Annotated in this window: 72 protein-coding genes; 49 read left to right on the top strand and 23 right to left on the bottom strand. The window is 44.1% G+C overall.

The annotated features are described in order from the left end of the window. Positions 1-259 precede the first annotated feature (259 nt). From R8269_RS16190 to nspC, 3 genes are all read left to right on the top strand, one after another. Complete coding sequence (locus R8269_RS16190; protein WP_258476822.1) at positions 260-3,136, top strand: pyridoxal phosphate-dependent class III aminotransferase; 2,877 nt, start codon at positions 260-262, stop codon at positions 3,134-3,136. Positions 3,137-3,154: 18 nt separating this feature from the next. Then, on the top strand, positions 3,155-4,399 hold the full coding sequence (locus tag R8269_RS16185; RefSeq protein ID WP_012841628.1) for a carboxynorspermidine synthase: 1,245 nt from the start codon (positions 3,155-3,157) through the stop codon (positions 4,397-4,399). 103 nt (positions 4,400-4,502) lie between these two features. Continuing rightward, positions 4,503-5,636: a carboxynorspermidine decarboxylase gene (gene nspC, locus R8269_RS16180; protein ID WP_025767273.1), complete on the top strand. Its 1,134-nt coding sequence runs from the start codon at positions 4,503-4,505 to the stop codon at positions 5,634-5,636. A gap of 77 nt (positions 5,637-5,713) precedes the next feature. Here nspC and R8269_RS16175 read toward each other — a convergent pair whose 3' ends face one another. Together R8269_RS16175 and R8269_RS16170 are read right to left on the bottom strand one after the other, a co-directional pair. Beyond that, on the bottom strand, positions 5,714-6,226 hold the full coding sequence (locus R8269_RS16175) for a glycine cleavage system protein R (RefSeq protein ID WP_005376814.1): 513 nt from the start codon (positions 6,224-6,226) through the stop codon (positions 5,714-5,716). A gap of 222 nt (positions 6,227-6,448) precedes the next feature. Beyond that, positions 6,449-7,351, bottom strand: coding sequence for a DUF3943 domain-containing protein (locus tag R8269_RS16170; protein WP_005376815.1), 903 nt, complete (start codon positions 7,349-7,351; stop codon positions 6,449-6,451). Between the two features lie 191 nt (positions 7,352-7,542). Between R8269_RS16170 and R8269_RS16165 the strand changes: the two genes are divergently transcribed. Further along, positions 7,543-8,775: a CinA family nicotinamide mononucleotide deamidase-related protein gene (locus tag R8269_RS16165; RefSeq protein WP_005376816.1), complete on the top strand. Its 1,233-nt coding sequence runs from the start codon at positions 7,543-7,545 to the stop codon at positions 8,773-8,775. 96 nt (positions 8,776-8,871) lie between these two features. Here the strand turns inward: R8269_RS16165 and yfaE are convergent, their stop codons facing one another. The 4 genes from yfaE to ubiG form a co-directional block, all read right to left on the bottom strand. Next, a complete protein-coding gene (gene yfaE, locus R8269_RS16160; protein ID WP_005376817.1) occupies positions 8,872-9,153 on the bottom strand; it encodes a class I ribonucleotide reductase maintenance protein YfaE in 282 nt (93 codons plus the stop codon). After that, a complete protein-coding gene (gene nrdB / locus R8269_RS16155; RefSeq protein ID WP_005376818.1) occupies positions 9,153-10,286 on the bottom strand; it encodes a class Ia ribonucleoside-diphosphate reductase subunit beta in 1,134 nt (377 codons plus the stop codon). The genes yfaE and nrdB overlap by 1 nt, the downstream gene beginning before the upstream one ends. Positions 10,287-10,369: 83 nt before the next feature. Further along, complete coding sequence (nrdA, locus tag R8269_RS16150; RefSeq protein ID WP_005376819.1) at positions 10,370-12,652, bottom strand: class 1a ribonucleoside-diphosphate reductase subunit alpha; 2,283 nt, start codon at positions 12,650-12,652, stop codon at positions 10,370-10,372. Between the two features lie 501 nt (positions 12,653-13,153). Then, positions 13,154-13,861 carry a bifunctional 2-polyprenyl-6-hydroxyphenol methylase/3-demethylubiquinol 3-O-methyltransferase UbiG gene (gene ubiG, locus R8269_RS16145; protein WP_005376820.1) on the bottom strand — a complete coding sequence of 236 codons (708 nt, stop codon included), beginning with the start codon at positions 13,859-13,861 and terminating at the stop codon, positions 13,154-13,156. Between the two features lie 475 nt (positions 13,862-14,336). Here ubiG and gyrA point away from each other — a divergent pair, with 475 nt between their 5' ends. From gyrA to R8269_RS16130, 3 genes are all read left to right on the top strand, one after another. After that, positions 14,337-17,048: a DNA topoisomerase (ATP-hydrolyzing) subunit A gene (gyrA, locus tag R8269_RS16140; protein WP_318222592.1), complete on the top strand. Its 2,712-nt coding sequence runs from the start codon at positions 14,337-14,339 to the stop codon at positions 17,046-17,048. 123 nt (positions 17,049-17,171) lie between these two features. Next, positions 17,172-17,795 carry a tetratricopeptide repeat protein gene (locus tag R8269_RS16135; protein WP_017636127.1) on the top strand — a complete coding sequence of 208 codons (624 nt, stop codon included), beginning with the start codon at positions 17,172-17,174 and terminating at the stop codon, positions 17,793-17,795. Between the two features lie 42 nt (positions 17,796-17,837). Then, positions 17,838-18,392, top strand: coding sequence for a hypothetical protein (locus R8269_RS16130; RefSeq protein WP_017636126.1), 555 nt, complete (start codon positions 17,838-17,840; stop codon positions 18,390-18,392). A 118-nt stretch (positions 18,393-18,510) separates the two neighbouring features. Here R8269_RS16130 and nrfA read toward each other — a convergent pair whose 3' ends face one another. Further along, a complete protein-coding gene (gene nrfA, locus R8269_RS16125) occupies positions 18,511-19,938 on the bottom strand; it encodes an ammonia-forming nitrite reductase cytochrome c552 subunit (protein ID WP_025998734.1) in 1,428 nt (475 codons plus the stop codon). A gap of 450 nt (positions 19,939-20,388) precedes the next feature. On the opposite strand from nrfA, the gene nrfB reads away from it, so the two are divergent. From nrfB to R8269_RS16050, 15 genes are all read left to right on the top strand, one after another. Then, on the top strand, positions 20,389-20,991 hold the full coding sequence (nrfB, locus tag R8269_RS16120) for a cytochrome c nitrite reductase pentaheme subunit (protein WP_054866141.1): 603 nt from the start codon (positions 20,389-20,391) through the stop codon (positions 20,989-20,991). Between the two features lies 1 nt (position 20,992). Beyond that, positions 20,993-21,679: a cytochrome c nitrite reductase Fe-S protein gene (nrfC, locus tag R8269_RS16115; protein WP_171346208.1), complete on the top strand. Its 687-nt coding sequence runs from the start codon at positions 20,993-20,995 to the stop codon at positions 21,677-21,679. Next, complete coding sequence (gene nrfD, locus R8269_RS16110; protein WP_053304292.1) at positions 21,676-22,647, top strand: cytochrome c nitrite reductase subunit NrfD; 972 nt, start codon at positions 21,676-21,678, stop codon at positions 22,645-22,647. Before nrfC ends, nrfD begins: the two co-directional genes overlap by 4 nt. 9 nt (positions 22,648-22,656) lie before the next feature. Next, the gene (locus R8269_RS16105; RefSeq protein WP_053306574.1) at positions 22,657-24,564 is read left to right on the top strand and encodes a heme lyase CcmF/NrfE family subunit; all 1,908 of its coding nucleotides are present in this window, start codon (positions 22,657-22,659) and stop codon (positions 24,562-24,564) included. Then, complete coding sequence (locus R8269_RS16100) at positions 24,542-25,075, top strand: DsbE family thiol:disulfide interchange protein (RefSeq protein ID WP_005376839.1); 534 nt, start codon at positions 24,542-24,544, stop codon at positions 25,073-25,075. The genes R8269_RS16105 and R8269_RS16100 overlap by 23 nt, the downstream gene beginning before the upstream one ends. Further along, positions 25,062-25,472: a heme lyase NrfEFG subunit NrfF gene (nrfF, locus tag R8269_RS16095; protein ID WP_171346209.1), complete on the top strand. Its 411-nt coding sequence runs from the start codon at positions 25,062-25,064 to the stop codon at positions 25,470-25,472. Before R8269_RS16100 ends, nrfF begins: the two co-directional genes overlap by 14 nt. 146 nt (positions 25,473-25,618) lie before the next feature. Beyond that, the gene (locus R8269_RS16090) at positions 25,619-25,795 is read left to right on the top strand and encodes a hypothetical protein (protein WP_020480909.1); all 177 of its coding nucleotides are present in this window, start codon (positions 25,619-25,621) and stop codon (positions 25,793-25,795) included. Between the two features lie 271 nt (positions 25,796-26,066). Then, positions 26,067-26,663, top strand: a complete 597-nt coding sequence (locus R8269_RS16085; protein WP_025767283.1) for a GTP cyclohydrolase II — start codon at positions 26,067-26,069, stop codon at positions 26,661-26,663. A 174-nt stretch (positions 26,664-26,837) separates the two neighbouring features. Continuing rightward, complete coding sequence (locus R8269_RS16080) at positions 26,838-28,100, top strand: imelysin family protein (RefSeq protein WP_053304295.1); 1,263 nt, start codon at positions 26,838-26,840, stop codon at positions 28,098-28,100. 92 nt (positions 28,101-28,192) lie between these two features. Then, entirely contained in the window at positions 28,193-29,575 is a 1,383-nt protein-coding gene (locus R8269_RS16075) for a di-heme oxidoredictase family protein (RefSeq protein ID WP_171346210.1), read from the top strand. Positions 29,576-29,585: 10 nt separating this feature from the next. Beyond that, a complete protein-coding gene (locus tag R8269_RS16070) occupies positions 29,586-30,623 on the top strand; it encodes an imelysin family protein (RefSeq protein ID WP_171346211.1) in 1,038 nt (345 codons plus the stop codon). Further along, a complete protein-coding gene (locus R8269_RS16065) occupies positions 30,604-31,686 on the top strand; it encodes a DUF1513 domain-containing protein (protein WP_171346212.1) in 1,083 nt (360 codons plus the stop codon). The genes R8269_RS16070 and R8269_RS16065 overlap by 20 nt, the downstream gene beginning before the upstream one ends. A 153-nt stretch (positions 31,687-31,839) precedes the next feature. After that, complete coding sequence (locus R8269_RS16060; protein ID WP_171346213.1) at positions 31,840-33,381, top strand: L,D-transpeptidase family protein; 1,542 nt, start codon at positions 31,840-31,842, stop codon at positions 33,379-33,381. A 166-nt stretch (positions 33,382-33,547) separates the two neighbouring features. Further along, positions 33,548-34,096 (top strand): DUF882 domain-containing protein, encoded by a 549-nt coding sequence (locus tag R8269_RS16055; RefSeq protein WP_031778936.1) that lies wholly within the window; start codon positions 33,548-33,550, stop codon positions 34,094-34,096. Between the two features lie 129 nt (positions 34,097-34,225). Further along, positions 34,226-34,882 carry an MBL fold metallo-hydrolase gene (locus R8269_RS16050; RefSeq protein ID WP_005376855.1) on the top strand — a complete coding sequence of 219 codons (657 nt, stop codon included), beginning with the start codon at positions 34,226-34,228 and terminating at the stop codon, positions 34,880-34,882. Between the two features lie 18 nt (positions 34,883-34,900). Here the strand turns inward: R8269_RS16050 and R8269_RS16045 are convergent, their stop codons facing one another. Continuing rightward, a complete protein-coding gene (locus tag R8269_RS16045; RefSeq protein WP_005386825.1) occupies positions 34,901-35,566 on the bottom strand; it encodes a DUF2982 domain-containing protein in 666 nt (221 codons plus the stop codon). Positions 35,567-35,839: 273 nt separating this feature from the next. On the opposite strand from R8269_RS16045, the gene R8269_RS16040 reads away from it, so the two are divergent. The 6 genes from R8269_RS16040 (at position 35,840) to R8269_RS16015 (ending at position 41,842) form a co-directional block, all read left to right on the top strand. After that, on the top strand, positions 35,840-36,244 hold the full coding sequence (locus R8269_RS16040; protein ID WP_005376863.1) for a hypothetical protein: 405 nt from the start codon (positions 35,840-35,842) through the stop codon (positions 36,242-36,244). 414 nt (positions 36,245-36,658) lie between these two features. Beyond that, the gene (locus R8269_RS16035) at positions 36,659-37,750 is read left to right on the top strand and encodes a TRAP transporter substrate-binding protein (RefSeq protein WP_017636112.1); all 1,092 of its coding nucleotides are present in this window, start codon (positions 36,659-36,661) and stop codon (positions 37,748-37,750) included. A gap of 115 nt (positions 37,751-37,865) precedes the next feature. Then, the gene (locus R8269_RS16030) at positions 37,866-38,405 is read left to right on the top strand and encodes a TRAP transporter small permease subunit (RefSeq protein ID WP_053306570.1); all 540 of its coding nucleotides are present in this window, start codon (positions 37,866-37,868) and stop codon (positions 38,403-38,405) included. A gap of 12 nt (positions 38,406-38,417) precedes the next feature. Continuing rightward, positions 38,418-39,704: a TRAP transporter large permease gene (locus R8269_RS16025; RefSeq protein ID WP_005376871.1), complete on the top strand. Its 1,287-nt coding sequence runs from the start codon at positions 38,418-38,420 to the stop codon at positions 39,702-39,704. 151 nt (positions 39,705-39,855) lie between these two features. Next, positions 39,856-41,211: a cache domain-containing protein gene (locus R8269_RS16020; RefSeq protein WP_005386831.1), complete on the top strand. Its 1,356-nt coding sequence runs from the start codon at positions 39,856-39,858 to the stop codon at positions 41,209-41,211. Further along, the gene (locus tag R8269_RS16015) at positions 41,204-41,842 is read left to right on the top strand and encodes a response regulator (protein ID WP_005376875.1); all 639 of its coding nucleotides are present in this window, start codon (positions 41,204-41,206) and stop codon (positions 41,840-41,842) included. The genes R8269_RS16020 and R8269_RS16015 overlap by 8 nt, the downstream gene beginning before the upstream one ends. Positions 41,843-41,882: 40 nt before the next feature. Here R8269_RS16015 and R8269_RS16010 read toward each other — a convergent pair whose 3' ends face one another. After that, positions 41,883-42,359 (bottom strand): MarR family winged helix-turn-helix transcriptional regulator, encoded by a 477-nt coding sequence (locus tag R8269_RS16010; RefSeq protein ID WP_005376877.1) that lies wholly within the window; start codon positions 42,357-42,359, stop codon positions 41,883-41,885. A gap of 387 nt (positions 42,360-42,746) precedes the next feature. Here R8269_RS16010 and R8269_RS16005 point away from each other — a divergent pair, with 387 nt between their 5' ends. Continuing rightward, positions 42,747-44,318 (top strand): BCCT family transporter, encoded by a 1,572-nt coding sequence (locus R8269_RS16005; protein WP_005376879.1) that lies wholly within the window; start codon positions 42,747-42,749, stop codon positions 44,316-44,318. Positions 44,319-44,549: 231 nt separating this feature from the next. Further along, positions 44,550-46,433: a methyl-accepting chemotaxis protein gene (locus R8269_RS16000; protein WP_005376880.1), complete on the top strand. Its 1,884-nt coding sequence runs from the start codon at positions 44,550-44,552 to the stop codon at positions 46,431-46,433. 70 nt (positions 46,434-46,503) lie between these two features. On the opposite strand, the gene R8269_RS15995 is transcribed toward R8269_RS16000, so the two are convergent. Both R8269_RS15995 and R8269_RS15990 read right to left on the bottom strand, forming a co-directional pair. Next, the gene (locus R8269_RS15995; RefSeq protein ID WP_005376881.1) at positions 46,504-47,223 is read right to left on the bottom strand and encodes a 3'-5' exonuclease; all 720 of its coding nucleotides are present in this window, start codon (positions 47,221-47,223) and stop codon (positions 46,504-46,506) included. 8 nt (positions 47,224-47,231) lie between these two features. Next, the gene (locus tag R8269_RS15990; protein WP_017636107.1) at positions 47,232-49,121 is read right to left on the bottom strand and encodes a DUF294 nucleotidyltransferase-like domain-containing protein; all 1,890 of its coding nucleotides are present in this window, start codon (positions 49,119-49,121) and stop codon (positions 47,232-47,234) included. A 314-nt stretch (positions 49,122-49,435) separates the two neighbouring features. Between R8269_RS15990 and R8269_RS15985 the strand changes: the two genes are divergently transcribed. Then, positions 49,436-50,077, top strand: coding sequence for an outer membrane beta-barrel protein (locus R8269_RS15985; RefSeq protein WP_042522781.1), 642 nt, complete (start codon positions 49,436-49,438; stop codon positions 50,075-50,077). A gap of 89 nt (positions 50,078-50,166) precedes the next feature. Here the strand turns inward: R8269_RS15985 and R8269_RS15980 are convergent, their stop codons facing one another. The 3 genes from R8269_RS15980 to R8269_RS15970 all read right to left on the bottom strand — a co-directional run bounded on the left by R8269_RS15980 (position 50,167) and on the right by R8269_RS15970 (position 52,465). Next, on the bottom strand, positions 50,167-51,357 hold the full coding sequence (locus tag R8269_RS15980) for an amino acid aminotransferase (RefSeq protein WP_042522780.1): 1,191 nt from the start codon (positions 51,355-51,357) through the stop codon (positions 50,167-50,169). 332 nt (positions 51,358-51,689) lie between these two features. After that, complete coding sequence (locus R8269_RS15975) at positions 51,690-51,989, bottom strand: hypothetical protein (protein ID WP_005376885.1); 300 nt, start codon at positions 51,987-51,989, stop codon at positions 51,690-51,692. A 245-nt stretch (positions 51,990-52,234) separates the two neighbouring features. Further along, positions 52,235-52,465, bottom strand: a complete 231-nt coding sequence (locus R8269_RS15970; protein WP_033905637.1) for a hypothetical protein — start codon at positions 52,463-52,465, stop codon at positions 52,235-52,237. A gap of 258 nt (positions 52,466-52,723) precedes the next feature. Between R8269_RS15970 and R8269_RS15965 the strand changes: the two genes are divergently transcribed. Further along, positions 52,724-54,115 carry a PLP-dependent aminotransferase family protein gene (locus R8269_RS15965; protein WP_318222591.1) on the top strand — a complete coding sequence of 464 codons (1,392 nt, stop codon included), beginning with the start codon at positions 52,724-52,726 and terminating at the stop codon, positions 54,113-54,115. A 98-nt stretch (positions 54,116-54,213) separates the two neighbouring features. Next, positions 54,214-54,438: a hypothetical protein gene (locus R8269_RS15960; RefSeq protein WP_017636102.1), complete on the top strand. Its 225-nt coding sequence runs from the start codon at positions 54,214-54,216 to the stop codon at positions 54,436-54,438. Positions 54,439-54,529: 91 nt separating this feature from the next. Here R8269_RS15960 and asnS read toward each other — a convergent pair whose 3' ends face one another. Both asnS and R8269_RS15950 read right to left on the bottom strand, forming a co-directional pair. Then, entirely contained in the window at positions 54,530-55,930 is a 1,401-nt protein-coding gene (gene asnS / locus R8269_RS15955; protein ID WP_017636101.1) for an asparagine--tRNA ligase, read from the bottom strand. A gap of 189 nt (positions 55,931-56,119) precedes the next feature. Further along, on the bottom strand, positions 56,120-57,745 hold the full coding sequence (locus R8269_RS15950; protein ID WP_042522778.1) for a methyl-accepting chemotaxis protein: 1,626 nt from the start codon (positions 57,743-57,745) through the stop codon (positions 56,120-56,122). Between the two features lie 293 nt (positions 57,746-58,038). On the opposite strand from R8269_RS15950, the gene queD reads away from it, so the two are divergent. After that, positions 58,039-58,401: a 6-carboxytetrahydropterin synthase QueD gene (gene queD / locus R8269_RS15945; protein ID WP_005376896.1), complete on the top strand. Its 363-nt coding sequence runs from the start codon at positions 58,039-58,041 to the stop codon at positions 58,399-58,401. Positions 58,402-58,490: 89 nt separating this feature from the next. Here queD and R8269_RS15940 read toward each other — a convergent pair whose 3' ends face one another. From R8269_RS15940 to R8269_RS15920, 5 genes are all read right to left on the bottom strand, one after another. Then, a complete protein-coding gene (locus tag R8269_RS15940; RefSeq protein WP_025767296.1) occupies positions 58,491-58,958 on the bottom strand; it encodes a GNAT family N-acetyltransferase in 468 nt (155 codons plus the stop codon). A gap of 94 nt (positions 58,959-59,052) precedes the next feature. Continuing rightward, positions 59,053-60,768: an EAL domain-containing protein gene (locus R8269_RS15935; protein WP_031778938.1), complete on the bottom strand. Its 1,716-nt coding sequence runs from the start codon at positions 60,766-60,768 to the stop codon at positions 59,053-59,055. Positions 60,769-60,979: 211 nt separating this feature from the next. Further along, a complete protein-coding gene (locus R8269_RS15930) occupies positions 60,980-62,341 on the bottom strand; it encodes an L-serine ammonia-lyase (RefSeq protein WP_258476817.1) in 1,362 nt (453 codons plus the stop codon). A 97-nt stretch (positions 62,342-62,438) separates the two neighbouring features. After that, entirely contained in the window at positions 62,439-63,692 is a 1,254-nt protein-coding gene (locus R8269_RS15925) for an aromatic amino acid transport family protein (RefSeq protein WP_258476816.1), read from the bottom strand. A 345-nt stretch (positions 63,693-64,037) separates the two neighbouring features. Continuing rightward, positions 64,038-64,637: a CoA pyrophosphatase gene (locus tag R8269_RS15920; protein WP_005376901.1), complete on the bottom strand. Its 600-nt coding sequence runs from the start codon at positions 64,635-64,637 to the stop codon at positions 64,038-64,040. Positions 64,638-64,868: 231 nt separating this feature from the next. On the opposite strand from R8269_RS15920, the gene R8269_RS15915 reads away from it, so the two are divergent. Beyond that, on the top strand, positions 64,869-65,408 hold the full coding sequence (locus R8269_RS15915) for a heme NO-binding domain-containing protein (RefSeq protein ID WP_005388282.1): 540 nt from the start codon (positions 64,869-64,871) through the stop codon (positions 65,406-65,408). Positions 65,409-65,415: 7 nt separating this feature from the next. Continuing rightward, complete coding sequence (locus R8269_RS15910; protein ID WP_005376903.1) at positions 65,416-67,116, top strand: ATP-binding protein; 1,701 nt, start codon at positions 65,416-65,418, stop codon at positions 67,114-67,116. Between the two features lie 360 nt (positions 67,117-67,476). Here the strand turns inward: R8269_RS15910 and pabB are convergent, their stop codons facing one another. Next, positions 67,477-68,841, bottom strand: coding sequence for an aminodeoxychorismate synthase component I (pabB, locus tag R8269_RS15905; RefSeq protein WP_149191757.1), 1,365 nt, complete (start codon positions 68,839-68,841; stop codon positions 67,477-67,479). A gap of 270 nt (positions 68,842-69,111) precedes the next feature. Between pabB and R8269_RS15900 the strand changes: the two genes are divergently transcribed. From R8269_RS15900 to R8269_RS15865, 8 genes are all read left to right on the top strand, one after another. Then, entirely contained in the window at positions 69,112-70,629 is a 1,518-nt protein-coding gene (locus tag R8269_RS15900) for a fumarate hydratase (RefSeq protein WP_017636098.1), read from the top strand. Positions 70,630-70,803: 174 nt separating this feature from the next. Continuing rightward, positions 70,804-70,989, top strand: a complete 186-nt coding sequence (locus tag R8269_RS15895) for a hypothetical protein (protein ID WP_005376906.1) — start codon at positions 70,804-70,806, stop codon at positions 70,987-70,989. Positions 70,990-71,245: 256 nt separating this feature from the next. After that, positions 71,246-72,622, top strand: coding sequence for a YcjX family protein (locus R8269_RS15890; protein WP_064368575.1), 1,377 nt, complete (start codon positions 71,246-71,248; stop codon positions 72,620-72,622). After that, entirely contained in the window at positions 72,619-73,659 is a 1,041-nt protein-coding gene (locus tag R8269_RS15885; RefSeq protein WP_005388274.1) for a YcjF family protein, read from the top strand. Before R8269_RS15890 ends, R8269_RS15885 begins: the two co-directional genes overlap by 4 nt. Positions 73,660-73,759: 100 nt before the next feature. After that, positions 73,760-75,304 carry a transcriptional regulator TyrR gene (tyrR, locus tag R8269_RS15880; protein ID WP_017820442.1) on the top strand — a complete coding sequence of 515 codons (1,545 nt, stop codon included), beginning with the start codon at positions 73,760-73,762 and terminating at the stop codon, positions 75,302-75,304. Between the two features lie 36 nt (positions 75,305-75,340). Beyond that, positions 75,341-75,925: a ribosomal protein S5-alanine N-acetyltransferase gene (gene rimJ / locus R8269_RS15875; RefSeq protein WP_005376916.1), complete on the top strand. Its 585-nt coding sequence runs from the start codon at positions 75,341-75,343 to the stop codon at positions 75,923-75,925. Position 75,926: 1 nt separating this feature from the next. Next, entirely contained in the window at positions 75,927-76,514 is a 588-nt protein-coding gene (locus tag R8269_RS15870) for an HD domain-containing protein (RefSeq protein WP_005376917.1), read from the top strand. A gap of 13 nt (positions 76,515-76,527) precedes the next feature. Continuing rightward, a complete protein-coding gene (locus tag R8269_RS15865; protein ID WP_054574728.1) occupies positions 76,528-77,001 on the top strand; it encodes a DUF2947 domain-containing protein in 474 nt (157 codons plus the stop codon). Positions 77,002-77,044: 43 nt separating this feature from the next. On the opposite strand, the gene R8269_RS15860 is transcribed toward R8269_RS15865, so the two are convergent. Continuing rightward, positions 77,045-78,007, bottom strand: a complete 963-nt coding sequence (locus R8269_RS15860; RefSeq protein WP_017636093.1) for an integron integrase — start codon at positions 78,005-78,007, stop codon at positions 77,045-77,047. 245 nt (positions 78,008-78,252) lie between these two features. Here R8269_RS15860 and R8269_RS15855 point away from each other — a divergent pair, with 245 nt between their 5' ends. The 5 genes from R8269_RS15855 to R8269_RS15835 all read left to right on the top strand — a co-directional run bounded on the left by R8269_RS15855 (position 78,253) and on the right by R8269_RS15835 (position 82,443). Continuing rightward, positions 78,253-78,741: a DUF523 domain-containing protein gene (locus tag R8269_RS15855; protein WP_318222590.1), complete on the top strand. Its 489-nt coding sequence runs from the start codon at positions 78,253-78,255 to the stop codon at positions 78,739-78,741. A 135-nt stretch (positions 78,742-78,876) separates the two neighbouring features. Beyond that, a complete protein-coding gene (locus tag R8269_RS15850; protein ID WP_215810217.1) occupies positions 78,877-79,941 on the top strand; it encodes a hypothetical protein in 1,065 nt (354 codons plus the stop codon). A 113-nt stretch (positions 79,942-80,054) separates the two neighbouring features. Next, positions 80,055-80,612 carry a nucleotidyltransferase domain-containing protein gene (locus tag R8269_RS15845; RefSeq protein WP_017634132.1) on the top strand — a complete coding sequence of 186 codons (558 nt, stop codon included), beginning with the start codon at positions 80,055-80,057 and terminating at the stop codon, positions 80,610-80,612. A gap of 149 nt (positions 80,613-80,761) precedes the next feature. Continuing rightward, on the top strand, positions 80,762-81,529 hold the full coding sequence (locus R8269_RS15840) for an FRG domain-containing protein (protein ID WP_215810228.1): 768 nt from the start codon (positions 80,762-80,764) through the stop codon (positions 81,527-81,529). Between the two features lie 107 nt (positions 81,530-81,636). Further along, positions 81,637-82,443, top strand: a complete 807-nt coding sequence (locus R8269_RS15835) for a hypothetical protein (RefSeq protein WP_215810229.1) — start codon at positions 81,637-81,639, stop codon at positions 82,441-82,443. Positions 82,444-82,632 lie beyond the last annotated feature (189 nt).

Below are 82,632 nucleotides of genomic sequence, written 5' to 3'. Positions count from 1 at the left end.
AACCCAACATTGAAACCTTTGAATAAACACACACTAATCAGCTTCATACTGCCGAAATGTCCTGTTTTACAAAACGGGTGCATTACAGAACCTTGATTAATCCCTTTTACATATAAAGTCGCGAGTATCGTGGCGGATGATCTGTATTTGTCATTTATGCACTGACAAATGCGGAGGGGTATTCACACCTCCTGTAATTTCATTCTAATGATTATTAATACAGGATACAGAATTATTATAATTCAAGGGATTATGTAGTATGAGCACTGCCTTTGAAGTCGATAGCAATATCGCAAACATTTTTTCGTCTCAGGTTCCTATCGTTGAGGGAACGTATGACTTAACGCCAGATCAAGTATTGATTGATCAGGCTGAGCATGAATCTGAAGTACGTTCTTATCCACGTCGTTTGCCGATCGCAATTAAACAAGCCTTTGGGTGCTTGGTTGAAGATACGCGTGGACAGATCTTTCTAGACTGCCTTGCGGGGGCTGGCACTCTAGCTTTGGGGTATAACCATCCTGAAATAAACCAAGCGCTGAAAGAACAATTAGATTCAGGACTGCCATATCAGACGCTAGATATTGCAACATCAGCAAAAACGACGTTTATTCAATCCGTTAAGTCTTTTCTTCCTCAAGAGTTAAGCGAGAACAGCGTTATCCAATTTTGTGGCCCGTCTGGAGCTGATGCGGTTGAAGCTGCTATCAAGCTCGCGAAACAGACTACCGGTCGCAACACTATGTTTGCCTTCCGTGGCGCATACCATGGTATGACTAATGGTACGATGGGGATGATGGGTAACTTAGGCACGAAAGCTCGTCGAACTGGTTTGATGTCGGATGTGCACTTTATGCCTTTCCCATACAACCTGCGTTGTCCTTTTGGGCTTGGCGGTGATGAAGGTGCGAAAGCAAGTATTCGCTATATCGATCGTCTTTTAAACGATGATGAGTCAGGCATTATGAAGCCTGCCGCGATTATCGTGGAGCCAGTGCAAGGTGAGGGTGGTGTTGTTCCTGCGCCAGCATTCTGGCTACGAGAGTTACGTCGTATTTGTGATGAACACGGTATCTTACTGATCTTCGATGAGATCCAGTGTGGTGTTGGTAAAACTGGCTACAATTTCGCGTTCGAAGAGTCGGGCATTGTTCCAGATATTCTGTGTTTATCAAAAGCAATTGGTGGTGGCTTACCAATGTCGCTATTGGTTATCAACAAGCAACATGATACATGGAAGCCGGGCGAGCACACAGGTACATTTCGTGGTAACCAGCTAGCTATGGTCTCTGGTGCGAAAGCATTAGAAATTATCCAGCGTGATAATCTTGTTGAGCATGCCAATATTGCGGGTCAGTACTTGCGCTACGGCCTTGAAAGTATTCAAAAGCGTGTGAACTGTATCGCAGAGGTTCGTGGCAAAGGTTTGATGCTAGGCGTGGAGATTAAAAATCCAGACGGTGAGCTCAATAAATTTGGTGAACCTCAAGCGGATAGTGAACTCACACTTTCTATTCAACGCGCAGCACTCGAGCGTGGCTTGATCGTTGAGAAAGGTGGACGCGAAGGCGCAGTAATTCGTTTCCTTCCTCCTCTTATCATCTCGTTTGAGCAAATCGACTTTGCTTTACGTGTATTTGAAGACGCGATTTTAGCCGCTGGCGGTAGTCACATCGAAACTCAGCCACAAGATGAATGGAAGAAGCATTTCATCCACACTGGAGAGATGGGCAGCAATGAATTTGCTTCGGTGATGAATCACACGACTACGGCAATGAAGTCAGTGTTTGAACAAGTGACTGCACCGTATTCAGGTATGGATCCAAAAGCATTGGAAGCAGCGATTCACGACGTTGATCTTGATAATGGAAATGCGCCTCTTAAAACCGTTATCGACGATGCTGCTGAGCTGGTCGCGAAAAACGCAATTTTTACTCAACATCCAGATTGTATTGCTCACCTACATACTCCACCGTTGATGCCAGCGATTGCGGCAGAGGCAATGATTGCGGCTTTGAACCAGTCGATGGACTCATGGGATCAAGCTTCATCAGCGACTTATGTTGAACAGAAAGTTGTGAACTGGCTATGCGATAAATATGAGTTAGGTGAAAAAGCGGACGGTATCTTCACGAGCGGCGGCACGCAAAGTAACCAAATGGGTTTGATGCTTGCGCGAGATTGGATTGCTGACAAACTCAGTGCACACTCAATTCAAAAGCTTGGCCTTCCTGAATACGCAGACAAGCTACGTATTGTATGTTCGAAAAAATCCCACTTCACGGTTCAAAAATCAGCGTCTTGGATGGGGTTGGGTGAAAAAGCGGTCATGACTGTCGATGCTAATGCCGATGGAACGATGGATGTCACTAAATTAGACGAAGTTCTCAATCAGGCCAAAGCAGAAGGTTTGATCCCATTTGCCATTGTTGGTACAGCGGGTACAACGGACCACGGTGCTATTGATGACTTAGACTTTATCGCCGATATGGCAGCGAGACATGACATGTGGATGCACGTCGACGGTGCATACGGTGGAGCTCTGATTCTAAGTAGCCAAAAAGCGCGTCTGAAAGGTTGTGAGCGTGCACATTCCATCAGCGTAGACTTCCATAAGCTGTTTTACCAAACCATCAGTTGTGGTGCGCTATTGGTAAATGACAAGTCTAACTTTAAATTCCTGCTTCACCATGCAGACTATTTGAACCGCGAACACGACGAACTACCGAACTTGGTGGATAAGTCTATTGCGACAACTAAGCGCTTTGATGCGCTCAAAGTGTTTATGACGATGCAAAGCGTAGGGCCAAAAGCCCTAGGCGATATGTATGATCATTTGCTTGAACAGACGCTTGAAGTGGCGGACATGATTCGAGATAACAAACACTTTGAGTTGTTGGCTGAACCATCACTATCTTCGGTTCTGTTCCGCGCGACACATGAATCAGCGGATCTTGATGAACTGAACAAAACGTTGCGCTTAGAAGCGTTAACACGCGGTATCGCGGTATTGGGTGAAACCATTGTCGACGATAAAACTGCATTGAAATTTACGATTTTGAACCCGTGTCTGACGACGGCGGACTTTGAATCTTTGCTCTCAAAAATCAATACGCTAGCGGCAGAGCTAGTTTAACAAAGGTAACGGAAAACTATGGCAATTCTACAGATTGGTGCAGGCGGCGTTGGCTGGGTAGTTGCACATAAAGCAGCACAAAACAACGACGTTCTGGGTGATATCACAATCGCATCACGTACCGTAGGTAAGTGTGAGAAAATCATCGAATCGATTCAGAAGAAAAACAATCTGAAAGATTCAACTAAGAAATTAGAAGCGCGAGCGGTAAACGCGGACGACGTAGATTCTTTAGTTGCTTTAATTAAAGAAGTACAACCTGACTTAGTGATCAACGCAGGTCCTCCTTGGGTGAACATGTCTATTATGGAAGCATGTTACCAAGCTAAAGTGTCATACCTTGATACATCTGTTGCGGTTGATTTGTGCTCTGAAGGCCAACAAGTACCTCAAGCTTACGATTGGCAGTGGGGTTACCGTGAGAAGTTTGAAGAAGCCGGCATTACAGGTATTCTTGGTGCTGGTTTCGATCCGGGCGTAGTATCGGTGTTTGCCGCATACGCAGTGAAGCATCTGTTCGATGAAATCGATACTATCGACGTAATGGATGTAAACGCAGGCGACCACGGTAAGAAGTTCGCAACTAACTTTGATCCAGAAACGAACATGCTTGAGATTCAAGGCGATTCGTTCTACTGGGAAAACGGCGAGTGGAAACAAGTACCTTGTCACTCACGTATGCTTGAGTTTGAATTCCCGAATTGTGGTTCACACAAAGTGTACTCAATGGCGCACGACGAAGTTCGATCTATGCAAGAGTTCATCCCGGCGAAACGCATCGAATTCTGGATGGGCTTTGGTGACCGTTACCTAAACTACTTCAATGTGATGCGCGACATCGGTCTACTCAGCCCAGATCCACTAACGCTTCATGACGGTACGGTTGTTCAACCTTTGCACGTGCTAAAAGCACTACTACCAGATCCAACATCACTCGCGCCAGGCTACACTGGCCTAACGTGTATCGGTACTTGGGTTCAAGGTAAGAAAGATGGTAAAGAGCGCAGTGTATTTATTTACAACAACGCTGATCACGAAGTCGCATACGAAGATGTTGAACACCAAGCTATCTCATACACCACTGGCGTACCAGCGATCACTGCGGCTTTGCAGTTCTTCCGTGGCAAATGGGCAGACAAAGGCGTGTTCAACATGGAGCAGCTAGATCCAGACCCATTCCTAGAAACCATGCCATCTATTGGTCTAGATTGGCATGTTCAAGAACTGGAGCCAGGACAACCTGTTATCCATAAATTGAAGTAAGAATTTAGCGACTCTTATTTGTACGTTTAAGCCGATGCACTTGCGTCGGCTTTGTTCGATTTTATAGTGTCTTTGCTAAGGCGAAGGGACGTAAGGTATCAAAATGCAACAAAACGAACTAAAAACGCCATACTTCATGATCAATGAAGACAAGCTGATTGAGAACCTAGAGAAAGCAAAACAGCTAAAAGACATCTCTGGTGTGAAGCTTGTATTAGCACTGAAGTGCTTCTCAACATGGGGTGTATTCGACATCATCAAGCCTTACCTAGACGGAACAACAAGTTCTGGCCCGTTTGAAGTGAAGCTTGGCTACGAAACGTTCGGTGGTGAGACACACGCATACAGTGTGGGTTACAGCGAAGATGACGTTCGCGATGTGGCGGACATCTGTGACAAGATGATCTTTAACTCTCAGTCACAGCTAGCGGCTTATCGTCATATTGTCGAAGGCAAAGCATCGATTGGCTTGCGCCTAAACCCAGGTGTGAGCTATGCAGGGCAAGACTTAGCAAACCCAGCGCGTCAATTCTCTCGTCTTGGTGTTCAGGCTGATCACATCAAACCGGAAATTTTTGATGGTATTGATGGCGTAATGTTCCACATGAACTGTGAGAACAAAGACGTGGATGCGTTTATCGGCTTACTCGATGCTATTTCAGATCAGTTTGGCGAGTACCTAGATAAGCTGGACTGGGTAAGCATGGGCGGCGGCGTGTTCTTCACATGGCCGGGGTACGATATCGAGAAGTTGGGGTTAGCACTTAAAGCGTTCTCAGAGAAACACGGCGTACAAATGTATTTAGAGCCGGGTGAAGCGATAATTACTAAGACAACTGATCTCGTTGTAACAGTGGTTGATATTGTAGAGAACGTAAAGAAGACGGCGATTGTCGATTCAGCCACAGAAGCTCACCGCTTAGATACGTTGATCTACAATGAGCCAGCGTCAATTCTTGAAGCATCTGAAAATGGTGAACATGAGTATGTGATCGGCTCGTGCTCTTGTTTGGCTGGTGACCAGTTCTGCGTGGCGAACTTCGAACAGCCTCTAGAGATAGGACAGCGTCTGCATATTCTAGATAGTGCCGGTTACACCATGGTGAAACTGAACTGGTTTAACGGTCTACGTATGCCGTCGGTCTACTGTGAACGCTCGAATGGTGACATTCAAAAACTGAATGAATTTGACTACTCTGATTTCAAACGTTCACTGTCTCAGTGGTCAGTGAAATAAAACGTATTGAGTATTAGAACGACAAAGAGCAGCTGAATTGCTGCTCTTTTTATTGGGGAAGCGTTAAAGGTATGCAGTTAGCTTTCTACAATTACACGAGTGTCTTCACTCAGAGATTCTAACTCATTGGCTATGTCTTCAATTTCTAGCTCGCTAGGTAGTTTTATCGCCATTTTAGCGCTGAATAAGCTAGAGCTTACCCCTCCGCCTCCAGCAATGAATACACGCTGACAATCCATATCTAAAATTGAGATACCTTGATTATCGAGAACGTGAGTAATTTCATTCACAATACCCGCTCTATCGTTGGCATCTAAACGAAGTTGGAAGATAGTGTCTTCACGATATGAATGAGGTTCAGAGTCGACGAACCTAACAACAAGAGTCTGACAAGAAGAGAACGCCTGTTTAACGATGTCGGCATTTTCTCTTGGAAGCTCTACTTTGATGACACCTGCAACTTGGTCTTCGATAAAGTTTACTTTGCTGATCAGCCATTTCCCGCCGTTTTCGTGTGTGATTGCAGCGAGCTCTTTAATCGTGGCGGGTGACGCTTGTCCGACAAAATTAACAATAAATACGGTGTTCATAATGTCCCCTCCTGGAATCAAGGTTTGGACGCAGTACGAATAAACGTGCTACTTAAGTTATTGGAATAAATCCTTTTATTTAGTGTAGGTGCTAAGGGCGGGTAATGTTTGATGAAAGTCAATTTTTAACACTAATTCGTGATGCAAATAATTAAAACAATGTTCAGAGCACAAAAAAAGCAGCCATCGTAAGGCTGCTTTTTACCGAGTATCAACTTAGGATTAGAAGGTTACTTTTAACTCGACACCATAAAATTGACTGTCATAGTTTGCGCCTGCGTCCATGGCGAATTTTGCAACATCTTGGTTTCCAAACCAAGGTGATGAATTGAATTGTAGTTCTGCACTACCGCCCCATGCATCAGTTACCCAATAATGAATATGTCCAACAGGGTTTAAGAAGAAGAGCGAAACATCACCTGCGGTTTCAGAGCCCATAACTTCGCCGCCGTTTGCAATAATGTCTTGCTCAGCCGTTAACATCATTTCACCAACAACAGCACCAAAGAATGGTGTGATAAAAATATCCTGCCAAGATGGTACTTCTGCGAACGCCTCCACGCCATACTCCCAAAAGAACGTCGACATAGTTGCGGAGTACAAAAACGACTGAAATTCATTATAGCCAGCGTGACGTGCTGCCGTGTAGTAAACGCCGCCAAAATATGGGTGCATGATGTAGTTGAGGACATGTTCATCGCGATCCCAAACGGGGCCGTCAGAGACATTATCTTTCCACTTTTGCCCCAACTTACTCATGTCTCGGTCTTCTTCGTCCCATTTGGTGATACTTTCTGGAAGAAAAGTCATCATGCCTACGGTCGCGATACTGAGACCTAGAATGGTGTAGGTTTGACCCATCAGGTAATCCCAGTCTTTATCTTGAGGGATGATGAGATGTTTAGGCTGAAGCCCTGCGTCAAGGTTTAGCGAATCATCATTATTCTGTTCATACATAACACCGCGATTTTGAGCCTCGAAGGTGTACAGAGTCGTCGTTTCGCAGTAACCTGACAAGCAATCAGGTGTGTAAGAAAACTCTGTATGACGGCTTAGGTCATAGTGACTTGCGTGCGCAAGCGCTGACGAAGCCAAGCAAAGGCCTGTTAGAGTCGTCTTGAACATGGATGATTTTGACACAAAGGTCTCCGAGTTAATGGTGTATGTTCGGGCTCGTAATTATCCCTCAAAACATCAATCATTTAAACACTTGACCCTTATTTAGTCCCAACAAACCTCGGCGAGATTTGTCCAAATAAAAAGAAAAATAAGCGCTATAACGAAAATAGGATTGTGCTTACGTTCAGGAGTCAGTTGTGAAAATAGCAATGCTTAGTACTGGTGAGGAAGTCCTCCACGGTGATATTGTTGATACTAATGCGGCATGGTTGTCTAGCCTGTTTTATCAACATGGATTTGGCTTAACAAAGCGCTCAACGGTTGGTGATAGCCTATCGAGTTTGGTTGAAGAGTTTTTAATGCTCAGCTTTAACAACGATGTGGTTATTGTTAATGGTGGTTTAGGCCCTACAACGGATGACATGAGTGCTGCCGCCGCCGCGAGAGCCGCCGATTGTAAACTGGTGCTATTCAAAGAGTGGTTGCAGCATCTAGAAAGTTTGTATGCTCGACGTGGCATCCCTATGCCGGACAGTAATTTAAAGCAAGCAATGCTGCCAGAAACGGCAGAGATATTGGACAACCCGATAGGCACTGCTTGCGGTTTCAAAATGCTGATTAATGATGCCATTTTTTATTTCACACCGGGTGTACCAAGTGAATTTAAGCTCATGGCAGAGACGCAAATTCTTCCCGATCTGAGAAGAGTGTTTCCCGATGTTCAAGGTTCATGTTGTAGTCGAATCTACACGTTTGGTCTGTCTGAATCCGGTATTTCAGATAAGCTAGATCAGCTAAAACTTCCTCAAGGCTATGAGCTAGGGTATCGCTCTTACTTGCCTTTTATTGAAGTGAAACTTTTTGGTCCTTCAGATCAGCTTGAACAGCGTTTGAAACTCGTACAGATAATTAATAAACACCTTGAGAGTAATACCGTTAGTATTGATTTACCTATGGTTGAAAATGTCGGCCAGTTGTTGGTCGATAAAGGACTAACAGTGTCGACCTCCGAAAAAAGTAGCGGAGGATACTTAACGTACTGGCTAAACGGTGATGAAAACGCTGAAAAGCAACTAGGGCATGGTTGGATACTACCGAGCCTGACTCAAGCGATGGCCAACAGCGGAGATCCATTAGCGGAAACGTTTGCTCTGGCTGGTGCTACGCGAGAGAAGTGTGGGACGGATTTATCACTCGTTACTGGCCATATTGAAGAGGGTGTTTTTTCCGTCGCTTTATCGACACCGTCAGGCGAGTGGGGAGCGTTATATAAACTCTCGAAAAAGTATCAGCGCAGTGATCAAGTTAAAGTGATCAGCACGGCAGCACTAGACTTGTTGCGTCGCTACCTAGAACGTAAACCGATGTTTGCGCATTATGCATTTTTGGAGAAAGTTAAAGAGATGCACCTCCCGAGCAGTGCTTTATAACCAAAGCTCTCTACAGTAGTCTGAGAGACAAAACACAGAGACAAAAAAGCCAAGGTGATTGCCTTGGCTTTTGCATTTTATACCGTCGAGTCAACGTTATGCGCGCTGCTTTTCTTTCATCGCGTAGTTAACGCCGCTAAGTGACAAATCTGATTTTGCTTTACAGATACAAGGTAATATTTCATCACTTTGTGTGTAAGCCATGGCAAAACCAACATACTCCACTTCACCAGACTCCAATTTGCAGCGACAGGCGCCGCAGTGCCCATCACGGCAGTTGTATTCTGGTAATAGGCCAGCTTGCTCCATTGTTTCCAAAATCGTATTGGAAGGGTTGGATTCAATGCTGATCAGTTTGTTGATTTTGAGTGTTGCCATTACAGCTCGAATCCTTCGAAGTCATCTGCGCGAACTTCGTTGTCAATTTGACCCACAAGGTAAGAAGAGATTTCTGCTTCTTGAGGCGCAACTTGAACGTTATCTGAAGACAACCAAGCGTTAATCCATGGAATTGGGTTGGTTGTTGCTTCTGGATACGCTGCTGGTAGACCTACCGCTTGCATACGAATATTTGTGATGTATTCAACGTATTGGCTTAGGATGTCTTTGTTTAGACCGATCATAGAGCCATCTTTGAATAGATACTCTGCCCACTCTTTTTCTTGCTCAGCCGCTTCTTTGAATAGGTCAAAACAGTCCTGTTTTGCCTCTTCTGCGATTTGCATGAAAGTGAAGTCATCTTGACCGTTACGTAGCAGGTTGATCATGTGCTGCGTGCCGTTTAAGTGAAGTGCTTCGTCACGAGCGATCAGCTTGATGATTTTCGCGTTACCTTCCATTAGTTCGCGTTCTGCGAAAGCGAAAGAGCATGCGAAACTTACGTAAAAACGAATAGCTTCTAATGCGTTAACAGACATCAGACAGATGTACAGCTTCTTCTTAAGATCGTACAGACTAACCTTAACCGTTTCACCGTTAAGGACATGCTCACCTTCACCGTAGCGATGGTAATCATTCGTCGCTTGAATCAAATCGTCGTAGTAGTGCGCGATGTCTTTTGCACGCTTCAGAATGTGCTCGTTCTCAACGATATCATCAAACACCACCGCAGGGTCGTTCACGATGTTACGAATAATGTGTGTGTAAGAACGAGAGTGAATCGTTTCAGAGAAAGACCAAGTCTCAATCCAAGTCTCTAGTTCTGGCAGAGACACAAGCGGCAGCAGTGCCACGTTAGGGCTGCGGCCTTGGATAGAGTCAAGAAGCGTTTGGTACTTCAAGTTAGAGATGAAGATGTGCTTCTCGTGATCTGGCAGTTTGTTGTAATCGATACGGTCGCTAGATACGTCTACTTCTTCTGGACGCCAGAAGAAAGAAAGTTGTTTCTCGATAAGTTTTTCGAAAATCTCAAACTTTTGTTGGTCGTAACGTGCAACGTTTACTGATTGACCTAGGAACATTGGTTCCTTCAATTGGTCATTCTTTTTTTGGTTAAAAGTACTGTAAGCCATAATGCCTCAATTCCTTTTAAACCTCCCCGTAAGGGGGAGGTTATCGATAGTCTGTCTTTACGGGTTCGCTAGGTACGGGAAGATTAAATCTTACAACCGCCGCCAGCACAATCGTCATCTTGTGGTTGAACAGCGTCTTTCTGTTCATCTTTCGCACCATCACGAGTGTTGTGGTAGTAAAGCGTTTTCACACCAAACTTATACGCTGTTAGCAGGTCTTGAAGTAGTTTCTTCATTGGAACCTTGCCAGTCTCGTAACGTGACGGGTCGTAGTTAGTATTAGCAGAGATAGCTTGGTCAACAAACTTCTGCATAATACCCACAAGGTGTAGATAACCGTCGTTCGAACCGATATTCCAAAGCAGTTCATAGCTGTCTTTAAGTTCTGTGAACTCTGGTACAACTTGCTTCAGGATACCGTCTTTCGAAGCTTTTACTGAAACGTAACCACGTGGTGGCTCAATACCGTTAGTTGCGTTTGAAATCTGAGAAGAAGTCTCAGAAGGCATTAGCGCAGTCAGTGTTGAGTTACGTAGGCCGTGCTCCATAATTTCTTTACGTAGGCTGTCCCAGTCGTAGTGCAGCGCTTCGTCACAAATTAGGTCGATATCTTTCTTATACGTATCAATCGGCAGTAAGCCTTTCGCGTAGTTCGTCTCGTCGAATGAAGGACACTTACCTTGTTCTTTCGCCAGTGCTACAGATGCTTTCAATAGGTAGTACTGCATTGCTTCGAACGTACGGTGAGTTAGGCCGTTCGCGCTACCGTCAGAGTATTTCACGCCATTCTTCGCTAAGTAGTAAGCAAAGTTAATCACACCAACACCTAGCGTACGACGGTTCATAGTCGATTTGTATGCCGCTGGTAGAGGGTAATCTTGGTAATCAAGCAGTGCATCTAACGCACGAACAACAAGATCGGATAGCTCTTCGAAATCATCTAGAGACTTGATAGCACCTAAGTTGAATGCAGAAAGCGTACACAGTGCGATCTCGCCTGAGTCATCTTCAACGTTAGTTAATGGTTTCGTTGGCAGTGCGATTTCTAAACATAGGTTCGACTGACGAACTGGAGCGACTTCAGAATCAAATGGGCTGTGAGTATTACAGTGGTCCACGTTCTGGATGTAGATACGACCCGTTGATGCACGCTCTTGCATTAGCAGAGTGAACATTTCAATCGCTTTAACCGTTTCTTTCTTGATTGAAGGATCGTTCTCGTACTTCACGTATAGACGCTCAAACTCTTCTTGGTTTTCGAAGAATGCGTCGTACAGACCAGGTACATCAGATGGTGAGAATAGCGTAATATTGCCGCCTTCAACTAAACGTTGGTACATCAGTTTGTTTAACTGAACACCGTAGTCCATGTGACGAACACGGTTTTCTTCAACACCACGGTTGTTCTTAAGTACCATTAGTGAGCGTGCTTCACCGTGCCACATTGGGTAGAACACAGTAGCTGCGCCACCACGTACACCACCTTGTGAACAACATTTTACTGCTGTTTGGAAGTACTTGTAGAACGGAATACAACCAGTGTGGAATGCTTCACCACCGCGAATCTCTGAGCCTAATGCACGGATACGACCTGCGTTGATACCAATACCAGCGCGCTGAGATACATAACGAACAATTGAGCTTGCTGTTGCGTTAATAGAATCAAGACTGTCTCCACACTCGATCAGAACACATGAGCTGAACTGGCGAGTAGGGGTACGCACGCCAGACATAATTGGCGTAGGTAGAGAAATCTTAAACGTCGATGTCGCATCGTAGAAACGTTTGATGTAATCAAGACGTGTCGCTTTTGGATATTTCGCAAATAAGCACGCTGCTACAAGGATGTACAAGAACTGAGCACTTTCGTAAATTTGGCCCGTAACACGGTTCTGTACGAAGTACTTACCCTCTAGCTGCTTAACTGCCGCGTATGAGAAGTTTAGGTCGCGTTTATGGTCGAGGTACGCATCAAGTTCGTCGAGTTCTGCTTTTGTGTAGTCTTCTAGAATATGTTGATCGTACTTACCCATATCGACGAGGCGAGACACGTGATCATAAAGCGTTGGTGGCTCGTATTGGCCATACGCTTTTTTACGCAGATGGAATACCGCTAGGCGAGCAGCTAGGTATTGATAATCCGGAGTCTCTTCAGAGATCAGGTCTGCCGCAGACTTGATGATTGTCTCGTGAATATCTGTCGTTGTGATGCCGTCGTAAAACTGGATGTGAGCGCGAAGTTCTACTTGAGAAACCGAAACATTATCTAGACCTTCTGCAGCCCAAGTGATAACGCGGTGGATTTTATCCAGATCGATACTTTCTTTACGGCCATCACGCTTGGTGACGGTAAGTTGTTGGTTCATTCTGCTTTATTTCCCTAAGAAAACTGATAAAAGCCGTATTTTTGTTTGTTTATGTGCAATATGAGTAAAGCTTGCGGCGGCTTTGTGATCAAAGTCTATCTATATATTGTCGCTTAAACACAACATATAGGGGTTCATTTGTTTGCGGGTTACAAGATAGTGCTATTACACTGATTTATCAAGGTACAGATCGGGGATGACTTGTGGATAACTGACAAAATGAAAAAAATCAGTAAGTGAACACTAACCGATGAGAAAAGGGCAGACTTGAATGGTTAAAATTACGGTTTCGAGATCGGTTTAGAAATAACCGCATGCAAAAATATTTTCCTTGATCTTTGGCCGTTTTTATCTACGAAAAATAGCTTGGTCAAAATGGAATCTAGAGCACGAATTTTAGCCATAAAAAGACAAAAAAAGCGGCAACTATGTGCTACCGCTTCCGATTCATTTTCTTTAAAAAATGTCAATCACAAAACTCATTTTTTAACTTAATAGCGTTCAGTATTTTTTAGTATGAACGATGTAGTTTACATCTACATTACGACCGAGTTTGTAGCTGTCATTTAGAGGGTTGTAATGAAGCCCAGTAATGCCCATTTCCGTCAGGTCAGTTTGGTCTATCATCTTCATCATTTCGGCTGGCTTGATAAACTTATCGTGCTCATGAGTGCCTTCAGGAACAATCTTAAGAAGCTTCTCAGCACCGACAATAGCAAATAAGTACGACTTAATGTTTCGGTTCAAAGTTGAGAAAAACACGTGACCACCGGGTTTGACTAGTGCAGCACAAGAGCGGATAACGGAGAGAGGATCTGGAACGTGTTCAAGCATCTCCATACAAGTCACGACATCGTAAGTTCCTGCGTTTTCTATAGCGTGGTCTTCTATTGTGCTCTGAATGTAGGTCAGTTGAGTACCTGTTTCTAATGCATGTAGTCGCGCGACTTCTAATGGTTCTTTACCCATATCAAGCCCCGTCACAATAGCGCCTTCTTTTGCCATGCTTTCAGCAAGAATGCCACCACCACAGCCGACATCAAGTGCGCGCTTGCCAAACAAGCCATTTGCTTTTTCAAGTACATAGTTCAAACGAAGTGGGTTAATTTGATGAAGCGGCTTAAACTCGCCTTCTAAATCCCACCATCGAGAAGCCATGTCCTCGAATTTCTTAATTTCACTTGGGTCGACGTTTTGTGCTTTAGTCATAATTGGTTTTATTGCATTCAATCTGAGTCCTTTAGAGGGCGCCAGTATACTCCAACGTTTTACACCCAAACAACCTCGATGTGCTTAGTTAAGGGACAATGACAGAGTTCATTGGCGCGGCAATCGAGACAGGTGCCTGTAATTTGTAAAGCGCTAACTATTGTTTTTGGTTCATCCTTGAACTGGTGCCAGTGACAATAACTCTAAAACCTGCATTTTCGCGTTGTGTAGTTAAAGGAATTTACATCGCTTTTCCGCGTAAAGAGTCCGATTTTGCTCAATATTGACCGAAATATAACCACTAATCAGAAAGATATGGGATGAGTGTGCAAATTCTCGACATTTGATTCATAACCAAGCTCACAACCTGATAAAAGGAGAGGGAAAGTGATGCCGAAGTGATGAATTGTGTGTTATATTTTTGCACCTTACACGTATCGTAATTACGATCAGATAATAGAGGGATAATGGCTCTATGAGCGATTTAGCTAAAGAGATCACGCCCGTAAACATTGAAGATGAGCTTAGAGGTTCATATCTAGACTATGCGATGTCAGTCATCGTGGGTCGTGCTCTTCCAGATGTGCGTGATGGCCTAAAACCAGTACACCGCCGCGTTTTATTCGCGATGAACGTACTAGGCAACGATTGGAACAAACCATATAAAAAATCAGCCCGTGTTGTCGGCGACGTAATCGGTAAATACCACCCACATGGTGATAGTGCTGTGTACGACACAATCGTACGTATGGCTCAGCCGTTCTCGCTTCGTTACATGCTGGTCGATGGTCAAGGTAACTTTGGCTCGATCGATGGCGACTCTGCTGCGGCAATGCGTTACACCGAAGTTCGAATGGCAAAAATTGCCCATGAACTATTGGCTGACCTAGACAAAGAAACCGTAGACTACGTACCAAACTACGACGGTACTGAGCAGATCCCAGCGGTTCTTCCAACTAAAATTCCAAACCTATTGGTTAACGGTGCTTCTGGTATCGCAGTAGGTATGGCAACCAACATCCCGCCTCATAACCTTGGCGAAGTGATTGATGGCTGTCTTGCATACATCAATAATGAAGAAATCACTATTGATGAACTAATGGATTACATTCCTGGTCCTGATTTCCCAACGGCGGCGCTTATCAGCGGTCGTAAAGGCATTGTAGACGCGTACAAAACAGGTCGTGGCAAAATCTACATGCGTTCGAAAGCGGACATCGAAGTGGAGAAGAATGGTAAAGAGACCATTATCGTCACTGAAATTCCTTACCAGGTGAACAAAGCTCGCTTGATCGAAAAGATCGCTGAGCTAGTTAAAGATAAGAAAGTAGAAGGTATCAGTGCACTGCGCGACGAGTCAGATAAAGACGGTATGCGCATTGTTATTGAGTGTAAGCGCGATGCTGTGGGCGAAGTAGTTCTAAACAACCTTTACGCTCAGACTCAGCTGCAAACCACTTTCGGTATCAACATGGTGGCCCTAAACAATGGCCAGCCACAGCTATTCAACCTAAAAGATATGTTGAAGTGCTTTGTTGATCACCGTCGTGAAGTTGTGACACGTCGTACTATCTTCGAACTGCGTAAAGCGCGTGAACGTGCTCATATCCTTGAAGGTTTAGCTCTAGCGCTTGCTAACATTGATGAAATCATTGAGCTTATCCGTAAGGCACCTACACCGGCTGAAGCAAAAGCGGGTCTTATCGCTCGTGGTTGGGATTTAGGCAACGTTTCAGCAATGCTAGAGCGTGCTGGTACAGATGCTGCGCGCCCTGAATGGCTAGAGCCTGAATACGGTATTCGTGATGGTCAGTACTTCCTGACTGAGCAACAAGCACAAGCTATCCTAGATCTACGTTTACATAAACTAACAGGTCTAGAACACGAGAAGATTCTTGGCGAATACAAAACGCTTCTAGAAGAAATCGCTGACCTCATGCATATCCTTGCGAGCACTGAGCGTTTGATGGAAGTGATCCGTGAAGAACTTGAAGCGGTTCGTGACGGCTTTGGTGACGCTCGTCGTACAGAAATCACAGCTGCGAGCCATGATATTGACATGGAAGAGCTGATCGCACGTGAAGACGTTGTAGTTACTCTATCTCACGGTGGTTACGTTAAGTACCAAGTACTGAGCGACTACGAGTCACAGCGCCGTGGTGGTAAAGGTAAGAGTGCGACTAAGATGAAAGATGAAGACCATATCGAGCGTCTTCTAGTGGCGAATACCCACGATAACATCTTGTGTTTCTCTACTCGTGGTAAAACATACCGCCTGAAAGTTTACCAATTGCCTCTAGCGAGCCGTACTGCGCGTGGTAAGCCAATCGTAAACATCCTTCCACTCGAAGAAGGTGAGCGCATTACCGCGATTCTACGTGTTGATGAATTCTCTGAAGACAAATTCATCTTCATGGCAACAGGTGACGGTACGGTTAAGAAAACGCCGTTGAACCAGTTTGCAAACGTACGTTCAAACGGCCTAATCGCTGTGAACCTACGTGAAGACGATTCGTTAATCGGTGTGGATATCACTAACGGCGAAAATGAAATCATGCTGTTCTCTAAAGCGGGTAAAGTGGTTCGCTTTAAAGAAGCAGAAGAGATTCCAGTACTTGATGAAAATGGTAAACCAGTTCTTGATGAGAATGGTCAGCCAGAGATCAAGTTTAAAGGTGTTCGTCCTATGGGTCGTACCGCCTCTGGTGTTCGTGGTATGAAACTGGCTGAAAATGACCAAGTTGTATCACTTATTGTTCCTTCGCACGAAGGCGACATCCTAACGGTTACAGAAAACGGTTATGGTAAACGCACAGCACTTAGCGAGTACCCGACAAAAGGTCGTGGCACTCAAGGTGTAGTTTCTATCAAAGTTTCTGAGCGAAATGGCCCGGTAGTTGGTGCTATCCAGGTTGTTGAAGGTGATGAAATGATGATGATCACCGACGCTGGCACGTTAGTACGTACTCGTGTGGGTGAAGTTAGCCAAGTTGGTCGTAACACACAAGGTGTAACGCTTATCCGTACTGCGGAAGATGAATCAGTTGTTGGTTTGCAACGTATTGAAGAAGTTGATGATGAAGAGCTGCCTGCTGATGAAGATGCAGAAGCGTTAGAGTCAACAGACGAAAATACGCAGCAAGACGCTCCAGCTGCTGATGATGCAGAGGAAGGTAACGAAGAGTAATCTTACATCGTTATCCTGATATGAAAAGCCGAGCCTTAGTTGCTCGGCTTTTTTGTATCTGTATCAACGCATTTAAAGTAAGAAATGCGTACACTGACGTTATCTTTGTTTACAGGACGTGTTATGTCTGTTTGGTTTTTCGCTGCCATCACTCTGATGGGGCTGTTTATCGTACTCTTATCACTGAGTGCATCAAAAGTTAAACCTGCTCAATGGTTTGGCTTTTGCCTGTTAGTACTTGTCGTGACGAGTGCCAGTTTCTTATTGCTGCATCAAACTCCGCCTAAATCAATACAAGCGGAAATGTCACGAATGATGACTGCTCGTGACATCATGAAAGAGATTCAAGACCAGTTGCGTGAAGATCCGAACAACGCTGAATTGTGGTTCCAACTCGGGCAGGGCTACCTGCTAGAGGGGGAATTTGATGGCGCGCTGATTTGTTTTGATTACGCGATCCAACTGACTGAGCCAGTCAGTGCCACGCAACTTGCCGCAAAAGCGACGACCTTGTACTACATTCACCAGCAATCAATGACGCAAGAAGTTAGCTTGCTTTTGGAGCAAGCTTTGCAGATAGAACCGCACAATGAAGCCGCTTTGTCTTTGATCGCAAATGATCATTTTCTGTCATTCCGATTTCAGGAAGCGATTGATGCCTGGGTACTATTATTAGATTCTAATGATCCAAATTTAGATAGGGTGCAAATCATTAACTCTATTAACAAAGCAAAAGAGCTGTTGTAAGCGTACAATTTAACAAGCAATAGAGGGAAAGGTGGGCAACGAATGAAAAATAAAGCACTAAGCATATTGGTTTTGCTGTGCGGCTCTGTGCTGGCGGGTTGTAGCTCTTCCGATCATTCTGGCTCTTCCTCTACGGTTTATTATTCATCGGGTTACTACGACCCGTGGTGGTACGATCATGACGACTACTGGATTTATTACTATCCGGGCTGTTGCGATAACGACGATGAATACAAAGAGAAACTGGAAGAGTGGTGGAATGGTTTAGATGAAGACCAACAGCAATCCATCAAAGACAAAATCGAAGATTGGAAAGACGACGATATGTCCGCCAATATCGATAACATGAAACGCCAACTTGACGATCATTGGCAATCACTGCCTGACGAGCAAAAGCAAGAGATTCGAACCCAATGGGAGAATCGTCCGGAGCATATTGAACCAGCGACTTTACAAGGCAAGGCGGTGAAAGAAAAGGTTCAACAAAGAAAAGCATTACCGGAAACGAAGATCCAGCGTCCAGTTGCTCGTCCAAATGTGCAGATACCTAAAGCACGTCCAAATATTCAACCTAGACCTAGGCTTCCTCGTCGCTAGTACATTCGATTTTTGTCTCTCGATAGAATCAGGATGAAGAGATAAAGATAATAAAGAAAGAAAAGGGGCGTTCAGTACGCCCCTTGTTGTATCAATAAGTTAACCGTTGCCAGTTAGACTAATACGTGGCTTCGCGTTCAGCTGCTGCTTTATCCCACTCTGGCGCTACTGTTTCTAGGAAGTGTTTCTTGTCTGCGTTCATCTTATCCATATCCATGCCCAGTGCTTGTTGTGCTTTCGCTTTGGTCGAGATATCTGGAATTTGAACAGGGTCAGTAATGCCTTTGGTTGCCAGTAAACGAACCAATTTGGTACGGGCGTCAGCAGCGCGGTCAACTGCAGTACCTAGTACTTCAAGTGCTACCTCAGGAGCATGCATGTGAACACCGTGAGAAGCAATCGCGTAGTCCCAACGCCATTGTGCATGGCGAATATCTTGTAGGATAGGTTCCATCTCTGCTTCTGTTGCACCTGCTTTCCACGCCGCGCCTGCTTCAAAGTGTGCCGCTACGATTTGCTTCTCGGCGGTTAGCTTCATGTTCAGTACTTGCGCTTTGCGAGTCGAGACGATGCCTTGTAGCTGCTCTTTAGTTTGGGTATGGCATTGCGCACAGGTGTCTTCAAAACGATCAAATGGGTTACCCACTTTGTGGTCTGTGTACACCGTACCGTCTTCTTTGGTCACTTTAGGCATGTGGCAGTCCACACACACCACTTTGTTTTTACCATGAATACCCGCTCTCCAAGTTTCGAAACCTGGATGTTGCGCTTTTAGCATCGGCGCTTTAGATACGGCATGCGTCCAATCTTTGAAATTCAACGCGTCGTAGTATTTCTCCATGTCATTAACGGTGGTGCCCATATCCCATGGGAATTTAACCGCTTTAGTTGGGCCGGTGAAGTAGTATTCAACGTGACATTGAGCGCAGACCGATGCTTGCTTATCTAGGCGAGACTGTTCATCAAAGTTTTTACCAATAGTATCAAAAGCACGCTCGACGTATGGGCGAGTCAGTGCTAGCGCAGGTTCGCCTTTCTTGAAGGCTTCAGAGCCTGTGTTGTGGCAATCGGAACAACCGATAGGGTTGACGATTTCTGAGCCTAAGCGTGCCCATTTACCTTCGAAATAACCGTCTTCACCACGTTCATCAATCACGCGAGCAACGTCTGGGCTTTTACAGCTCCAGCACGCCATCGGCATAGGCCCGGACTTCTCGTCGGTTGGTGCGCCAGTACGTAAGGTTTGGCGAACATCATCAAGTGCGTAAAAGTGACCGCGCGCTTTGTTGTAGTCTTTCGCGAAGCCATAACCTGCCCACAGGATAACCATGTTTGGGTCTTCACTTAGAGCATCTTCAATGTGCTCACTTTCGGATGTTGCTTTCCAAGAATGGTATTGATCAGGGTGGTTCTGTTCAAAGACATCGTTACGAGGATCGATAAAATCCTTCTCTTCTGCCGCTAACGGAGCGTCAACCAAAAATAATTGGCTGGCGAATAAGGTCGCAACCGCAATAGGTGCGCTCATCCAGTGTTTTATGCTCACAGTGTTATCTCCATATTCGTTTTTATTAGCAGCGTTGTGAGGAGCTATTCCAAATAAGAACTGGAGATCTACGATTAATAATATTGCTTAATTGGATAGATGAAATAGTGAGTGAATCTTGTCTTGTTTTAGATCAATTTACACCAGTGATCTCAGTCATGTTTGAATTTATATACCTCTAAAGTGGTAGTTGTTAAGTCATTGTTCTGCAATGCTTTGGGTTTTTAACCTTTTTAAAAATAGGGTGATTTAGTTCGCTTTTTGAGCAGGCGTTTCTACCCCTTATGAATAATAGAGGTATTATAAATATAGGTTTAGCGTTGTGGCTTTCCGAAATAAGAATTGATGTCATTTGAAGATCTAAAAAATATCTTCAGAGGAAATTAATTGTCGCTCAAATAAATAATTGAGAATAGTTATCAATTATTATCGAGCTAAGGAAAGAACAATATGGGCAATATAAAATTGACCATAGAGACAATGCTGAAACTTCTCTTCGTCTTTGCCATCTATGGTTTCTCCATCGCCGCCCATGCGACTTCTTCAGAGCCAATTGATGGAGCTCAATCTGAGCGTCATCAAGTCGAGTTAATCCGTGACAGAGACTATAAATGTCTGCAATGTCACAAGGATGCCAAAGAGACTCTGAACCTTTCGCATGATCCTCAAGCGTTACTCAGTCAGGGTAAACAGCTTAATTGCACCAACTGCCATAGTAATATCGGTCCTGACCATCGAGAAGGCGCGCCTGATGTAATCAAGTTTTCAGCGGCTCAATCGAAAGCGGTGCACGACAAAGTGTTCTTAGACCCAAGCTTGATCCTCAAAGCGAACAGCCAATGTGTGGATTGCCACGCACCGACACAGCTGAGAGAAAGCCACTGGACGCACGATGTGCACGCCAAAAACCTCACTTGTTCAAATTGCCACGATGTACACGCAGCGAAAACCAAAGCGTTGTCGTACGACAGAAAACAACTGATCAAGCAGTGTGTGGATTGTCACTCTGAATTTGCCGTCGAACCTGAACTTGCCAAAGAAGAGGAGAGATAGCATGAAATGTTCGAGAAGAAACTTTTTAGCCGGCAGCGGCGCGTTGATTTTAACTACAGGCGTTGCAGGCACTTCCGTTGTTAGCTCCTCTCTCTATGCCAGCAACAGTGAACAAGCGAAACGCATGGGTATGGTTCATGATGAAAATGCCTGTATTGGCTGTACCGCTTGTACCGATGCTTGTCGCGAAGTAAATAAAGTCCCTGAAGGCGTAACGCGACTTAAAATTCATCGCAGTGAACCGATTGGCGAATTTCCAGATGTGGAATACCAGTTTACTCGCGAATCCTGTCAGCACTGTGATAACCCACCATGTGTGTACGTTTGTCCAACAGGCGCTGCATACAAAGATGAAGCGACCGGCATCGTGGATGTGCACAAAGAGAAATGTGTCGGATGTGGTTATTGCCTTGCTGCTTGCCCTTACCAAGTGCGCTTCTTTAATCCAGTCGATCACTCTGCGGATAAATGTAACTTCTGCCGTGATACCAACCTAGCGCAAGGTAAGCAGCCAGCTTGCGTGGAATCTTGCCCAACAAAAGCACTCATCTTTGGTGATTTGAATGACCCAACTAGCGAGGTGAGCAAAGCTATCGAAAGCCATATTGTCTATCGCGATAAATCGCATTTAGGTACGCAACCTAAACTGTACAAAATTCCGCATAGCAAAGGGGAGGTGTCATCATGAACGGCTTCGAAAGTGCATTCCACTTTGACTCGTTAGTCTGGGATTGGATCATCGCGATTTACTTATTCCTTGCTGGGATGTCAGCAGGTGCGGTGATGATTTCTATCTATTTAAAACGCAAAGTGATTGAAGGTGATCCCGCAAACAACGGCATCATGAAAGCTATGGCTTGGCTTGCGCCATTTGGCATCATTGCTGGGTTGGTAATTTTGATTTTCCATTTAACCAAGCCTTTAGAGTTTTGGAAGATCATGATCTACTACAACCCAACGTCTGTGATGTCGATGGGCGTGATCTTGTTCCAAGTGTACATGCTGGTGCTGTTTGTTTGGATTGGCGTTATCTTCCGCCATCAAATCATCAGCTTCTGTGAAGGGAAGTTACCAAGCAAACTGCTGGATTTTGCCGATGGCATTTTGATTAAGGCGGGGAAAGCCAACAACGCCATTGAATTGTTCTTGGGCTTCTTAGCCATCGTGCTTGCAGCGTACACTGGCTTTCTATTGTCTGCATTGAAGACTTACCCAATGCTAAACAATCCAGTACTGCCAATCTTGTTCCTGTTCTCTAGTTTGTCCTCGGGTGCAGCGGCATGCTTGATGTTCGGCATCTTGGTGTTTAAAGAGTCGACCAGCAGCCCAAGTGTGTCTTGGGTACACGGATTTGAACGCCCAGTAGTATTGTTTGAGCTGTTTGTCTTAGTGACTTTCTTTACTGGACTGATCTTCAGCGGTGGTCAGAACGAAGTCGCGGCTTGGAATGCTATTTCGAGTGGATTCTGGGCTCAATGGTTCTGGGGTGGGGTAGTGTTCATCGGCATGATAACGCCTTTGACTCTCAATTGGTTGGCGCCTTCTGAAGTGCGCCACAAAGGCAGTTACGTTTTTGTGGTCACGACGTTGAGCTTGGTTGGCGTACTTATGCTGCGTACTTTCATTCTCTATGCCGGTCAAATGACCTTAGTGTAAGGGGGATAAATGGAAGCTGAGCTAGGGTTCTTCTTACTGATATTGGTGGCTGTAACATCGACTTGTGCATCGTTGCTGCATTGGCTACGTCGTGCTATGAGTAAGAAGGCGACATTGCCGCATCAAGTCGCGATGTCCCACATCATTAGCTTAGCTTCCTTCATTTGTTTAGCACTTCTGATCGTCTGCTTCGTGCAAGACAACTTCGCGTTGGAATATGTTGTTACGCATTCCAACAGTCAACTCCCCGTAGCATTCAAGATTGCTGCCGCTTGGGGCGGGCACCAAGGCTCCATGTTGTTTTGGGTCGTCACCTTGAGTTTATGGGCGTCGTTTATTGCATTTAAGTCACCGCTCAACGCCCAATATACTTGTGACTGTTTAGGAATCATGAACGTTCTTATTGCGACATTTGCTTGGTTCACGTTAATGACCTCTAACCCGTTCGAGTATGCCCAAGTATTGGCGTCGGAAGGACGAGATCTAAACCCAATGTTGCAAGATGTTGGGCTTATCATTCATCCACCATTGCTTTATCTCGGTTATGTCGGTTACGCAGCAATATTAGCTTTTGCATTAGCAGCCCTATTGGGTAAACAACCGATGAGTGATTGGTATGTGGTTGCTCGAAGCGCAGCGTTTTTTGCATGGGGAACGCTCACGTTGGGTATCTTGGTGGGATCATGGTGGGCGTACAATGAGCTAGGGTGGGGCGGCTGGTGGTTTTGGGACCCTGTGGAGAACGCTTCTCTACTCCCTTGGCTTACTGGTACTGCTTTGTTGCACAGCGGTGTTGTCGCAACACGTAACAGAGGCGCAATTTGGAGCACCTATGCACTGGCGTTTGCTACGTTCAACCTAAGCATTTTAGGGACATTCGTGGTGCGCTCTGGCGTGCTGACTTCAGTGCACGCTTTTGCGGTGGACCCAACTAAAGGTTTAGTGCTGCTTGGTGTATTGAGCTTGCTTGTCATCATCACTTTTGGCGTATTGATTTTGCGAGGAGAACAACTCCCTCGTTTCAAACTTCAATCTCTAGCGAGCCAAGCTTACACTGCTTATATCGCCAAAGGGCTGCTGGTTATTGCGACTGCCATCGTTTTTCTTGGCACTTTTTATCCGATGGTTTATCAACTGCTCGGCTTAGGGAACATTTCGGTTGGCGCACCTTACTTTAATAGTCTGACCTTTCCATTAAGCATACTGGCTCTGATTGCCTTAGCATTCATGCCAGTGCTGAAATGGACAAAAGGCGCAGTTCCGAGTGGAAGCACTGATATCGCGATTAGTATTGCGTTATCTATAGTCTCTGGGATCGGGTTTATGTTCTCAGTGAACGTACTGCATTTCGAAGTATTGCTAACCATAATATTGGCTACTTGGGTGATTGTGGCGCATCTCGTTATGCTGTTTCGTTGTTCCAATAAGCGCAAACTCATGCCAATCGTGATGGCACATATCGGTTTTGCGCTGGCGGTGAGTGGAGCTGTATTCAACAGTCACTACTCATATGAACATAATTTACGTGTCGAACCCGGCAGTTCTCAACAAAGGGCGGGGATCACTATCGATTATCATGGTATCGAATGGCTGGTGGGGCCAAACTACACCGCGGAACAAGGACAGATCACCTTGCACTTGGAAGATGGCCGCATGCTCAATTTCAACCCGCAAAAGCGTCATTACCCTGTGCGAGTGATGAATATGACCGAGCCCGCGATTCGTTCACTATGGCATGGCGATTATTACGTGACATTGGGTGATAAAGTCGACACTCATGCTTATGCGATTAAAGTTCAGTACCGCGCAGGTATTTGGTGGATATGGTCTGGCGGGCTACTAGCTGTGTTTGGTGCGCTATTAACCGGCCTAAAGAAAAGGAGAGAGGCTATCAATGCGATCGAGAAATACGCTTAAACTCGCAGGTCTGTTTGTGGCTGTTGCCGTGTTTGCTGTAGTAACTGCGGTGGCTTTGTCTGAGCGACCACATGTTGAATTGTCCCCACAACGAAATTTAGATGCACCTAATTTTCGCTCTACTTCTCTGATCTCTGATGACATGGTTTCTGAGCAGTTGTTCAAAAGCGACGGATATAAATTATTGAATGTTTGGGCATCTTGGTGCGGAGTATGCAAACGAGAGCATGAAGAATTATTGCAGTTAGCAGAACTCGGTGTGCCTATTATTGGGCTGAATTATAGAGATCAAAAACAAGCCGCTCGTGAATATTTGAGCTCTAAACGAAATCCATATATTGAAGTAATTAGTGACCCTAATGGAAAGCTCGCTGTGGAGCTAGGTGTTATCGGAACGCCGGAAACTTACTTGATTGATCCAAATGGTCGTATATTGATCAAATATCGTGGAGAGCTAACGGCAGATAAATGGAACGATATATTTTCAGGATACTTGAATGTTTCGATTTAATAATCTTCTCCTCACTTTAATCCTATTTATACTATTTTCTCCTTTCACGAGAAGTGCGGATATAGAACAGAATGTTGATCTGTTTGAATTTCATTCCGTTGAAGTGCAACAGCGTGCAACCTCGTTAGCCAAGGCATTACGCTGCCCGCAGTGTCAAAACCAAAACCTTGTCGAGTCTAATGCACAAGCGGCTAAAGACCTGAGGTTGAAAGTGTATACGATGGCCAATGAAGGCAGCTCAGATCAAGAAATAAAGGACTATCTAGTTGCTCGTTATGGGAATATTGTTCTGTACCAACCACCATTAAATTATTCCACGGCGCTGTTGTGGATCTTTCCTGTGCTATTTTTGATCTTTTTTGTCTTATATTCGATCCGAATGGTGAATCGTAATTAATGTGACCGTTATTCCACTATTAAAAATAAATTGTGCACTTAACAAGCAGAATGTTATCATTTTTCCGAATTTATGAAGTTTCCAGTATAAAGAAAATAAAAATTTTGAGCTGGATAAGTAATAAAAGAACGAAATAGGTGCACGCAGTGGATTCAGTTATATTACAACTTAAAAAAGACTTCTATTCGCAGATTCGTGCATTGCAATCACCGAACCTGCCTCAAGTTACTTCAACGCTCGCCGTGTTGACCGACGAGGAAATCCAAGAACTCGAAGCAGTTTGGATTGAACTCGCCGTTTGGAAGCGCAGTCAGACCCATTAAAAGATAGACCAAACGACCTTCTTGAAACCCCAGACAAAATTTGTCTGGGGTTTTTTATTGTAGTTTTTTTAAATTGTTATAATATAACAATTGTTCAGTTGGAGAGTGTTTCTCTTTTGCTGTCTTGAGTGGATAACTGCCCTCAATTGTGATCTCTATATTGCAAAATGCGGTATCAGTCCCCATAGTTGAAGAGCAACGAGTAAATCCCATGAATGCAATAACGAAAACGCATCAAGCGCATCAAGCAATAAATCGAGTGAGTATAGATATGGCGGAAGTACGTGCCAGAGTAGATTTTAAAGTCGGGGCAAAAAGTAACATTGATGCCGAAATTCTGTCTTTCCATGGTCTGAAGACAGACAAAGAGCATGTTGCTATTATCTTTAAACAAGCGGACCAAACTCAGGACATGCCTTTAGTTCGTATGCACTCTGAGTGTTTGACAGGCGATGTGTTCCACTCTTCACGCTGTGACTGTGGTGAGCAACTAGAAGAGACGATCAATCGCATGGGCGAGTCCGGTGGTATCATCTTGTATCTCCGTCAGGAAGGTCGTGGTATTGGCTTGTACAATAAGATCGATGCATACCGCTTACAAAGCCAGGGCATGAACACGTACGAAGCTAACAACCATTTGGGCTTTGATGATGACCTGCGTGATTTCACAGAAGCAGCACAAATGCTAGAAGCTTTAGGCGTGAATAAGATCCGCCTCGTGACGAACAACCCTAAGAAAATCCGTGAGTTATCTGAGTACGGAATTGAAATTGGCGAGGTTGTCAATACCTCTGCACATATCAAAGATGGCAACGAAAATTATCTGAAGGCAAAAGTCTCTCACGGAAAACATGACCTAAAGGTTTAATCCTAAAGATAAAACTGACAATAAAGTCTGTGAAAAACCTCATTTTTATGAGGTTTTTTTGTATCTGGAGTTGCAAATAAATTGTAAATTTGTATTATCTCGAGACTAAGGTGCAAATAAGAATAATTAGCACTACCAATACGATAATTGAAAAGCTCAACAAGGATGCTTCAGATGAATGCAAAAAAAGTTTTAGTCCAATCTATTGCTGCATCACTCCTCATTGCCAGTGGTTCTACCGTTGCTGCCACAGTAACTAAACAACAAGTAGTCGAACATTACGCGGACGTTGCCCATGCTGTATTTGCTGATTCAGTAACAACAGCGAAAGCGCTTGATGTGAAAATCGACGAATTTCTACAATCACCATCAGCGAAAAAGCTTGAAGAAGTAAAACAAGCTTGGCTAGATTCTCGCGTGCCTTACCAACAGTCTGAAGTTTTCCGTTTTGGTAACGCGATTGTTGATGATTGGGAAGGTCAGCTGAACGCATGGCCACTTGATGAAGGTTTGATTGACTACGTAGCGGCTGATTACCAATACGAATTGGGTAACGAGGGCGCTGCTGCCAACATCATCGCGAACACAAGTCTGCAGATTGGTGCTTCTAAACTGGACGTTTCAAAAATCACTCCAGAATTGCTAGCGGATCTAAACGAAGTAGGCGGTTCTGAGGCAAACGTTGCATCAGGTTACCACGCGATTGAATTCTTGCTTTGGGGTCAAGACCTAAACGGCACTAACGCGGGTGCAGGTCAACGTGCTTACACTGATTTCGTCGTTGGCTCTGAGTGTACGAATGGTCATTGTGATCGTCGTGGTGAGTACCTAAAAGCGGCCGCTGATCTACTGGTTCAAGACCTAGAGTGGATGGAAAAGCAGTGGTCTGCAGAAGTGAAAGGCAACTACCGTGAAGAGCTATTGAACGAATCTGCTGACAATGGTCTTCGTAAGATGCTATTCGGCATGGGTTCTCTTTCTCTAGGTGAGCTAGCGGGTGAGCGCATGAAGGTGGCACTAGAGGCAAACTCGACTGAAGACGAACACGATTGTTTCTCAGACAACACGCACAACTCTCACTACTACAATGAGCAAGGCATCTACAACGTTTACACAGGTACATACAAAGGTGTAAACGGCAAAGAGCTATCTGGTCCAAGTATCGCTGACCTTGTTGCTCAAAAAGACAAGAAAGCCGCGACCGAAATTCAAAAGCAGTTTGATACAACACGTAGCCAAGTTGGTGAGCTAGTGACTTCTGCAGAGAAGAACAACCAGCACTTTGACCAACTTATTGCAGCGGGTAACGCACAAGGCAACGCGCTAGTAAACGACACCATCATGTCGTTGGTAGCACAAACCGGTGCGATTGAGCGTGCGGCAAGCATTGTCGGCATCGACAGCCTAAGCCCTGATACTGCTGACCACGAGTTTTAATAAGAAAACCATAATAAATAAGGGCTCTTTGTGAGCCCTTTTGACGTTTGAGCTCGTTGTTATCACCCTTGTTGTCTATGTAGAGCAATGATATGAAGCCATACCTAATTTCTGCGCTAGCCGCGATCCTTTCTTCTTCTGCCATGGCTTATGATGTTAAGTCTGGTGGCAAAACCAGTGTTAAAAAAGACGGCGCGAATGCCTATTCTCTTCCTGCTGCTAACTTGCCAATGAGCAAACGCCTCGACTTTAGCGTAGGTAACAGCTTTTTCCGTAACCCTTGGGTACAAGCGCCAGCGTCAACGGACGCTCGTGATGGCCTAGGCCCGCTTTTTAACACCAATGGTTGTCAGAATTGTCACATCAAAGACGGTCGTGGTCATCCGCCAGAGAAAGATGATTTACATGCCGTGTCTATGTTAGTGCGCTTAAGCATTCCTGCGATGACGCCAGAACAAAAGAAAGCTTACATCAAAGATGGCGGCATACCTGAGCCGACTTATGGTGGCCAGCTTCAAGATTTCGCTCTGCAAGATCAAACGCCAGAAGGCAAAATCGAAATCACTTACACCGATGTCCCAGTGAAATTTAAAGACGGTACGACGGTGACGCTAAGAAAACCTCATTTGAACATTACCGATCTGGGTTACGGCGATATGCACCCTGATACCGAGTTCTCAGCACGCGTGGCACCGCCAATGATCGGCCTTGGTTTGTTAGAGAGTATTCCCGACGAAACGCTACTTGCTTGGGCTGATGAACAAGATGCCGACAAAGACGGTATCTCAGGCAAAGTCAATAAGGTGTGGGATATTGAGAAGGACGACTTCTCGATTGGTCGTTTTGGCTGGAAAGCAGGACAACCGACGCTAATGCAGCAAAATGCAGCAGCATTTAATGGTGATGTGGGTCTTACGAGCCATTTATTCCCAAATGAAAACTGTACCTCGAAACAAAGCATTTGTGACGACATGCCAAATGGCGGCAAACCAGAAGTGAGTGAAAATATTCTCGATTTCGTAGAGTTTTACAGCCAGCACTTAGCTGTACCTATTCGCCGTAATGTCAATGACCCTAACGTGAAACTTGGTCAGCAAATCTTTGCTGCGTCTGGCTGTGAAAGCTGCCACAAGACCAGTGTTAAAACGGCGAAACGACCAGAGTTACCAGCGCTTTCTGAGCAGCTTATCCACCCATACACCGACATGCTTTTGCATGACATGGGTGAAGGCTTAGCCGATAACCGTCCGGAATATCAAGCAAACGGCCGCGAGTGGCGAACGGCACCGCTATGGGGCATTGGTTATACCGAAGAAGTAAACGGACACACTTACTTTCTACATGATGGCCGCGCTCGTAACCTGATGGAAGCGGTGTTGTGGCACGGCGGCGAAGCTGAAACGGCGAAACAAAACGTCCTAACACTGAACAAAAAAGAACGTGACGCATTGATTGCGTTTCTGAACTCTCTATAAGGACCTAACCATGAAAAAGACACTGTTAGTGAGTGCGATTGCCGCAACGTTAAGTTTGGTTGGTTGCCAATCGACCATCGGTTCGAGCTCTGCCAAGCCTGAGAGTACAAGTCATATTTCTCAAAGCGTGTACGAGGTGGAGTTTCAATCAGCTCAGACGTTTTTAGCGCAAACCACAGAACTTGAACAACGCTTCGCAGATTACTGCGCATCAGAGTCGAAAGATGATGCACAAGTAAAACAGCAATGGCATCAAACTATGCTTGCGTGGATGGCATTACAAGGTCAAGAACGTGGCCCTGCTACGGCGTTGGAGCAAAGCTGGAATGTTCAGTTTTGGCCAGATAAAAAGAACACCACTGGTCGTAAAATGTCTGTACTGACAAAATCTGATCAAGCTTGGAGTGCAGAAGATATTTCCACCCAAAGTGTCACCGTGCAAGGTTTAGGGGCTCTGGAATGGCTGCTTTACGATAAAGCGTCGACCTTATCTAGCAACAGCAATACCTGTGTGACAGGCGTTTCGATTGCTGAAAACCTTGATGACAAAGCGCAGATCATCGCGGATTCTTGGGCAGAAAACCCTTGGAAATCGTTAGAGATGACAGAATGGGAATCTGAGTACATTTCACTGCTATCGAATCAGCTTGAATACAGCATGAAGAAGTTGAGCCGACCGCTAGCGAAGATTGGTAAGCCTCGCCCGTATTTCTCAGAATCGTGGCGTTCCGAGACCTCGCTTTCAAACTTAAAAGCCAACCTTCAAGGGATGGAAGCGTTGTACTTTGCTAACGGAAATGGTCTAGATGCGCTACTTAGAGAGCAAGGCCATGCAGATCTCGCAGACCGTGTCGTTCATCAGTTCGAAATGGCGCTAGAAACTTGGCCTGAAGATAAGAGCTTGTTTGCTGCACTACAAACAAAAGAAGGCTATCGCATGGTGCTCGCTCAATACAACAAGCTAGAGCAATTGAAGTACCTGATTCACGAAGAAGTGGCGATCGAGCTTGGCGTAGTTATAGGATTTAATGCAACCGATGGTGACTGATCAAACCCGCCGAACTTTGCTGAAAGCCGCTCTATTCGGGGCGGCTATACCTATGATGCCATTTGGTTGTGCTTCAACAAGCTCACGTGAGCCTGCGTTGATCGGCTGCTCTATCATTGGCCGAGATAAATTCGCAGCGGTGGTGGCGGATGAGCATGGTATGCCGCTATCTTCATTGCCGATTCCTGAGCGTGGTCACGGTGTGGCAACAAACCAACAAGGCCACGCCGTAGTTTTTGGTCGTCGACCTGGTACTTTCTTCATGGTGTTTGATTATCGCTCAGAGCAGATGATCAAACTGCAACTAGCAACGCCAAATCGTCATTTTTATGGACATGGTGTTTACTCCCATGATGGCACGTTGCTATTTGCCACAGAAGGGGAGAGGGGGACAAGTCGTGGGATCATTGGTGTTTATGATGTGCAGAAGCAATATCAAAAAATCGATGAGTTAACGGGTTTTGGCCTTGGCCCTCATGAAGTGATCATGATGCCTGATGGCGCATTGGCGATTGGCGTCGGTGGCGTACACACTAACGGTCGTGAACCTCTCAATCTTGATAGCATGAGACCGAGCCTGAGTTACCTTTCACAGGAAGGTGAGTTACTGGATCAAGTGTCTTTACCGGATCATAAGTTGAGTATTCGCCACTTAGCCCATGACGGTGCGGAAACCGTGCTTTGTGGTCAGCAATATCGTGGTGAGCCGGACGAGTATCCAGCTTTAATCGCCATGCACACACGCGGTGGTGAAATGCAAGATCTTCAAGCCGAGCCTGAAGAGTGGGCGCGTTTCAATCACTACGTTGCGAGTATTGCAGCAACCGATGAATGGATCTTAGCCACTTCGCCTCCGGGCAGTTGTTATGGTATATGGTCTAAATCTACTGGCAAATTGGTAGAGCTAAGTGCGTTACCAGACGCCTCTGGTGTTGTGATCTACGGTGATGAATTCCGAGTCAGTTCTGGCGCGGGAAAAGTGGTAGAGCAAAGGCCTGAAGAGTCAAAAAATACCTTTGCAAGTGGTGTGCAATGGGATAACCATTGGTCGAGAATTATCTAGAAAGATCATCGAGTAAGCACTTATTGAGAATTTTGTTGTCGTTTTCGGCATCAGATTCTTAATTTTAAACCTGCAAGCTGTGAGATATTTGCCATACTTTTTATTATGGCAAGTAGCGCAAGGATCATTTCAGTGTTTGCTAGGGTTTTAATCATGACGGCACTTCTGGTGCCGTTTTGCAGCTTTTCCACCGTCGTTTCTCTCGAAGCTTCAGCGCAAGTCGAGCAAGAGGGAGCGGTACAAAAGCTGTCTGTAGAAAAAATGATCCATTATCCAGAGGTGATTGATCAACTGTATCAAAGCACCAATTACCGTTTGAACTGGGAAAATGAAAGTGATATTGAGCAGTTTCTTTTTCAAGTAAACCTGGTTGCACTTGCGGATGTCACCGATGAATTCGAAAATCAACTTCACCGGATAAACCAAGTAAGGTGGCAGGGAGATAATCTCGATTTCGATTTAGTGATGACAGACTCACTCTTGATGTACCTTAGTTATCTTGAGCAACTCCCCGAAGAAGGGATTAATTGGCTATTTACAGACAAAGCCCATGTTACGTTACCCGCTCCTAGCATCGATACTTTATCGGTTCTGAGTAATGAGATTACGGTTGGCAAACTTGGTCAGTTTTTGGCAAGTCTCCGGTCTCCATTACAAACAGATGATGCTTTCTACTCCGCCTATTCTTCGCTATCGGAACATTCTCAGTACCAATATCCTGCCTATCAACAAACTGGGCTAGCACGTGTTGGCGATATATTAGAAAACAGACCCCTGTTGATTGAGCGAGTGGAGATCGTAGGCGTAGATGTTTCTTACTTGGATTTAGTCACTGAAGAATATGACGAACAATTAGAGCTTGCGATAAAAGAGTTCCAGCGTATTCATGGTTTGAAAGAAGATGGCGTTATCGGCCCGAATACCATTCGATGGATCAACTTTTCTCCTCAAGAGAGATTGCATCTGCTGGCGTTGAATTCTGAGCGTTCAAGAATTTGGTCGAAAGAAAGGGATAATGTTGTCTTTGTTAACGTGCCTGGATACGAAGTCACGTATTGGCATGACGGTCAACCCTTGTTTGAGTCTAAAGTCGTGGTAGGGAGAGCATCAAGAAAAACGCCCATCATGTCGGTAGCACTGGATTCAGTTATTCTCAACCCAACTTGGAACGTGCCTTGGACTATCATGGTTAAAGACATTATTCCTAAAGTAAAACGTAATCCGATGTATTTGATTAACCATAACATTCAAATCATTCGGTCTTGGACTTCGAACGAAATTATTGACCCTACAACCATCAATTGGGCAACGGTGAATCCGAGAACATTTCCTTATCGTATGCGACAGGCGTCGGGCTTACAAAATGCACTGGGATTGTACAAGTTCAATATGCCTAACCCACAAGCTATTTATTTGCATGACACGCCAAGTAAGAACTTGTTTGAACAGGACAGACGCGCATTCAGCTCAGGATGTGTCCGTGTCGAACATGCAGACCAGTTAGCAGAACTTCTGTTCAAAACTCAGGGGTTGGAAGAACGTTTAGCGAAAAAGCGAGAAAGTTCTCGTCGGTCTAACACGTCAGTTCCTTTGGGAGAGCGCATTCAAGTACACATCATTTATCAAACAGCATGGTTGGAAGAGGGAACGCTTTACTACCGTGATGATATCTATAAGTACGATCACCGCAGTTGAAATCTTTAAGGAAAATTTACAAAACGAAGAATTCTCTTTTAGTTCAATAATTAATCAATAATTACTGCATCTGAAAATCAAGATGGAGTGTTTTATGCGTTTGACGTGACAAATGTGTTTGGTTAATGTCCACGACTTGTCTAGTTGTTGAGCACTGTATTTTGAAATGGTAAGTCGTAACTTTTCCCGCCGAGATTTCCTTAAAATGACCGCTGGTGGTGTGGTGTTGGCGTCTGCCCTGCCATCATTTTCTTGGGCTTCACTCCCTGACGAGCCACGTGCGCTGGCGATGAACAACCTTAATACTGGAGAGATCCTCGAAACATGCTATTTCGATGGAAAACGATACATTAATGATGAACTTCAAAGGCTGAATGAGTTTTGTCGAGACCATCGACGAAATGAGGTTCATCCCATGGATCGACGCTTGTTCGATCAAATAAGCCAAATTCAAAAGTTAATTGGTACAGAAGCAGAGGTGATCGTCATTTCAGGTTACCGTTCTCCTGCCACTAATGCCTCGCTGCGCAACGGGTCTTCTCGTGTAGCGAAAAAGAGCATGCACATGGAAGGAAAGGCCATTGATTTCCGTTTAGACGGTGTGAAGCTTTCAACAGTTCGTGATGCTGCATTAAGCCTAAAAGCCGGTGGCGTGGGTTATTATCCAGGTAGTAACTTTGTTCATATCGATACGGGAGCTGTTCGTTCCTGGTAGTGCTAGTTGAGACAAGGTTTCTAGTCTCAGAACGTCGTCGATTACCCACAGTTCAAAGCTTGAAGTCGCTAGGCCTTAGTGTCATAGTTGCGGCAGTTTTCATGCAAATTTATTCGGTATAGGTTATCTATGGCTCTGAAATACCAAGTTGTTCCAGTAACATCTTTCTCTCAAAACTGTTCTATTGTCTGGTGTGACGAAACCATGAAAGGTATTGTGGTTGACCCAGGCGGCGATGAAAAGCAGCTCGCTATGCTTATCAAAGAGCTGGGTGTTGACGTGGTAAACCTAGTGCTAACACACGGTCACTTGGACCACGTAGGTGGCACGGAACCGCTGTCTGCACTGCTTGGCGGTACAGAGATTGTTGGTCCTCACAAGGCAGATAACTTCTGGTTGCAAGGTTTGGAAGGTCAGAGCCAAATGTTTGGTTTCCCGCTGACAGAAGCGTTTGAACCGCACCAATGGCTAAATGAAGGTGACACTGTCACTTTTGGTAATCAAGTGCTGAACGTATTCCACACACCTGGTCATACACCTGGTCACGTTGTGCTTTACAGTGAAGAAGCGCGTTTAGCGTTTGTGGGTGACGTTTTGTTTAACGGTAGCATTGGTCGAACTGACTTCCCACAAGGTGATTTCAATACGTTGATTAGTTCTATCAAAGAGAAATTGTGGCCTTTAGGCAATGATGTCACGTTTGTCCCTGGTCACGGCCCTCAATCGACTTTCGGTCATGAGCGTAAAACTAACCCGTTCGTTGCTGACGAGATGCCGCTTTACTAAAAGTGCGTGTACTAAGCATTATTCTGGCTCGGCGGCAGCTAAGTATCGCCGAGTCAGTCCCACAAAATCCTCAGCCTCACGATCTAGATCACTTGCTGATATAAATAGATCGTAGCCATAAAAGCCTCTCTGATACTTCATCCGGTTGGCGAGCATCGCTAACAAACCTTTGTACTCAATCCCATCTCTGTTTATATACGGTTTAGGGTCAAGCACTATATCCTCAAACTTATCTTCACACTGATTTTGTTTCGCGCCTAAGTAAAGCAGTGCTCGCTGGCTGAGGAGAATTTCTGTCGCTATACGAGGGCAGATTGAATTTAAGTAGGGCGAGTAGTGTTTTAGACGAATACCGATCCAAGGTAGCGGTTGGTGCCACCCTTCCTGTTGGTAGCTACAAATACCGATTGACTCAATATTTCGCCATCGGACGACCCAACCTCCTTTAAAAAGGTGTTGCTGAAAGTGAGAAGCTGTCAGCGTAAAAGTGACTTGGCTTTTCTTAATCATCAAGATGGCGAAACCAACGATTGCAGACATCAAAATGACCGACAACATGGCTTGCTTCCATCCCGGAGAAATGGCAACCAAAAACAAAGTGATGAGTGCAACAAGCAACAAAAGTATTCTGTTGATAGGGGAGTCGGGTTTGAAATGTGAATTTGTTAGGTGCAGCGTTTCCATGCTTATAACCTCATCGAATACTTGTCCAAAAATAAGTGGGTAGCTTTATGTGCATTGATTTGCATTTAAAATAAAACAAACCTCTGTTTTTATACCCAGTATTCAATAAATCCGTTCATAAAATATCTGATTAAATAGTAGACGTTCTATGCTTTGAGCGCATTTTTCATCGCGTTTCGCCGCTAAAACCTACAAATTGCTTGTGAATTTTGGTATAAAACGCGCTTCAAATTTTCATCCCTGCTGAGATGCAGTGAACTGGAGAAATATTCAATGAGACTTGCTCATAAGCGTAAAGTGCAGATGAAACTGCAAAAACGCATTAAAGCGACAGTAGCAAACTTAGCTGCAGCACCTAAAGCAGTGAAGCCTGTTGCGGAAAAAGCAGTAGCACCTTCTGTTGCTGAAAAAGCTGTTGCGGAGAAAGTAGTAGCTGATAAAAAAGTAGCTGCAGTGAAAACAGTTGATGTTGCCCTTACTCCTAAGCAACAACAAGTATTAGACATCGTTATGGCGAATGCTGAAGGTATTAACCCTAAAGGCATCGGTCTAGCTGCAGGTCAAGAAGATACTAAAGCGGCATCATGGGCTACTGGCGCACTAAAGAAGCTTCTTGAAGAAAACCTAGTTCAAAAAGAGCAGTTAGCAGGTAACAAAGTTATCTACAAAGCAGTTTAATTACCGCTACCGTTCTGGATTGAATACCTCGGCCGATGCCGAGGTATTTTTTTATCTTGGTATTGGAAATAATGCATTAAGTACTGACTTTAACACTGCCAATAAGTGGTTTGTCACATTTTCTTAAATACTATGTAAATTTTTTGGCAGAAAAATACGTACGTATTGTTTTTTATTTTTATTCATAGATAAAAACATAATTTATTGATTTTGCTATTAACAGTCTTTTGTCATGACGATTATCCTACGTACTTGTACGTAATACCTTAGGCTAATGCCTTATTGATGAATTACTCGCTTCCGTGTTCATGCCCATTTCGCATTAGACAACATTGTTACATCTTTTATACCGAATACAGCCAATCCTAATGAAATGGATGACAACAATAACCTTGGTGATAAAGGACGTGAACGATGAGTCTAATCCAAAAATCTTTAAAACGAGTGCTCAAAACAACCGCTGTCGCTGCCGCGATGGCACTCGCAGCGACTTCTGTAAACGCTGCTGAAAAAGTCTATCGTTTAAAGCTTGCTGAAACTTGGGGGCCTAATTTCCCAATTTTTGGTGATACCACAAAAAACATGGCCAAAATGGCGGAAGAGATGTCCAACGGACGTTTGCAAATCCGCATTGATTCCGCAAACAAGCATAAAGCGCCTTTTGGGGTGTTTGATATGGTTAAGTCGGGTCAGTATGACATGGGCCACTCAGCGTCTTATTACTGGAAGGGTAAGGTTCCAAACACACTTTACTTCACTTCTATGCCCTTCGGTATGTTGCCAACTGAGCAGTATGCATGGTTTTACTACGGCGGTGGTATGGAGCTGATGGAAAAAGTGTACTCTCCACATAACTTGATGTCTTTCCCTGGCGGTAATACCGATACTCAGATGGGCGGGTGGTTCCAAAAAGAGATCAAGTCCGTCGAGGACTTACAGGGTTTGAAAATGCGTATCCCAGGGTTTGCTGGTGAGATTTTGGCTGAGTTAGGTGCCAAGCCAACGAATATCGCCCCTGGTGAGCTATATACTTCTCTAGAGCGTCGCACAATTGATGCCTTGGAATGGGTTGGTCCATCGCTGGATCTACGTATGGGCTTCCACAAAATAGCGCCTTACTACTACACAGGTTGGCATGAGCCAGCGACTGAGCTTCAGTTCCTCGTTAACAAGCGCACCTGGAACCGTCTACCTGATGATCTAAAAGCGATTTTGCAAGTAGCCATGAAAACGGCCGCTTACGATATGTACACGCAATCGAAACACGAAAGCGGCAAAAACTGGGCATCTATTAAGTCTGAATACCCAAATGTTGAAGTAAAAGATTTCCCACCTGAAGTCGTAGCTGCGTTGCGAGAAGCAAACGATCGTTTGTTGAAAGAACATGCAGAAAAAGATGCTTTGGCGAAAGAGATTCAAGAGTCACAAGCGAACTATATGAATCAAGTTCGACCATGGTCAGATATTTCGCACCGAGCGTACTTAAACAGTCAAGCTCAACAATAACGTTATGAAGCAGGCGATGCCAAGAGGTTTAGCCTGCTATCGAAGCCCAAGAAAACTTCATAATGAATGCTCCGCACTATAGCGGAGCGCATCTAAACGTTCCACGGAGTTCGGAATGAGAAGTCTTATTTATATTGAGCGATTATTTAACCGCTTTAGCGATTTTCTCGGATGGTTATCCAGCATCCTGTTTATTTTGTTGTTAGCAAACGTTGTGTACGACGTTGTCATGCGTTACGTGTTTAATGATGTGTCTATCGCATTCCAAGAAATGGAATGGCATCTATTCTCTGCCGTGTTCTTGCTTGGTGTGCCTTACGCAATTAAGTCCGGTGGCCATGTTCGCGTCGACATTTTTTATGAACGCTTATCTTACAAAGCACAATCCATCATCGACATCATAGGCACACTATTTTTCTTATTCCCTTTTTGCCTACTGGTAGCTTGGTTTGGTGTTGATTTCGCTAAGGAAAGTTACGCGTTAGGCGAGACGTCTGGTGACCCAGGTGGCTTACCATATCGTTGGATTATCAAAGCGATGATTCCGCTGTCATTTTTCTTTATGGCGGTGAGTGGTATTGGATTGTTACTTCATTCAATCAACAAAATTGTCAACCCTCATCTCATCTATGCCGGTAATAACGGTAAGTCGTAAAAGGAAGTCATTATGATCGGTATAGTGATGTTTTTTGTTGCGCTCTTTGCGCTTCTATTGGGATTTCCCGTTGCCTTTACTTTTGGTGGTATCGCGCTGATTTTTGGTGTTTGGGCTGAAGGCATCGAGATGTTTGCTTTTATGCCATATCGAATTCAGTCCATTATGGAAAATACGGTGCTAATGGCCGTACCGCTGTTCGTTTTTATGGGGCTAGTGCTACAGAAAACGAAGCTTGCTGAACAGCTACTAGAATCAATGGGGCGTTTGTTCGGTGGCGTTCGCGGTGGTATCGCTATTTCTACCGTGTTAGTTGGCGCATTGCTTGCGGCTTCAACGGGTGTGGTAGGCGCATCAGTTGTTGCGATGGGCTTAATATCTCTTCCTGTGATGCTCAAGTACAATTACGACAAAGGTTTAGCGTGTGGGACTATTTGTGCGTCTGGCACGTTGGGCCAAATTATCCCACCTTCTATCGTGTTGATCTTGTTGGGTGATGTACTTGGCGTACCGGTAGGGGACCTATTTCAAGCTGCGATCTGGCCCGGTATTACACTTGTTGGCGCCTATGTGATCTATATTCTCATCTACGCGAAGTTGAACCCTCAAGCCGCACAGGCGATAGAGCGCGATGAGTCGATCAGTCGTAAACAAGAAGTGCTCACCGCACTGAAAGCTGTATTGCCACCTTTAGCATTGATCATCGTGGTATTGGGCTCCATCTTTGCAGGGATTGCAACACCAACAGAGTCAGCGGCACTGGGCGGTGCAGGTGCGATAATTTTATCACTATTGTATAAACAGTTTAGTTGGTCGATGATTTATGATGCATCAAAAGAGACAGTTAAAGTAACCGCAATGGTCTTTGCGATCTTACTTGGTGCGACCGCCTTTTCAATGGCATTTACCTACACTGGTGGTGATTATTTAGTTGAAGAGTGGATGTTAGAACTGCCGGGTGAAAAGTGGGGATTCCTTATTATTACCATGGTGGTGATTCTGATTTTAGGTTTCTTTATCGACTTCGTTGAAATCTGTTTTATCATCGTGCCAATTATTGCGCCAGTCGCTGAATTGATGGGCATTAATATGACGTGGTTTGCGATTCTTATTGCGATGAACTTACAGACGTCGTTCCTCACACCGCCATTTGGCTTTAGTTTGTTCTATCTAAAAGGTGTCGCTCCAGCAGGGGTTACTACGCGAGATATCTACAAAGGTGTGATGCCATTCATCGCGATTCAGATTGTTGTGTTGGCGTCTTTGCTGTTTTTCCCAGGTTTTTACGGTATGAGTTAATCACTCGATAATAAAGAGATTTTGTGAACTGAGAGTTTTTACCTTTTGAGACAAGTTGTTAAGCTGTTAATTATGTCTATGCAGACACAATCGATTCGTTTGTACTGCTAAGATAGTAAGCTGTAAAGGCAGCGTTTCATGGAGGGAAGGGATGCCTCTCAAAGCAAAGTTAATTCTGCTGACACTGATACCCGTGGTATTGGTGTCAGCGAGTATCAGCTGGATCTCTATCTATCAAACCAAGACCCTTGGCAAAAGGGAGGTAGAGATCTTTCATCAAAACCTGATCCAATCAAAAGAAGCGGCGCTGAAAGATACGGTCGACGTCGCTTTTGACTCCATTTCTTACATCTACAACGATCCGACTTTAGAAGAGAGTGTTGCCAAAACGCGTGTGAAAGCGATTTTAAATCGTTTGAGTTATGGGTCGGACGGCTATTTTTTTGCTTATGATAAATATGGTACCAACCTTGTACACCCAGTTCTTCCGGAGCTTGTCGGGGAAAACTTACTCTATCTTGAAGACGAAAATGGCGATCGCTTAATCGAAGCTTTATTGTATCAAGCGCAATCAGGTGGTGGATTTCATCAGTACCTGTGGCAAAAGCCATCTACGGGTGAAGTCGTCCCTAAGCTTAGTTACGCTGCATGGCTCGATAAGTGGGAGTGGATGATAGGGACTGGGCTGTATATTGAGGATGTCAGCCGAGAAGTCGCCAATATGCGCGCGGCAGTGAACAAAAATATCGAAACGACATTTTTCTCAGTCGTCGTGATCTTAGCGGTGACCGTTGCTGTAATCATTGTTCTCACTCTGGCGATCAATCTGCACGAGCATCGCCTCGCTGATAAGAACCTGAAAGAATTGGCACATAAAACCGTGATGTTCCAAGAAGATGAGAAAAAGCATTTAGCGCGAGAACTGCACGATGGAATCAATCAGTTGTTAGTCTCCAGTAAATGTCATTTAGACTTAATGAGTCATAGACTTGAAGACGAAAAACTCAAATCCCACTTAGATAAATCACAACGATCGCTCGTCACCGCGATAAATGAGGTGCGGCATATTTCTCATCAGCTCCGTCCAAGCGCCCTCGATGATATCGGTTTAGAAGCAGCACTGACGACCTTGCTACAGGATTTTCATTCCCATTCCGGGATTGATATCGAGAGCAATTTCGATACTCAGCAGCACAAACTGACTTCGGAAGTCGCAACGACGCTATATCGCGTCGCTCAGGAGTCTTTGAATAACATTGAAAAACATGCGCGAGCGAAAAAAGTAACGGTTACTTTGCAAAAAATGGGCAATATGCTGCAATTACTCATACGTGATGATGGCGTTGGATTTGTGGTTAACCAAGCAGTGCACCAACAAGGGATTGGGTTAAGGAACATGCAAGAGCGTGTAGAGTTCATCGGTGGTGAATTTGAGCTAATGAGTGAGCTTGGCTTGGGAACAGAGATTACTGTGCTGCTTAATTTGGATGAAATAGTTTATGGATAAACCGATTAGTGTAGTGATTGTCGATGATCATCAAGTGGTATTGGATGGCTTCATGGCTCGTTTGGAGTTAGAGCCTGACATCGAAGTGGTGGGGACAGCAAGTAATGGTTTGGAAGCGATAGAGGTCGCAAAGCACTTGCAACCGGACGTCATATTGATGGATATCAGCATGCCAATAATGAACGGTATTGAAGCGACTGGTGTAATTAAAGAAGCTCGCCCAGAGAGCAAAATACTTATGTTGACCATGCACGATAATCGCGAGTACATCATGAAGGTCATGCAAGCTGGTGCCGTAGGATATATGCTCAAGGAAATCTCGGCCGAGAAAATGGTGCAAGCAATAAAAACGGTGAACCAAGGCTCGACGTATTTCTGTGAATCCGTCACACAAACACTCTTTACCCAAGAAGTGGTGCCTGCCACGCAAAAAACGAATCCTCTCAGCCGCAGGGAAGAAGCGGTACTTAAATTAGTTGCTCAAGGAAACAGCAGCAAGAAAATCGCCACTTTACTCAATATTAGTTATCGAACGGTAGAGACGCATCGCCATAACATTAAGCACAAGTTGGACTTACATTCGACGGCGGAGTTAGCAAAATATGCGTTTGAAACTGGGTTGACTGAGTAGGAGAGTAGTGCCCGCAAAAAGCGAGCACGTGGGAGCGAAACTAATCGGCTTTGGTAATGCTACCAAGCTCTAGCATTGGAGCAACATCGATGTCCTCTGCATTCATCATCGTCGAGATGCGTTGAACGGAAGATAGTAGAAGGGATTGCTCCCATTCTTCCAATTTTTGGAATCGATTAATGAAGTGCTCTTGCAGCGGCGTTGGTGCTTGTTTTAAGGCTTCTTGGCCCTTGCTCGTAAGTACAGCATGCACTTTACGCTTGTCTTGAACACTGCGCTGACGCTCAACAAACTGGCCTCGTTCTAGTCTATCTAGAATGGTCGTTGCGGTCGCTTGGCTCATGTTAGTGTGGCTAGACAACTGTTTAATCGTCACGTTATCTAAGTCATTGATAGCGCGCATCAAAATCAACTGTGGAGCAGTCAATCCAGACTCTTTGCTCAGCTTTTTAGAATGTAAATCAATAGCGCGGATGATCTGACGAATCGAGACCAATACTTCTTCGTACTTTTCCAATTTATTCATCCAGTCTGTAGGGAACATTTATCGAGGCGACACTAACTTAAATGCGCCCTTATTTAAAGGGGGGAAATCAAAAATTACCTCTACAATTTTACGCCGTGTCCTCAATACCATTTTGTCGCGCCTTTTCGACAAAATAAGAAGAGCTAAAATTATTATAGCAATAAATGTTTGTGGTCTAACTATTGTAGTAGTGATTTGTTCTATCAAAGGCCGTAACCACACAGTGAAAAGTAAGTTATTGGATTTTTTAATAGCAAAAAGATAGACAAAAACGTGTCAAATGATAGGATCTTGCGCCTTCACGGAATGCAAAACGTATCGTGTTCGAAAGATTTTTTTGTTTGGTACGTAAAAACACTACAAAAATAGAGAGGAACGATGACAAAGGGTATAGATAAGTACAGTATCGATAGTACCGACTATACGGTAGGTCAGGACAACGTTCAAAAATGGGGTTTTGATGTTCATAACCCAGTTTTTGGTATTAGTGCAGGTTTAATTGCGCTGTTTCTTGTCGCTGCATTAGTTCTAGATGCACATACCGCAAAGACGGCACTTGATGGGCTGAAGTGGAAAATTATTGGTTCATTCGATTGGTTGTTCATTATTGCAGGTAACATTTTCGTTATTTTCTGTTTGGCACTTATCGTCTCACCAATGGGTAAGATTCGACTAGGTGGTAAAGACGCTGTTGCCGATTACTCGTTTATGTCATGGCTTGCAATGCTATTTGCAGCTGGTATGGGTATCGGTTTAATGTTCTGGAGTGTTGCAGAACCTGTCGCTTACTTCACCGGTTGGTATGAAACGCCACTTGGTGTTGAGGCAAATACACCAGAAGCCGCGAGATTGGCACTGGGTGCAACGATGTTCCACTGGGGCCTTCACCCATGGGCAATTTACGGTGTTGTAGCACTTTCTTTAGCATTCTTTGCCTACAACAAAGGTTTACCGCTATCTATGCGTTCGATCTTCTACCCACTTCTGGGTGATCGTGCATGGGGTTGGGCTGGCCACATTGTGGACATTCTGGCTGTGCTTGCGACTTTATTTGGTCTTGCTACATCCCTAGGTCTAGGTGCGCAGCAAGCAGCAAGTGGTATTCATCACGTATTTGGTGTTGAGCCAGGCCTAGGTCTGCAAATCGTCGTTATTACCGTGGTGACTTTACTTGCTGTTGTTTCAGTCGTACGCGGCATCGATGGTGGTGTTAAAGTCATTAGTAACATCAACATGGTTGTGGCGTTCTTGCTACTTCTCCTTGTTGGTCTTATCGGTTGGGCGGCGAGCCTAGGTTCGATTCCAACCACACTTATGGCATATGTAGAGAATATCATCCCACTAAGTAACCCGTTTGGTCGTACGGACGAAGCTTGGTTCCAAGGCTGGACAGTGTTCTACTGGGCTTGGTGGATTTCATGGTCGCCATTCGTAGGCATGTTCATCGCGCGTGTTTCTCGTGGCCGTACCGTTCGCGAGTTCATCACAGCAGTTCTGCTGGTTCCAACTGCGGTTACCGTTGTTTGGATGTCTGTATTTGGTGGCCTTGCGATCGAGCAAGTTGTTGATAAAGTAGGTGAGCTGGGCACAAATGGCTTGACTGACGTATCACTTGCTATGTTCCAAATGTTTGATGTTCTTCCATTTGGTAGCATGCTTTCTATCATCGCTGTTGTGCTGGTACTTGTGTTCTTCATTACGTCTTCTGACTCTGGTTCACTTGTTATCGACAGTATCACGGCAGGTGGTAAAGTCGATGCACCTGTACTTCAACGTGTCTTCTGGGCATTCATGGAAGGTGCAATTGCGGTTGCTCTGCTATGGATTGGTGGCTCCGAGGCTGTTCAAGCTCTTCAGGCCGGTGCCATTTCTACAGCACTGCCATTTACCTTCATTCTGCTTGCAATGTGTGTGAGCTTATTGATGGGTATGCGAACTGAGCGTCAGTAATTCGGCATTTTATAAAACCGTCTGACTAACAATTAATCAAAAGGCCAGCAATTTGCTGGCTTTTTTTGTGCGGTTTTTATGACGCTTGAGACAAAAAAATGACACATGAAAGTTCATATTTTACAAAGAGTTAATGTGCTATTTTGTTTTTTAAAAATTAGTGAATAGTCGTAAAAAAGTGTGTAATATTCATGCACCTTAACTGTTCTCCCAACTCAAAAAACTATAAATATGAAATTATCATTAAAACAAAAGCTTATAGGCGCAAGCCTTTCTGCTGTTGTTGTGATGGCAACAGCACTTACTTGGTTGTCGGCTGGTCAATTATTTGATCAGACTCGTTCAGGTGTCTATTCACGTGCGCAAAGTCTTAGTACTACTGCGTCAGAGGGAATTTCTGATTGGGTCAATATCCGTAAAGATATTGCCACTGCGTTCAACGACTACTCGACCGAGCAAGACGTTGTTCCTTTCCTACAACAAGCTCGCAAGGCTGGTGGCTTCGATGACATCTTCCTTGGTACACCAAACGGTGATATGTACCGCTCTCATCCGGAGCGTAACCGTGCTGATTATGACCCTCGCACACGCCCTTGGTACAAGGATGCTGATGCCGCGGGTAAGCAAATCATCACAGCCGCATATCAAGACGCAATCACGAATGCACTACTTGTGACCATTGCTGAGCCAGTAATGAAAAATGGTCAGTTTGTTGGTGTTGTTGGTGCGGACGTACTGATCGATCAGCTTATCAGCGATGTGATTAACTTAGATGCAGGTGAAAACGCGCATGCGATGCTAATCGACATGAATGAAGGCACCTTCTTAGCGCATCCAGATAAAAGCTTGACGCTTAAGCCTATCACCAGTGTTCTAAAAGATTTTTCAGAAGAGGCAATTGAGCGTGCCGCCGATGAAGGTCGTATCGAAGATACGGTAATCAAAGGAAAAGAGAAGCTTTACTACTTCAATAAAGTTCCTGGTACGCATTGGATGTTTGCGATTGAAATGGATCGCGCAACAGAAGAAGCAGGTCATGCGGTATTGCTACGAGATCTATTGTTCACTGCTGTGGCGATCACGATTGTGGTTATTCTTGCAGTTTCTTGGCTAGTTGGTTTCTTGTTCCGTGACTTGAACCGCGTATCAAATGCACTGGAAGAAATTGCATCTGGCGAAGGTGACTTAACGCAACGCCTAGAGCCACGCAGTGATGATGAAGTAGGTAAACTGGCGGAAAACTTCAACCGTTTTGTTGGCAACATGCACACAATGGTTACTAAGCTTAGCCACGTATCTTCTGCGCTTTCAGAGCAAGCTCGCACGACAGCACAGCAAGCTGAGGAGCGTAGTCAGCGTATCTCTTACCAGCAAGATGAAATCAACATGGTGGCGACGGCTGTGAACGAAATGGCAGCAGCGACACAAGAAATTGCAGGTAATGCTGATAGCACGGCAAGTAATTCAGAAGAAGCGGTTCAAGCTTGTTCACATGGTTCAAGCCAAGTAACTCAAACGCAAGGCTCTATTCAGAACTTAGCGCAAGAAGTTCAAGTTGCTACTGATGTGATTCAAGAGCTAGAAGCACACGGAAATAGCATCAATACGATTCTATCAACGATTCAAGGCATTGCAGAGCAAACGAACCTACTTGCACTGAACGCGGCGATCGAAGCGGCACGTGCAGGTGAGCAAGGCCGTGGTTTTGCTGTGGTTGCAGATGAAGTCCGCGTATTGAGCCAACGTACTCATGCTTCAACGCAAGAGATTCAAGAAACTATCGAGATGCTACAAGGCACAACAGCCAAGGCGGTCGGTATTATGGGTGACAGTCGTCGTCTAGCTGATACCAGTGTTGATGATGCCAATGCGGCTGCAGCGAGCTTGACGCAAATCCACACTGCTGTTGAGCGTATCAGTGATATGGCAACGCAGATTGCTTCAGCAGCAGAAGAGCAAGCATCGGTAACCACTGAGATCACTCGTAACACTGAAGGTATTCGTGATGTGTCTAACGAGCTGTCAGTCGAAGCTCATCAAGCAGCAGAACAAGCTGCTCACCTGTCTGAGCTATCACACGAACTTGAACAAGAGATTCAACGCTTTAAGCTGTAATCTTGTCTCAACCTAAGTAAAAAAGGAGCCATCTGGCTCCTTTTTTGATCGCTATTAAGCGTGAAGTATATTACAGCCAGAACTCACTGATGGGTTGCTCTTCACTGTAATGATGGGCGATTTGCGCTTGCAGTAGCTCTGCGGTAGCAATTGCATCGGTTAATGCATGGTGAGGCGTATAGTCTGGCAGCCCATAACGGCGTCGAGATTGCGCTAGCCGAACCGATTCTGGTTTTTTCCCTTTTAAACGCTCCCAGAGAGAGCCTGAACGTTTCTGTTGAATCGTTTCTTCAAGGTGCAGCGTATCTAAAACAGGAAACTCAATACCTTCCCCTAAACGGCTTTTGAGCGCTTTATCCAGAAACTCTCTCTCGATACGACGGTAATGAACAACAATGATTTTCCCGCTTAAGCATGGTAGCAGCTCGCTTAAGATATCGCCTAAGTCAGGTGCATCGATCAATTCGCTGTGAGTAATACCGTGTATAATGACTGAATCTTCATCGAGTGCACGCTGTGGACGTACCTTCCAATGACGCGAGTTACGTAGGAAAATTCGCTTCAGGTTAAACGGCACCAAACCAATAGTAATGATGTCATGTTTTTCAGGATTCAAACCCGTCGTTTCGAAATCTAACGCCACGAACTCCACCTCAGATAACGGTGTTTCTGGAGCAGGCGGCTTGTTGCTATAAAACGCAATTAAATTCTCATCCTTCGCCATCTCCAGCTTTTGTTCAAACTTCGTTGGCCACTGAATGGTTGGCTTCTGAAAGAGCTTTTTAATCATGCTAAACCTCACTTAAAGCTCTTGTTCGCTTGGTAGCGGAACTTAAGGAAATTTTGACCATTGCTTAGGATCTGGAATGCATCCTTTAGGTTGCGACGTTCAAACTCAGAGAGGTTTTCTGGTTCGATATTGTTATCAGGATCAATGCCTAGTTCCACATCCGTCGCTTGGTGACGAATACGCACCATGGAAATAAACTCTAACGCGTCTTTTAAGTCTTGTGCTCGACCTTTTGGCAAAATGCCAGCGTCAATGATGTCGTCGAGACGCTCAAACGAGTTCTGTGCACGTGAGCCAACCGCCAGAGAGTGAACACGAATTAAGTCGACCAGAGGAGCAGTACCGCGACGTTTGAGGTTGATGGAGTTGTTGTGTCTGCCATCTTTTTCCATCACGAAGTCTTTAAAGAAGCCTAGAGGTGGTGTTCTGTTTAGTGCGTTACGAGCCAAACACGCTAAGAAGCGGTTGTTCTTTCGAGCGCGACGAACAATAAAGCTAGTTAACTGTTCTGCCCATTTTAAGCGGCCATAGACACCATCCAAGTCGAAAAAGATGGAGGCGTTGAGTAGTGCTTTCGGGTTCGGGTTATCAATCCAGTCAGCAAAACACTCTTCCCACTCTGAACGAGTCATGCGCCATAGTGGGTTGGTTGCCATAATATCACCTGTGCAATATTTGTAGCCACAGGCATCTAACCCATCGCTGACGTATTTTGCTAGGGCTTCGAAGTATTTACCATGTTTCTCTTCTTGATAGGTCTCATCTAGAATGATGGCGTTATCTTGGTCAGTCACCAACAGTTGCTCATCTCGCCCCATTGAGCCAAGTGCAAGGAAACAATAAGGAATTGGCGGTGGGCCAAGCTCTTCTTCTGCCATTTCTAGCAGACGCTGTTTGAAGCTTCGGCCAATGACCGACATCGCGCTACCCACCATGTGAGAGTTGGCATCTTCATTGACCAGACGCACGAAGCTGCTTTTCACTTCTTCGGCAACAACGGCTAAATCTTCGATAGTCTGTTGTTGGAAAATACTACTCACCAACAACAACGAATTCTGAGATTCATAACGAACAATGTCGGTTGTTTCGATAATACCGATTGGTAATTGGTTTTTTACCACTGGTAGGTGATGTACGTTGTAACGCAGCATCGTTAACATTGCTTCATAGATGTAAGCGTTGTGGTCAAGAGACATGACCTCCGTGGTCATCACACTGGACACATCGTCCTGTGGGGACAAACCTTCAGCTAACACACGGGTACACAAGTCACGGTCAGTAATGATACCAAGTACTGGGGACTGTGGATCGTCTTCGTCACGAACGAAATCTGGGTCGACGATAAGTAAAGCCGATACGTTGTCATTCGCCATTTGCTGCGCGGCTTGCTGGATTGTCTGACCACGATCAATCGTATGAGCATCGCCAGTCAGCAAGGTTTTCACTTTCGACGTCGTCAGGTCATTGGCGTCTTTGTTTTCTGAAATGGCTTGGCGTAAACGAGCGCTATTTTCAACTTCAACAAAATCCGCAAAGGAATCAAAGTTATCGTAAATTTCTTGGAAAATGTCACCAGGAATACAGTAAAGCAGGGTATCCTCAATGGCTTTTACCGGAAAGCGGACTTTGTTATTGGTGAGCATGCCCATCTGGCCAAATAGGTCACCTTCGTCAAGGCGGTTATACAGCTCACCTTTGCGTCGATAAACTTCAACAACACCGCTTCGCACCACGTATAAATCTTGGATATAGTCTCCAAAATGGATGATGGGGGTATCTTCTCGGTAGTACGAGATTTCGACACTCTCTGTCACCTTGTTTAGTGTTTCTTCAGGGAGTTCATTGAACGGGGGATACTTGGCGAGAAAGTTGTAAATCTCGAGAAGTTCTGCATCCATCGAAGGCGCCTTTTAGTTCGCAAATAATAAAGTAATCTTAACTTAGTTTTAAAACAGAGTCTTATCTGAACCGCGATTTTCGTGCTCAGTCATAAGATTCTGACATATCGCACGATAAGGGAGCTTCATTTTTACTACTATATGGTCACCTCAATTGAAAAAGACGTCGTCGATATGTTTTCTTCGTGATGACTGATTAGCTCTTTGGCTGTTTCAGATCGTTATCACGTCTTTAGATTAAGCTATTCTTCTTGAGCCAAGTAGCTCAGGCGATGGAATACAGTGTTTAGATAATTCTCATGAAAGGAAGTCGAATGGTGAGAAATTTATTGCTTGTTTCTTTAGCTGCTTTGCCGGCGATATCAAGCGCAGCGGTCATGCACCAAGCAGAAAAATTTGGGTACGAACACATTCATTTGGATGTTGGTGCCGGAACGACAAACGAAGAATGGTTAGATAACTCTAATGCGACCACAGTTGGACTCGGTGGTAACTATTTGTTTACTGAGAACTGGTTGTTTAATGTTGATTACTCAGCGCAGTTTTTCCATCCGGATGATTTTACTCTTCGCATTGACCGCCTTTTGTTTGGTGGTGGTTACCGTTATGGAGTTACAGAGCAATTCGATATCTACGGGCTATATGGAATAGGCGCAATCAAAGCGAAAGCGACGGACGACAAAACGGATAATACGTTGTCTTCCGATAGCGAATTGATTCAAGCTGTAACTGTTGGGGTGAATTACTTGCTCAGTGAAAAGCTTATTGCGACAGCTGAAGTGGAGTTGAACCGTAGTGATATCGTTGATGAGAACAATTTTAAGATCGGTCTTAACTACCAATGGCATAAAGTCATCGGCACTGGTCTTTTTTATCAGTTTAGAGATACTGATTACAGCGGTGAAAGCTCAGATTACGTCAATGAAGTAGGGCTGAGTTTGAAGTTTGTCTACTAGATCGGACGGGTTCGTTTTTGGCGTTAAGTTAAAACAAAAAAGGTCAGCTTATGCTGACCTTTCCTTTTAATAAAGTATGCGACAGTCGATTATAAAACCGCTGCAATGCCTTTACACAGAGGGCCCATATTTGACTTCGTCATACCAGCAACACTGATTCGGCCAGAACCGACAATGTAAATACCGAACTCTTCTTTAAGGCGGTTAACTTGCTCTTTAGAAAGACCAGAGAAAGAGAACATACCATTTTGACGTTCGATGAAACTAAAGTCTGCGTCCACACCCTCTGCTTTTAGTGTCGCTACAAATAGTTCACGCATTTCTTGAATGCGGTCACGCATTTCTGCTACTTCAGCTTCCCATTCCGCACGCATTTCGGCGTTGCCAAGAATGTGAGTCACGACAGCGCTGCCGTGTGCAGGTGGGTTAGAGTAGATAGAGCGAATAATGGCTTTAACTTGAGAAAATGCGGTTGTTGCGACTTCTTCTGACTCTGCTACTAACGTGAAGGCACCTACGCGTTCATTGTATAGGCCAAAGTTTTTCGAGAAAGAGCTCGCGACTAGGATTTCTTTGTTGTATTTAGCAAAAGTACGAAGACCTGCAGCATCTTCTTCCACACCTTTAGCAAAGCCTTGGTAGGCGAAGTCGAACAGAGGAAGCAATTTCTTCTCTGCGATAAGTTTCGCCAATGTTTCCCATTCTTCAGCCGTAGGATCGATCCCTGTAGGGTTGTGACAGCAGCCGTGTAGAAGCACGATGTCACCTTCAGACGCAGATTGCAGATCATTTAGCATCGCATCGAAGTCTTTGTCTTTTGTTTCAGCATTGTAGTAGCTGTATTGTGCCGTTTCGATACCAGCAGCAGTAAATACGCCGTTGTGGTTCGCCCAAGTTGGGTTGCTGATCCAGATCTTTACATCGCCTAGTTGACGTTTAATGAACTCGCCGGCAACACGTAGTGCACCAGTACCACCCGGAGCTTGCGCTGTTTTAGCGCGTTTTTCGTTTACAATTTCTGCATCAGAGCCGAAAAGCAGTTTTTGCACTGCAATGCCGTACTCTGCTGTGCCTTCGATGGTTAGGTAAGATTTGGTTTTTTCAGTTTCAACAAGTGCTGCTTCAGCTTTCTTTACTGTCGCAAGAACGGGAGTTTCGCCTTGCTCGTTTTTGTAAATACCTACGCCAAGGTTAATTTTGTCTGCGCGAGCATCTTTTTTAAACTCTTCAGTAAGGCCAAGAATAGGGTCAGCCGGAGCGGCAACTACTTTTTCAAACATAATCTTCATCCATGTTAATCGAAGGGGTGTGCTAACATTTATACCTTTCAGCAATATTGGTTACAACCGTTACTGAAAAGAAAACCTAAAAAAGTTGCGATTTGAAACAGAATTCTAACATAACTAAAGTTTTTGCCATGAAAACGTTTGGTAGGCACAGAGTTTGAAGGGCATTTATGCCATGGTTGGAGAAGTTTTGCACACATCCCAATCGTTTCAATTCAGTGCTTTGCGTTAACGCGTTTATAGTTGTCTAGTGAGGATTTGTTGAGACAAAAACGCCCCACCAAAGGTGGAGCGTTTACTGTTAGAAGTATGGATATCGGTTGGGGTTATTTCTTCAGATTGATTTCCGACTCAACCGCATTGGTTTCGATGTCAGGGTTAGAAGAAAGCTTTTCAGTCGCCCAGTCATTCATATGCTTTAAGATCGCTTTTAACGCGTGCTTTTCGGTTGGTACTTCTGTCTTTTCAACTTCAAGTTTTTGCTTCGGATGCGTACCCGTCGCATCTTCTGCAACGTGTAACCAATCTGGATGCCAGTAATAAGGTTGGCCGGAAGGAGAGCTCCAAGAATGTACGCCGTTGGATTCACCTTTGTATTTAATATCTTCTTCGTTGTATTTCGCCATTATTGTTTTCTCTCATAATCCATGAGTTGAGGTGTGCATCACCATTACTATTTAAATGTAACAGATGTAATGAAAATTAATGTGATAACAATCGACTTATTTTGCCCTTTGAACGCTATAGAAGGTGCGTACTTCTCATTCAGAAGAATTTACTATTTAGCAGGTTTTAGCTTTATTTGTGTTTAAAGCATACAACGATGGATTCGCCTACCTAATGCTATTCTTGAACGGTGATAGAGCCTAAACTACTTGTCATTCAAGTGTTTGAGAATCGCCGCTTTTGCATGCTCTTCTGTCGCTGTTTCTCCATCAGGGACTTCAAGGTCAGCCTTTTTGTGTTCACCCAAAGCATCTTCAGCGATATGCAGCCAATCAGGATGCCAATAATAAGGGGTGGTACTGCCAGGATGGTCCCAACTATGTACACCTTTATGTTTTCCGCGATACGAGAGATCGTCCATTGTAAAAACTTTCATCGCTTCCTCCTGATTTAAAGACCGTAGCTCGAAGTGAGTTTAACGCACTCAGTCCAACGTAAAACCTTGCTTTTAGGTATTGCAAAGATGTGAGGCAATATGTGTGTAACAGTCAAAGTATGGGATATAAACGCTCACTTCGTGGCTGAAATATCTATTGATAAGCTTGATAAATTACGTTGCTAAATTGAATACTCCCATATCAGAATGCTGGCGCGAAGTATGCTATGGTGCGGCTGTAAGTGAAATGAGGGAAACATGAACCGATACCGTCAACTGGCTGAGCTGTTCAAAACGCAGATTCAGCAAAATACATGGAGAGCAGGGGAAAAGCTGCCATCAGTGCGTGTAACAAGCCGAAACCATTCTGTCAGCGCAGGTACGGTATTACAAGCTTATCAGCTGCTCGAAGCACAAGGTTGGGTCGCAGCGAAACCTCAGTCTGGATACTTTGTGACTGCGGAGTTGGACCGCTTCGAACCGAGTTCTCCAGCCACTTCCGTTTATCGCTCCAGCATCAACGATGAACTTTACGACTACCTCAAAAATCAGGCCTCACCGAATGCGGTGAAGTTTGGCTCCGCGTTTCCAGACCCTGCATTGTTCCCATTAGAAGCGCTAAACCGCAACCTAGCCAGCTCAGGCAGGAAGATGGGGGCAGAGACGTTATTGGATAACTTGCCGCCGTGCTGTGAGTCTCTACGCCGTTTGATTGCTCAACGGTACATCCAACAAGGTATGGTGTTTACCCATGATGATATTGTCGTTACTTCTGGCGCATTAGAAGCATTGAATTTGAGCCTTCAGGCCGTGACCCAGCCTGGAGATACTGTTGTAGTTGAATCACCGACGTTTTATGGCGCACTTCAAGCGATTGAACGTTTAGGTCTAAAGGCGATAGAAATAACGGTGGATCCGTTAACTGGACATTCAGTGGATCAAATTGAAGCGACTTTTGCCGGCAATGATGTTCGCGCATGTTGGTTAATGACTAACTTTCACAATCCAACAGGAACCTTATTAAGTGACGGGCAGAAGCAACGTATCGTCGAACTGGCTGAAAAATACGATGTGTACTTGATCGAAGATGATGTGTATTCAGAGCTTTATTTTTCTGAAAAAAAGCCAAGCTCACTTAAAGCTTTTGATACACAAGAGCGCGTGTTGCATTGTGGATCATTTTCAAAAAGCCTTTGCCCTGGCTATAGGCTGGGCTGGGTGGTAAACAAACGCTTCAATGAGCAACTTCAAAAGCTGCAACTTATCTCGACGTTGTCAGGCAGTGCACCAATCCAGCAGGGTATCGCGCATTACTTGCAAAACGATAGTTATGATAGCCATCTTAGAAAACTGCGAAAGAATTTTGAGCAGCGGCAATTGGCGTTTATTGAACTGGTTGATAAGTACTTTCCCCAATCGATTCGTTACACGCAACCGGAAGGCGGCTATTTTCTTTGGATAGAACTGCCGAAAACAAAGTGCGGAAAAGCGATTTATCAGAAGTTATTGGAAGCGAACATCACTGTAGCATTTGGTCAGTTGTTTTCTATCGCTCCAAATTATGAGAACTACCTGAGGCTTAATACATCGTTACTTGTAAATGATGAATTAGAACAAGCCGTGAAGACGGTCGGAGAATTACTTCATTAGCCAACTGTTTACCTGTTTTTTGCTCAAACTGTATCAGTGGACGATACCGAAGCTGTGTTTCAATCATGGGCAGACAACCATTTAGGTTAGGAGCCGTAATGAAAAAGCAGTTGGTAAAGCATGAACTTAGGTTGATGGGTGTTGCTATTTTTAGCGCATTTTTGTTGGTGTTTGCACACTTGATATTGGCGAAATCTTTCTCTCATATGGTTTGGACGGAATACACTGCTGCCGTTATCCCATTTGTGATGTTTGGCTTGTGTGTGGTTGGAGTAAAATACGCAGCGCGAGCAGATGAGGATGACGATGAAAATAACAACTAGAGTGCATACACCGGTTGCTAGAAAATCATTCGTACAAAATAAAAGACCTCCACATGGGAGGTCTTTTTAATTCAATATCACTAAAAAGTGATTAGAAGTTCGCAGAGCGAGGAGTACGTGGGAATGGGATCACGTCACGAACGTTGCCCATACCAGTGACGTAAGATACTAGGCGCTCAAAGCCTAGACCGAAGCCTGCGTGTGGCACTGTACCGTATTTACGTAGGTCGCGGTACCAGCTCATGTGTTCAGGATCGATACCCACTTCACGCATACGTGCATCTAGAATGTCTAGGCGCTCTTCACGCTGAGAACCACCGATGATTTCGCCGATGCCCGGTGCTAGAACGTCCATCGCTGCAACTGTTTTACCGTCATCGTTAGCACGCATGTAGAATGCTTTGATGTCTTTCGGGTAGTTCTTAACGATTACAGGTGCTTTGAAGTGTTCTTCAGCAAGGAAACGCTCGTGCTCAGAAGACATATCGATACCCCATTCAACTGGGAATTCGAACTCACGGCCTGAATCAAGAAGGATCTGGATTGCGTCAGTGTAGTCAACCTGCGCGAAGTCAGAAGAAACGAACTGCTCTAGACGAGTGATTGCTTCTTTGTCGATGCGTTGAGCGAAGAACTCAAGGTCATCGCGACACTCTGCAAGCACTGCTTTAAACACGTACTTGAGCATGTCTTCAGCCAGTTTCGCTACATCATCCAGTTCTGCGAACGCAACTTCAGGCTCAACCATCCAGAATTCTGCTAGGTGGCGGCTTGTGTTTGAGTTTTCAGCACGGAAAGTAGGGCCGAAAGTGTAAACTTTGCTTAGCGCACAAGCGTAAGCTTCTGCGTTTAGCTGACCAGATACGGTTAGGAACGTCTCTTTACCGAAGAAGTCTTCGTTGTAGTCCACTTTACCAGCGTCAGTGCGAGGAAGGTTTTCCATGTCTAGCGTAGATACGCGGAACATTTCACCAGCGCCTTCAGCATCTGAAGCCGTGATCAACGGCGCAGATACCCAGAAGTAACCTTGCTCGTGGTAGAAGCGGTGGATTGCTTGAGATAGGCAGTTACGTACACGTGCTACTGCACCGATTACGTTTGTGCGCGGACGTAGGTGCGCAACTTCACGTAGGTACTCGATTGAGTGACGAGTTTTTGCCATTGGGTAAGTTTCAGCATCTTCAACCCAACCAACCACTTTAACGTCAGTGGCAGCAAGTTCGAAGTCTTGACCCTTTGCAGGAGATTCAACAATCTTACCAGTTACTTCAACAGAGCAGCCAGTCGTTAGCTTTAATACTTCGTCTTCGTAATTATTAAGATTATTTGGGACCACGGCCTGAATCGGGTCGAAACAAGAGCCGTCATATATGGCAAGGAAAGAGATTCCAGCTTTGGAATCACGACGTGAACGGATCCAGCCACGAACAGTCACTTCGCTGTCTACTGCTAGCTGACCTTTCAATACGTCTGATACAGGCGCGTAAGTCATGTTTTCAATATTCTCCATTGAGGTAAAAATTCAACTCAACGCTTACTTAAAGTACTTGTCTAATAACATTTTTGTTCAAAAAACAAGCTAAGCGCTGAGTTGGGTAGCATTTTACAGATTCAACGAGACATATTACCTGTCAATTCGCTCGCATCAACCTTTATATTCGTTTTGATGGGGAGAATCTCTCTATTTATTCACTCTTTTGTGCTCTGAAAGTGTGAATTGGTTTAGTAATTGCTCTAAACGTTCGGATAGATGCTCTAAATCAACACTAATATCACGCGTGTGCGATGCTGATTGCGATGTGTCGTTAGCATGCAGTGTGATCACATCTATTTTAGATTGAATATGCTGACTTACATCAGATGTGGTTTGCGTCTGGTTTTGGATATCTTCTGCATGTCTGAGCACTTGGCGCATTTCGTCAACAACGTTATGCATTGTGGCTGATAGTGCCTCGACATCGACAGAGCGTTGATGAGCAAACTGGCAGACGGTATCAACAGAAGTTAATGACTCTTCACTTCCTTGCTGGAATTGAGAAATGATATGTTCAATATTACCAGTGGCCTCAGCCGTCCTAGAAGCCAGGTTACGCACTTCTTCCGCGACGACCGCAAAACCGCGCCCTTGCTCTCCGGCACGGGCGGCTTCAATAGCAGCATTCAACGCGAGCAGATTGGTTTGTTCTGCAATACCCTTAATAACCACAAGAATGGACGACACTTCTTCGGTTCTTTGGTTTAGAGAGCTGATTTTTTCCCGTACGGTATCAATGTTACTTACTAGTTGTTTGATGTCTTCACTTACATTGTGTGCTTGGCTTGCACTATGAGTGGCGACATCAACGGTGTGATTGACCAAAACAGTAGCGTTGTTAGTCGAGTCCTCAACAGCAGTTTGTTGCTGCAGCATATCGGTGATATTGCTTTGTACTTCGCTGGTCTCTAGCTGTTGGTTATTGGCCGCTTTATCTGTGGACTGCGCGACAGCAGTTAGTTTACTCGCGGAGTCGGCAAGTGAGTGAGAGGTGTCTTGCACACGTTCTAAGCTTTCGGAGACCGTGTCCATGAATGAATTGATGGCTGTAGAAAGTTGGCCCACTTCATCCTGTTGGTGATGCATCAGTCGTTGAGATAGATCTTTACTATGGCTCACATTCGACATGAATTTCGACGTTCTTTGAATTGGTCGTACAATGATTTTCTGAATCAAACTCATCGTTATGATGAAGCCCACAAATGCGATTACGGCCATTATTCCCATCGCAAACATTGCCTGTTTACTGATCATTGAATTGACATGATTCATGTTGTATTCCAAGCGAATCGCGCCCAACACTTCTCCTGCTGGTGCAACGTGGCAAGAAACGCAGTTGGTGCCACGGTAATTTTCGCTCGATTTCATTGGTAGTGCGACTACTAACCCTTTGCCCCAATCGGCTGAGATTGGTTCAATCACCAGTTCACCATTCAACGCTCGTTGATCAATATCATCGACAGGCTGCTGGTTTTGTTGCCCAGGTCCGTAAAGTTTGGTCACAGTATCAGCTCGCAACACGCGAACTGCTTCAATGCCTTCTTGGGCCAGGGCCTTTTGACGTAAGGTTTCTTTTTGCGACATGGTGCCCGTAAGCATCATCATATTTAGGCTATCGAAATAATTACTAGCCTTATCATGGAGTTGTTCACTAAGAACATCATTGATTAAGGTTTTTTGTTGATGGTATTGGTAAGCCGTAGAGGCAGCTAGAACGCAGCTGAAGACAGCAATTAACGCCAGTAAGAGCTTAAAAGTGATAGTTGAGCGCATAAATTTATAAGTGTAATTGGAACGAACTGCACAATATTAATGTGCACAAATGCGCACTGCGAACAACGAAATGAATGATTGTGACCCCACACATGTTGGGGATATGTAATTGTGATGTGAGTGCTGTGTAATCAAATGTTTGGCGCGTGACAGAAATACGGCGCTTTGGTGTGAGTGATAGCAAAGAGGCCAGGAACCAGCGGAAGTTTTTGCTACGCTTGTATGGGGTAACGCTTGTCTCTTGGCAGCGAATTCCTTAGTATTGCCTGTCTTTTTAAAGCCTGAGAATCAAGATGAAAACAGAATTATACAAAGAGTTTATGTTCGAAGCAGCACACCATTTGCCACACGTACCAGAAGGTCACAAGTGTGGTCGTTTGCACGGACACTCTTTCCTTGTTCGTCTTTATGTAGAAGGTGAAGTTGATCCACATACAGGTTGGGTAGTGGATTTTGCAGAGATCAAAGCTGCATTTAAACCAATTTACAATCGCTTAGACCATTACTACCTAAACGACATTGAAGGGTTAGAGAACCCGACTAGCGAAGTGTTAGCAAAATGGATTTGGCAGCAGCTTAAGCCAAGCTTACCACTGCTAAGTAAAGTCGAAATCAAAGAAACGTGCACAGCGGGTTGTATTTACAAAGGCGAATAAGTCACTTTCTATTGAGCATTAAACAAAGGCAAGCGAGAAGCTTGCCTTTGTTGTGTCTGAATGGCCCAATTTTGATTATGCTTCACCAGCTAGCTTAATGGGTGTCGTAGAATCCATTCTTTTTCATTATCACCCAATGTTGTTTCCTCTGTATTAATGAATCCGCACGCATCAAGAAAACTGATAGCGTATTGCTGACTTTGTGGGACAGTGGCGCAAAGAGAGGTGCTTTTAGGGTTAATGGTATACGCATAAAGGAACAGTTTACGCAATGCCTCACTCCCAACCCTTTGACGTTGGAAACGTTGATCAATCATCAAGTATTTAAGCTCCAGTTCGTATCGTTTAGCAAACGGCGCATGTTGGGAGAAACCTTTATCGATAACAAGATAGCCTACTAATAGGTCATCAGAATAAATCGTAAAGAACGCCTCTGACTTACTGCGTTTTTGGTAAGCCATTTCAAACGGTGTAAAAAATCCTTTTTGCTCTTCTTGCACATCCAATTGCATCAAACTTGAAAAATCTTTCAGTTTGGTGGGTTTAATCGCAATCATCGCTCAATCACAAATTGGCGGCATACCGTTATGCCACCACGAGTTTTTATAGAGTATTAAATCTATTTTAAGTAACTAACCGAGTGAAGAAAAGCTAGCAATGAAGAGGGTAATAATAACCTTGGTGAATATAGGCGCCCAATGTTGTGAGTAAGTGAGCACTGTCTGCCGTTTCTACGCCTTCAACAATGACCGTGCAGCGATACGTATTGCCCATAGCAATTAACTGACGCAAGGTTTCTATCTTTTTATCATCAGATTTTAGGCCAATAACAAATTCTCGGTCGATTTTGAGGTAGTCAGGATTCAGCTTGCTGATAAGCGCCACATTATTATTGCCGGTGCCAAAGTCATCAATACTGATTTTACAATCCAGTGCTTTTAGTTTCGCGACATTGCCATAAATCTCAGAGGTATAATACATCGATGCATTTTCTGTGATTTCGATTGTCAGCAAACGGCAATCCCGATTAGATAGCTCTCTATATAGGATTGAAAAGTTACGCCCTCGCAGCAAAGAAGGACAAACGTTAATGCTGATAGGGATGGGCAACGCTTTTTGTTTGGTGTAGATGGAATCAATCACCAGTAAGGTATGAGTTAGCAGCAATCCATTGCGGATCAGTGTTTCAATAAACCGTTGCGTATTTTTTACCTTAAACCGGGAGAGGGCTTCGTAGTGCACAATCTTTTGTGCCGAAGTGTTATAAATCGGTTCCAGTTTTATTTTGAATTGTCGAATTGCGCACAAGTAAGCCATAAAGGCTTGTAGGGAGCGGTGACGCAGTATAATGAGAAAAAGTAAGCTCAGTAGAATGATACTTTGAAACGGTCCAGAGATGTAATACACCTCTTTATAGCCACTATTCTTTACGTGATAATTGAAAAAGCGTTCATTGGTGTTACCAATCTCTAACGACGTTCCGGTATTCGTTGATAGCTTCATACCGGAAAGAAAAAAACGTGAAATATGATTTTCAACATTGTCGGATAAGTTAATGTTTTTAACACGAACCAAAACAGTTGCGTTATTTAAGTCAAATGATTGGGTCGTGTAATTGTTATTGTTACTCCACTCTTCAAAGGCTTTTTTGCTGACAGGGACAACGGTTTCTGGAGTGACTAAGCATCGAATATTGAAACGATCTAGCATCATGCTCGATTCCACCAACTTCACATTATCAAATAGCGACTTCAGTTCGCTTTCATTAGCAAAGCAACTCCTGCGGGAAAGGCTCTCTGCAATTTCGAAGGCGTTATCCAGATAATTATGTTTAACGATGCTGTTTATCGCGTAGTAACAGATAGCAAAGAAAATGATCGCAGTGATCAACACAACCCACATCGCTTCTGAATAGATCTTTTTGTTACGCAGGCAAATACGAAGTGCTTTTCGAAGACTATTGGTTGTGTATTGATTGATCTTCTGTTGATGTTCGATGCCATTCTGGTGGTTGTTTTGCATAGTAAAAGGGATGAAGTATCCGGTCCGGTGAATGTTTTCGATAATGTTTTTGTTAGTGGTTAAGTGTTCTTCCGTGAGCTTGCGAAATTTCTTTCTTAGAGCGGCCACCGCGTTTTTAAAGCCATTTTCAGGCAGTGTCATTTTGTATTGTTGAGTGATTTTGCTTTCTATTAACCGCTGACTAATCGGCGTATTTAAACTGCCGTATGTGGCGATAGTTGACAGAATGGCGTACTCATTTGGGTTGACAGGAATGGAGTGGTGGAGTGACTGATTGAGCTCTAGAGATATTTCGTTTTCGGACAAGCAAACGCAGATTTGGTTTCCAATTTCAAACCTAATCATGTGTTGATGTGCTCCAAGTTTAATTTTTGGCTACGTTATCAATAAAGCTAGGGAAGAGATGTGATTTTTTACTGAGATATCCATAATATTTGGATATATTCAACGTTTTAGTTTTTTTTTACTTGTCCTGATAACGCATTTTCCTGGGTTTTTTAGGTATAAAAAAACCCGAGCATAAACTCGGGTTTTGATTGGTATTCAGAAAGGCGTGTTAGCAAATCACTTTGATTGCTAGACCACCTTGAGATGTTTCGCGGTATTTCGCGTTCATGTCTTTACCTGTTTCTAGCATGGTTTCGATAACCTTATCTAGAGAAACAGTTGGAGCTGAAGAGCGACGTAGTGCCATGCGAGTAGAGTTGATTGCTTTTACTGCCGCAATACCGTTACGCTCAATACATGGAACCTGAACCTGACCTGCAACTGGGTCACACGTTAGACCTAAGTTGTGCTCCATCGCGATTTCTGCTGCCATACATACTTGCTCTGGGCTACCACCCATAAGCTCAGCAAGGCCTGCTGCTGCCATAGAACATGCCACGCCAACTTCACCCTGACAGCCAACCTCTGCACCAGAGATAGACGCGTTACGCTTGTAAAGACCTCCGATTGCGCCAGAAGCTGCAAAGTAACGGATGTAATCTCTTTCAGTCACAGTTTGGATGAACTTATCGTAGTAAGCCAGTACCGCAGGAATGATGCCACACGCACCGTTAGTTGGTGCTGTAACAACGCGGCCACCTGCTGCGTTCTCTTCGTTTACTGCGAAAGCGAACATGTTTACCCAATCAACAACAGACATTGGATCATTTGTTGTCTTTTCTGAAGTAAGTAGCTGCTGGCGAAGTGCTGCTGCACGGCGAGGCACACGCAGTGGACCAGGCAAAATACCTTCTTCATTCATACCGCGATCCATACACTCGCGCATTGTGCGCCAGATGTTCGCGAAATAAGTACGAGTTTCTTCATCTGAATGAAGCGCATGCTCATTCTTCATGGTTAGTGCGCTGATGGACAATCCACTTTCGTGGCATTGGTTAACCAGTTCCTCTGCCGTTGTAAACGGGTAAGGTACTTTTACTGGGTTTTCAGCTTCTTTACCGAAATTTTCTTCATCAACGATGAAACCACCGCCGATAGAGTAGTAAGTTTTTGAGTACGCTTTTTCGTCATCAATCCAAGCGTGGATCTGCATGCCGTTTTCGTGTAGCTCTAGGTTTGTTTTGTGGAAGTTCATTCCACCTTCACGTGGGAACGATACTGTGTGACAGTGCATGCCAACGGGAAGGCGTTCAGTTTCTTCTACACGAGCGATAAAGCCCGGGATAGAATCGATATCAACTTTCTCAGGAGTGTTGCCTGCAAGACCCATGATGATAGCAATATCTGTGTGGTGACCTTTCCCTGTCAGTGATAGTGATCCATAAACGTCAACGGTGATTTTAGTGATGTCGCGCAGTTTTCCCATTGCACGAAGATCATCAATAAACTCTTTACCCGCTTTCATTGGGCCTACAGTGTGTGAGCTTGAAGGTCCAACACCGATTTTATAGATATCAAAAACACTAATCATATCGATTACCTCAGAAGAAAGCCTCCCAAGGGGAGTTGGGAGGCTTAATTTTATCGTTATATTTTTGGATTAATCATACTGCACTGGGCAGAGATGATTAAAGAGCGCCGTAGATTACAGAACTAATTGCAGCAAGACCACAGATTGCTGTGAAAATTTGCACAGGTGCTGAAGTTTTGTACTTAGCCATCGCAGGAACTTTTTGCATTGCGAAGATTGGCATCAAGAATAGGATTGCCGCAATCATCGGTGCACCCATTGTTTCAATCATACCTAGGATGCTTGGGTTAACGATAGCAACGATCCAAGTTGTGATTACAATGAAGATTAGAGACATCTTCTCGATCTTACTTACTGGTGATTTTGAACGAGATTTCACTAGACCAACTAGACCTTCGTGCGCACCCAAGAAGTGGCCAAAGTAGCTAGAGGTGATCGCTGCGAAAGCAACCAATGGACCCATGTAAGAGATCAGTGGAGATTCATGCACGTTTGCTAGGTAAGAGAGAACAGAGATGTTTTGCTCTTGCGCCGTTGCTAGTTGCTCTGGAGACAGAGAAAGTACAACAGAGAAAACGAAGAACATAACAAAGCCCATCAGCATCATTGCTGCGCCACCGGTGATAGCGTCAGTTTTCTTAACTGCGTCATCACCGTATACACGACGTTGCTCTTTAGAGAACTGAGAAATGATTGGGCTGTGATTGAAAGAGAACACAATAACAGGGATTGCTAGCCAAACGATAGCTGGCATTGCACCCCAGTCAGGCGACACTTCCATCATTGAAGTGTTCCAACCAGGAATCAGGTATACAGACAGTGCTAGTAGGATGAACACGAGAGGGTAAACCATTGCTGAAGTTGCTTTCAGCATAAGCTCTTTACCGAATACTACGCCTGCTGTCATTGCAGCAATAAGTGCACCAGAAAGTAGCCAGCGAGGAATAGATTCCATGCCCATTTGGTTAACTAGGAAAGAGTCAACTGTGTTTGTGATACCAACACCGTAGATAAGTACGATTGGGTAGATAGCGAAGAAGTAAGCGAACGTAATAAGGTTTGCGCCAGTCTTACCAAAGTGCTCTTCTACTGTGTCGGTGATGTCCGCTTCAGGGTTTTTCGCAGAAAGAACGAAACGAGCTAAAGATTTGTGTGCGAACCAAGTCATTGGTGCTGCGGTTAGGGCTAGGATTACTAATGGCCAGAAGCCACCTGCACCTGCTTTAATAGGAAGGAACAGTACACCTGCACCTACTGCCGTACCAAAAAGGGACAGACACCAGGTAAAGTCTTTGTAAGAAAACTTACTAGACGATTGTGCGGTAGAAACCGCAGAAGTAGTTGTATTCATTTTTTAGTTACTCATTTTGGGAACAGGAAATAAGTCGGGAGTAATTTTGCAAGATTTTACACTAGGAAAATTAGATCTAAATCATTTATTGCTTACGCTTATTGAATGATATGTCAAAAACCTGCTTTTTATCACGAAAATGATGTGCTACTCGTGATTTCTGCTAATGAGTAAAATTAGAAAAACTTATCAATAGGGCTGTTTGTATAAATTTATTTCACCGCAAGCGTTTGCGGTGAAAATGGAAAATTAATCTAATGTGAATGAATGTTTATGAAGCAACGTTTTATTAATATTGATGCGCATAATGATCGCGCCTATAAAAGCACCGATATCAACAACTGTTTAATGTGAAATAATATGTTTTTGCATTGATTCGATAATTTGTGCCGTCATGCCCCAGATGAAATGCTGTCTATATGGGATAGCAAATACACGATGACTGCTTCTTTTTAGGTCAAATTTGGTGCTATACAATTTTTTGGGGTTCAGAATATGGTTGGCAGGAACCTCAAAAACTGACTCTACTTCATTTGGGTCAATATGCGTTTTATATTCCGGAGAAACAAAAGCCAAAAAAGGCGTCACATTAAACTGACTAATCGTTGGTAGTGTAGGCAGTTGACCAAACACATGAATATGCTCATCTTCTATCCCAACTTCTTCTTTGGTTTCCCTTAAAGCGGTATTCACGAGCTGAATATCTTCCTGCTCATATTTGCCACCGGGAAAGCTGATTTGTCCCGGATGATGGCGTAAGTGGGCTGCGCGCTTAGTCAGAATGACTTGTAACCCGTCATCGCGTTCCACAAAACCGATTAAGACTGCCGCATCTCTCAGGGACTTTTCTTTCATCCATTTCAGTCGTGCAAGGGACTCTTTGTGGTAGCCCGTTGGAAGCCGAAATTGAAAGTTCTGTAGTAAATGAGTTTTGTCGATAACCAAACTGAGTCCTTATTTATCGTGCCTAACCATTATTTATTATACTCAAAGACGGCAAAGCGTATGGCGTTATCGTTACTGGTTACCAAATAAAACATTCGCATTAAAACACTCGCCAGCACTTTCCCTCTTTGTGTTGTGTGTCTCATTCTGCTTGAACATATTAATTTGAAACTTATAAGGTTATACACCATTCTTTATTTTAGGACGTCACTATAGGGCAAGTATTGGCCAATGAAAGGGATTATTTTCACCGAGTTCATGGAGTTAGTGGAAGAGAAATTCGGTCTTGATGTGTTAGACCAAGTTCTCGACCTTTCTAACGATGAAGGTGTTTACACTGCTGTTGGTAGTTACGATCACAAAGACTTGGTTAAGTTGATCGTGAATCTCAGTAAAGTATCTGGTGTTCCCCCCGAGCAACTGCAAGAAGTGTTTGGAGAGTGCGTCTTTTTGAATTTACTTCGCTCCATTCCTAGTCACGCCAGTTTGCAACAGTGTGAAACGACGTTTCAATTTGTTCGCCATGTTGAAGACTTTATTCATGTCGAAGTTAAGAAGCTCTATCCTGATGCTAACCCTCCGCAATTTGATTTCATTAGTGAAAACCAATCCCAATTGGTATTTGACTACCACAGCGCAAGATGTATGTCTCACGTATGCTTAGGATTGATAAAAGGCTGTGCTGCGCATTTTGGTGAGGTAGTTCATATCAAACATCAAAACCAGTCAGAGGATGGCAGCAAAGTACGTTTTTGGTTAGAGGCTCAATAAGAACGATATGACGGGAAGTTCCTCATTAGAAAGGAAACTCAAACGAGAAGTTGCATCAAGAAAAGCAGCTGAGCAGCTGTTGGAACAGAAAAGCTTAGAGTTATATGAATCCAACCAGCAACTCAGTGTTGCATTGAAAAAGCTGGAGCTGAAATCTAAAAAGGATCTTCGTAAGTTTGAGTTTGAAGAGCAAATTGATGCGACGTTGATTAAGTTCGGTCGTACTTTTTTATCGAGCACGTTCGATGAAGCAATGATAGCGAGCTTTATTGAGCAGCTCACTTCTAACTCGATCATTTCTGCGGCTTACTTGTTTCTTGACGCTACAAAGCTGAGCTCATTGCGTCGTCATCACTTTGGTCACTTACAGCTTCGTCATAACAACGAGATTTTCACCACTCCTAATTGGCAGGGAGAGAATTTGCATTTGCCAGTTATCATTGATGGGGAAACGGTTGGGGAGTTGATTTTCTCCGTGTTGCAAGATCAAATCGATCAGTCTTTTATTTCCAAACAGATGGAGCTCGTGTCTGACTTAGTTCATGGTGTTATTGGTCGACACTTAAGTTTAGAGCGAGAGGTCGAGCTGAGAAAGCGGGCTGAGGAATCAGAAAAAGCGACGAAGGAGTTTGTCGCCATGATTAACCATGAGCTGCGAACTCCTCTCAATGGCGTATTGGGTAGTGCGGAGTTATTGAGTCGAACCCAATTAGAAGAAGAGCAGCGTCAATACTTGAGCAATCTGACTCAATCAGGGGACTTATTGAGAGTTATCATTAATGATCTTCTTGATTTCAGTAAGATGAATGCCGGTATGATGGAAATCATACATAAAGTCTTTGCCTGGGAGGAACTTGAAAAAGCCATCATGGGTGTATTTGCAGCTAAGGCTGCGGAAAAACGTATCCATTTCTCTATCGACAAAAAGCTGGGGATCCCGGAATTTTTAGTCGGTGACTTAGAGCGCATTACACAAATTTTGGTTAACTTGGTGGGAAACGCGATTAAGTTTACTCACTTGGGTGGCGTCGTGTTACGGGTGGAATGGCTTAACGGCACGGCTTATTTTGAGGTTGAAGACACTGGTATTGGCATCCCAATAAAAGCACAGCCGTCACTATTTGATCCATTTGTCCAAGTTGATCGCTCGGCGAAACGCAGCTTTGAAGGCTCAGGTTTAGGTCTCGCGATTTGTAAAAACCTCGTGGATTTGATGCAAGGTCAAATTAGCTTTGAGAGTGAAGAGCGCAAAGGGACAACTTTTAAAGTTGCTATTCCTCTTGAGGAAGGGCAAGCACAAGGCACAGCAGAGGGGGAATTGGTCACCATAGAGCGAAGCGATTTAGCAGGACGCTCAATATTAGTGGTTGATGACATCAGAATGAATCAAGTCATTGTTACTCAAATGCTGAAAAAACTCGACATTACACCTGATTTAAAAGCCAACGGCAAAGAAGCATTAGAAGCGGTGAAAAGTAAAGACTACGAACTGATATTCATGGACTGCCGAATGCCTGAAATGGATGGTTATGAGGCGACGATGTATCTGAGAGAGCGTGGCTTTACTCATCCAATTATTGCATTAACCGCTGGCACTACCATCGAAGAGCGTCAAAAGTGCATTGATTCAGGCATGGACGACATCCTCACTAAGCCGTACACCGCAACCGATATCGAACAGATTATGTGTAAGTGGCTTGAGCAGTAGACGCTGCCTCTTAAAAAGTATGTTTGTTGGCCAACGGCTAAAAGCTAAAGTACATGCAAATAAAACACACAAAAAAACGCACCACACTGGATAATGCCGATCATTTAACGATGTTTTTTGGGTCATTCTAGCGAGCCTTGGCGAGACTAAGAATCTAGTAGCAGCACGATGAGCGGGTAATGAAACAAATTTGACCACAAAGTGCTTGAATAGAAGAACCTGTATCACGCTCTTTCGTCGCTGTGCAGGGTGATGAGATACAGAAATATGCCACTCGCTGTTAAATGAGCGGCATTATCCGTTCTGGAGGCGGATTGTTTTCGTCAATAGCATTAAAGCGGCGTTGTGTGCTGTTGAAACCTACGATTGCAGCGCTGGCAAAATCTTTGAAAGCTTATCCAACGTTTCTTGATACTCAGAGGCGTAATCGCTATCTGCCACGACGCCGCCGCCAGCCCAAGCGTAAAGTTTGTTTTTTTCCGCTACAAGAGTTCGGATAGTAATGCTGGTGTCCATACGACCATGGCGTGAAATGTAGCCAATACTGCCGCAATACGCGCTGCGTCGATGCGGCTCCAGTTCTTCAATAATCTGCATTGCGCGAACTTTAGGTGCTCCCGTAATTGAACCGCCTGGAAAACACGCTCGCAGCAAATCCGCAGGAGCGTATTGTTCATCCAAATTTGCACGAATGGTGCTCACCAAATGATGCACGGCAGGGAAGCTTTCAATATCGAACAACTTTGGCACGTGGACGCTACCCGGTGATGCAACTCGACCAATATCATTACGCAGCAAATCGACAATCATCAGGTTTTCTGCCTGATCTTTTTCCGCTGTCTGCAAGTCATGGGCATTAGCGTTATCTTTCGTTGGATCTTCGCTGCGTGGGCGAGTACCTTTGATTGGTTTTGTTTCAATGACGCGATCTTTGAGCTCTAAAAAGCGCTCTGGAGAGATACTCAAAATCGAAGACTCAGGCATACGGATAAACGCTGAGAATGGCGCTTGGTTGGCGGACTCCAATTTCAGATACGCTTGCCACTCGCTGCCTTGATACGGTGCGTTAAAGCGCTGCGCCAAATTGATCTGATAACAGTCACCGCTCAACAAGTATTCTTGCACCTTGTCAAAGCGAGTAGCGTAGCTCTCTTTCGTCATGTTTGACTGCCAAGCACCAGACAAAGCGAAGTCAACGGTTTGTTCTGCTTTTTGCTCGTTTAACCACTGCCAAGCTTGCTCGATATTCTGACCAACTAGGCATGCTTTTTTAAGCTTGTGGTCAACAACAACGGCCCATTCATACAGACCTACCGCCATATCCGGCGTGTTGAGATCTTTTTCTGCCACTTCTGGCATCGTTTCTACGCGGCGACCTAAATCGTAACTGAAGTAACCGAGCGCACCACCAACAAAAGGCAAATCCAATTCTTTATTTAACTCTACGTGAGGAAGCCACTGTTCTTGCAATTGATGAAGCAGCGTGAATGGGTCATCTTGAGTTGAATAGGCATTCGATGGCGTTTCAACTTGTGTGTTGTCGGCAGTGGTTTCTAACGTTGCAATCGGGTTGGCGACCAACACATCGAAGCGGCTATCGATATGCGTTTTTGATGCAGAACGCAGCAACATCGCCCAAGGTAGGTGTTGAATGCGAGAAAAAAGGTGAAGAGCAAACTCTGGTGCGTATTCCAACGCTTTAAAATCAATGAATTGATTGTCCATGTTGTTCATTTGTGTAATTTGTGACAAAGAGATCGTTCACTGCATGGCATGTCATGGGCAGCAAGAGTATCATATTCCTCTGTGTAGCCAAACTCCCTCTATTCATAGGGTTTTGAGATGGTTTACAAGTAGGCAACTTCAGCATTTCGTGTGTCGATATCAGCCGTTCGACAATTGTTTATAAAAAACGAAGCTCAAAAGAGCAATAAGCTTAACAAACACGATTGAAGCCAAGCCAATAATGGAAGCATAACTATAACGAGGCATGTAATGACGGTAATACGCAAGCAGGATGTGATCAGCAGTGTCGCTGATGCGCTACAGTATATTTCCTACTACCACCCGCTAGACTTTGTTCAAGCTCTTGAAAAAGCCTATCACCGCGAAGAGAGTCAAGCCGCGAAAGACGCGATTGCTCAGATCCTAATTAACTCCCGAATGTCCGCAGAAGGTCACCGTCCAATTTGTCAGGATACTGGTATTGTGACGTGTTTCGTCAACATCGGTATGGGCGTGCAATGGGATTCGACCGACATGACGGTTCAGCAGATGGTAGATGAAGGTGTTCGACAAGCGTACACGAACCCTGATAACCCGTTGCGTGCGTCAGTACTTATGGACCCTGCTGGTAAACGTATTAATACCAAAGACAACACGCCTGCCGTCGTACATATCAACATGGTTCCGGGCGATAAAGTTGAAATTCAGATCGCTGCGAAGGGCGGCGGTAGCGAAAACAAAACTAAGATGGTGATGCTAAACCCATCTGACGATATTGCTGAGTGGGTAGAAAAAACGCTACCAACAATGGGGGCGGGCTGGTGTCCTCCTGGCATGCTTGGCATTGGTATCGGCGGTACGGCTGAAAAAGCAGCGGTATTGGCAAAAGAATCTCTAATGGAACACATCGATATTCAAGAGCTTATTGACCGTGGCCCACAAAACGCAGAAGAAGAGCTTCGTTTGGATATCTTCAATCGCGTGAACAAACTTGGTATCGGTGCGCAAGGTCTTGGCGGTTTGACGACTGTTGTCGACGTTAAAATCAAAACTGCGCCAACGCACGCGGCTTCTAAGCCTGTTTGTTTGATCCCGAACTGTGCGGCGACTCGTCACGTACACTTCACGCTTGATGGTAGCGGCCCAGCAGAGCTAATACCACCTAAACTAGAAGATTGGCCAGACATTACTTGGGAAGCGGGCGAAAATACGCGTCGCGTAAACTTAGACACAATTACTAAAGAAGAAGTACAAGAGTGGAAGACAGGCGAAACGGTTCTTCTATCAGGTAAAATTCTGACTGGTCGTGATGCTGCGCATAAACGTATTCAAGGCATGCTAGATAATGGCGAAGGTCTACCTGAAGGCGTAGATCTAAACGGTAAGTTTATTTACTACGTAGGCCCTGTCGATGCAGTTGGTGATGAAGTCGTTGGTCCTGCTGGCCCAACAACATCAACGCGTATGGATAAATTCACCGATATGATGCTAGAAAAAACAGGCATCATGGGCATGATCGGTAAAGCTGAGCGTGGCCCTGCAACGGTTGAATCTATCAAGAATCACAAAGCGGTTTACCTAATGGCTGTCGGTGGCGCTGCGTACTTGGTGGCGAAAGCGATCAAGAAAGCTCGCGTTGTCGCATTTGAAGATTTAGGTATGGAAGCGATTTACGAATTTGAAGTTGAAGATATGCCAGTAACAGTGGCTGTCGACTCAAATGGTGTTAACGCGCACCAAATCGGTCCAGACACTTGGAAAGTGAAAATTCAAGAGATGGAAGCATAAGGCAAAGGGCAATCTTGCTGCGTCTCAGTAGAGAGAATGTGACAAGGTGCTGATTTACCTAGCAAACAATTGACAAAAGTGCAGCGAAACCTGCACTTTTTGTCTATATAATTAAGGATATAAACCTTTAGGCATAGCAATCAAACGTTATGCGAACAATAATTAGGAGACGGCATGCCTCGTTTTATTCAGATTCTACAAATTATTCTTGCTGTAGTGATAGGTGGCTTTGTTGGCTATGACTTGATTCTTCACGGTATCAGCATCTTTGATGAAAAGTACGTAACCATCACATGTGTGTTGTGGTTGATTTTGGAAATCGCTCTATTTGTTATCTATAAGTTGATCGAAGACGACTAGGCTTAAAGAAAGCGGGTTCCTGTTTAACATAGTAATCAGCGCATATAGAGTTACTAATGCTGTAGATTAAGTAAGCCTCTGAACCACTCAGGGGCTTTTCTTTTTTTAATACAGCATCAAGCCGGATGTTTTGTTCATCTTTTATTAAGGTATATAAAGTTAAACTCATAGAATTCGGGATAGAACAGTATTCATAGATCGAAATTCGAAGTCGCTGACAACGTTGTTTTAAAGTGGAGTAAGATAAAGAAGCGTAATGAAGAGAATAAAGAAAGAAGTTAATGACTTTATCAACAGAGGTATGGACTCTAATGTTCGAATTGCTGTCACCGGACTTTCTCGTGCCGGTAAGACGGCATTCATCACGTCATTAGTGAATCAGCTTCTTCATACTGCAACCCATGACAATTTGCCTCTTTTGACTGCGGCTAGAGATAAGCGCCTTATTGGGGCGAAGCGTGAGCCTCAATCGAATATGATGGTGCCACGCTTTGCTTACGATGAGGCGATGAGCCAAATTCATGCCACTCCACCTCAGTGGCCAGTACCGACACGTGATGTGAGTGAGATTCGCTTAGCGCTCAAGTACAAACCAAATAAAACTACGAAAAAGCTGTTGAGTAAAACCGCAATTTTAAATGTTGATATTATCGACTATCCAGGAGAGTGGTTGCTCGACCTGCCTTTATTGGACATGGACTTTGCAACGTGGTCGCAAACTCAGTTTGATGCACTTAAAGGCCAGCGTGGCGATTTAGCCAAAGCTTGGCTTTCTGAACTGGAGAAAGTGGATCTCTTTGCAGAAGTGAATGAGAAACTACTTGAGAAAGTTGCACACACATACACCGAGTACCTTCATGCTTGTAAAGACGTTGGCCTTCATTGGGTTCAGCCTGGCCGCTTTGTATTACCTGGTGAACTAGCAGGTGCGCCGGTACTACAGTTTTTCCCGTGTCGCGTTGATTCGGAAAGCAAAGCGTCCAAGGGCAGTAACTTAGCGATGCTAGAAGCCCGTTTTCAGGAATACCAACAGAAAGTAGTGAAAGCGTTTTATAAGCATCATTTTGCGACCTTCGATCGCCAGATTGTACTGGTGGATTGTTTGCAGCCTCTCAATGCTGGTGATGAAGCGTTTTACGACATGCGCCAAGCGCTAGAACAGATCATGCATAGCTTCCGTTATGGTCGTAGTAGCTTTTTGCGTCGTTTGTTCTCACCAAAAATCGACAAAGTGTTGTTTGCTGCTACAAAAGCGGATCATATCACGCCCGATCAGCACCCAAATTTGGTGTCTCTGCTCCAACAAATGGTGCATCCAGCATGGCAAACGGCAGCCTACGAGAATATTGAGATGAGCTGCATGAGTATCGCTTCCATCCAAGCAACCACGACGGGGTTTATTTCCTCTGGAGATAAGACCATCCCGGCGTTACAAGGAACAACATTGGGTGGTGAGCCGATGACTATGTTTCCCGGAGAGGTGCCGAAAAAGCTACCAAATGCAGCTTATTGGCAAAACAACGGGTTTGATTTTACGTCGTTTCGTCCGATGCCCTCACCGAATGATGAGCCAGTGAAGCACATACGCTTAGACAAAGCACTGGATTACCTGATTGGAGATAAATTGAAATGAGTGAGTTGAAGCAAAAACAAGTTTTCTCTGAAAAGGTAATGGAAAAAGAGCAGCAATCGAATCAACCGGAGTTGACGGCGCAGCAAACATTCGGCGAAAAAGAAACATTTGTACCTGTTGAAGTTAAAGAAGCGCACCAGGAGACCGAACAGGAATTGCAACTCGAGCATGTCATTCGTCCAAAATCGGGCAGAAAATGGCTCGCGACTGGCGCATTTGCAACTTTTGCTGGTTTGGTTGGCTGGCAAGCGGTGGACTCGGTTATAACCGCAATTCAGGCTTCTGATTGGCTGGCCTTAAGCTGGACGGGGTTTATTGCTGCGATCGCTTCGCTTGGTTTAGGAGCTATGGGTAAAGAGCTTTGGAAACTGCGAAAACTACGAAATCATTTTAGTGTTCAAGAAGAAGCAGAAGCACTTGTTAATAGTGAGAGCGTTGGGAAAGGGAAAGCCTTTTGCGAAACCGTAGCAGAACAAAGTGGTGTGATGGCAGAGAATCCGGGCTTTGATCGTTGGCAGAACAGTATTAACCCTGCTCATAGTGACGCTGAAATTCTTGATATGTATGACTCGATGGTGGTGAGCCAACAAGACAAGTTGGCAACGAAAATCGTATCACAGCACGCAACCGAGTGTGCGGCCCTAGTCGCCGTGAGCCCTCTGGCTGCCGCTGATATGTTGCTGGTGGCGTGGCGAAATTTCAAAATGATCGACAACCTCTCCAAAGTATATGGGGTAGAGCTAGGTTATGCCTCTCGCATCAAGTTACTAAGAGCGGTATTTGTCAATATGGCGGCGGCTGGAGCCAGTGAGCTCGCTATTGATGCCAGTATGGATTTGATGTCGATGGATCTTGCTGGCAAAGTTTCTGCTCGTGCAGGGCAGGGACTAGGTGTTGGTATTCTAACGGCACGTTTGGGCTTGAAAGCGATGACCTTATTGCGTCCACTACCCTGGTATCCTGACCGTCAGGTTAAGTTGGGCACCATACGCAAGGCAGTGGCGGCGAAAGTTGCATCAATTACGATGAAACCGTAACGAATATCAACTTTGATGGATAGGATTGCTTGACGCCATTCCAAGCATGATAGAAACTACTGTCAACTTTTCCTGACAGTTGTGAATTGGGATATTTTAAGTGCGTCTTGAAGTCTTATGTGAAGATCGACTCGGCTTGACCCGAGAACTGCTCGATATTTTAGCGTCTAAAAGCATCGACTTGCGTGGTATCGAAATCGATATTAGCGGTATTATCTATTTGAATTGCCCGGATATTGATTTTGATACGTTTAGTGAGCTGATGGCTGAAATCCGCCGTATTCCGGGGGTGAAAGACGTACGTAAAATCCAGTTTATGCCGATGGAGCGCCACAATACGGAGCTGCTCTCGTTAGTTGATAACTTGCCCGATCCGGTTTTTGCCATTGATCTTAAAGGTGCCGTAGACATGGCAAACATGTCTGCACTTTCATTGCTTGGCCTTCACAAGCAAGAAGTGATTGGTACTCAAATCGGTGCTTTGTTACCAAGTGTTCGTTTCTCTCGTTGGTCTGAAGGTGTTAATGGTCGAACGCGGGAAAACCTTGTGATTGATGGCTTGGACTATGTTCTAGAGTTGATGCCCGTTTATATCCGAGACGAAGCGCAAAACTCGACTCTAGCGAGTACTCTAATGACGATTCGCTCTAGTCAGCAAGTTGCCAGAATTGAAGAAGCACTACCGCTGCATAATCCTCTGGGTTTTGAGCACTTTGTTGGTATATCGAACCGTCATAAAGCACTAATGAACCAAGCTAAGAAGCTGTCTGTGCTTGACCAACCATTGTTGATTGAGGGCGAAACGGGGACTGGTAAAGAAATGCTTGCTAAAGCTTGCCACAGCCGTTCTAGCCGCGCGAGCAAGCCATTCCTAGTTTTGAGTTGTGCTTCTATGCCTGACGATGTAGCAGAAACCGAACTTTTTGGTCATGCGCCGGGTTCATTCAATCATGAACAAGGCCACAAAGGCATCTTTGAGCAAGCAAATGGCGGCACGGTATTTCTTGATGAAATCGGTGAAATGAGTTCGCACCTTCAAATCAAGCTGTTACGTTTTCTACAGGATGGTAATTTCCGTCGTGTCGGTGCAGAAGATGAGATGCATGTCGATGTTCGTATCATCGCTTCAACAAAACATAACCTTGCCGAGCTTTCTGAAGCAGGAATGTTCCGTGAAGATTTGTATTATCGTCTCAACGTACTTACGCTCAGCATTCCTCCGTTACGTAAGCGCTCAAACGACGTTGCACCATTGCTTGAGTTGTTTGTGGCGAAACATGCTCAACAGCTTGGGATTGATAAGCCAGAGTTTGATGATGGTCTAGTTGATGCCCTTGCAAATTATCAGTGGCCAGGAAACATGCGCCAGCTGGATAACATGGTTCTTCGAGCGCTCACGGAAATGGATGGTGATATACTAAACGCGGATCACTTCAATTTACCTCAGCCTCAGTCAGTCGGCGCTGGTAGTGCAACGCTTAACATCGACGGTTCTTTGGATGAGATCATGCGTGATTATGAATCTCAAGTTCTGGAACGTTTGTATCAGTCATTCCCATCAAGCCGCAAGCTTGCTAAGCGCTTGAATGTATCGCATACCTCAATCGCTAATAAACTGCGTGATTACGGTATACGTAAGAATTAATCGAATTGAACGAAAAGACGGAATTAATCATTTGTAATGGAAGATAACAGCTCATCTATCGCCGTTCATAAGTTGGACGGTGACTTGCTTCTTCGTACCGCTGAAATCGGTGACGCAGATATGATTGCCGAATATTTTCAAGCCAACCGAGAATACCTGAAACCGTTTGAACCGAAACGTGAAGAGGCTTTTTTCTCAGTGAACGGTTGGTTGCAAAAGCTTATCAAGCTCAATGAGCTGCATCGAATGGGATTGGGGTATTATTGCCTTTTAGTCAGAGCCTCTTCGGGTGAAATGCTAGGTACGATATCCTTTAGTAGTTTGAGTCGTTTTCCTTTTTATTCTTGTAACGTCGGATATTCTCTCGCTGAAAAAGCGCAAGGGCATGGTTATATGCGTCGTGGATTAACCATGGCTTGCGACTACATGTTTAACGTTCAGAAACTGCATCGTATTCAAGCTGGCTACATGCCTCACAATAAACGTAGTGAAGCTGTGCTAGAGCATGTAGGTTTCAACCGAGAAGGGTATGCAAAAGATTACCTTTTGATTAATGGTGAGTGGCAAGACCACGTTCTAACGTCGCTTATTAATCCGAATTGGCAGCCAGAAGGGCGATAGTATGGAACGATTGGAAAAGCAGTTAGCACTTGTAATCGAGCTCGATAAACTCAAAAGCATTTTGCGCCGAACTCGAGTTAAAAGTGCTGAAGGGCGCCTCGAAAATAGTGGTGAGCATAGTTGGCATGTCGCACTGATGGCAATATTGATGGAAGAGCATGCGAATGCACCTGTTGATATTTGCCGAGTGATGAAAATGTTATTGATACATGACGTAGTAGAGATCGACGCGGGCGATACCTTTGTTTATGATACTGCTGCGTCTCAAGAGCAAGCAGAAAAAGAAATTAGAGCTGCAGAGCGCTTGTTTGGTATGTTACCCAGCGATCAGGAGCAAGAGCTATTGGCGCTTTGGCATGAATTTGAAGCCGCGCAGACCGATGATGCTAAGTATGCAAAAGCACTCGATCGATTAATTCCAATGCTCTTGAACTACCATAATAATGGTCAGAGTTGGAAGGAACATGGTGTCTCACGCGAACAAGCACTTACCATTAATAAACGAATTGAATTTGGCTCTGTTACCTTATGGGACAAAGCGAAAGAGTTGATTGAAGAAGCCACAGAGAAAGGTTGGCTGAAATCGTAATAAAGGAGACTGAATGTCTTATTTGCCTTTGGATGAATACCAAAGAAAATGGATTTTTACGCATCAGTCGATGCCTGTGCCAGAAGAAGATTTGGCTTTTATTAAGCCGATGAACCAAGCCCGTTCAGCACAATTTTGGAAAGAAAATATCAGTGCTCAAAGCCCTGATATGGATAGACTTAGTTCCCAAGACTGGCCAATGAATGAGGCGAATTGGTCTGAAACTGTGGATTGGATGGCTGCGTGGGAGTCGGATGAACCTGACATGCTAGCGGAAGTTGAGGCACATATCGATTGGCAAGACGATGTGACCGTTTACTTTTGCTACGAGAAGTACAATGTCATCGAAACGAAATGGTCTATTTTTAAAAAGCACTGGAAGAACTTTCTCTTTTATGACGATGGTCCGATACTAATAGGACGTCGCCGTTCACAAGCACTTTGGTTTGATTCAAAAGGCAATGTGAAACTCGGTGTTCGTCAATAACGAGTTATAAAGCAAAGCCACCTTTCGAGGTGGCTTTGTTTTTCTAAAGGCTGGATAATGGACTCAACACACCGCCAGCCCCGCGCTCGATAACGTGAGTATAGATTTGCGTGGTTTTCACATCAGTATGCCCTAATTGTTCCTGAACAGTTCTAATGTCTGCGCCAGATTCCAATAAGTGCGTGGCAAAACTGTGTCTTAGTGTGTGGCAAGTTACAGTTTTCTCAATGCTTGCGTCGCTTGCCGCGCGCTTTACTGCTCTTTGTATTGCGCTTTCATTGATATGATGCCTTCTGAGTTCACCAGTGTCTCGATCTGCGCTTAACTTTGTTGATGGAAACAAAAAGTGCCAGTTAAAATCTAGCTCCGCTTTTGGGTATTTACGTCGTAAACCTTCAGAGATGTATACGCCCGCATAACCAGGCATGTGCCTATCTTTAAAGTAATAGTTTCTTGCTAAATTAACTTGAGCTTTGAGTGGTTCATGCAGTTCTTTGGCTAATGTGACTGTACGATTTTTACCTCCTTTTCCTTGCCAAACGCGAACTGCACCATAATCATAATCGATGTCTTGAACTCTTAAGCGTAAACATTCCATAACTCGAAGCCCTGAGCCGTAAAGCAGCTGAATATGGAGTCTATACCTCGGGTCGATATGCTGAACGAATCTTCGGATCTCCTCCCTGGTTAATACAACGGGAAGTTTCTTTTCGGTCAAGGATTTCTGAAATCTCATATCAAGTGATAGTGGGGTTTTGAAATAATCACGATATAAGAATGATATTGAGTTCAGCGCCAAAGCTTGCGTTTTTACCGCAACTTTTTCTTCTACCGCTAAGTAACTCAGAAATTGAATGACATCATCTTCTGCTAGTGTTGATGGGTGTGCAAGTTGGTGAAAAGTGATAAAGCGTTTTATCCAAAATAGATAACTTTCGATAGTTTTATTCGCATAATGACGAGTAAGCATGTGCTCTTTTACACTAAGTAAAAACTGACTTTTCATGATAAATTAACCTGTTTATTTATACAGCTCCGTTAATGTATCACCACTTTTGAAATTAGCGTGCTGTGCGCCGACTAATTGCGCGCGCTACCACACATATTCATACTGTTTTTCTATTTGTTTCATACATATAAGTGCTACGATTGATAGCGCTTTTGATAAGAAAGAAGGCGGTAGCCTGCCAGAAAAACGGCAAATCGCCGTATAGAAAGCGTTAGCTATTTCTCGTATATAAAGGAGTTCCAGTGGTAAAAGTTCTCGTTAGTTCATGTCTGGTTGGAAACAACGTTAGATACAATGCGAGCTGTTTATCAGTCAAAGAGCCTGAGCTGCTATGGCTCAAGTCAAACGCAGAACTAGTGACCTTTTGCCCCGAAGTATCTGCAGGTTTACCTATTCCTAGAGCACCTGCCGAAATCATTACTGGTAAAGGTGTTGATGTGCTTGATGGTTTGGCAAACGTTGTTGGAAATGATGGTATTGATGTTACTGAACAATTTGTAAGTGGGGCAGAGAACGCTTTGGAACTTTGCAAAAAACAGCAAATAAAGTACGCGATACTCGCTGAAGGCAGCCCTTCCTGTGGCAGTTTAAAAATTTATGACGGTACATTCAACGGGATCAAAATTGATGGCTCAGGGGTAGCTACTGCATTGTTAGAGCGCAATGGAATTAAAGTCTACAGTCAACATACGATAGCTAAGCTCCGAGAGACGTTGGAACAAAATAGCTAACAAACTGTTCAAGAGGGATTCGCAACGCGTGGCATTTTTACTATGCGTTCGTTTTAGTGATTAAGGTGGTATGCGGTGGGATCGGTATTGCGTTGCTCACCCCTTAACAGGGCGTTATAAATTAGGAGAGCTATTGTGCAAGCTGATAGTATAAAGAACCCTATGTTTGACCTATTGTTATTTATGCAAACATACGAAAACAATGGTTTAGATGATGAAAAATTTATTCGTAAATGCAAGAACTTAGTTACAAACTTTACGAAATTGTATTTGTCGGTTGATTCTATTCTTAATGAAAATTCCTCTGGATTTGACTATAAAAGAAATGAGTTGATGCGCATTCAAACGATTGAATATTGCTACCTGAAAATAAGTACGATTTGGGACTTGGCTTATCAGATCGCAGATTATGTTCTTGGTTACAAAAAAGGCAATAAATATGAAAAACTGGAAAATAGTTTTGAAGAATATAAGCGTAGCCATGACTTTTTATCTTTATCTTGGTATCAAGATATAAATAAAATTAGAAATCGTATTGTTCATGGGGGGGTAAATATTATTCCTTTCTATGACAATGATGAATTGATGTTCAATGTTTATAATGAAAATGTAGACAGTGTTATGCCACATTGTTCAGTATACTCGAAACCTAAAGGGCTTATGGTATCAGCTGGTTCCTACTTCATATATTACACAAGCATTTTATATAATTATCTGGTTGACTTCTTTTCATACGTACTCAAAGAGCTTAAAAAATCAGTCAAACCGACAATTGTGCTTGATGAATTCGCAGCGGAGTTGATAGAGGAGAGAAGTGGACGATGGTTTTTTGATCGTTTAAGTGAGTATAACGCTTATGCTAGGGAAACTCTTAACCTACCTCTAGGGGAAAATATAAATGACTATTCTAAAAGTCGATTAAGTGTGACTAGGTTCTATGAAGAAGCTGGTACTATTCCTTTTAAAAGAAAGATGATTGAAAGTATTGCGGATAAATATTCACTTTCTTATGAATGGCTTAGTGAAAATGAGCTGTCAATTCCTATAACTGAGGCGTTAATATCTTGCTCTGATGAGTTTTATCCCGAAATCACAAGGGGGGACTTGGACTTAAGGATGTCATCTCCTAACGAAGACCGTACTGCATCGATCCTTAAATTTGAATTTTCAGATAGTTGTTATGAGTACAGTATGCAATAAATTTATAACAAAGCATTTAAGAGTGATTCGCAACGCTTGGCAGTTTCGCTTCGCTCAAGTATAGCCAAACGTCGCTCACACCTTAATGCGGCGTTATACAAACGGAGGTAACTGTGAGTTTAGAAGAACTTAATCTTGAAAATCTTCCCCTTCAAAATGAACTGGTTAAATCTGCTTGTTCTGCGTTTATTTGCGAAGACAATGTGGTTGCCGCTGTGCTATTAGGCTCATTGGCTTCAGGTAAGGGTGACCGAGTATCTGACGCTGACATTTTGATTCTTACTCAAAATGAATTCCATAAATCCACACAAGAGTGTTTCTCAGCTTTTGAGCGTGGCAAAGAAATTTTCTATCGTAATCAAGGCTTCCATAACGAGAATGCTTACTTTACAAAGTACATCTTTACGGATTTAACCAGCACAGAGATTCATTGCCTAGATCTAAGCGAACCTTTTGATATATCAAGACCTTTCAAAGTGCTATTTGATAAATCGGGTGCTGTGGAGTCTCGATTAACCGATGCTCCAGCACCAAAGCATGAAGACTTTCCTGCATATACAAATGGTGACCAAGGCTTAATCTGGGAGCTTTTAGAGTGTATAAAGTGGTTAAGCCGAGGTAAAAATGAACTAGCCAAATCTTACCTTAAGAAGTTGGCGGCTAAGCTGTAAAAGTTTGTATAACAAAGCGTTTAAGACGGATTCACAACGCTTGGCAGTTTTGGTCTAATTCAGCTTAAGTGTTTACGGTGCAATGGTTTAGGTGAGGTGGTCGCGTTGTTCACCCCTTAACGCGGCGTTAAGAGTCTTAGGAGAGTTATTTGGACATCAAAGAAATTAACATTAGCAGTGTTAGCAGTTATGTAAACCAAGTTAGTAAGGTTCAAGATACTTGGGATACTCACCATGCTGATATATGGTTTCGTGGTATCGCAAGCCGTGATTATAAATTAGTTCCAGGTATTACATGGCGTAAGTTATCAGAACCTGAATTAATTCAAGATTTCATGCTCTATTATGAGGCATATACTGATAAATCAATTGATGATCCTTGGTCCCTTTATGCCCTAATGCAGCATTATGGTCTTCCAACCCGATTATTAGACTGGACGAAAAGTCCGCTTGTTGCTTTGTACTTTGCTCTTGAAGAGGACGGTGATAAGCCTAAAAATAATCGCCGTATTGTGTATATGATGGTACCTCATTTGATCAACGAGAAAGTAGTTGATAATGGATATGTTTCTAATGTATCGAGCGATCACGGTTATGAATTTGATAACTATCTCCCCTCTGTACTAAAAAACAGAGGAGAAACTCCGAAAGAGCCTTTAGCAATCTATATACCTAACAATAATAGGCGAATATTGTCACAACAAGGTGCCTTTACGGTGCATGGCACTGATGAACGCCCAATTGATGAGTTTTTCGTTGAGAATGATATTAAGAAAATAGTTAAGTTTGTGATTAGAGAACAAGATAGAGATAAACTGCGTTCTGAATTGTTTGCATTAGGCTATAAAGAAGATGATATATATCAAGATCTTAACTCATTGAGTAAGAGAGTGATTCGTGAGTGGACAGACTCTTAACAAAGCATTTAAGAGTGATTCGCAACGCTTGGCGTTTTCGCTTCGCTCAAGGATAGCCAAGCGTCGCTCACACCTTAATGCGGCGTTATATTATTTATTGAGAAGCGATGAAAAAATTAAAGAATTGGCTAATTGAACGAGTACTGAAACATGTGGTTTCTCAGAATTGCCCTGCGAGAATACCTCGCTCGGGAGACGCAGGTTCGAAAGTAAGATGCTACTCAACAGTTATTAAAGTTATGGGCAAAGAAGAGTTACTAGCGAAACAAGTTACTGATGGAAAAGTCATAGGGTATTTGTGGGATAAGCATTTACAACGCTTTGATGAAGAAGCCACAATCGAGTTGCATTGGTTAGAACCAAATAGTTTAGATATTCGTCGGTACATTGGTTATTTCGAAGTTACCTATGAAAGTTTGTGGGACTACCTTATCAATGATCAAACGGGCTATATGGCATTTAGAGCCTTCCTGTTCCGCACCCGTAGTCGAGTTGCCCAGTATGTTTTTAATAAACGCACTCTAGAATTAAAAAAACGGCATGAACTACTATCTTTCCTTATACAAAACTATGGCTCAATGAGGTCTGAGTTCTCCCTTATAACCTTAATGCACAAGGCTTATTCTCTCTATTCATTTCATCATCCGGATAAAGAAAAGCTAAAACGATTGCTAGAACTACAGTTAGACTCATTTGTACAGTCTGGCGAAATAAAAAGGCAGGATGGTAGCTATAAATTAACGGGCAAAGCAATCCAAACATTGGAAACATTTCAGTTGGAAAGCCGCAGGCATAAAATGGCCGTAATACAACAATGGCTAATGATTACATTAACATTCGTGTTAGCGCTTATAGGGCTTGTCCAAGCCAATATAATCAAGTTTCCAACAGTCTGGGAGCTAAAAATAATATAACAAAGCGTTTAAGACAGATTCCCAACGCTTGGCATTTTTCATTCCATCGTTGGGTATTGTGTTTACGGTGGTATGGTTAAGTTTCGTGGTGGCGTTGCTCACTACTTAACGCGGCGTTAGGCGACATGAGACAAACGATAGACTAGTGGGTAGTATCTTGGCGTGAATCTAGCTTCAGTTAACAGAAAA

The sequence above is a fragment of the Vibrio sp. Vb0667 genome, assembly GCF_033391095.1.
Note: the sequence above shows the minus strand (reverse complement) of the source record. Positions and strands in the feature narration are given on the sequence as shown.

What these genes read in the sequence shown, in the direction of transcription:
- R8269_RS16190 (WP_258476822.1), top strand. Translation starts at nt 260, where the DNA reads ATGAGCACTGCCTTTGAAGTCGATAGCAATATCGCAAACATTTTTTCG.
- R8269_RS16185 (WP_012841628.1), top strand. Translation starts at nt 3,155, where the DNA reads ATGGCAATTCTACAGATTGGTGCAGGCGGCGTTGGCTGGGTAGTTGCA.
- nspC (WP_025767273.1), top strand. Translation starts at nt 4,503, where the DNA reads ATGCAACAAAACGAACTAAAAACGCCATACTTCATGATCAATGAAGAC.
- R8269_RS16175 (WP_005376814.1), bottom strand. Translation starts at nt 6,226, where the DNA reads ATGAACACCGTATTTATTGTTAATTTTGTCGGACAAGCGTCACCCGCC.
- R8269_RS16170 (WP_005376815.1), bottom strand. Translation starts at nt 7,351, where the DNA reads ATGTTCAAGACGACTCTAACAGGCCTTTGCTTGGCTTCGTCAGCGCTT.
- yfaE (WP_005376817.1), bottom strand. Translation starts at nt 9,153, where the DNA reads ATGGCAACACTCAAAATCAACAAACTGATCAGCATTGAATCCAACCCT.
- nrdB (WP_005376818.1), bottom strand. Translation starts at nt 10,286, where the DNA reads ATGGCTTACAGTACTTTTAACCAAAAAAAGAATGACCAATTGAAGGAA.
- nrdA (WP_005376819.1), bottom strand. Translation starts at nt 12,652, where the DNA reads ATGAACCAACAACTTACCGTCACCAAGCGTGATGGCCGTAAAGAAAGT.
- ubiG (WP_005376820.1), bottom strand. Translation starts at nt 13,861, where the DNA reads ATGACTAAAGCACAAAACGTCGACCCAAGTGAAATTAAGAAATTCGAG.
- gyrA (WP_318222592.1), top strand. Translation starts at nt 14,337, where the DNA reads ATGAGCGATTTAGCTAAAGAGATCACGCCCGTAAACATTGAAGATGAG.
- R8269_RS16135 (WP_017636127.1), top strand. Translation starts at nt 17,172, where the DNA reads ATGTCTGTTTGGTTTTTCGCTGCCATCACTCTGATGGGGCTGTTTATC.
- R8269_RS16130 (WP_017636126.1), top strand. Translation starts at nt 17,838, where the DNA reads ATGAAAAATAAAGCACTAAGCATATTGGTTTTGCTGTGCGGCTCTGTG.
- nrfB (WP_054866141.1), top strand. Translation starts at nt 20,389, where the DNA reads ATGGGCAATATAAAATTGACCATAGAGACAATGCTGAAACTTCTCTTC.
- nrfC (WP_171346208.1), top strand. Translation starts at nt 20,993, where the DNA reads ATGAAATGTTCGAGAAGAAACTTTTTAGCCGGCAGCGGCGCGTTGATT.
- nrfD (WP_053304292.1), top strand. Translation starts at nt 21,676, where the DNA reads ATGAACGGCTTCGAAAGTGCATTCCACTTTGACTCGTTAGTCTGGGAT.
- R8269_RS16105 (WP_053306574.1), top strand. Translation starts at nt 22,657, where the DNA reads ATGGAAGCTGAGCTAGGGTTCTTCTTACTGATATTGGTGGCTGTAACA.
- R8269_RS16100 (WP_005376839.1), top strand. Translation starts at nt 24,542, where the DNA reads ATGCGATCGAGAAATACGCTTAAACTCGCAGGTCTGTTTGTGGCTGTT.
- nrfF (WP_171346209.1), top strand. Translation starts at nt 25,062, where the DNA reads ATGTTTCGATTTAATAATCTTCTCCTCACTTTAATCCTATTTATACTA.
- R8269_RS16085 (WP_025767283.1), top strand. Translation starts at nt 26,067, where the DNA reads ATGGCGGAAGTACGTGCCAGAGTAGATTTTAAAGTCGGGGCAAAAAGT.
- R8269_RS16080 (WP_053304295.1), top strand. Translation starts at nt 26,838, where the DNA reads ATGAATGCAAAAAAAGTTTTAGTCCAATCTATTGCTGCATCACTCCTC.
- R8269_RS16075 (WP_171346210.1), top strand. Translation starts at nt 28,193, where the DNA reads ATGAAGCCATACCTAATTTCTGCGCTAGCCGCGATCCTTTCTTCTTCT.
- R8269_RS16070 (WP_171346211.1), top strand. Translation starts at nt 29,586, where the DNA reads ATGAAAAAGACACTGTTAGTGAGTGCGATTGCCGCAACGTTAAGTTTG.
- R8269_RS16065 (WP_171346212.1), top strand. Translation starts at nt 30,604, where the DNA reads ATGCAACCGATGGTGACTGATCAAACCCGCCGAACTTTGCTGAAAGCC.
- R8269_RS16060 (WP_171346213.1), top strand. Translation starts at nt 31,840, where the DNA reads ATGACGGCACTTCTGGTGCCGTTTTGCAGCTTTTCCACCGTCGTTTCT.
- R8269_RS16055 (WP_031778936.1), top strand. Translation starts at nt 33,548, where the DNA reads ATGGTAAGTCGTAACTTTTCCCGCCGAGATTTCCTTAAAATGACCGCT.
- R8269_RS16050 (WP_005376855.1), top strand. Translation starts at nt 34,226, where the DNA reads ATGGCTCTGAAATACCAAGTTGTTCCAGTAACATCTTTCTCTCAAAAC.
- R8269_RS16045 (WP_005386825.1), bottom strand. Translation starts at nt 35,566, where the DNA reads ATGGAAACGCTGCACCTAACAAATTCACATTTCAAACCCGACTCCCCT.
- R8269_RS16040 (WP_005376863.1), top strand. Translation starts at nt 35,840, where the DNA reads ATGAGACTTGCTCATAAGCGTAAAGTGCAGATGAAACTGCAAAAACGC.
- R8269_RS16035 (WP_017636112.1), top strand. Translation starts at nt 36,659, where the DNA reads ATGAGTCTAATCCAAAAATCTTTAAAACGAGTGCTCAAAACAACCGCT.
- R8269_RS16030 (WP_053306570.1), top strand. Translation starts at nt 37,866, where the DNA reads ATGAGAAGTCTTATTTATATTGAGCGATTATTTAACCGCTTTAGCGAT.
- R8269_RS16025 (WP_005376871.1), top strand. Translation starts at nt 38,418, where the DNA reads ATGATCGGTATAGTGATGTTTTTTGTTGCGCTCTTTGCGCTTCTATTG.
- R8269_RS16020 (WP_005386831.1), top strand. Translation starts at nt 39,856, where the DNA reads ATGCCTCTCAAAGCAAAGTTAATTCTGCTGACACTGATACCCGTGGTA.
- R8269_RS16015 (WP_005376875.1), top strand. Translation starts at nt 41,204, where the DNA reads ATGGATAAACCGATTAGTGTAGTGATTGTCGATGATCATCAAGTGGTA.
- R8269_RS16005 (WP_005376879.1), top strand. Translation starts at nt 42,747, where the DNA reads ATGACAAAGGGTATAGATAAGTACAGTATCGATAGTACCGACTATACG.
- R8269_RS16000 (WP_005376880.1), top strand. Translation starts at nt 44,550, where the DNA reads ATGAAATTATCATTAAAACAAAAGCTTATAGGCGCAAGCCTTTCTGCT.
- R8269_RS15995 (WP_005376881.1), bottom strand. Translation starts at nt 47,223, where the DNA reads ATGATTAAAAAGCTCTTTCAGAAGCCAACCATTCAGTGGCCAACGAAG.
- R8269_RS15990 (WP_017636107.1), bottom strand. Translation starts at nt 49,121, where the DNA reads ATGGATGCAGAACTTCTCGAGATTTACAACTTTCTCGCCAAGTATCCC.
- R8269_RS15985 (WP_042522781.1), top strand. Translation starts at nt 49,436, where the DNA reads ATGGTGAGAAATTTATTGCTTGTTTCTTTAGCTGCTTTGCCGGCGATA.
- R8269_RS15980 (WP_042522780.1), bottom strand. Translation starts at nt 51,357, where the DNA reads ATGTTTGAAAAAGTAGTTGCCGCTCCGGCTGACCCTATTCTTGGCCTT.
- R8269_RS15975 (WP_005376885.1), bottom strand. Translation starts at nt 51,989, where the DNA reads ATGGCGAAATACAACGAAGAAGATATTAAATACAAAGGTGAATCCAAC.
- R8269_RS15970 (WP_033905637.1), bottom strand. Translation starts at nt 52,465, where the DNA reads ATGAAAGTTTTTACAATGGACGATCTCTCGTATCGCGGAAAACATAAA.
- R8269_RS15965 (WP_318222591.1), top strand. Translation starts at nt 52,724, where the DNA reads ATGAACCGATACCGTCAACTGGCTGAGCTGTTCAAAACGCAGATTCAG.
- R8269_RS15960 (WP_017636102.1), top strand. Translation starts at nt 54,214, where the DNA reads ATGAAAAAGCAGTTGGTAAAGCATGAACTTAGGTTGATGGGTGTTGCT.
- asnS (WP_017636101.1), bottom strand. Translation starts at nt 55,930, where the DNA reads ATGACTTACGCGCCTGTATCAGACGTATTGAAAGGTCAGCTAGCAGTA.
- R8269_RS15950 (WP_042522778.1), bottom strand. Translation starts at nt 57,745, where the DNA reads ATGCGCTCAACTATCACTTTTAAGCTCTTACTGGCGTTAATTGCTGTC.
- queD (WP_005376896.1), top strand. Translation starts at nt 58,039, where the DNA reads ATGAAAACAGAATTATACAAAGAGTTTATGTTCGAAGCAGCACACCAT.
- R8269_RS15940 (WP_025767296.1), bottom strand. Translation starts at nt 58,958, where the DNA reads ATGATTGCGATTAAACCCACCAAACTGAAAGATTTTTCAAGTTTGATG.
- R8269_RS15935 (WP_031778938.1), bottom strand. Translation starts at nt 60,768, where the DNA reads ATGATTAGGTTTGAAATTGGAAACCAAATCTGCGTTTGCTTGTCCGAA.
- R8269_RS15930 (WP_258476817.1), bottom strand. Translation starts at nt 62,341, where the DNA reads ATGATTAGTGTTTTTGATATCTATAAAATCGGTGTTGGACCTTCAAGC.
- R8269_RS15925 (WP_258476816.1), bottom strand. Translation starts at nt 63,692, where the DNA reads ATGAATACAACTACTTCTGCGGTTTCTACCGCACAATCGTCTAGTAAG.
- R8269_RS15915 (WP_005388282.1), top strand. Translation starts at nt 64,869, where the DNA reads ATGAAAGGGATTATTTTCACCGAGTTCATGGAGTTAGTGGAAGAGAAA.
- R8269_RS15910 (WP_005376903.1), top strand. Translation starts at nt 65,416, where the DNA reads ATGACGGGAAGTTCCTCATTAGAAAGGAAACTCAAACGAGAAGTTGCA.
- pabB (WP_149191757.1), bottom strand. Translation starts at nt 68,841, where the DNA reads ATGGACAATCAATTCATTGATTTTAAAGCGTTGGAATACGCACCAGAG.
- R8269_RS15900 (WP_017636098.1), top strand. Translation starts at nt 69,112, where the DNA reads ATGACGGTAATACGCAAGCAGGATGTGATCAGCAGTGTCGCTGATGCG.
- R8269_RS15895 (WP_005376906.1), top strand. Translation starts at nt 70,804, where the DNA reads ATGCCTCGTTTTATTCAGATTCTACAAATTATTCTTGCTGTAGTGATA.
- R8269_RS15890 (WP_064368575.1), top strand. Translation starts at nt 71,246, where the DNA reads ATGAAGAGAATAAAGAAAGAAGTTAATGACTTTATCAACAGAGGTATG.
- R8269_RS15885 (WP_005388274.1), top strand. Translation starts at nt 72,619, where the DNA reads ATGAGTGAGTTGAAGCAAAAACAAGTTTTCTCTGAAAAGGTAATGGAA.
- rimJ (WP_005376916.1), top strand. Translation starts at nt 75,341, where the DNA reads ATGGAAGATAACAGCTCATCTATCGCCGTTCATAAGTTGGACGGTGAC.
- R8269_RS15870 (WP_005376917.1), top strand. Translation starts at nt 75,927, where the DNA reads ATGGAACGATTGGAAAAGCAGTTAGCACTTGTAATCGAGCTCGATAAA.
- R8269_RS15865 (WP_054574728.1), top strand. Translation starts at nt 76,528, where the DNA reads ATGTCTTATTTGCCTTTGGATGAATACCAAAGAAAATGGATTTTTACG.
- R8269_RS15860 (WP_017636093.1), bottom strand. Translation starts at nt 78,007, where the DNA reads ATGAAAAGTCAGTTTTTACTTAGTGTAAAAGAGCACATGCTTACTCGT.
- R8269_RS15835 (WP_215810229.1), top strand. Translation starts at nt 81,637, where the DNA reads ATGAAAAAATTAAAGAATTGGCTAATTGAACGAGTACTGAAACATGTG.